This is a genomic window from Thermoactinomyces mirandus, assembly GCF_013868055.1.
GTDB classification, from domain to species: Bacteria; Bacillota; Bacilli; order Thermoactinomycetales; family Thermoactinomycetaceae; genus Thermoactinomyces; species Thermoactinomyces mirandus.
This window is the reverse complement of the sequence record NZ_JACEOL010000014.1, coordinates 57,672-145,296: the sequence shown is the minus strand read 5'-3', so window position 1 is coordinate 145,296 and position 87,625 is coordinate 57,672. Positions and strand designations below refer to the sequence as shown.

At 45.5% G+C, this 87,625-nt stretch carries 85 protein-coding genes, 3 tRNA genes, 3 pseudogenes, 1 CRISPR repeat array, 2 riboswitches and 3 other annotated features (1 of these 97 running past the window's edge); of the genes and pseudogenes, 30 read left to right on the top strand and 61 right to left on the bottom strand.

Translation table 11 applies throughout. From position 1 onward, the window contains the following. From H2C83_RS17310 to H2C83_RS05220, 3 genes and pseudogenes are all read left to right on the top strand, one after another. Positions 1 to 194 (top strand): annotated as a pseudogene (locus H2C83_RS17310) (IS110 family transposase); the annotation flags it as partial. Positions 195 to 562: 368 nt separating this feature from the next. Beyond that, positions 563 to 1,014: pseudogene (locus tag H2C83_RS18715) on the top strand (Imm6 family immunity protein). A gap of 386 nt (positions 1,015 to 1,400) precedes the next feature. After that, positions 1,401 to 1,763: a CRISPR direct-repeat array (repeat unit 30 nt; unit sequence GTTTGTATCGTACCTATGAGGAATTGAAAC). Between the two features lie 78 nt (positions 1,764 to 1,841). After that, positions 1,842 to 2,234: a RibD family protein gene (locus H2C83_RS05220; RefSeq protein ID WP_181738463.1), complete on the top strand. Its 393-nt coding sequence runs from the start codon at positions 1,842 to 1,844 to the stop codon at positions 2,232 to 2,234. Between the two features lie 189 nt (positions 2,235 to 2,423). Here H2C83_RS05220 and H2C83_RS05215 read toward each other — a convergent pair whose 3' ends face one another. Then, a complete protein-coding gene (locus tag H2C83_RS05215) occupies positions 2,424 to 2,642 on the bottom strand; it encodes a helix-turn-helix domain-containing protein (RefSeq protein ID WP_181738461.1) in 219 nt (72 codons plus the stop codon). A gap of 219 nt (positions 2,643 to 2,861) precedes the next feature. Next, positions 2,862 to 4,058 (bottom strand): M24 family metallopeptidase, encoded by a 1,197-nt coding sequence (locus H2C83_RS05210; RefSeq protein ID WP_181738459.1) that lies wholly within the window; start codon positions 4,056 to 4,058, stop codon positions 2,862 to 2,864. A 180-nt stretch (positions 4,059 to 4,238) separates the two neighbouring features. Between H2C83_RS05210 and H2C83_RS05205 the strand changes: the two genes are divergently transcribed. The 6 genes from H2C83_RS05205 (at position 4,239) to H2C83_RS05180 (ending at position 10,431) form a co-directional block, all read left to right on the top strand. After that, positions 4,239 to 5,801, top strand: a complete 1,563-nt coding sequence (locus H2C83_RS05205; RefSeq protein WP_181738457.1) for an alkaline phosphatase family protein — start codon at positions 4,239 to 4,241, stop codon at positions 5,799 to 5,801. 513 nt (positions 5,802 to 6,314) lie between these two features. Next, positions 6,315 to 7,052 carry a hypothetical protein gene (locus H2C83_RS05200; RefSeq protein WP_181738454.1) on the top strand — a complete coding sequence of 246 codons (738 nt, stop codon included), beginning with the start codon at positions 6,315 to 6,317 and terminating at the stop codon, positions 7,050 to 7,052. A gap of 26 nt (positions 7,053 to 7,078) precedes the next feature. Next, the gene (locus H2C83_RS05195) at positions 7,079 to 7,462 is read left to right on the top strand and encodes a winged helix-turn-helix transcriptional regulator (RefSeq protein ID WP_312853850.1); all 384 of its coding nucleotides are present in this window, start codon (positions 7,079 to 7,081) and stop codon (positions 7,460 to 7,462) included. 92 nt (positions 7,463 to 7,554) lie between these two features. Further along, positions 7,555 to 7,701, top strand: a complete 147-nt coding sequence (locus tag H2C83_RS05190; protein ID WP_181738450.1) for a hypothetical protein — start codon at positions 7,555 to 7,557, stop codon at positions 7,699 to 7,701. Beyond that, complete coding sequence (locus H2C83_RS05185; RefSeq protein ID WP_181738448.1) at positions 7,702 to 9,231, top strand: fumarate hydratase; 1,530 nt, start codon at positions 7,702 to 7,704, stop codon at positions 9,229 to 9,231. Positions 9,232 to 9,519: 288 nt separating this feature from the next. Next, positions 9,520 to 10,431, top strand: coding sequence for a DUF1002 domain-containing protein (locus H2C83_RS05180; RefSeq protein ID WP_181738445.1), 912 nt, complete (start codon positions 9,520 to 9,522; stop codon positions 10,429 to 10,431). Between the two features lie 39 nt (positions 10,432 to 10,470). On the opposite strand, the gene sdhB is transcribed toward H2C83_RS05180, so the two are convergent. The 8 genes from sdhB to H2C83_RS05140 all read right to left on the bottom strand — a co-directional run bounded on the left by sdhB (position 10,471) and on the right by H2C83_RS05140 (position 19,606). Continuing rightward, positions 10,471 to 11,223 (bottom strand): succinate dehydrogenase iron-sulfur subunit, encoded by a 753-nt coding sequence (gene sdhB, locus H2C83_RS05175; RefSeq protein WP_181738443.1) that lies wholly within the window; start codon positions 11,221 to 11,223, stop codon positions 10,471 to 10,473. After that, positions 11,216 to 12,982: a succinate dehydrogenase flavoprotein subunit gene (sdhA, locus tag H2C83_RS05170; protein WP_181738441.1), complete on the bottom strand. Its 1,767-nt coding sequence runs from the start codon at positions 12,980 to 12,982 to the stop codon at positions 11,216 to 11,218. Before sdhA ends, sdhB begins: the two co-directional genes overlap by 8 nt. A 17-nt stretch (positions 12,983 to 12,999) precedes the next feature. Beyond that, positions 13,000 to 13,650 carry a succinate dehydrogenase cytochrome b558 subunit gene (locus tag H2C83_RS05165; protein WP_181738495.1) on the bottom strand — a complete coding sequence of 217 codons (651 nt, stop codon included), beginning with the start codon at positions 13,648 to 13,650 and terminating at the stop codon, positions 13,000 to 13,002. A gap of 140 nt (positions 13,651 to 13,790) precedes the next feature. After that, on the bottom strand, positions 13,791 to 14,864 hold the full coding sequence (metX, locus tag H2C83_RS05160; protein ID WP_181738440.1) for a homoserine O-acetyltransferase MetX: 1,074 nt from the start codon (positions 14,862 to 14,864) through the stop codon (positions 13,791 to 13,793). A gap of 88 nt (positions 14,865 to 14,952) precedes the next feature. Further along, a riboswitch (SAM riboswitch) is annotated at positions 14,953 to 15,060 on the bottom strand. A 49-nt stretch (positions 15,061 to 15,109) separates the two neighbouring features. Continuing rightward, positions 15,110 to 16,123 (bottom strand): ABC transporter ATP-binding protein, encoded by a 1,014-nt coding sequence (locus tag H2C83_RS05155; RefSeq protein WP_181738438.1) that lies wholly within the window; start codon positions 16,121 to 16,123, stop codon positions 15,110 to 15,112. Positions 16,124 to 16,138: 15 nt separating this feature from the next. Beyond that, the gene (locus H2C83_RS05150) at positions 16,139 to 17,062 is read right to left on the bottom strand and encodes an ABC transporter permease (RefSeq protein ID WP_181738436.1); all 924 of its coding nucleotides are present in this window, start codon (positions 17,060 to 17,062) and stop codon (positions 16,139 to 16,141) included. Between the two features lies 1 nt (position 17,063). Further along, positions 17,064 to 17,996 (bottom strand): ABC transporter permease, encoded by a 933-nt coding sequence (locus H2C83_RS05145; RefSeq protein ID WP_181738434.1) that lies wholly within the window; start codon positions 17,994 to 17,996, stop codon positions 17,064 to 17,066. A 359-nt stretch (positions 17,997 to 18,355) separates the two neighbouring features. Further along, positions 18,356 to 19,606 (bottom strand): aspartate kinase, encoded by a 1,251-nt coding sequence (locus H2C83_RS05140; RefSeq protein WP_181738432.1) that lies wholly within the window; start codon positions 19,604 to 19,606, stop codon positions 18,356 to 18,358. 111 nt (positions 19,607 to 19,717) lie between these two features. Then, a riboswitch (Lysine riboswitch) is annotated at positions 19,718 to 19,901 on the bottom strand. A 338-nt stretch (positions 19,902 to 20,239) separates the two neighbouring features. Between H2C83_RS05140 and tatA the strand changes: the two genes are divergently transcribed. Further along, positions 20,240 to 20,401 carry a twin-arginine translocase TatA/TatE family subunit gene (gene tatA / locus H2C83_RS05135; protein WP_181738430.1) on the top strand — a complete coding sequence of 54 codons (162 nt, stop codon included), beginning with the start codon at positions 20,240 to 20,242 and terminating at the stop codon, positions 20,399 to 20,401. Between the two features lie 68 nt (positions 20,402 to 20,469). On the opposite strand, the gene H2C83_RS05130 is transcribed toward tatA, so the two are convergent. From H2C83_RS05130 to uvrC, 3 genes are all read right to left on the bottom strand, one after another. After that, entirely contained in the window at positions 20,470 to 21,990 is a 1,521-nt protein-coding gene (locus tag H2C83_RS05130) for a phytoene desaturase family protein (protein WP_181738428.1), read from the bottom strand. A 509-nt stretch (positions 21,991 to 22,499) separates the two neighbouring features. Further along, the gene (locus tag H2C83_RS05125) at positions 22,500 to 22,991 is read right to left on the bottom strand and encodes a DnaD domain protein (protein WP_181738427.1); all 492 of its coding nucleotides are present in this window, start codon (positions 22,989 to 22,991) and stop codon (positions 22,500 to 22,502) included. A 33-nt stretch (positions 22,992 to 23,024) separates the two neighbouring features. Beyond that, entirely contained in the window at positions 23,025 to 24,797 is a 1,773-nt protein-coding gene (gene uvrC / locus H2C83_RS05120; RefSeq protein ID WP_376766336.1) for an excinuclease ABC subunit UvrC, read from the bottom strand. Between the two features lie 365 nt (positions 24,798 to 25,162). Between uvrC and H2C83_RS05115 the strand changes: the two genes are divergently transcribed. After that, the gene (locus tag H2C83_RS05115) at positions 25,163 to 25,921 is read left to right on the top strand and encodes a hypothetical protein (protein WP_181738425.1); all 759 of its coding nucleotides are present in this window, start codon (positions 25,163 to 25,165) and stop codon (positions 25,919 to 25,921) included. Positions 25,922 to 26,467: 546 nt separating this feature from the next. On the opposite strand, the gene trxA is transcribed toward H2C83_RS05115, so the two are convergent. From trxA to H2C83_RS05080, 7 genes are all read right to left on the bottom strand, one after another. Then, the gene (gene trxA, locus H2C83_RS05110) at positions 26,468 to 26,791 is read right to left on the bottom strand and encodes a thioredoxin (protein ID WP_181738423.1); all 324 of its coding nucleotides are present in this window, start codon (positions 26,789 to 26,791) and stop codon (positions 26,468 to 26,470) included. A gap of 185 nt (positions 26,792 to 26,976) precedes the next feature. Then, positions 26,977 to 27,963 (bottom strand): electron transfer flavoprotein subunit alpha/FixB family protein, encoded by a 987-nt coding sequence (locus tag H2C83_RS05105; RefSeq protein WP_181738422.1) that lies wholly within the window; start codon positions 27,961 to 27,963, stop codon positions 26,977 to 26,979. 19 nt (positions 27,964 to 27,982) lie between these two features. Further along, positions 27,983 to 28,762 (bottom strand): electron transfer flavoprotein subunit beta/FixA family protein, encoded by a 780-nt coding sequence (locus H2C83_RS05100; protein WP_181738419.1) that lies wholly within the window; start codon positions 28,760 to 28,762, stop codon positions 27,983 to 27,985. A gap of 30 nt (positions 28,763 to 28,792) precedes the next feature. Beyond that, positions 28,793 to 29,377 carry a fatty acid metabolism transcriptional regulator FadR gene (fadR, locus tag H2C83_RS05095; RefSeq protein WP_181738417.1) on the bottom strand — a complete coding sequence of 195 codons (585 nt, stop codon included), beginning with the start codon at positions 29,375 to 29,377 and terminating at the stop codon, positions 28,793 to 28,795. Positions 29,378 to 29,514: 137 nt separating this feature from the next. Further along, complete coding sequence (locus H2C83_RS05090) at positions 29,515 to 31,221, bottom strand: AMP-binding protein (RefSeq protein ID WP_181738415.1); 1,707 nt, start codon at positions 31,219 to 31,221, stop codon at positions 29,515 to 29,517. A 322-nt stretch (positions 31,222 to 31,543) separates the two neighbouring features. Beyond that, positions 31,544 to 33,031, bottom strand: coding sequence for a spore germination protein (locus H2C83_RS05085; protein ID WP_181738412.1), 1,488 nt, complete (start codon positions 33,029 to 33,031; stop codon positions 31,544 to 31,546). 170 nt (positions 33,032 to 33,201) lie between these two features. Next, the gene (locus tag H2C83_RS05080) at positions 33,202 to 34,161 is read right to left on the bottom strand and encodes a pyridoxal-phosphate dependent enzyme (protein WP_181738410.1); all 960 of its coding nucleotides are present in this window, start codon (positions 34,159 to 34,161) and stop codon (positions 33,202 to 33,204) included. 273 nt (positions 34,162 to 34,434) lie between these two features. Between H2C83_RS05080 and H2C83_RS05075 the strand changes: the two genes are divergently transcribed. From H2C83_RS05075 to H2C83_RS05065, 3 genes are all read left to right on the top strand, one after another. Then, complete coding sequence (locus tag H2C83_RS05075) at positions 34,435 to 35,760, top strand: helix-turn-helix domain-containing protein (RefSeq protein ID WP_181738408.1); 1,326 nt, start codon at positions 34,435 to 34,437, stop codon at positions 35,758 to 35,760. Between the two features lie 95 nt (positions 35,761 to 35,855). Beyond that, positions 35,856 to 37,247, top strand: coding sequence for an RsmF rRNA methyltransferase first C-terminal domain-containing protein (locus tag H2C83_RS05070; protein WP_312853849.1), 1,392 nt, complete (start codon positions 35,856 to 35,858; stop codon positions 37,245 to 37,247). Between the two features lie 99 nt (positions 37,248 to 37,346). Further along, on the top strand, positions 37,347 to 37,565 hold the full coding sequence (locus H2C83_RS05065; protein ID WP_181738406.1) for a hypothetical protein: 219 nt from the start codon (positions 37,347 to 37,349) through the stop codon (positions 37,563 to 37,565). Positions 37,566 to 37,644: 79 nt separating this feature from the next. Here the strand turns inward: H2C83_RS05065 and H2C83_RS05060 are convergent, their stop codons facing one another. Then, positions 37,645 to 38,652 (bottom strand): aromatic acid exporter family protein, encoded by a 1,008-nt coding sequence (locus tag H2C83_RS05060; protein WP_181738404.1) that lies wholly within the window; start codon positions 38,650 to 38,652, stop codon positions 37,645 to 37,647. 267 nt (positions 38,653 to 38,919) lie between these two features. Between H2C83_RS05060 and H2C83_RS05055 the strand changes: the two genes are divergently transcribed. Next, complete coding sequence (locus H2C83_RS05055) at positions 38,920 to 39,138, top strand: hypothetical protein (RefSeq protein WP_181738402.1); 219 nt, start codon at positions 38,920 to 38,922, stop codon at positions 39,136 to 39,138. Between the two features lie 298 nt (positions 39,139 to 39,436). Beyond that, positions 39,437 to 40,594, top strand: a complete 1,158-nt coding sequence (locus tag H2C83_RS05050; protein ID WP_376766335.1) for a S8 family peptidase — start codon at positions 39,437 to 39,439, stop codon at positions 40,592 to 40,594. 205 nt (positions 40,595 to 40,799) lie between these two features. Here the strand turns inward: H2C83_RS05050 and H2C83_RS05045 are convergent, their stop codons facing one another. The 3 genes and pseudogenes from H2C83_RS05045 to H2C83_RS18665 all read right to left on the bottom strand — a co-directional run. Continuing rightward, positions 40,800 to 43,157, bottom strand: a complete 2,358-nt coding sequence (locus H2C83_RS05045) for an endonuclease MutS2 (protein WP_181738398.1) — start codon at positions 43,155 to 43,157, stop codon at positions 40,800 to 40,802. 98 nt (positions 43,158 to 43,255) lie between these two features. Further along, positions 43,256 to 43,918 carry a spore cortex-lytic enzyme gene (sleB, locus tag H2C83_RS18670; protein ID WP_446697283.1) on the bottom strand — a complete coding sequence of 221 codons (663 nt, stop codon included), beginning with the start codon at positions 43,916 to 43,918 and terminating at the stop codon, positions 43,256 to 43,258. A 99-nt stretch (positions 43,919 to 44,017) separates the two neighbouring features. Then, positions 44,018 to 44,218, bottom strand: a pseudogene (locus tag H2C83_RS18665) (peptidoglycan-binding domain-containing protein); the annotation flags it as partial. A gap of 350 nt (positions 44,219 to 44,568) precedes the next feature. On the opposite strand from H2C83_RS18665, the gene H2C83_RS05035 reads away from it, so the two are divergent. Then, positions 44,569 to 44,757 carry a hypothetical protein gene (locus tag H2C83_RS05035; RefSeq protein WP_181738396.1) on the top strand — a complete coding sequence of 63 codons (189 nt, stop codon included), beginning with the start codon at positions 44,569 to 44,571 and terminating at the stop codon, positions 44,755 to 44,757. A 206-nt stretch (positions 44,758 to 44,963) separates the two neighbouring features. Here the strand turns inward: H2C83_RS05035 and H2C83_RS05030 are convergent, their stop codons facing one another. From H2C83_RS05030 to H2C83_RS05000, 8 genes are all read right to left on the bottom strand, one after another. Next, complete coding sequence (locus tag H2C83_RS05030; RefSeq protein ID WP_181738394.1) at positions 44,964 to 45,122, bottom strand: GNAT family N-acetyltransferase; 159 nt, start codon at positions 45,120 to 45,122, stop codon at positions 44,964 to 44,966. Positions 45,123 to 45,182: 60 nt separating this feature from the next. After that, entirely contained in the window at positions 45,183 to 45,320 is a 138-nt protein-coding gene (locus H2C83_RS17305; RefSeq protein WP_220184011.1) for a hypothetical protein, read from the bottom strand. A gap of 174 nt (positions 45,321 to 45,494) precedes the next feature. Then, the gene (locus tag H2C83_RS05025; RefSeq protein WP_181738392.1) at positions 45,495 to 46,028 is read right to left on the bottom strand and encodes a CvpA family protein; all 534 of its coding nucleotides are present in this window, start codon (positions 46,026 to 46,028) and stop codon (positions 45,495 to 45,497) included. 10 nt (positions 46,029 to 46,038) lie between these two features. Continuing rightward, the gene (gene zapA / locus H2C83_RS05020) at positions 46,039 to 46,287 is read right to left on the bottom strand and encodes a cell division protein ZapA (protein WP_312853848.1); all 249 of its coding nucleotides are present in this window, start codon (positions 46,285 to 46,287) and stop codon (positions 46,039 to 46,041) included. A gap of 71 nt (positions 46,288 to 46,358) precedes the next feature. Further along, positions 46,359 to 48,785, bottom strand: coding sequence for a phenylalanine--tRNA ligase subunit beta (pheT, locus tag H2C83_RS05015; protein WP_181738391.1), 2,427 nt, complete (start codon positions 48,783 to 48,785; stop codon positions 46,359 to 46,361). Between the two features lie 16 nt (positions 48,786 to 48,801). After that, positions 48,802 to 49,803 (bottom strand): phenylalanine--tRNA ligase subunit alpha, encoded by a 1,002-nt coding sequence (gene pheS, locus H2C83_RS05010; RefSeq protein WP_181738389.1) that lies wholly within the window; start codon positions 49,801 to 49,803, stop codon positions 48,802 to 48,804. Positions 49,804 to 49,904: 101 nt separating this feature from the next. After that, positions 49,905 to 50,116, bottom strand: a binding site (T-box leader). A 159-nt stretch (positions 50,117 to 50,275) separates the two neighbouring features. After that, on the bottom strand, positions 50,276 to 51,097 hold the full coding sequence (locus H2C83_RS05005; RefSeq protein WP_181738387.1) for a TrmH family RNA methyltransferase: 822 nt from the start codon (positions 51,095 to 51,097) through the stop codon (positions 50,276 to 50,278). Continuing rightward, entirely contained in the window at positions 51,094 to 51,753 is a 660-nt protein-coding gene (locus H2C83_RS05000) for a potassium channel family protein (RefSeq protein ID WP_181738385.1), read from the bottom strand. The genes H2C83_RS05005 and H2C83_RS05000 overlap by 4 nt, the downstream gene beginning before the upstream one ends. 235 nt (positions 51,754 to 51,988) lie before the next feature. Here H2C83_RS05000 and sspI point away from each other — a divergent pair, with 235 nt between their 5' ends. Continuing rightward, on the top strand, positions 51,989 to 52,201 hold the full coding sequence (gene sspI / locus H2C83_RS04995) for a small acid-soluble spore protein SspI (protein WP_181738485.1): 213 nt from the start codon (positions 51,989 to 51,991) through the stop codon (positions 52,199 to 52,201). A gap of 95 nt (positions 52,202 to 52,296) precedes the next feature. On the opposite strand, the gene H2C83_RS04990 is transcribed toward sspI, so the two are convergent. The 3 genes from H2C83_RS04990 to H2C83_RS04980 form a co-directional block, all read right to left on the bottom strand. Beyond that, complete coding sequence (locus tag H2C83_RS04990) at positions 52,297 to 52,461, bottom strand: hypothetical protein (RefSeq protein ID WP_181738383.1); 165 nt, start codon at positions 52,459 to 52,461, stop codon at positions 52,297 to 52,299. An 89-nt stretch (positions 52,462 to 52,550) separates the two neighbouring features. Continuing rightward, positions 52,551 to 52,958 (bottom strand): disulfide oxidoreductase, encoded by a 408-nt coding sequence (locus tag H2C83_RS04985; protein ID WP_246333753.1) that lies wholly within the window; start codon positions 52,956 to 52,958, stop codon positions 52,551 to 52,553. 25 nt (positions 52,959 to 52,983) lie between these two features. Beyond that, on the bottom strand, positions 52,984 to 53,688 hold the full coding sequence (locus tag H2C83_RS04980; protein WP_181738378.1) for a thioredoxin domain-containing protein: 705 nt from the start codon (positions 53,686 to 53,688) through the stop codon (positions 52,984 to 52,986). Between the two features lie 184 nt (positions 53,689 to 53,872). On the opposite strand from H2C83_RS04980, the gene thiD reads away from it, so the two are divergent. The 5 genes from thiD (at position 53,873) to H2C83_RS04955 (ending at position 58,783) form a co-directional block, all read left to right on the top strand. Further along, positions 53,873 to 54,679, top strand: a complete 807-nt coding sequence (thiD, locus tag H2C83_RS04975; protein WP_181738376.1) for a bifunctional hydroxymethylpyrimidine kinase/phosphomethylpyrimidine kinase — start codon at positions 53,873 to 53,875, stop codon at positions 54,677 to 54,679. Then, positions 54,676 to 55,317, top strand: a complete 642-nt coding sequence (thiE, locus tag H2C83_RS04970; RefSeq protein WP_181738375.1) for a thiamine phosphate synthase — start codon at positions 54,676 to 54,678, stop codon at positions 55,315 to 55,317. The genes thiD and thiE overlap by 4 nt, the downstream gene beginning before the upstream one ends. 464 nt (positions 55,318 to 55,781) lie before the next feature. Next, positions 55,782 to 56,306: a matrixin family metalloprotease gene (locus H2C83_RS04965; protein ID WP_181738373.1), complete on the top strand. Its 525-nt coding sequence runs from the start codon at positions 55,782 to 55,784 to the stop codon at positions 56,304 to 56,306. Between the two features lie 27 nt (positions 56,307 to 56,333). Continuing rightward, positions 56,334 to 57,029: a hypothetical protein gene (locus H2C83_RS04960; RefSeq protein WP_181738371.1), complete on the top strand. Its 696-nt coding sequence runs from the start codon at positions 56,334 to 56,336 to the stop codon at positions 57,027 to 57,029. A gap of 179 nt (positions 57,030 to 57,208) precedes the next feature. Then, positions 57,209 to 58,783, top strand: a complete 1,575-nt coding sequence (locus H2C83_RS04955) for a glycoside hydrolase family 10-like protein (RefSeq protein WP_312853847.1) — start codon at positions 57,209 to 57,211, stop codon at positions 58,781 to 58,783. Between the two features lie 135 nt (positions 58,784 to 58,918). On the opposite strand, the gene leuB is transcribed toward H2C83_RS04955, so the two are convergent. The 6 genes from leuB to ilvD all read right to left on the bottom strand — a co-directional run bounded on the left by leuB (position 58,919) and on the right by ilvD (position 67,142). Then, complete coding sequence (gene leuB / locus H2C83_RS04950) at positions 58,919 to 60,052, bottom strand: 3-isopropylmalate dehydrogenase (protein WP_181738370.1); 1,134 nt, start codon at positions 60,050 to 60,052, stop codon at positions 58,919 to 58,921. A gap of 16 nt (positions 60,053 to 60,068) precedes the next feature. Then, positions 60,069 to 61,649, bottom strand: a complete 1,581-nt coding sequence (locus H2C83_RS04945; RefSeq protein ID WP_181738368.1) for a 2-isopropylmalate synthase — start codon at positions 61,647 to 61,649, stop codon at positions 60,069 to 60,071. Continuing rightward, a complete protein-coding gene (ilvC, locus tag H2C83_RS04940) occupies positions 61,649 to 62,656 on the bottom strand; it encodes a ketol-acid reductoisomerase (RefSeq protein ID WP_181738366.1) in 1,008 nt (335 codons plus the stop codon). The genes H2C83_RS04945 and ilvC overlap by 1 nt, the downstream gene beginning before the upstream one ends. A gap of 17 nt (positions 62,657 to 62,673) precedes the next feature. Next, positions 62,674 to 63,171: an acetolactate synthase small subunit gene (gene ilvN, locus H2C83_RS04935; RefSeq protein WP_181738364.1), complete on the bottom strand. Its 498-nt coding sequence runs from the start codon at positions 63,169 to 63,171 to the stop codon at positions 62,674 to 62,676. Between the two features lie 2 nt (positions 63,172 to 63,173). Next, positions 63,174 to 64,883, bottom strand: coding sequence for a biosynthetic-type acetolactate synthase large subunit (gene ilvB, locus H2C83_RS04930; RefSeq protein WP_181738481.1), 1,710 nt, complete (start codon positions 64,881 to 64,883; stop codon positions 63,174 to 63,176). 588 nt (positions 64,884 to 65,471) lie between these two features. Continuing rightward, positions 65,472 to 67,142 (bottom strand): dihydroxy-acid dehydratase, encoded by a 1,671-nt coding sequence (ilvD, locus tag H2C83_RS04925; protein WP_181738362.1) that lies wholly within the window; start codon positions 67,140 to 67,142, stop codon positions 65,472 to 65,474. A gap of 273 nt (positions 67,143 to 67,415) precedes the next feature. Between ilvD and H2C83_RS04920 the strand changes: the two genes are divergently transcribed. Next, a complete protein-coding gene (locus tag H2C83_RS04920; protein WP_181738360.1) occupies positions 67,416 to 67,832 on the top strand; it encodes a MarR family winged helix-turn-helix transcriptional regulator in 417 nt (138 codons plus the stop codon). A gap of 600 nt (positions 67,833 to 68,432) precedes the next feature. On the opposite strand, the gene rplT is transcribed toward H2C83_RS04920, so the two are convergent. The 4 genes from rplT to H2C83_RS17650 all read right to left on the bottom strand — a co-directional run bounded on the left by rplT (position 68,433) and on the right by H2C83_RS17650 (position 69,672). Further along, positions 68,433 to 68,786 (bottom strand): 50S ribosomal protein L20, encoded by a 354-nt coding sequence (rplT, locus tag H2C83_RS04915; protein WP_181738358.1) that lies wholly within the window; start codon positions 68,784 to 68,786, stop codon positions 68,433 to 68,435. 42 nt (positions 68,787 to 68,828) lie between these two features. Then, a complete protein-coding gene (gene rpmI / locus H2C83_RS04910; protein ID WP_181738356.1) occupies positions 68,829 to 69,026 on the bottom strand; it encodes a 50S ribosomal protein L35 in 198 nt (65 codons plus the stop codon). Positions 69,027 to 69,041: 15 nt separating this feature from the next. Beyond that, the gene (gene infC / locus H2C83_RS04905) at positions 69,042 to 69,557 is read right to left on the bottom strand and encodes a translation initiation factor IF-3 (protein ID WP_376766337.1); all 516 of its coding nucleotides are present in this window, start codon (positions 69,555 to 69,557) and stop codon (positions 69,042 to 69,044) included. Then, entirely contained in the window at positions 69,526 to 69,672 is a 147-nt protein-coding gene (locus tag H2C83_RS17650; protein WP_181738498.1) for a hypothetical protein, read from the bottom strand. Before H2C83_RS17650 ends, infC begins: the two co-directional genes overlap by 32 nt. Next, positions 69,586 to 69,723, bottom strand: a sequence feature (ribosomal protein L20 leader region). Its footprint overlaps the gene before it by 87 nt. Before the next feature lie 206 nt (positions 69,724 to 69,929). Here H2C83_RS17650 and H2C83_RS04895 point away from each other — a divergent pair. After that, positions 69,930 to 70,475: a DUF420 domain-containing protein gene (locus tag H2C83_RS04895; protein WP_181738354.1), complete on the top strand. Its 546-nt coding sequence runs from the start codon at positions 69,930 to 69,932 to the stop codon at positions 70,473 to 70,475. A 133-nt stretch (positions 70,476 to 70,608) separates the two neighbouring features. Here H2C83_RS04895 and thrS read toward each other — a convergent pair whose 3' ends face one another. From thrS to H2C83_RS04880, 3 genes are all read right to left on the bottom strand, one after another. After that, entirely contained in the window at positions 70,609 to 72,516 is a 1,908-nt protein-coding gene (thrS, locus tag H2C83_RS04890; RefSeq protein WP_181738352.1) for a threonine--tRNA ligase, read from the bottom strand. 45 nt (positions 72,517 to 72,561) lie between these two features. Beyond that, positions 72,562 to 72,815 (bottom strand) — a binding site (T-box leader). 42 nt (positions 72,816 to 72,857) lie between these two features. Beyond that, entirely contained in the window at positions 72,858 to 73,754 is an 897-nt protein-coding gene (gene ytxC, locus H2C83_RS04885) for a putative sporulation protein YtxC (RefSeq protein ID WP_181738350.1), read from the bottom strand. Between the two features lie 160 nt (positions 73,755 to 73,914). Beyond that, on the bottom strand, positions 73,915 to 74,547 hold the full coding sequence (locus H2C83_RS04880; RefSeq protein WP_181738348.1) for a metal-dependent hydrolase: 633 nt from the start codon (positions 74,545 to 74,547) through the stop codon (positions 73,915 to 73,917). A 279-nt stretch (positions 74,548 to 74,826) separates the two neighbouring features. Between H2C83_RS04880 and H2C83_RS04875 the strand changes: the two genes are divergently transcribed. Then, positions 74,827 to 75,165, top strand: coding sequence for a hypothetical protein (locus tag H2C83_RS04875; protein WP_181738346.1), 339 nt, complete (start codon positions 74,827 to 74,829; stop codon positions 75,163 to 75,165). A gap of 110 nt (positions 75,166 to 75,275) precedes the next feature. On the opposite strand, the gene mqnC is transcribed toward H2C83_RS04875, so the two are convergent. From mqnC to H2C83_RS04860, 3 genes are all read right to left on the bottom strand, one after another. Beyond that, entirely contained in the window at positions 75,276 to 76,388 is a 1,113-nt protein-coding gene (mqnC, locus tag H2C83_RS04870; protein ID WP_181738343.1) for a cyclic dehypoxanthinyl futalosine synthase, read from the bottom strand. Positions 76,389 to 76,688: 300 nt separating this feature from the next. After that, complete coding sequence (gene dnaI, locus H2C83_RS04865; protein WP_181738341.1) at positions 76,689 to 77,648, bottom strand: primosomal protein DnaI; 960 nt, start codon at positions 77,646 to 77,648, stop codon at positions 76,689 to 76,691. Between the two features lie 541 nt (positions 77,649 to 78,189). Beyond that, on the bottom strand, positions 78,190 to 78,345 hold the full coding sequence (locus tag H2C83_RS04860) for a hypothetical protein (RefSeq protein WP_181738339.1): 156 nt from the start codon (positions 78,343 to 78,345) through the stop codon (positions 78,190 to 78,192). A gap of 542 nt (positions 78,346 to 78,887) precedes the next feature. Between H2C83_RS04860 and H2C83_RS17300 the strand changes: the two genes are divergently transcribed. From H2C83_RS17300 to H2C83_RS04850, 3 genes are read left to right on the top strand one after another with little or no spacing between them, the layout of a single operon-like run. Then, on the top strand, positions 78,888 to 79,082 hold the full coding sequence (locus tag H2C83_RS17300) for a hypothetical protein (RefSeq protein ID WP_220184009.1): 195 nt from the start codon (positions 78,888 to 78,890) through the stop codon (positions 79,080 to 79,082). Then, positions 79,072 to 79,341, top strand: a complete 270-nt coding sequence (locus H2C83_RS04855; protein WP_181738337.1) for a tetratricopeptide repeat protein — start codon at positions 79,072 to 79,074, stop codon at positions 79,339 to 79,341. The genes H2C83_RS17300 and H2C83_RS04855 overlap by 11 nt, the downstream gene beginning before the upstream one ends. 15 nt (positions 79,342 to 79,356) lie before the next feature. Then, positions 79,357 to 79,737, top strand: coding sequence for a tetratricopeptide repeat protein (locus H2C83_RS04850; RefSeq protein WP_181738476.1), 381 nt, complete (start codon positions 79,357 to 79,359; stop codon positions 79,735 to 79,737). Positions 79,738 to 80,441: 704 nt separating this feature from the next. On the opposite strand, the gene H2C83_RS04845 is transcribed toward H2C83_RS04850, so the two are convergent. From H2C83_RS04845 to nrdR, 5 genes are all read right to left on the bottom strand, one after another. Beyond that, a tRNA-Leu gene (locus H2C83_RS04845) sits at positions 80,442 to 80,531 on the bottom strand. 9 nt (positions 80,532 to 80,540) lie between these two features. Further along, positions 80,541 to 80,615: transfer RNA gene (locus H2C83_RS04840), tRNA-Gly, on the bottom strand. Positions 80,616 to 80,618: 3 nt separating this feature from the next. Further along, positions 80,619 to 80,694 (bottom strand) — tRNA-Phe (locus tag H2C83_RS04835). Positions 80,695 to 80,991: 297 nt separating this feature from the next. Continuing rightward, complete coding sequence (locus tag H2C83_RS04830; RefSeq protein WP_181738335.1) at positions 80,992 to 82,431, bottom strand: DnaD domain protein; 1,440 nt, start codon at positions 82,429 to 82,431, stop codon at positions 80,992 to 80,994. 95 nt (positions 82,432 to 82,526) lie between these two features. Further along, complete coding sequence (nrdR, locus tag H2C83_RS04825; protein ID WP_181738332.1) at positions 82,527 to 83,021, bottom strand: transcriptional regulator NrdR; 495 nt, start codon at positions 83,019 to 83,021, stop codon at positions 82,527 to 82,529. A gap of 468 nt (positions 83,022 to 83,489) precedes the next feature. Between nrdR and H2C83_RS04820 the strand changes: the two genes are divergently transcribed. Next, on the top strand, positions 83,490 to 83,963 hold the full coding sequence (locus H2C83_RS04820; RefSeq protein WP_181738330.1) for a GyrI-like domain-containing protein: 474 nt from the start codon (positions 83,490 to 83,492) through the stop codon (positions 83,961 to 83,963). Positions 83,964 to 84,142: 179 nt separating this feature from the next. On the opposite strand, the gene H2C83_RS04815 is transcribed toward H2C83_RS04820, so the two are convergent. From H2C83_RS04815 to mutM, 5 genes are all read right to left on the bottom strand, one after another. Continuing rightward, positions 84,143 to 85,165 (bottom strand): glyceraldehyde-3-phosphate dehydrogenase, encoded by a 1,023-nt coding sequence (locus H2C83_RS04815; protein ID WP_181738328.1) that lies wholly within the window; start codon positions 85,163 to 85,165, stop codon positions 84,143 to 84,145. Positions 85,166 to 85,279: 114 nt separating this feature from the next. Further along, a complete protein-coding gene (locus H2C83_RS04810) occupies positions 85,280 to 85,927 on the bottom strand; it encodes a lytic transglycosylase domain-containing protein (protein ID WP_181738326.1) in 648 nt (215 codons plus the stop codon). After that, a complete protein-coding gene (coaE, locus tag H2C83_RS04805) occupies positions 85,897 to 86,499 on the bottom strand; it encodes a dephospho-CoA kinase (RefSeq protein ID WP_181738324.1) in 603 nt (200 codons plus the stop codon). Before coaE ends, H2C83_RS04810 begins: the two co-directional genes overlap by 31 nt. A gap of 16 nt (positions 86,500 to 86,515) precedes the next feature. Further along, positions 86,516 to 87,178: a sporulation membrane protein YtaF gene (gene ytaF / locus H2C83_RS04800; RefSeq protein WP_181738322.1), complete on the bottom strand. Its 663-nt coding sequence runs from the start codon at positions 87,176 to 87,178 to the stop codon at positions 86,516 to 86,518. Between the two features lie 64 nt (positions 87,179 to 87,242). Then, positions 87,243 to 87,625, bottom strand: the final stretch of a protein-coding gene (gene mutM / locus H2C83_RS04795; protein ID WP_181738320.1) for a DNA-formamidopyrimidine glycosylase. It continues 442 nt past the right edge of the window; 383 of the gene's 825 nt are visible here — the last part of the coding sequence; its start codon lies beyond the right edge, outside the window; the stop codon is at positions 87,243 to 87,245.

The window sequence follows — 87,625 nt, the reverse complement described above, 5'->3', positions numbered from 1 at the left end:
ATCCAGAGTTTAAAGCTCTTCATGCTTATTTTACAAAGCGTGCAAACAACCCATTGCATAGAAAGCAGTCATTAATTGCTTTATGTTGTAAGCTCATTCGTATTTTGTTCGTACTCGGACGCAAACAAATCCCCTATGATGCGGCAAAGCTCCAAGGAGCTTTGCATCAAGTTCAATTACAGGAAGTAGCTTAATTTCTTTTTTCTCGTTTTCTTTACAAGTATGAAGCGCGGAGAAGCTGAGTCTTATCTTTACCATACGGGCATAGACCCTGCAATGGAGCTTTTTCAGCCTCCACCCCAAGGCAGGTAGAACGAAGGAATTTAGGGACTTGGATCCTGTGAGACATGGGAGGGTAAACTCCTTGGGTCATTGTGGAGATCCACTAGCGCTCACATATTTTTACAAATAGAGGCTTGCCTCTATTTGAGTAAACCCTTAATTCCTTTTCTATACATCTATTCAAAATGTATCCGTTCTAAATGCCTGGTTCATTTTTCAAAATTGGAGAAAACGAGAGATTGAGTGAGAAAAACTTAATTTATTGAGGGAGGTTGTAAATATGGAATGGTATGAGAGTGTCAATGTAGATGCTAAAGTTGCTTACTTATTAACATTAACGGAAAAAATCATGGATAAAACAGAAATTTACAACTGGTATTATCTTGTTAAAAAGGCTATTGACATGTGCTGGGAATGGGTTGAAGAGAAGAAGCACAGTGGGATGATCTTTTATTAACTTTAGATGATGAATTTGATGGGTTAATCCACTTAGATATAGAAGATCCCCAAGCTGAAATATTGATCAGCTATTGTGTAACTGATGCAGTTCTTTATACTTCTTGGCAAGCATATCAATATGAAAAAGTAGAATTTGTTCCACAGCCCGTTGAAATAGTTGATGATGACATGATTGATGAGTTTATGGATAAAGTAAAAGAAGTATATGGATATCAAGAGGAATGGGCCGAGCGATTAAAAATATCTGCTCGAAAATTATCCAACAGGCAGTGATAAGAAAGTCAATCGATCAGAAATTTTATATCAGATTTGAAACGAATAATGAAAAGGCTTGAGGAAATACCTCTGGCCTTTTTAACATCACTTAGAAACAAATATACATATATTGTATTGGAATTAAAGCATTGGGTGGAAATACTTGAGGAAGCGAACGGACAGACTGTCTACACAAGTAACTCGGATTAAAATGGTTGAAACCAAATTTGTCGTCGACCGTGAGTAGAGGAGTAAACCCGGGAGATCGACGACACCGAATATTCTGATAAATGTTCTGGAAACTGGCTTTATTACTGGATTCTTTATTTTTTCGCTCAAAAATAAGGCAGTAAAGAGGAAAATGGGATTATTTGTAGAATGGCTTAGTAACAACACTTTTTGGGGTTTGTATCGTACCTATGAGGAATTGAAACAAAACGTAATTTTGGCTATGAAGGTATTTCCTGAACTTGTTTGTATCGTACCTATGAGGAATTGAAACGACATAAAATGAATTTAAAGCTCTCAAAAACGATTCTAGTTTGTATCGTACCTATGAGGAATTGAAACCAAACATAAAAACTTGAAAGGAGAAGTTGAGAATGGGTTTGTATCGTACCTATGAGGAATTGAAACAAACAAGAAATCATCAAAATAGGGAAGACACTGGGAGTTTGTATCGTACCTATGAGGAATTGAAACTTGTAACGCAGCTATATGAGGTATCTAAGAATCGGGTTTGTATCGTACCTATGAAGAATTGAAACATTCCACTGGAAACGGAAACTCTTGAATCTTGCTAAACAGTTTGTATCGTACCTATAAGGGTTTGCTCATGATCTTCTTTGTACTCCACTGGTGACAACTACGAATGGTTTTTTGTACGAACAAGGCAGACACAGAAAAAAAAACAACTGATTGAGCATGGAGTAAAGGTAATCTGTACTGGCAGCGGACCACGTGTCGATCTGGTAAAAGCAATGAAGCACCTGGCTGAAAACGGAATTCTATCAGTACTGCTTGAGGGAGGTGGAGGACTGAATTGGTCGATGCTTGAAGCTAAGCTTGTAGGGAAAGTGGTTTCCTTTATTGCCCCCAAATTACTCGGCGGCAAGGAAAGTATTACACTGATTTCGGGCCAGGGATTTGAGCGAATGGCTTTGGCTGTTGAACTTGAAAATATTACCGTTGAACGGTTTGGAGAGGATATTTGTATCATCGGATATCCCAAATATTGAATGATCAATAATCAAGAAAACGGGGGTGACTATAACCCCCGTTTCTCTTATCACCATACGTACCATTTGATATAGCTCCACCTAAATCTCTGAATAATGTATTTCTTGCAAACAAACGCTCATCCAAGCCTTTGATATTGGAACCCACAACAAAAACCCTGCCACGTCCATGCAGCAGGGTTCATTCATTCAGATTTTAAGTTCGCCCAATCTTACCAACTCGACCACGGCCTGGGAACGTCCTTTTACATTCAGTTTTTGCATCACATTGCTGATATGGTTTCGAACCGTTTTCTCGCTGATGAAAAGTTGTTGGGCAATCTCCTTTGTAGTTTTGTCTTGCACCAAAAGCTCAAAAACTTCCCTCTCCCGGTTGGTCAACAAGGAGTTGCCTTTACGGTTACTCAAATGATGCCACCCTTCCTTGCTCGAGCACCTGATATACAAGGGTCAGGGACCAGTCAAGTTATTCTATGAGCAGGCTGTACTGATGGTGAGGATTTATGAATCATTTGGGCGAATATCCTGTGTTTTTTGAAGTGCTACTTGACTTTTCTCCCACATCATATTCCCGAGTCCGTTATTCGGTTACGAAATCTTTTCCGTTTTGGGGAAAGCCCGGGCAGCTTATTCCGGAATCCGTACGATTTCTTCCGGGGCAATGGTAAGTGGCTGCAATCCATCTTTGGTAACGAGGTAGGTATTTTCGATTCCGGCAACTCCCCGGCCAGGGAAGGTGAATTTGGGTTCGATGGCGAGTACCATTCCCTCCTGAAGCGGCTGCCGGAATCCCTTGGCCAGTATCGGGAGCTCGTCCATTTCCAGACCGACGCCATGCCCCAGAAATTTGGCCTGGTCGGGGCCATAGCCCATGAAATGGTTGGACAGGCCCGCTTTTTCTGCCATCTCCAGCGACCGCAGATAAAGGGCTTGCCATTCGACACCCGGCTTGCCCATCTGTTCCATTTCCCGGATGATGGAGACAGCCACTTCATAAGCCCGTTCCATTTCCGGGTCCAAATCGCCGATGACCGCCATGCGGGTCTGGTCAATCAGGTAGCCCTCCACGGTGGTGGCAATATCGATCAGAATCGGTTCTCCGGTTTTGAGTGGTTTTGGGCTTGCCCCCTGGGGACTGGCCAGCTGGACCCCCAGGCCGCCTGCCGGTCCATCAAAATAGGTGGGAGTGGCAGCCGCCGAGCCGGAAGCAACCATGCCCAGGCAAAGTTCCTGGTTATAGCCGCGCATACGATAGATCCCGATATTTCCCTTGAGCCGCAGGACATGTTCGATATTGGCGGACAGTTCCAGTTCAGTTTTTCCTTTTTGAAGATAGCCGGGCAGAGAGGCCACGATTTCATTCACATACACGGCCGCTTTTTTGATCTGTTGCAGCTCATATTCCGATTTGATGGCTCTTTGCAGGCGCAACGGGAAAGAAATATCGATGGCTTCCGCTTGCGGAAACATTCCCAGATATCGTGTTGCCAGACCATAAGGCAAAACATCCATCTCTATTGCCAATTTTTTGACTGATCCAAATCTTGTTTCAATTATTCCTCCAAGTTCTCTCATTCTACCCAAGGGCTGAACAGGCAGGATGGTTTCATATTCAGCACGGGTCACACTTTTTTTTACATAAAAACAGGGTTCTCCCGTTTGCGGAACAAAAAGAATTCCGTTTTGCATTGTTCCTGTCAGGTAATATAAATCGACATTTTGCGTGATCAACGCTCCGTCTGCTTCCAATTCCTGAAGCGTAGTCTGAAACCGGGCAATCCTGTTTCTGATCTCATTTTCCGGCACTCTTGGAAGCGTATGCATGCATATCCTTCCTTTCTCTGATTTGATGAATTTCTGCCTCCCTTTCACAACTTTTCAGATTAATCATGCTTCTATATTAAAAGTACCGGAAGCGGCTTTCCACGTCAAACGATCTGGCATAATTGGCCTGTTTCAGTGCAAAACTATGTTTATCACTGTAAAAAAGAAAGGAATTGAGAAATGACGTTACTGGCTGTCATCGTCCTCCTGGTTCTCATTGCGACCATTCTTGGAAAGTCCTCAAAAAAAGAGCAGCGCGTACAACAAGAGGAAATGCAAAAAAAAGATGTGCAACCGAAACAAAAACCGGTAATCCTGATCATGATTGATTCGCTCATGGACACGGTATTGACAGAAACCATTCACAGCGGGAAAACACCGGCTCTTTCGTTTCTGAAGCAAAACGGACAGTATTTTCCACAGGTTGTTTCTTCATTCCCCACCATGTCCGTCTGTATCGAAACAACCCTGCTAACCGGAACTCCTCCCAACCAGCATCACATCTACGGACTTGTCTATTTCCACAAGCAGGAAAAAAGGATAATCAATTTTGGAACCGGTCTTCGGGAAATTCTGACATTCGGTTTAAGAACAGTATTGCGTGACAGTCTCATGCATCTGAACCAAAAAACCATCAGCAGACAAGTAAAAACAATTCATGAAGAAACTGATCAACCGACCGCTTCTATCAATGGTCTGATTTACCGGGGGAAATATGAGCGGAAACTGTTCATTCCGTGGATCGCCAGCATGTTTGGAATTCTTCCCAGACAAATCCCGACCCGGGCGCCGGCATTTTTTTCATTTGCTGCTTTGTCAAGGATTTTTTCAAATACAAAATACACTTCTTTCTGGAGGCGGTTTGGCTTTAACGACTCCTTCACGCGCATGGAACTTTCGTCCCTGATTGAAAACAGAAAGTTGCCTGCTTTTACGATCGCCTATTTTCCTTCCAATGACGATCAGGTACACAAAAAAGGCCCTTCGGAAATCAGTGGAATCATTCAGGCAGACAAGGAACTGCAAAAGATTCTGGATGCGTTTGGATCATGGGAAGAAGCGATCAAAAAAGCTGTCTGGATCATTATGGGAGACAGCGGACAGACCCATATCCTTCCTGACAGGCAGGCGGCTTATATCGATTTGCGCCAAAAACTCCATTCCTACAGGATTATGCCCATCAAACAGCATTCTCCCCGGGAGCAGGATCAGCTGGTATTATGCGTAAACGAGCGAATGGCCTATATTTATATCCTCGATCCGGAGTTGGCGATCGTGGAAGTCGTCAATGCCCTGCAAGAAGAACCCAAACTGGACATCATCTCATGGAAGGAAAAAGATTGGATTTATGTGGTCAGCGGCAACATTCCCGGAGCCAGGTGCCGTTTTCGGAAAAACGGTCCTTTGACCGATGTATACGGGCAAAAATGGGAAATGGAAGGAAATCCGTCGGTACTGGACATTTCCGTCGAATCCGATCGGATGGAGTACGGCATTTTCCCTGATGTTCTGTTTCGATTGTCAGGGGTCATGGATACAGGCGAACGGGTGATTGTGGTTACGGTCGCCCCCGGCTATGAATTAACGGGAGAAAGCTCCCCCACCCATAAAGGCGGTGCCCACGGTTCCCTGCACTACCTTGATTCAAATGTGCCCATGATCGTCTGTGGAACCGATTCACAGCCGAAGACACCGCGCCTCGTCGATCTGAAAGATTGGATCTTGCAGTTAATCTCACCTTGAACAGAAAATTCTCCAACTCTTTGAGACTTCCCACGGCTGAAGCCGTGGGATTCTTGGGTAGTTAACGCCCTCAATTCATTTCTGCTTTGGGCAACTCCCAAGTTAGGGGCTGTCTCATCAGCCCGTCCCATATGGTTCTACAACTCATGTTGCATATACTCACATGGGCGGCGTACCTGCGACCAACGGAAGTACCCGTGGTATTACCAGTACGCTAGTTCCTTTGACACACTCTCATGGTTTTACCCAGCGGGAGAGATTTATTCACCACTGGAAACCCATACCATGACGTACAGGAACAAAACCCACTACCAGTGGGATGAGTACCGCTCATATGTACGATTTTAAAAAAAATTGTTCTCTAAGCAATCCCATAAAGGGATTACCGATCAACGCCGCCTTTCATCCCACGATTGAAACCGTGGGCTTTCAGTCGGCAATTTCTGTAATGAGTCAAGCCTTATTTCACATACAAGTGAGTAAACCCGATCGAAATGGAGAGAGAAACCAAAAATGAATCGTTTGGCAGAACGAGGCGCACGCTGTTCCCTTTCATCTATCATCCTTGAGCACAAGTATCCGGTACTGCCGCCCGAATATCTGTTTATCCTGGAACTGGAACAGGATGAATATTTTCCTTTTCTTGCAGCGGATGAAGTTCCGCTTCTCATCCGTCAGGCCATGCAAAAAGGGCATACGGCTGCAAAGCAATGGGGATGTGAGAAGTCTTTCAGCGGTATGATCAATCTTCTCCTGAAAGAAGGATTAACGGTTCGGTTTAAGGAGGTGCATGGGGAAATTCCCTCCATCCGCGCCGAATATGACCGAAAACAACACCGGATCTCCATTTACCGCAGTTCGGTTTCCCAGATCCGGCAGTTGTTTCAGGACATGAACCTTTCCGTTCCGGATAAAGATCTTTATTTGCTCCATTTAGTTCATGAATGGTTCCATCATTTGGAAGAAACCAAAGTCGGCAGAACCGATTATGCTTTGCCCCGTGCGACAGTTAAACAGAAAGGGCCTTTTGCCCTTCGCAAGCCGTTAAAACGATTGCGGGAAATCGCGGCCCATACCTTTACCCAAAACGCCCTGAATCTGGCCTGGTCCCCTCTGTTGCTGGATTATTTGCTGTTGTACAGGGGCAAGGGGTGGAGCATGGGCCAAATCCGGAAAACATTCAAAAAGGACAAAGAACGGATTCGATCCATGTATGATGTGGAACAAACCGATAATGACTCAGATGATTAGATTGGTCAGACGGCCAATCAGTTTTTATGAGGCAGATGCCAATTGGCACATCATTTGCTAAGATAGAAAGAGAGGTGAAAACTATGGATCGCTGCATATGCCCTAGATTCGAAGAAGCGGTTAAAATTATATCAAAAAAATGGATAGGCCTGATCATCCGGGTCTTAATGGAAAAACCTTGCCGTTTTCGGGATATACGTGAACAAATCCCCTTGATGAGTGAACGGATGCTTGCTGAAAGGCTAAAAGAACTGGAAGCAAACGAGTTGGTGGAGCGGAGGGTTTATCCTGAAACTCCTGTCCGGATTGAGTACGCTCTGACAAAAAAAGGCAAGGCTCTCACTCCCGTGATTGACTCGATTCAGTCCTGGGCCGATGAGTGGATTGAATGCGAAGAAGAAGAACTATGAATCTGTTGAAATGGTTAAAAAGGAACAGTTTATCATATCTTACCAAACTTCCGGAGACTCAGTCATCATCTTTTGGTGATTGAGTTTTTTTAATGAGAAATGTTAAAAAAATAGATATAATAGATATTGTGGTTTTTGTTGCAATTCACAATGCATTTATCTTGTTGCAACTTGTTAGTGCGACTCAATGGCATTTTAATCTTTTAACTGTTCAATCAAATAAAGAAGAAGGGATTTGAATGCAGGCCTTAAAAGAGTCTATTCTGAAACTGATTACGGAAACCTCCACCAATCTGCCCCCCGATGTACGCAAAGCGATCAGAAAGGCCCGGGAAATGGAAAATGCCGGCACCCGTTCTGCGATCGCACTTTCGACCATCGCTCAAAATATTGTGATGGCCGAGGAAAATGTATCGCCCATATGCCAGGATACCGGACTGCCTACTTTTAAAATCAAGGTTCCCGTCCACATCAACCAGCTGGAAATCACCAGGGTAATCCGGGAGGCCATCGCGGAAGCAACCAAAAAAGGTGTCCTGCGCCCTAACTCCGTCGATTCGTTGACCGGTGAAAACAGCGGCAACAACCTGGGAGAAGGAACCCCGGTCATCTCCTTCGAACAATGGGAAAAGGATGAAATCGAGGTTCGCCTGATTCTGAAAGGCGGCGGCTGTGAAAATAAAAACATCCAGTATAGTTTGCCCTGCGAATTGGAAGGTCTGGGCCGGGCCGGACGGGATCTGGACGGTATTCGCAAATGTATTTTGCATTCCGTTTATCAGGCCCAGGGACAGGGATGCAGCGCCGGGTTTATCGGAGTCGGAATCGGCGGTGACCGCACAACCGGCTTTGAATTGGCAAAAAAACAATTGTTCCGCCATGTCGATGATACCAATCCTGATCCAAAACTGGCCGAACTGGAAGAATATATTATGGAAAAAGCAAACACCCTGTCGATTGGCACCATGGGTTTTGGTGGAAATGTCACATTGCTGGGCTGCAAGATCGGTTCCATGAACCGGATTCCGGCCAGCTTTTATGTATCGGTTGCCTATAATTGCTGGGCTTATCGCCGGCAAGGGATAACGATAGATCCCAAAACAGGGGAAATCCTCAACTGGCTGTATACTTCTGAAGAAAAAGTGAATGTACAAATGGACGAAGACAATGCTGCCGCAAAAGACAGGCGGGAAATTGTTCTTCATACCCCTGTCACGGAAGAACAGGTTCGTGATCTGAAAGTCGGGGATATCGTGATTATCAATGGTCCGATTCACACAGGCCGCGACGCCCTGCACAAATATTTGATCGATCACGACGCACCGGTCGATTTGAATGGAAGCATCATCTATCACTGCGGCCCGGTCATGCTCAAGGATGAGGACGGAAATTGGCAGGTAAAAGCAGCGGGACCGACCACCAGCATTCGGGAAGAACCTTATCAGGGCGACATTATCAGGAAGTTTGGCATTCGGGCCGTGATCGGAAAAGGCGGCATGGGACAAAAGACCCTGCAAGCCATGAAAGAACACGGTGCCGTCTACCTGAATGCCATTGGCGGAGCCGCCCAATACTATGCCGACTGCATCACCAGCGTGGATGGAGTGGATTTTCTGGAATTTGGTGTCCCGGAAGCAATGTGGCACATGCAGGTAAAGGGATTTGCCGCAATTGTCACCATGGATGCCCATGGCAACAGCCTGCATGAAGATGTGGACAAAACCTCTTTGGAAAAACTTGCAAAACTGAAAGAGCCGGTTTTCAAATAGTAATTGGAAACACCCTGCCCCGGTGGAGCTGAAGACAATGTTTAGGAAGCATCACAGGTCATCCGGAGCAGGGTGTTTTTCGTTGTAAATGTACCTGCGTCAATAACATAAAGATAGATTATGGTAAGCACTCTACTTTTTTACTGTTCACAGAATGCGCCGTACAGGTTACAATAGGCTTGAGTCACTTTGTTCAGAAGGGATCTTTCCTTTATTTACAACAGGATAAAGGAAACTCAACAGGGCAATTTCTCGTTTCTTTTAGTAAAAAGGGGGATTTCATAACTGATGAAAAACATCAAATTTTGGGGGGTATTTACCCTTGTTATTTTGACAGCTTTTTCCTTAATAGCACCCCTGCAGGTTTCAGCCGATGCTATTGAAGGAGAAACCGTTGTAACCCTGGGTAAAGATCTGACTGGAACCCAACGTGATCAGATCCTGAATGAGATGGGCGTCGATCCCAACGGGAACGCAGTCAAAGTGATTGAGGTGACCAACCAGGAAGAGCACCAATACCTGGGAAGCTACCTGAGTAAAGATGTTATTGGACAAAGGGCCATTTCATCTGCCAAAATCACACTGACTTCATCCAACAAGGGAATTTCCGTCAAAACCAACAATATTACAACGATTACGCCAAGCATGTATGCAAACGCAGCGATCACAGCCGGAATCAAGGATGCGGACATCTATGTTACCGCTCCGTTCAAAGTTTCAGGCACAGCCGGCTTGACCGGAATTATCAAGGCATTTGAAACTGCCACCGGACAAAAAATTGATGAAAACAAAAAGCAGGTAGCCAATGAAGAAATTGTCCGCACACAAGATCTTTCACAACAGATTGGAGATCCGAACAAAGCAGTACAATTTATCAACGAAGTGAAAAAACAGATCTCTGAAGAAAAACCGAAAAACCCTGAAGAGTTCCGCGATATCATTATCAATGTTTCCAACGATTTCAATATTAACCTGAATGAGCAAACGATTAACGAGATGACTCAATTTGCCCAGCATTTCAGTGAACTGGGCATTGATTGGGATCAAATCAGCCAGCAATTTGAAAACCTGCGCGGAGACATCAAAAACATTCTGGATTCTGAAAAAACCCAAGGAATCATTGATACCATTTTCGAATGGTTGGGAGAACTATTCGATTCGATTGGTGAACTCTTTACATCAGCTTCGTCACGGCAATAAAAAAGAACCGCTGGTTCCAAACCCAGCGGTTCTCTTATTTTAAACAGATAACCATTTTTTAAACAAATGTTTTGTTGCTTCCCGATTAGATTTGGCAATCGCTGTAGTCAACGGAATTCCTTTCGGGCAGGCTTGCACACAGTTTTGGGAATTTCCGCACTCCTGCAAGCCTCCCTCATCCAACAGCGCTTCGAGCCGTTCTTCCCTGTTCATCGCTCCGGTTGGATGGGTATTAAACAATTGAACTTGCCCAACGACAAACGGGCCTTTAAAGTTTGATTTTTCATTTACATTCGGGCATGCTTCCAGACAGACCCCGCATGTCATACATCTTGACAGCTCATAGCGCCATTGCCGTTCATTTTCGGAAATACGCGGTCCAGGTCCCAGGTCATGTGTTCCATCAATCGGAATCCACGCTTTGACATGTTTCAGCGCGTTAAACATCCGGCTGCGATCCACAATCAGGTCGCGAATGACAGGAAATGTATTCATCGGCTGAATGCGGATCGGCTGTTCCAGGCTATCTACAAGAGCGGAACAGGCCTGGCGCGGTTTCCCGTTGATCACCATTGAACAAGCCCCGCATACCTCTTCCAGACAGTTGGATTCCCATTGTACTGGAGCCACTTTTTCGCCTTTGCTGTTTACCGGGTTACGTTGGATCTCCATCAATGCGGAGATAATATTCATATTCTTCCGGTAGGGAATTTTAAATTCATCCACATACGGTTTTTGATCCGGTCCATCCTGACGTGTTATGACGAGGTGTATGAATTGTTGTTCACTCATTTTTCGCATTTCCTCCCTTATCCACATCATAACGACGCGGGCGAGGCTTAATCAACGAAACATCAACCGGTTCATATTCAAATTCAGGTCCTTCCGGTGTGTATTTCGCTTTCGTTGTTTTCAACCATTCTTCATCATTTCTGTCCGGGAACTCCGGTTTATAGTGGGCTCCGCGGCTTTCGTTACGTTTATATGCACCTATGGTTATGACACGGGCAAGTTGCAGCATATTCCATAAATGACGGGTAAATGCAACTGCCTGGTTGCTCCACTTGCTGGTATCAATCATATTAATGTTTTTATAGCGTTCCATTAATTCCTGAATCTTTTCATCTGTCTCTTTCAGACGGTCATTATAACGAACAACGGTTACGTTATCGGTCATCCATTCTCCCAATTCTTTATGAATAAGATAGGCATTTTCATTTCCGCTATCCTTTTTCAGGAGGTTTTCGAATTTCTCCTCTTCCACTTTGCGTTGGGCTTCAAAAGCATCTGCAGACATCGATTCAACGCTTTTATCCAATCCATGTATATATTCAAGTGCTTTGGGGCCGGCAACCATTCCACCGTAAATGCTGGAAAGGAGGGAGTTGGCTCCCAAACGGTTCGCTCCGTGGTATTGATATTCACATTCCCCGGCGGCAAACAATCCGGGTATATTGGTCATCTGATTATAGTCAACCCACAAGCCGCCCATCGAATAGTGTACGGCCGGGAAAATTCTCATTGGAACTTTTCTGGGATCTTCGCCTACGAATTTTTCATAGATTTCAATAATACCGCCCAGTTTTACATCCAGTTCATGCGGATCTTTATGGGACAAATCGAGGTAAACCATGTTTTCACCATCGACGCCCAGTTTCATGTCGACAACGACTTTGAAGATGGCACGTGTCGCAATGTCACGCGGAACCAGGTTTCCATAGGCCGGATACCATTCTTCCAGGAAATACCATGGTTTTCCATCTTTATATGTCCAAACCCTTCCTCCCTCACCGCGTGCAGATTCAGACATCAGGCGCAATTTGTCGTCTCCGGGGATGGCGGTCGGGTGAATCTGGATAAACTCACCATTGGCGTAGTAAGCCCCTTGTTGATATACCGAACCGGCAGCTGTCCCTGTATTGATCATCGAGTTGGTCGATTTGCCGAATATGATTCCTGGTCCGCCTGTTGCCAGGATCACCGCATCAGACGGGAACGTAACAATTTCGCTGCTTCTCAGGTTCTGGGCAACAATTCCACGGCAACGTCCTTCGTCGTCCTGGACGATGCGCAGGAATTCCCAATGTTCATATTTCGTGATTTTTCCCTCTACTTCGAATCGACGTACCTGTTCATCCAGAGCATAAAGCAATTGTTGTCCGGTGGTTGCTCCCGCATAAGCGGTACGGTGGTGTTTCGTCCCCCCAAACCGGCGAAAATCGATCAATCCTTCCGGGGTACGGTTAAACGGAACTCCCATCCGATCCATCATGTAAATAATTCCCGGAGCCGCTTCACACATCGCTTTAACCGGCGGCTGGTTGGCCAAAAAGTCTCCGCCGTAAACCGTATCATCAAAGTGTTCCCACGGGGAATCTCCTTCCCCCTTCGTATTTACAGCACCATTGATACCGCCTTGGGCACATACGGAGTGAGAGCGTTTCACAGGAACAATTGAAAACAATTGTACGTTGGCGCCTGCTTCAGCTGCTTTGATAGAGGCCATTAAACCAGCCAAACCACCGCCCACAATAATTATTTTTTCATTCATTGGTCAAGTGCTCCCTTCTAATACTGTGCCAATTGTTGGATAAAATCAGATTGGGCAAAAGCGAATAGTGATGAAATTCCCATATATGAGACAAATAAGAAAACAATGCCCCATACCCATGTAGAAACACGTTGGGCCCGTGGTCCAACCGTTATCCCCCAACTGACGAGGAATGACCACATTCCGTTGCTGAAGTGAAAGACAGCACAAAGCAATCCGATCACGTAGACTGCGAAAATAACAGGATTTTGTACGGATTCTGACATTAGCTGTGCCAGTTGCTCAGAACTCAGATCATACAGAGCAACCTGAACCCTCGTTTGCCATACATGCCAGATTACAAAGATCAGTGTAGCAACACCTGTCACCCGTTGCAAAACAAACATCCAGTTACGGAATGTCCCAAAATTACCGGTATTGTTTTTTGCGGTAAAGGCAATATACAACCCGTAAATGCCATGGTACAGGAGTGGCAGGATAATAAAGAAGATTTCCAAAACAACCAAAAAGGGTAAACTCCAAAGACCGTCAACTTTTTCCACAAAAGCTGATGCCCCTCGTGTGGCATAGTAGTTGGTAAATAAATGCTCCATTAAAAAAAAGCCCACCGGTATTACGCCTAACAACGAGTGGATCCGACGGTTGAAAAAGCTGCGTTGTGTGCTCATCATTTGCCTCCAATCTAGAACATAGTCGCACCGAGAAAGAATTGAAAGTTTTTAATATAACTCATTTTAAACGGTAAAGGGTTTCAACATTGTTTATTTTACTCCCTTATCGTTTCATTAGTCAAGGAACTGTCAAAATTTCAATAATTCCATTCTTCATCCAAAAATTGTTGAATTTGTTTTCCAAACAGTTGATACTCGACAAGGAAAGCATCATGACCATAATCGGAGGAAAATTCATGATAGGATGACCTGATTCCGGCTCGTTGGCAAATTTGGTGGAATTCACGCTGTTGTCGCACGGGAAAGTAGATATCCTCTTTGATGCCAATGGTCAGAACCTGGGCGGAGATATTCTTGACAGCTTCTTCCAATCCTCCCCGGCCGCGGCCCAAATCATGGTGATCCATTGCATCCAGAAACCTCAAATACGTATTCGCATCAAACCGGTTAACCAGCTTTTTCCCCTGGTAATGCAGGTAACTTTCAACAAGGGCCTGTGTATTTTGGGTGTTTTGCTGGGCAAATCTCTGTTCAAATAGCGGGTTGGTCCGGTACGTCACCATCCCGATCATACGCGCAATCGACAGTCCCTTCACCGGCCCTTTCCCGGGATAGTAGTCTCCTCCCCTGAATTCCGGATCTTCCAGAATGGCCTGGCGTCCAATTTCGTTGTAGGCCATCGACATGGTTGAGAGGGTGGCCCCTGTGGCGATCGGAATGCATTTTTCCATATAGCCGGGATACATGACCGCCCACTCCAGGACCATCATTCCGCCCATCGATCCGCCAATCACCGCTTTAAGGCGATCGATTCCCAACTTTCGCAATGCTTCATGCTGCACCCGGACCATATCCCGAATCGTCACCATCGGGAACCGGCTGCCATATTCTTTCCTGGTGCAGGGGTCAATCGAAGCCGGCCCCGTACTGCCCGCGCATCCGCCAATCACATTCATGGTGATCACGGTGTATTTCTGCAAATCGATATATTTTCCCACTCCAATCAGGCCATCCCACCAGCCGGGATTCGCCTCGTCTCCCACAGCATGCGTATCTCCCGTCAAAGCATGGCAAACCAGGATAACCTGATCGGTTTCAATATTTCCCACTTTTTCATAGGCAATCGTCACTTCCGGCAAAACCTCTCCGCATTCCAGCTGGAACGGACCCAGATGCACGTGATCTTTTATCTTTATCAATTGTAAATTCATTTTCATTCCTCCAAAAGGATTCAGGTTATAAACGAAAAAGCCCTCTTCGATCGAAGAGGGCCTTAAATACTCGTATTCCGTACACCTCTTCTCATCTCTCAGGAAATTCTCCTGCAGGAATTGGCACCATCCGCTCATGATCAAGCGAGGTTGCCGGGTTTCATCGGGCCAGTCCCTCCACCACTCTGGATAAGAAGTTGTTTTTTCAATTTTCTTGTTAATGATAAAGGGTATCTTTCCGCTTGTCAAGATTTTTCCGGGAGGATTTTCGGGAAAACTGGAGGTGCTTCCGGATCTTCCAACCAGCATCGCACCTGATGGAAACCGGACACATGTGTGGTTTCAGGCATTTCTTCATAACAGACATTCATGGCATAAGGGCAACGGTCAGCAAACAAACATCCGGGCGGAGGCAGAAACAGATCGGGCGGAGAACCGGGAATCGGCTCAAGTGCCTGATCTTTTGCCTTGTCCAGGCAGGGAATTGATCCCATCAACCCCCTTGTATAGGGATGGCGGGGACTGGCAAAAATTTCATGTACCCATCCGATTTCCACAATTTGCCCTCCGTACATGACAGCGACCCGGTCTGCCGTTTCCGCCACAACCCCGAGATCGTGAGTAATCATCAGAATGGAAGTTCCCGTCTGGCGCTGGATCTCTTTCATTAAATCCAGAATTTGCGCCTGAATCGTAACATCCAATGCGGTAGTCGGTTCATCGGCAATCAATATTTTGGGAAAGCAGGCCAGGGCGATGGCGATCACTACCCGCTGGCGCATTCCCCCGCTAAATTCGTGCGGATATTGTTTCATTCTTTTCTCCGGATGAGGAATGCCCACCAGTTTCAAGATCTCCACTGCTTTTTGAAAGGCTTCGCACCAGCCGGCCCGCCTGTGCCAGCGAATCCCTTCCATGATTTGCTTCCCGATGGTCATGGTTGGATTCAGTGAAGTCATCGGGTCCTGAAAAATCATTCCGATTTCCGATCCCCTGATGCGATACCATTCTTTTTCCGGCAACCGGGTCAAGTCCCTTTCTCCAAACCGGATTTTCCCCTGTTTGATCCGTCCGGGCGGCGAGGGGATCAATCCCAGGATCGACAATGCCGTCACGCTTTTTCCGCTGCCTGATTCGCCCACAATGGCCAGCGTTTCGCGTTTGTTTAAAGTGAAGGTAACTCCGCGTACCGCTTGCACTTCTCCCCCCGCAACCTGAAAGGAAACATGAAGATCCTCCACATGCAGCACTTTTGCCATCAGGTTCCCCCCTTTCTATTTTCGCATTTTCGGATCAAGCGCGTCGCGCAGTCCATCTCCAAACGCATTAAAGGCCAGCATGGTCAAACAGAGAAACAGAGCCGGAAAGAACAGGCGCCACCATTCACCGGACAACACCGTAATGAGCGCATCATTGATCATCGTGCCCCAACTGGCAATTGGCGCCTGAACCCCGAGGCCGAGGAAACTTAAAAACGCTTCGGCAAAAATTGCTGATGGAACGGTTAATGTTAACATGATAAGGATCGGGCCTGATGTATTGGGAAGCAAATGCCTGAAAAGCAGTCGTCCCGTCCCGGCCCCCAGGGTTTTCGCCGCCAGCACGAATTCCTGCTCTTTCAGCTGCAGAATTTGCCCCCGTACCAGCCGGGCCATGTTCAGCCATCCGGTTACGGTCAGGGCCAGAATGATGGTTGTTATTCCCGGCGGCATGATCACCATCAATAAAATGACCGTTAACAGATATGGCAATCCCCATAAAACATCAACAATCCGCATCATGATTTCATCAGTGCGCCCGCCGCGGTATCCCGCAATTCCGCCATAAATTACCCCGATGCACAGGTCGATCAGTGCGGCAGCCAACCCGATGGTGAGCGAAATTTTTCCTCCCTCGCAAACCCTGACAAACACATCCCGTCCCAAATCATCCGTTCCAAACCAATGCTCCACTGATGGAGGGAGATTTCGCCCATATTCCAGATCCTGTTCATTGTATTGATATGGTGAAATCATCGGTCCGAGAAATGAGATCAGCGCAATGACCACAATCAGGATCAGTCCGGTCAGGGCCAGCAGGTTTTTGCGCAGCCGGTTCCATACATTTTGCCAATAGGTTGTCTGTGGCCGGCGAATCTTTTCGGCCACGGCAGACTTATGCACTGCCGGCTGAAACCGGGGCCGGACAGTAGGCTCCATGTCAATTTCCCTCCCTTTTGCCAAGCCCGATTCGCGGGTCAATCCACCTGTAAGCCAAATCAACGGCAAAATTCACCCCTACAAGCAGGACGGAATAAAACAGGGTGATTCCCATGATTAATGGATAATCCCGGTTATTAATGCTTTCGACAAAATACTTTCCGATCCCCGGAATGGAAAAGATATTTTCAATCACAAAACTCCCTGTCAGAATTCCAACAGCAAGCGGCCCCAAAATGGTGACCACCGGCAAAATCGCATTTCTTAATGTATGCCGGGAAATAACAAGGAAAGGCGGCAATCCCTTTGCTCGTGCCGTGCGGATATAGTCCTGGGTCAGCACTTCCACCATGCTTGAGCGAATCAGCCGGGTAATCGTCGCCAGGGGCAAGGCTGCCAGGGCCAGCGTCGGCATGATGGTAGAAGAAAATCCATCCCATGTGGCAACAGGCAACAATTCCCATTCCACTCCCAAAACCTTTTGCAATAATGGTCCCAGGACAAAACCGGGAATGGAAATGCCCAAAACAGCTAACACCATCGCCAAATAGTCAACCGGCCGGTTATGCCTCAAGGCGGCAACGATCCCCAGAAGCAGCCCAGCCACAACAGCACACACCAGAGCCTGTGCCCCCAACTGGGCCGAAACGGGAAACCCTTCCGCAATCATTTCATTGATGGAGCGGGTTTCATATTTGATCGACGGCCCGAAATCAAAACGAAGCAAATTGGCCATATAATTCAGATACTGAACAGGAACAGGGTCATCCAAATGGTAGTGCGCCCGTAAATTGGCCACGACCTGAGCCGGCAATTTCCTTTCATCCGAAAAGGGATCTCCCGGAATGGCTTTCATCATAAAAAAAGTAACGGTAGCGATCACCCAAAGCGTCAATATCATCTGGACAAACCGTTTGATAAAATACTTAAGCAAACATAAGTACCTCCTAATTCCGATTATTTGTGAATATTTTGTTTATTTCTTCTGTTCTTTCAAAACAGGAGATATTGGTCTCTTATTCTTCTTTTATCCATAATATATGTGAACAAGTTCTCCGCTAGTCCTGGGCTGATTAAAAAAGGAAAAGTTCAATAAATATAATTCTACAAAAAAAGTTTGCTACCCTTTGAATAAATGAAAAAAAGCTGAACAAGTTCAGGCTGAACTTGTTCAGCTGAGCTTTCAGACTGTAAAAAACTTATCCGGGAAAACAGTTTCCAGGGTCAAAACCGCTTCTTCCCGTTTTTTCGCAAACCGAAAAGAAGGAGATCAGCTCTTTATCCTTTTTCTGGTTATCTTGTTTTTTCCAGAACGGGTTCTTTAGTCTCCGCGTAATCCAGACCAAACGACGTATGTAACCGGCGTACCGCTTCCAGTGCATACTGTTTGTCGATTACACAGGAAATCTTGATTTCAGAAGTTGAAACCATTTTGACACGGATGCCAGCTTCACTCAGTGTGGCAAACATCTTGGCAGCCACACCGGGACGCGTCATCATTCCCACTCCGACTGCCGAAACCTTGGCCAGTCCGGATTCTGAAATAAGCTCCTCATACCCCAATGATTCCCTGGCCGATTCCAGCAATTTCAGTGTGGCCGTTTCCTCAGACTCCTGGACGCTGAACGCAACATCCACCTTTTCATGATCATGTTCGCTCTGGACGATAATGTCAACATTGATATATGCTTCTCCCAATAATCCGAATAATTGGGTTAATGTATTTTCATGATTGGGCAGATTCAGTATTTTGATTCTTGTTACATTTAAATCGTGTGCAATCCCTCGTACGTTCAAATCGGTTTCCAATGTCCTCTCTCCTTTCACCCAGGTCCCGGGTTCATCAACAAAGCTAGAGCGCACAACCAATTTCACGTGATTCGCAAGAGCCGCCTCCACTGAGCGGGGATGAAGCACACCAGCACCTAAATGTGCAAGTTCCAGCATTTCTTCATAGGTGATCTCATCAATTTTTTTAGCCAGAGGAACTACACGCGGATCTGCGGTATAAACACCTGTTACATCTGTATAAATTTCGCAGAAATCGGCTTTAAGCGCCACTGCCAACACAACCGCAGTGGTATCTGAACCACCCCGTCCCAACGTGGTGATCTCGCCTTCCGGTGAAATTCCCTGAAAACCTGCAACCACCACAATTTCTCCCCGATTCAGAGATGGAAGAATCGCCTGTGTATTCACATTTTTTACCATGGCTTTCCCATGCAACGCATTCGTCTGGATTCCAGCCTGCCAGCCGGTCATCGAACGGGCTTTCAGCCCCCTTGCCTGCAGAGCCATTGTCAATAAAGAAATGCTTACCTGCTCACCAGTTGTAAGCAGCATATCCATTTCCCGGGGCGATGGATTCCCGGAAATCTGATTGGCCAAATCGACAAGCCTGTCTGTTGATTTCCCCATAGCCGACACCACGACTACACATTGCTGTCCCTGGCTGGCAGCCTGTTTGATCCGATCGGCAACCGCCTGAATCCGGTTGACATCCCCAACCGAAGTACCGCCGAATTTTTTTACCACTATGCCCATAGTTCCTCTCCTCTCTCAGCTGGTCTAAACTCGCTTATATAAAAACAGAAGGCCACAGCAGAGTATAGCTAGCTGTCGCCTTGTTTCCCAACGCTCCAGCCCGCGTATTCCCTGCGGATTAGCTCTCCACAAAAGCAGTGGCTTCTGTGACAGTGCCGTCCCTGTTCGAGTACGGCACCAGCCTGTTTTCCTTCGGAATGTCCAACAAGCTTCGGCGGCATTTTCCTTTCCTTGTCCTTCCTTGTGCCCGCCACTCCGGACAAGTACTCTTAAAAGCCGCTCCTCTAGTCCACATGATCCTAGCGAGCGATATATCATCTGTGGTTTGATTTGTTAGATCATATCACAACTGTCAAGTTGGTTCAATTTGAAAACTGTCTTTTTCCCGGGGATATATTGAGATTAGCCTGCTTCTGGCAACCTGGAACAAAATCTGCAATTTTTTTGAAGATCCTGCGTCATTTTTTTTGCGAATGGTTCTTTATCCAATCCCAACCCATAAACAAGCCCGACAAATTTCCGCACACCAACGACTCCAGCCAAAACAGAAAAGTCTTTTCTTAAACTTATCTGGCATAAACATATTTAAAAGATTATAATAAAAACGACAAAACGATAAAGGAGCGAGATCAAATGGCAACAATTGGAATTCCCGGGCTGATTATCATTCTGGTGGTTGCCCTGATTCTGTTCGGTCCCAAAAAACTGCCCGAATTGGGAAAAGCTACGGGCGAAACATTAAAATCCTTTCGCGATGCGGTTAACGGCAAAGAGAAAGAAAATAAAAAAGAATAGATCTTTTTTGACCTGCTGACTACTTCTTCACGTTTCGTCAGCAGTTTTTTTATCTTACAGGCGGACGTTCAGGAGCCGTTTTCCCTTTCATGGTGCCGGGCGCGTTTTTTTGCTTCTTTCTCTGCCCGTTTGGCTTCAATGGCCAACATATGTTCATGGTCTTCCCGAATAATCCGGGCCACGTGAAGGCCACTCAAAGCAGAGGTGGAAATGCCGCCATGTCCCGGATAAGTGGTAGACCCGGTGTAATAAAGCCGGTTCACCTTTTTGTCTCTCATCGGCGGACGAATGAATGAACGGAACCCGCGGAAAGCCCGTCCGTTAAATGCCCCTCCTTCTGCTCCGGTCATTTCCTCGAACTCGGCAGGCCCCATCATTTGTTCGGTTTCAATATTCTCTTCCAGCCCTTTGAGTCCCCAAACTTTTTCCAGCAGAAACAACAAGCGTTCCCGGTAAGTTTCCATATTTTCCGCTTGCCCCGCAGGCACGTGCACCATCACGGACAGATTGCTTGCCCCCTCCGGAGCACGGTCGGGTTCAGACAGGCTGGAATTTCCGACATGGATCAGGGGCGATTCCGGCCAGACCTGTTGTTCAAAGATATCAATGTATTGCCTTGCTGTATCATCAGGATAAAAGTAATTATGATGCAACAATTGGGGGAACAGGCATTTGACGCCGATCAGCCACAAAAACCCGGAACTGCTTAACGTTTCCTGCCCGGTCTTTCTCGCCAGCAGGGTTTCCTGTGTCCTTTTCACATCCAGATTGCTGATGACAAAATCAGCTTCCAGCTTTTCGCCATTTGCCCTGACCCCGACGACACGGTCCTCTTTCAGGAGAATCTCTTCCACTTCACAGGAAGTATGTATGGTTACACCCGTTTGGCAAGCCAATCGCTCAAGCGCCCCTGTCAACCGTTGATGTCCGCCTTCCACATAGCTGATCCCATGCACCATTTCCAGATAGCTGAATATCGCCAGAGCGGCCGGAGCCTGATAAGGGGAAGACCCCATGTAAAGCGCATACCGGTTCATCATGGCGAGCAATCGGTTATCCCTGAAATAACGGCGGTGAAAAGAATCCAGCGTTTCAAACGGATGAGCGGACAGGTAAGTCCAAAGCTTCCTGTTTCTGAAAAAATCGGTCCAGCAGTGATTGGGTTTATCAACCACATACTCCTCAATCACTTCATACATCCGCCCAACTTCCGACAGGTAATCAAAAAAACCCGCCTGGTCTTCCGGGGAAAAAACGGACAACTGCTCCATCATGTAATCAGGATCGGCAGACAGATCAATTACTGTTTTATTGTAAAAAAAGTGGCGGCTGTTTACGGGAAGAGGAATAAAGCGGAGTTCCGGATCCAGAACCTGGCCGGCTTCCCAAAAAACGCGGTCAAAAACTTCAGGCATCAGGATCGGCATAAATTCTCCGTCAAAAAAATAGCGACCCAGTTGAAACGACTGACAACGGCCTCCCAACGAAGCCTGCTTTTCCATCAAATGAATTTCATAACCATATGCAGCCAGCCGGATCGCTGCCGCCAGTCCCGCAACGCCGCCGCCAATGACAATTCCCTTTTTCATGGAAGTGTCACCCTTTCTTTATTTTCTGCATCCAATGCTTGATGTTCTTTTTCAGCTCATAAAGGAATCGCCGCCCCATGAAAAATGTGCCAGCCTGAAAGTACACATCTCAAAGTCCCTGGCATCTTCGCCTGATTCAAGACAAAAATCGAAGCGGAGAAAATCCCGATGATTCAATTCCCGCTGTCCGGACAGAAGAGAAGTTTTATCCAGGTTGTTTGGCTTTTCACTGTTTTATTCCTTCTCTTGTTTTTTTTAAAACCTTCCATGGCAGTAAAACCACAACTAATCATGTATTATATCGGATCAAACAGAAAATGCCTATCTTGCCTAAATACTGCAAAAAAGAAAAAAGACCTGCCAGGGTCTTTAGTCTGTAGACATAATTTATTCTGAAGGTGACTTTCAGGATTTAAACCTTCTTCCGTCCGCGACGGACTGGATCATGCTTCCATTTCTGAAAGCGCTTCCTCCCATACTGTCTGAAACTTGGAGCTTGTTATCTTTTTTCAATCCAATTTATTGATGACTTCCGTCAATTGTTCCAGGCGGGACTCAATCCTGTTGATCTGCTGGTTCATACGCTGGACGCATCCTTTCAGTTCATTGCGAAACTCATGGAGCTGACGTGCCAGTAAAGCAATGTTTGTTTCAACATAATCCATATTGTATTCGTTTTGATCCGGCGGGGAGCAGTACGATGACGGGGACGGCGAATACTTGCGCTGCTGCAGATAATAAAAAGCCTCTTGGCCGGTCTGGATATTTCTTTCATAGATCTCATCCGCCAACTCCAACACATCCGAACGGACAATTTTATAATTATTTTCCAACAGACAAAATTCAAACAGACTGTTAATCACACCATTTGGAAAAGAGTATCCTTCTCTCAATTCATGAATCAGCTGAATCAATGGTTTGGAAACAGGTTGTCCACCAGTGTACTGACGCAGAAAATAAACGGGGTCCATCGTTTCTATATTTTGACGAGCACCTTGCACCGCAACATCCCCCTCTTTGTTGAAACATCTACTTTAACCTTGTTTATTTAATGAATTGATGATTGTCCGGGCCAGCTGATCACCAATCCCCGCCTGACGGAATTCCTCGATGGTCGCATTGCGAATGTTCTCAAGAGATCCAAAATGTTTATAAAGCAGTTGCCTCCGCTTCGGGCCAACACCCGGAATTTTGTCCAATTCGGATTGAATCAGGCTTTTGCCCCGAACCTGCCGATGGAAAGAGATTGCAAAGCGGTGAACCTCTTCCTGGATGCGCTGGACCAGGTAAAAGGACTCGCTGCCCCGCTCAATTTTCACATCCTGTACCGGATCTCCGGCCATCAATCTGGCGGTCTGGTGTTTGTCATCTTTCACCATTCCCCCTACCGGAATGAAAAGGCCCAATTCGTTTTCCAATACGTCCTGTGCCGCGTGAATCTGTCCCTTTCCTCCGTCCACCAGGATCAGATCGGGCAATGAGCCGTTTTCTTTCAGGACGCGCGTATATCGTCGCCTGATTACTTCCCGCATGGTTTCCACATCATTTGGACTGGACACGGTCCTGATCCTGTATTTGCGGTATTCTTTTTTCACCGGTTTTCCATCGATAAAACAGACCATGGCCGAAACCGGATCAGCTCCCTGAATGTTGGAGTTGTCAAACGCTTCAATCCGGTGGGGAAGGCCTATTCCCAAAGCCTGGCTCAACCCCTCCATCGCCTGGAGTGTCTTCTGTTCGTCCCGCTCCATAAGCAGAAAACGTTCCCTGAGCGCGATCTCTGCATTTTCCGTAGCCATACGAACCAGATTCTTTTTCATGCCACGTTTGGGAACGTGGACACGCACTTCGGGCAGAAGCTTTGTGAGAAGTTCAACGTCAACCCCCTGTGGCAAATGGATTTCTTTTGGAGTTGTAGGCATTTCATGATAAAACTGGGCAACAAAAGAAATAAAATCTTCTTCGGCAGAGTTGTAATGCGGGAAAACAGATACTTCCCGTTCAATCAATTTCCCTTGCCGTATGAAGAAGACCTGAATGCACATCCAGCCTTTTTCCGCCGCAAAACCAAATATGTCCATATCTTTATGGTCAGACATGACAATATTTTGTTTTTCCATGGTAGATTCAATGTCCCCGATTAGATCACGGTATTCTTTTGCCCGCTCAAACTCAAGCTTTTCAGCTGCTTCTTCCATCTTCTTCTGCAGCTCATTTTTCAACTCTAATGCTCCACCATTTAAAAAGCGAACCACTTTTTTGGTAATCTCATCATAAACGCCGGGATCTACATCCATTTCACAAGGTGCCACGCACTGTCCCAGATGGTAATACAGGCAAACGCGCTTTGGAAGTGTTTTGCACTTGCGAAGCGGAAACAGGCGATCCAGCAATTTCTTGGTATGCTGCGCAGCACCGGCGTGAGGATAAGGTCCAAAATACCTGGAACCATCTTTTTTCAACTTTCGGGTTACCTCCAGCCGCGGGTGTTTTTCCTTGGTCAACCGGATATATGGATACGATTTGTCATCCTTGAGCATCACATTATATTTGGGCCGGTATTTCTTGATCAGGTTCAGTTCCAGAATCAAGGCTTCCAACGGGCTTGAAGTAACGATATATTCAAAATCAACAATATCCATCACCAGTCGTTGCGTCTTGGCATCATGGCTGCCTGTAAAGTAGGAACGGACACGATTCCGCAGATTTTTTGCCTTGCCCACATAGATAACTTCATTTTCCCTGTTTCGCATCAAATAGCATCCGGGTTTATCAGGCAAAAGTAAAAGCTTGTCTTTGATCCCCATCAGAATCCCACCTTGCATGACTTCAGTTCCGTTTATCTCATCCGTTATTATTTTTTCGCTTGCTAAATGATATATCAGATTCCTGGCGGCGATGTTCAAAACCCGTTTAAGTTTCCGCCTTTCCCACCGGTACGACCGGGACACCTTCAAGCGGTCCCGATCATTCCGGACAACTGGTCTGCAAACTGCAATACTATTTATAGTTTAGCACATCTCCAATTTGTTCTAATGATTCTTTTTCGTGAACAAGTTTTCAGAGAATATACAAGTTAATTTTTTCAAACTACATTCAAAAGACATGAAATTGTGTTTTAATATAGGAAACTGGGCTAAAGTTTTCACAATCAAAAATGGAGGTTTACATAATGGAATTACTTCGAAAACATGGTGGTAAACTGATTCTTGCCTATTTGCTCGGATTTTTGCTGCTGTCTGTCCTCATCTCCATCTTGTTGACCGAAAACATAATCCTGTTGTTCATGAAAGTTCCCCTATTATCAGTACTGCTTGTTTTGGCATTTTATCTTCTTTATTATGGAGGTGCCACCGAAATCACCATTTCTGCCTTATACCGGGACGATTCGTCCATCCGCCATTTTTTCAACGGAAGTTACCGTAATCTCTGGAAATTATTAAAAATCCACTTTTTTATTTTCATTATTGCCGTTATCCCTGTCATACTGATTTACTCGATGATATCCCGGGGAACCGTTTCTGAGAACACGTTATTTGTCATATTCGACATGATTTTCAGCTTGTTTTTTTATCTCTTTCTTACATATCTGTCCTTCTTCGGGTCCGTACTGGTCATAAAAGATCAGCTAAAAGCATGGCCAGCCATAAAAAAAGCATTTGTATCGCTGAAAAAAAACTTTGGGAAAATATCGGTTGCTTTGCTTTATACCGCGGGCACCCAGCTTTTTTTGGCCATTTCACTGACAGGCATGATCCTGATCATCTTTATGCTGTTTAATCTGGATCAACTGGGCAATGAGGATCTGATCGTCCCGCTTACATATTTGGGAGGACTGATTTTCCGGACAGTCTTTTCGTTTGCCGTGGTATGTAGTTTGCCCGTATTTGTCAAAAAATACAAAGATACCATTGAACTTCATCTTTCCTGAATCCGCCTGTACAAAGGACTTCCGGAAGGGATTTTATGAAACCGTATGAAACGGGTTTTTTAAAAAAGGTCAAAAAACGGCTTCATCATCCCTTTGAGTTCCTTCCCCGACAAGGCTGAGTAACGGTTGCGTCAGCGAAGCTGTGTCTGGTGGTTTCGGCTACGTCGCCTGTTTCGTTGTTTTCCTCTTTCACCTGAACGGATTTTCCAAACACACTCCCCGGCATTTTTCCTTAGCGAGTCCATATCTTTGGACAGGTCTTTGGACAATATGTCAGGATTAACACAAAGCCGGCCGTGTCTTTGCAATGCAGCGACCGTCCATCTACGAAAAGTCAATCGTTACATTGATTTTCCTTGACAGATGGATTTTGAGGGACAAAGTCCTCTATAGTGACGGTGAAATTCTCCGGCTGTGTTGGTTCTGATCACAGGAAAGCATCCTTTGGAATGTTTTATAATCCAATTCTACAGAAAAAGGCTGTTGACCTTCCTTTGTCAACAGCCTCAGGTGATACCATCACGGCATCGTCCTTTTGTCATTTGATTAAAGATGTTCTTTTAACCAGGCAATCAATTGTTCTTTTGGCTGGGCTCCTACGATTTTGGAAACTGCCTGGCCGTTTTTAAACAACATTAGGGTTGGAATACTCATTACTCCAAAATTGCCTGCTGTTTGCGGGTTATTGTCTACGTTAAGTTTTGCGATGGTGACTTTGTCACCCATTTCATCACTTACTTTTTCCAATTCGGGTGCAACCATGCGGCAAGGACCACACCATGGTGCCCAAAAGTCGACCAATACCAATCCTGCCTCCGCACTTTGCACTTCTTTGGAAAAATTCTGATCAGTAACTTCTATGATCGCCATACATAATCTCCTCCTTAATTCATCATACACAAATGCTTTTTCATCGGCAATCTTATGTTTTATTTTTTATAGTGATAGTATACCACTTTACAAAAAAAAGTACCAACATTTTTGTTAGCAAATATAAAAAGAGCACAATACTTGTATTTGTGCTCTTTTTTACAATAATCTATGAAAACAGCCAGTTAGGATTGGTCATTTAACAGCTGCCTGAATTCTTCGGTCAGCAAAGGAACAACTTCAAACAGATCGCCAACAATCCCATAGTCTGCCACCTGGAAAATGGGGGCTTCCGGATCTTTGTTGATGGCAACAATCACCTTGGAGTTGGACATCCCGGCCAGATGCTGGATTGCCCCGGAAATGCCACAGGCGATATACAAATCTGGGGTCACCACTTTTCCGGTCTGCCCGATCTGCAAAGCATAATCACAATAGCCGGAATCACATGCGCCGCGGGAAGCTCCAACAGCTCCTCCCAATACGCCAGCCAGTTCATAAAGTATTTTAAATCCATCCTCGCTCTTCATACCGCGTCCACCGGAAACAACAACACTCGCTTCAGACAGGTCAACGCCACCAGAAGATTTCTTCACAATATTCTTTACCAACGTGCGCAATGAATCCGGTTCCAGATCCACTTTCAGCTCCTCAACATTGGGAGTGCGGCTCATATCCGGTTCATTCCGGGGAATGTTATTGGGGCGGATGGTTGCAAAGATCACGCCGTCTTTGACCACTTTCTTTACAAAAGCTTTGCCGGCGTAAATCGGACGGGTAAATACTATTTTCCCGTCTTTTACCTCCACATGGATACAGTCACTGATCAAACCATAGCCCAGATGGGCTGCAATTCTGGGGCACAGGTCTTTTCCCACTGATGTATGGCCAGTAAATATGACATCCGGGTTTACGTGCTCGATCACTTTTTTAAAAGCCTGGAAATATACATCGGTTGTATATTGATCCAGTTCACTGCTGGTCACGGCAATAACCCGGTCCGCCCCGTACTGCGAAAGCGGCTGAGCCAGGTCTTTGGCATAACTGCCGAAGACAGCTGCAGTTACCTGACCGCCGTCAGCTGCCAGTTTTGCAGCCGCTATGGATTCAAAGCTGACATTCCGCAATTTTCCTTCCCGTACATCAGACAGAACAAGAACATGTTTGCTCATCGTTTGCTCCCCCTCGCTATTAGATTACCTTTGCTTCAGAGTGCAACAGCCGGACAAGTTTCCTGGCCTGGTCCTTTATATCCCCTTGCAGGATTTTTCCGGCCTGTTTTTTGGGCGGCAAAAAGATTTCCAGTGTTTCCGTTTTGGCCTGGATGTCTTCCTCATCAAGGTCAAGATCATCCAGATCCAGACGGGAAATCGGTTTCTTTTTCGCCTTCATGATTCCCGGAAGCGAAGGATAACGAGGATCATTCAAACCTTGCTGCGCTGTCACCAAAATCGGCAGCTTCGACTCAATGTGTTCAACATCTCCTTCCGCATCTTTTTCCACAATTACCTTTTCATCCTTGATTTCCAATTTGGTAATGGTGGAGATATGGGGAATGTCAAGCAGTTCCGCCAGTCTGGGCCCCACTTGGGCAGCCCCGTCGTCGACTGCCATATAGCCGCACAAAATGATGTCATATTCCAGATCTTCTTCTTCAATCATTGCTGCAAGAAGATGGGCGACTGAATGTTCATCCATCTCTTCATCCAGATCTTCGGTATCGAGTATGACGCCTTTATCCGCTCCCATTGCCATCGCTGTGCGGACAGCCTGTTCCGCCCGTTCCGGGCCGATGGTAAGAACGGTGACTTCTCCGCCGTGTTCCTGTTTCAGGCGAATCGCTTCTTCCACCGCGTATTCATCATAAGGATTGATCACAAATTCAACGCCATCCTCACTGATCTGTCCATTTTCAATGGTAATTTGTTCTTCTGTGTCAAATGTCTGTTTTAAACAAACCAGGATGTCCATCTCCCACTCCCCCTAGCTCTTTGGCATTTTCTATTTGCTCATTCCATGAATAAACAATCGGTGTATGGCATCTGCCTGATCTGACAAACTGTACTTGAAATCATTCATGATCCACGATGTCACCGTTTCATCCAATGTGCCAAAAACCATTTTGCGAGCGATGCGAATGTCCAAATCTTCGTAAAATACACCTGAACTTTTTCCTTTTTCAAGGATGCTATCGATGACAATGAAGTATCTTTTTAACACTTTCCCAATTCCTTTTCTCACTTCAGGATTTGCCTGCCGGAGCTCAATTTGTGTCACCAGTGCCAGCTTGCGGTCCTTTTCAAGGTGCTTGAAATGAAGCCGGATCAACTTTCGCAACTGCTCCACAGGAGAGGCTTCCTTGCTTATCGCTTTTTCCACACTGGTAATGAAGGAACCCATCTTCTCATTAAACAGGGAAATCAAAACATCGTCCTTGTTTTTGAAATAAAGGTAAATGGTACCATCTGCCACTTTGGCTTCACGGGCAATTTTTGATACTTGGGCGTTGTGATATCCATTTTCGGCAATGACTCGTACAGCAGCCTCAATAATGGCCTCATACTTTTCTCCTGTCCGTTTGGCCATTGTCAAAATTCCTCTCTTGCTTCATATGAATGACTATTCATTCAATTTAAGTTTAGGATAAACATTTTTAATTGTCAATTCATTTGAACAGATTTTGCAAAGTTGAATAAAGTGTATTATTTGAATTTTTTATGTTTTTAAGCATCCTGCTTGTAGTCAGACGGTAATTGCTTCTTTTTTTCCTCTTCCGATAAAACCCGGCGCAATACTTTTCCTACTGAGCTTTTGGGAAGTTCGTTGCAAAATTCATACACCCGGGGAACTTTATATTTGGCCAGTCGGCCACGGCAAAAGCGATCCAGTTCTCCAGCCGTCACGTATTTCCCCTTTTTCAGCACGACATACGCCTTGACTGTCTCTCCCCGGTAATCATCTTTGATTCCAATAACAGCGGCTTCCTGGACGGCTTCATGTTCATAGAGGATATCTTCCACCTCGCGGGGATAGATATTGAATCCGCCTGCAATAATGACATCTTTCTTGCGATCCATGATATAGAAGTATCCATCTTCATCCATCCTGGCAATATCTCCGGTACTCAGCCATCCGTCCTTCAGCACTTTTTCCGTTTCCTGCGGCCGCCTCCAGTACCCTTTCATCACTTGCGGCCCTTTTACCTGCAGTTCTCCTTGCTTGCCCGGAGGCAGAATCTCACCAGTGTTCATATCCACAATTCGTGCATCGGTATCAGGCCACGGAATGCCGATTGTTCCGCTTTTCTTGCGGTCCCACAGCAGATTGGAATGGGTAACCGGCGACGTTTCCGTCATCCCGTAACCTTCCACCAGGACCCCGCCGGATATTTTTTCAAACTGTTCCTGCACCTCCAGCGGTAGTGGAGCCGAACCGCTCAGACACGCCTCAATTGATGACAGGTCGTAGCGGCTGATTTTCGGATGGTTGATCAAACCGACATACATGGTCGGGGCTCCAGGGAAAAAAGAAGGTTTGTATTTGGCAATCAGCCTGAGAACCAGATCCAGATCAAACTTCGGAACCAGAATAATTCTGGCGGCCATTCTCATCGCCAGATTCATCACGGCGGTCAGGCCATAAACGTGGAAAAAAGGCAAGGCACCAACAAAAGAATAGTGTTGATCACGCCTTGTTTTGTACAGCCAGGCTTCCGCCTGACAGCAATTGGCAACCAGATTCCGGTGTGTGAGCATCGCACCTTTGGCCAGACCGGTTGTTCCGCCAGTGTACTGCAAAAGTGCCACATCTTCAGTCGACTGACAGGTCGGTTCCATGGGGTCCGAGGGGGCATTTCTTATTAAGGAGAGAAACGAATAGGTTTGCGAATCATATCTGATACTTGCATGCTGCCCCTCAAATCTCGTTTTGAAGGAATAGAGCCAATTTTTCGGAAACAGGAGATAGTCGCTTAAACGGGTTACAATAATCCGTTTCAGATCGGTTTCCGGCTTTACCTCTTGCACTCTGGGCCAAACCTGATCCAGACAGACGATGGTTTCTGCACCCGAATCACGCAGCTGGTGGAGCAACTCTTTCCTCATATAGAGCGGGTTAATCTGCACGACAATGGCACCGACAAACAGAGAGGCAAAATTGGCAATTACAGCCTGGGGCGAATTTGGAAGCATAATCCCGACCCGTTCACCCTGTCCGACTCCCAGTCTTCTCAACGCCCGTGCAAAGCGGTAAACATCATTCATAAGCTGGCGATATGTCATGCTTTTTCCCAGAAACACCAATGCTTCCCGGTTGGGATAGTCATTGGCTGCATCGATTAGAAACTGTGTTATTGGCACATCCGGATAGGTTAATGTTGCAGGAACTTGTGGAGGATAATGACGAAGCCACAATTTATTTGTTTGTGTCATCTGAACTCCTCCCCGATGTCTGATGGGTAAAATACCCAACTTAATATATTTATGATAAATTATGATTAATCAAAATTATTTTATCTAATTTCACGATATTTTTAAACATTTATTTTTTAAAAAATATTCATTATAAATAAACGGTTCTTGGACGAATACAAAAAAGACAAGCAATGGAAACTTATCCAAAGCTTGTCAATTAACGAATGGAGAAAAAAGGATTGGTTTACAGTCCCAAAGCGAAGACAAGGGAAAACAGGCAAAACGGGTTGAGAGAACATTCCGCCTTGCAGGACGGAGGCGGGACAAGACCGGCGTAACTTTAATTCTCCGGTTGCCTGTCAGGATCTTGTCGGGAAATGGCACTCGGCCGTTTTGTTTTATTGGGCATAGGTGAGCGGATCAGCACATCAATCAACGCTCTTCCGTCAAAGGGAATCAAAGGCCATAAATAAGGAGTGATCAGCACTTTGATTCGGGCCAGCCAGATCACCAGGGCCACACAGCCAATCACAAAGCCGGCAATCCCGAACATTGCGGTTACAGCCAGCAATCCCAGGCGTACAATCTTGTTTGCCACTCCCATCTCATAACTGGGAGTGGCAAATGTTCCGATTACCGCCAGCGCTACATACAACACGGTTTCCGAAGCAAACCAGCCCACATTGATCGCGATTTCTCCCAATAATATCCCGGCAATTAATCCCATCGCTGTCGCAAGTGGCGATGGAGTATGAATCGAAGCCATGCGCAAAATTTCAATCCACACTTCGGCAATTACAAATTGCAAAAACAAGGGGAGCCTGGCGTTGTTTTCAATGGCGATAAACTGCAGAAGCGGAGGCAGGGACTCGGCATGAATTGTCATCAGATAAAAAACCGGCAATAAAAACAGGGAAAATCCCATCGCCAACAGGCGAACCAGGCGCATAAACGCGCCAACAACCGGTTTCTGGCGATACTCCTCAGCATGCTGCACATGGTGAAAAAAAGTGGAGGGCGTAATCATTACACTGGGTGAAGTATCCACATAGATCAGGACATGCCCCTCCATCAGATGAACAGCGGCCACATCCGGACGTTCCGTAAACCGGACCATGGGGTAGGGATTCCAATATCGCTTGAACAGATGTTCCTCCAGGGTTTTTTCCGCCATATGCAAACTGTCGGTATCGATCTTTTTAATCGACGTCCGGAGTTCTTCCACAACGCGGGGATCTGCCAGATCCTCCACATAAGCCAGGCAAATATCCGTCTTTGACCGGCGCCCCACTTGCAAATACTCCATTCGCAAACCGGGATCGCGTACATGGCGGCGGGTCAGGGCCGTGTTAAAAATAATCGTCTCTACAAATCCATCCCGTGCTCCCCGCACCACTCTTTCCGTATCCGGTTCTTCAGGTCCGCGCACGGGATAAGTTCGGGCATCAATGATAATGGCAGTCGTTTCCCCGTCAATCAGCAAAACGGTGGGTCCGGATAATACGGCATTCACAATTTCCCCCAGTTTATCGGTCTGATCCACTTCAATATAGGCAATCTCTGTGTCCAGGAGGCGACTGATTACTTGTGACTTCAGATCTTCCCCTTTCAAGTCAGCCAGCCGGTTCATGATCCGGTTCATGATCATGTCCTTGGCAAAACCGTCTACAAAATAAAAAGCGCATGCTTTTCCCCAAAACTTTGTGCGACGGCAGATCATGTCAAAACTTTTGCCGACTCCCAGGATATCATTCAGTATTTTTATATTTGTTTCCAGATGACTGTTTAGCGTTTTGTTCTGCCACCACGGTGTTTTACCCTTGCTCATCAGAAAACCACCATTTCCTTTTCTGCATCTTTCTTTCAGTATTGCCTGCCCAAAACGCGGCTAGACCTTGGAAACCGATCCTGTACATGCAAAAGTAACAGGGTTTTTCCGTCTTCAGGTTAACAAGCATCTCCATCCTTTCATATCAGTGGATTGGAGAAAACTCCGGCCTATTCCAACAGCCTGGCCAAGACTGCCGGATCCATGTTCCCACCACTGACGATTACACCCACACGGTGCAGACTTCGCGGGAAACGGCGGTCAAGAAGTGCCGCTAACGGGACGGCACCGGAAGGTTCTATTACCAACTTCAGACGCATGATGGCAAAACGGACCGCTTCTTTGATCATCTTTTCGCTGACCGTCACAATGTCATCTACATGGGATTGAATGACTGGAAAAGTAAGTTCTCCAGGTGTGGTGATGCGAAGACCATCGGCAATCGTTTCGGGAGCCGGAATGGTCAGACGTCGTCCTGCAAGGAGCGAACGGCGGGTATCATCAGCGTTTTCCGGTTCAACTCCGAAAACAGAAATACCGGAGGACATCCTCTTTGAGGCAACAGCGGTTCCGGAGAGAAGACCGCCCCCACCAACCGGAGTAATGACGGCACCCAGATCGGAAACTTGTTCCAGTAGTTCCATGGCGGCCGTCCCCGCTCCTGCCATGATATCGGGGTGATTATATGGCGGAATAAGCGTCAATTGCCGTTTTTCCGCAATACGGCGTGTCACTTCTTCCCGGTCCTCCGTAAACCGGTTATAAAAAACAGTTTCAGCGCCATAACCACGTGTCGCTACTATTTTTACTTGTGGGGCATCAGCCGGCATAGAGATCACAGCCGGAACGCCGAGAAGACGGGCCGCCAGAGCTGTCGCCTGAGCATGATTTCCTGAAGAAAAAGCAATGATACCTCGTTTTTTCTGCTCCGGAGTCAGCTGGCCAATCGCGTGGTATGCTCCGCGAAATTTAAAAGATCCGGTTCGTTGCAGGTTTTCGCATTTGAGGAATACTTTACACCCCGCCCATTCATCAAGCGTACGGGAAGTGATGACTGGAGTCGGGTGAATGTTGCCCTGAATCCGTTTCCTTGCAACAACAACCTGTTCGAATGAGATAGGAAGTTTCATCTGATTCAAAACCTTTCCAGTTTGATTTTCTAGGTGTTTCTATATAATCTTAATTTATTCCTATCGCAATCAGAAACAGCAGTAAAGATAACCCATTTATTTAAACTAAAGATTTTCTGTTTTAAATAAAGCGATTTTCCGCCAAAAAACCGATAAAAAAACGATTTCTTTAATTAACAAAATGGACAAATATTAAAATTTATAATTCCTTGCACAGAATATATAGACAAATATGAGATTACTAAATATGATAAATACAAGAGGGTGATACACTTGAACAAAGATGACCTGAAAGCTTTTGGTGAAGCGTTGCGGAAAATCCGTAAAAAACGGGGGCTGCGTTTAAAAGATTTAGAGGATGAACATATTTCTTTCGCTACCATTTCCAGTATTGAACGCGGTGTGCCGACAGTAAAACCACAAAACCGCCTTTATTACTGCCAAAAACTGGGTTATGATGTTTCCCAGATCCCTGAATTGATTCATCGGGAAAATGAAACCAATAACCAGATCAAGATTCTTCTTTTTCTTATTGAAACCTGTATCAACCTGGATTGTGACGGTGCATTGGAACGCCTCCGGGAATTACAGAAACAATGCAAAGGCCAATATATGGATGTCATCTTGTATTTAAAAGGACTTTGTTATGTAAAGAAAAACAAGCTGAAAAGAGCAGAAAAGTATCTCCTCCAATCGATTCAATTCATCGACGAAAAAAATACGTCGACCGAATCCAATATAAAATCTGCCTGCTTGTATGAATTGGGAAAAATCTACTATTTTAGGGATAACGATTTGAATAAAGCACTGGAATATAACAATCGGGGATTGAAAACATTCAAGCCTGGAAATGACCGGGCTGATATAAAATATTATTTGTCCATTGCCAAGGTGTCTTACCTGGAAAAAATGTACCGTACGGATGAAGCCTTGCAGATCCTTAATGAACTGTGGTCCGAGATTCAGCAGATTGATAGCCTCGAAGTAAAGCTTAGCATGTATGAACTGAAGGCTACTTTATTAAATCGAAAGAAGGGAATTAACCAGGCACTGTCATATGCTCGCGAAGGATTATATATAGCCCGTACCAACGGCACACATGAACGGGCTGTTAAATTACTTACTGTGTGGGGAAATATCCTGCAAAACGCCAATGATTACCAGTCGGCTGAGAACTGTTACCAATTGGCTCTTCGTCTGGAAAACAAATTAAAAGATAAAAAATACCTGCTTGTCACCACCTTGACCCAGCTTGGAAAATTGTACAGCAAAATGGAAAGATGGCAGGATGCTTACGAAAGCCTGTCGGCGGCTGTTGCCCGGGGAAAACAATACAATGATGCCCACCGTTACTGCGAATCATTAATGGCTTTGGGCGATTATTATCTCGAGAACAATCAGTTTCAGTATGCCACTTCCCCTTACAATGAAGCGCTAAAAATCGCGAATTCCTATAATTTCTCACGGCAGAAAGAAAGAATTCTGCTTAATTTGTCCGAGTGCTGGAAGAAAATAGGGGATAAGGAGAAATATATTGAAATATTGGATCAACTGCAGACACAACTTCGCTTGCGCGAGCTGGACGGAATTAAAGCATGACAGAATTTTTGGGCGAGGGTCTTTCTTTTACATTTATGATAAGATAATGATCAACTTATCTGAAGGACGGACTGACCAATAAGGAGGAACCGATTGTGCAATCTCTTCCGCAAGATTTTTTGCAACTGATGCAATTTCTGTTAAAAGATGAATACCCTGCTTTTCTCAATACATATCAGCATGCTCCGATCCGAAGCCTGCGTGTCAATACCTTAAAGATCAGGCCGGACAGGCTTAAAGAAAAGGTGCCGTTCCAACTGGAACCTGTTCCATGGTGTAAAGAGGCCTTTTATTATGACCATGAGCGGGACCGTCCGGGAAAACACGTTTATCACGCAGCCGGTCTGTACTATATTCAGGATGCCAGTGCCATGGCTCCAGCGGAAGCACTGGCCGCCAAACCAGGGGAAAAAATTCTCGATTTATGTGCGGCTCCGGGAGGAAAGACAACCCAGTTAGCAGCTCAAATGCGCGGAAAAGGAATTTTGGTTGCCAATGAAATTGATAACAAACGCATTCACGCACTGGTTGAAAACCTCGAGCGTTGCGGCGTGACAAATGCAGTTGTCCTGAACGAAAATCCGGCACATCTGACGGAACGCTTTACACATTTTTTTAATGGCATTTTAATTGATGCGCCCTGTTCGGGAGAAGGGATGTTTCGGAAAGATCCGGAAGCTTCCAACAGATGGAGCTTGCGGGCCGTTGAAAAATGTGCCTTGCTGCAGTCGCAGATCCTGGAAGCGGCTGCCCCCATGCTACGTCCTGGCGGCCGTCTGGTTTACTCTACCTGTACATTCAACCCCTCGGAAAACGAAGGCGTGATCTCCAGATTTCTTGAAAAGCATCCCGAGTTTCAGGTAAAATCGATCGCCCAAGCAACCCATTTCCAACCGGGGCACCCGGAGTGGGCAGACAAAGAAAACCCTTCCCTGCAGGAGGCCGCCCGCCTGTGGCCCCATCATTTAAAAGGAGAAGGCCATTTTGTGGTATTGCTCGAAAAAACGGCTGACCAGGAAATCAAAAAACCGCGTACCGGCAAATTTCCGCCTGTTTCGGCTTCGGCAAAAAAGGTCTGGAAAACCTTTGTTGAGCATACCTATGTCGAGGAGAGTTTTTTAAAGGATACCTACACCGTTTTCGGAGAGCATCTGTATCAGGTTCCCGAAGAACTTCCTTCTCTCAAAGGATTGAGAGTGGAACGACCCGGAAGGTATTTAGGGCAGGCAAAACGCAATCATTTTGCTCCATCACACGCTCTCGCCCTGTCAAGCCAACCAGCCCAGGTTCGGCAAGTACATGCCCTTGAGCGGGATGATCCCGAACTGATACGATATCTGCAAGGAGAAGCACTGCCCGCAACACTTGCCAAAGGCTGGACCCTTGTCACGGTGGACGGTTATCCCCTTGGCTGGGGAAAAGTCTCGGGAGGCCTGTTAAAAAACCATTATCCCAAATGGCTTCGCCGGGATCGAATCCAACAATGAAAAAACAGGCAATCAGAGTTTGATCTGCTCATCATCATGATCCTCTCTGCATACACATATATTACCATTTTGAAACAGAAAGGCAGGGAGGCTCTTGTTATGGGAAAAAAAGCCGATAAAGAGAGTGACCACAGGTTCAGATATCTTCCCTATACACAAATTTCCATGGGAATGATTCAGCCAGAATGGATTTTTATGACCCATCTTTTTGAACGGGAAGAAGAGGAAGAAAAAAATCCCGTCACAACAACCATATCCCAGGCGCCCCCTGCACAACACCGCAACATCCAGATCAATTTCCGGCCGCGCAAATTCTGAACCCGGATTGCTCTTTCATGAGACAATTCCACACCTGTTTATCTGTTTTCCAAGTAGCCGGATCTATTTCCCCTTTAAGCTATTTCCGGATCCACCTTAATTGTGCAAATACTGATTTTTCCTTTTTGTTTATTAATTCTTCCCAATCCCTGAGCAAATTTCTTTTTATTATCAGATACCGGCGCATTTCGTTTATAAAATGAAATAATGCAGCCCGGGTTTCAAACTCTTCCCTGGTTTGGGGAAGCAGGGAGTTTCGGAGATCTTCACGTAATTTCTCCAACTCTTCCAGATAAAGATGCGCGGTATTGCCAGGATGAACGGCATCGGCCAGATTCTCCAGGAATCGGGCAATCATTTCACCCTGTTCACAGGAGCGGTCCAGCGCAGAAACAATCGGCGCAATTCTTTCCAGAATTTCAAATTGCCTTTCCCTCATTTCAAAATAATGATAGAAATATCTGGCGGTTGGACCATCCTGATTCTCCATATCCAAAATGGCCAGCTCTTTCGCTTCCATTAACCACTGCGCTGTCTCCAGAATTTCCTTCCCATCCCAATAGCGCTCCGGTTCATAAAGATACGCGGCAAACTCACGCAAAATCGTTTTAAAATTGCTTTCAATTTTCCGTTGATATGCTCTCAGTTCTTTTTCCAGACTGGGCATATAGATATTCAGCAGGATTCCCATACCAACTCCAAGCACCAATAACAGGATTTCATTAACAATCACATCAATATTTACTTTTTTCAGTATGAAAAGATGCAAAATGACAACGGTACTGGTTACGATTCCATCACTGATCTTCAAATAGACACTCATGGGAATCAGCAACAATAATAAAATCGTCAATGTCCATGTATGGTACCCGATCCATTCAAAAACGATGGCCGAGATTCCCAATCCGACCAGTGAACCGAAAAAAAGTTCCCATGCCGTCTGATAGGATTGTTTTTTTGTTGTTTTAATACACAGAATGGTAATAATTCCGGCTGATGTGTAAAATTCAAGTCCTAACCATTTGGCAATCGCAATCGACAAGGCGATCCCAATCGCTGTTTTGATAGTTCGAAAGCCAATTTTCATTAATAATCACTCTTTTTCCTGTATTTTGGAACTGTCACATGCTCCCGTAATTTTCTTCTACATCCTATTTCAACATAGAATATTTTATTCTTGCAATGGAATATTAACGTTTTGTTAAAATGTTCTCTATCCTCCGACAATCTCCTCTTTGATGATTTCATTTTCATCTTTTTTCATTTCCAGGGGCAGATCCGCAAGATTTCTTCCTGTTTGCAACTTTGATATGATTATAATTGTGGGAATTACTTTACAGGGAGAGAGCGTACGATGAGTACAACCATCACTGAAACGACACTTGCCAGACAGGCCTATTACCGTTTGCTTGCATCCAGTTTTGAGCGTGCCCGGCGTTTGCTGGAAGAAATGCAAATGTATCCGGACAAATACTCTCCGGAACGGAGACAGGAAACCATTGCCTATCTTCAGCAGTTGCAAAAAGAAATGAATCGGCTGGACGAATCCCCCTCCCATTCTGCCAATATATAATAAATCTTTCCTGATCATCCTGGCAAATGATCAAACAGATCATTTGCTTTTGCTTTTATGCCCTCAAAAATTTATTTTCAAATAGTCAATGATCACACCAAAATACTATTAAGCTAAAAATGAATAGCTGCCAAAATAAATTGTTGATATTTTCAAAAAAGAAGGATATTATTATTTGTGCATAGAAATTTATATGCAACTTACAGAAAAGGGAGGGATACTGTCAAACCGCCAACCTATTTTCCTGACGGCAAGTAACGAGGGGGATTCAAATTATCAATTAGGAGGATGCCTGCCTGTGAAACGCTTTCTGAGTATATGTACAACTTTGGTGTTGGTTGCCCTTCTTGCAATTCCTGTTTCAGTTTTTGCGACTCCTGCTCCAGCAGATAACGGAAACTTTGTACCCGGTGAATTAATCGTAAAATTTAAAGAGGGAATTTCGGCACAGTCTGCACAATCGGTTCACCAACAATATGGAGCAAAATTAATGGAAAAATCCAAATATTCAGGTTTTGAGGTTGTCAAGTTTAAAGGTTCGATTACCAAAATGATCGAGAAATACAAAAACAACCCGATGGTTGAGTACGTCGAACCCAACTATTATGCACATGCCATGTGGACTCCAAATGATCTCACAAGCAGACAGTGGGGACCGCAAAAAGTCCAGGCGCCACAGGCCTGGGATGTTTCACAAAGCAGCAGCAGTACGGTGATTGCCATTGTTGATACGGGTGTGCAAGCCAATCATCCCGACCTGAACGGCAAAGTGATTCAGGGTTATGACTTTGTAGACAACGATAATGTTGCCCAGGACGGAAACGGACACGGAACACATTGTGCCGGAATTGCAGCGGCCGTTACCAACAATGGAATTGGCATGGCCGGAATGGCGCCCAACGCCAGAATCATGGCTGTCCGCGTGCTGGATAATCAAGGAAGCGGCACCTTTGCCGATGTCGCCGATGGCATCGTATTTGCCGCCCAAAACGGGGCAGATGTCATCAGCTTGAGCCTCGGTGGCTCTGTTGGAAGTACTGCACTTCAAAATGCAGTGCAACAGGCATGGAACAACGGCGCCGTAGTTGTGGCAGCCGCCGGAAACAGCGGAGTTTCTCTTCCCAGTTACCCTGCTTATTACTCTCAAGCCATTGCCGTAGCTTCTACTACCTCCAGTGACACACTCTCTTACTTCTCCAACTACGGGAGCTGGGTTGATGTAGCGGCGCCCGGTTCTGACATCTACTCCACCTATATCAACAGCAGTTACAGAAACCTGAGCGGAACATCAATGGCAACCCCGCATGTGGCAGGACTGGCTGCATTGCTGGCAAGCCAGGGCAGAAGCAACTCCCAGATCCGTGCAGCCATTGAAAACACCGCAGATCAAATCAGTGGAACCGGCTATTATTTTGAACACGGAAGAATCAATGCCAACAGGGCGGTAAACTATTAAAACATCACCAGCCCACAAATTTGCGCATGAAATAGGAAAGAGGATTTTCAAATAGGAAAGAGGATTTTCCTTTCCGGGAAAATCCTCTTTCTTTTCGTCAGTTATTTAAAAGAAACCAGACAATTCCCGTCATGAAGAATAACAAGGAAATGATTGCAAGCACTTTTGGCAAGTGATTCATCTTTTTCCTCCACCGTGCATTTATTCACTTCAATTCGACAACGGTAACTCCCGAACCGCCTTCACCGTGATTTCCCAGCCGGAAACTTTTCACATGGCGTTGGTGCCGCAAATATTCCTGTACACCGGCACGAAGTGCTCCCGTCCCCTTGCCGTGGATCAGGAAGACCTGTTTATAACCGGCCAGAATCGCTTTATCCAAGTAGTTATCAACCTCGATCAGCGCCTCTTCCACCAATTTGCCGCGAATATCGCATTCCGGCTTGACATCGGTTGCTGCCCGTTTGATGGTTGTCCCCGTTTTTCCCGCAGCAGCCGGTTTTGGAGAAGACCTTTTTTCCAGCTGATCCTTGTGGATCTTCATTTTCAAAAAACCAACCTGTACCTGGAAGAAGCCGTCTCCCAATTCGTCTACAATGGTCCCTGTCTGATTTACGCTTAAAACGAGAACTTCATCCCCAACATGAAGCGCTTCCCTTGTGCCTGTATTTTTCTTTTGTTTTTGCGGCCATTCCCAATCGGGCACAGCATTCTTCAATCTTGTCCTGGCATCGATCAACTCATGCTCTTTCAGATCCCGGGGCCGTGCTTTTATCCATGACTGCAGTTTTTTCACTACCTCTTCTGCTTCCCGTTCCGCTTTCTTAATGATGGATTGCGCCTCACACCGAGCTTTTTCTTTGATGCGAGCCTTTTCTTCCTCCAACTGCTCCCATTTCTGTTTCAGATCCCGGTACAATGCTTCGGCCTCTATCCGAAGCTTCTCTGCCTGATAACGATCCTCTTCAGCTGATTTCCGTTCCTCTGTCAGAAAGGTAATCATTTCCTCCATCCGGTTTTCATCCGTGGAAAGTTGGGCCCTGGCTGTCTGGATCAGTTCATCGGGTAATCCCAACCGTTTGGAAATGGAAAAAGCATTGCTGCTGCCCGGTACACCGATTAACAAACGGTAAGTCGGTTTTAAGGTTTGTACATCAAATTCAACACTGGCATTGATCGCGTTTGGATGGGTATGCGCAAAAAGTTTCAGTTCACTGTAATGGGTCGTTGCCATCACCAGGCATCCCCGGTGGATGACATGTTCCAGAATGGCTATAGCCAGTGCGGCCCCTTCCGTCGGATCTGTCCCCGCACCCAATTCATCAAACAAAACCAGACTTTTTTCATCGATCTGTTTCAATATCCGAATAATATTTGTAAGATGACCGGAAAAAGTACTCAGGTTCTGCTCAATGCTTTGCTCATCCCCAATATCAGCGTATACTCCGCTAAACACGGGCATAACACTTTCTTCTTCTGCAGGAATGGGAATCCCTGACTGGGTCATCAGGGCAAACAGGCCGACAGTTTTCAAGGTGACGGTTTTACCACCGGTATTGGGTCCTGTAATGATGATCGCTTGATAGGATTCACCCATTTCCAGATCAATGGGAACCACATCTTTCGCGTTGATCAGGGGATGCCGTGCTTTCTTCAGCTTGAGGGTCGACCGGGAAATACGCGGAACGACTCCTTTTACCTGATAGCCGAAACGGGCACAGGCCATGATCAGATCCAGTTCGGCTAAAATTTCAGTATTCTTTCTGAGTGCTTCCGCTTCTTCCCCGATCACTCCGGTCAGACGCCGCAAAACCTTTTCCACTTCTTTTTTTCCAGACAACTCCAGCTCGCGCAACCGGTTGTTCCATTTGACAACAGCCTCGGGTTCAATGAACAGGGTGGCGCCAGACGATGACTGATCATGGACAATTCCGGGGAACCGGGAGCGATATTCCATTTTGACCGGAATCACGTAGCGGTCAAAACGCTGGGTTATGATCGCTTCCTGCATCATCTTTGTATAATGCGGATTGCGAATCATTTCTTGCAGGATTTGATTGATCCGTTTGCGGGCTTCTCCGATCTGGCTGCGAATCTTCCCCAATCCGGGGCTTGCCTGGTCTTTGACAACCGCTTGTTCATCAATGGACCGGAGAATTTCTTTTTCGATGGTATCAAGGCTCGCCACTTGTTCCGTTAAGCCGCGCAAAATGGGAAGCGTTGCTGCTTCTTCTTCAATCTGCCGCAAAAACGATTTAATCTTGCGTCCGGCTGAAATCGTGCTTGCAACATCCAAACACTCCGTTTCTGAAAGCATCCCTTCCATTTCGGCCCGCCGGATAGAGGCTCTGATATCCCGGACCCCTCCAAACGGAACATCGCCTTTCAAGCGGATCACGTCCATTCCTTCCTGAGTGGAATCAAGGCGATCTTTTACCCGCTCCATCCGGGCTTCAGGCATTAACTGATCCACCTTTTCCTTTCCCAGGACAGTAGCCGCCTGTTTTTTCAACAATTCCTTTACCTGCGCGTATTCTAAAGATTTGAGCGTCCATTGCTCCACGCCGACAACTCCTCTTTCTGTTCAAAATCAATCTCTATTATAGCACTTCCCTCTCATGAAAGACATCGAGCCAATATGAAAATCGGCTCGATGTCCAGTTACCGTGTGAAAATATGATCTCCAATCTTTTTGATTTGGGGTCGGCTCCAGATCCACTTGGATGTTGCCCGTGCCGGGTTAAAGTAGTACAGCGCCCCGCCTGACGGGTCCCAACCGTTCAGGGCATCCCTGACCGCTTTTTTTGCTTCTTCGTCGGGCTGCAACCAGATTTGGCCATCGGCTACTGCTTCAAATGCAAGCGGTTGGAAAATTATACCAGATACCGTATCCGGAAACTTTTCACTTTCAATCCGGTTCAGAATGACCGCAGCAATTGCAACCTTTCCAATATACGGTTCTCCACGTCCTTCCGCGTAAACAGCCTGTGCCAGCAATTGTATATCGTTGTTTGAAAAACCGTAGCTGCTTTTAGGCACAGATACCGCTCCAGTTTTTGTTGGTTTCTTCCCGATTTTGTCAGGTGTATAGTTTTTGGTGGCAGCCCTCAGTTTTTGCAATGTCTTGCTGCCGGCAACCCCGTCAATCTTCAGGCCAAATTCATATTGGAACAGGCGAACGGCACGGTAAGTTCTTTCTCCATAATGCCCATCAACTTTTCCGGTGTAAAACCCGATAAATTTGAGGCGTCCCTGCAAATCCCAAACATCGCCGCCCCGTGAACCGCGTTTTAGGACCGGTCCTTGCGCTTGCGGACGGGTCATTTCCGGCCGCCAATGTCTTGTTGCCTTCCACAGTTTCAATTTGGTCTTTGGCCCGACGACCCCGTCAATCTTCAAGCCGAATTCATACTGAAACAAACGAACAGCTAAATAGGTTCGCTGGCCGAACACCCCGTCCACAGAACCTGTGTAAAATCCCAAATGCTTCAATCTCCCTTGCAATTCATAAACATCTCCGCCTCTGGCGCCTTTTTTAAGAACAGCCTTCCCAAAAGCGGTATGAACCGGGAATTCTTTAACATTCGTTTCATTCAGGGCAAAGCCATCTGCAAAGCTGCCCATCCATATAAGACCGACAATCAGATAAAGCATCGCAATTTTGATAAAAGTACGGTTCACCATACGAGCTTCACAACCCTTTTTGGCTGGTTTTACTCGTTATTATGCCAATGTTTTCCCAAAACATGCGGCAAAAAAATGGGTAAACCATTCTCTTCAACTGTCCGATGAAAAGAATACTTTCAGCCAGCCATAAAGTTTGCAGTTTCAGCAAACTCTGAAGATTGGTGGACATTCCATTAAGGTCCTTTCACAGGAGAAAAACCACTTATGAAAACCAAAATACAATAAAAATATTTAAAAAATAAACAATAAACTATATAATAATTAATAAAAGACCAGAAGGAGAAAAAATGGAACCCTCTGTCATTTATGAGATGGCTTGTTTGCTCGGAAAAATTGTCGGTGTATTTGTGTTTGTGTTTATTTTTGTAATTATGCCCATTCTCCGAATAGTTTATCTGGTAACCCGCAAAAAACTGAAAAGAAAGAAACTGGAATTAAAATCAGAAAAACATGAGCAAAAGTCACACAAAATGTAATTCGGCAAAAAGAGAAGGCACTTGGGTCCAGTACGGACATGAATGGGTTTTACAGACAAACGGGAAACGGATTTTCTGAAAAGCCCTTTGAATTGCCTGCATGTGAAAAAACTTTTATGAAAAAACTTTCTGCATTCTGGATTCGGCAAAAGTCTCCCACTTTCAGGTTTCACCGGATTCCTTTCGGTTTGGAAACTCCCACCGGATCATGTTGCCATCAGCCATGACACGCCGGAATCCGGTTTTTTCCAACACCCGGATTGAACAGCCCGGGCGATTTCAGTGGCATATCCCTTTCCCTGATGTTCAGGCACAATACTGTAACCAAGATCAGCGCTCCCCTGTTCGTCCGGCCCCTCTTTCAATCATGCATCTCCCACCAATACCGGAGAATTTTTCCTCAGGACCAGCCCGTTCCAGACCGGCTAGTTTGGATTTTGCGACAACTTTTGAAACATGAAGGGCAAAACTTCCCGAAAATCGTTATTTGGCCAATTCTGCGGCACTTCCGCCCCCAACAGTTCCTTGAGACGCATCCGGTCCGCCAGCGCCGCTCCCACCAACTTGACCGTAAACGGTATGATTTCCGCAGCCAGGGTGTTTCTATGCGTATTTTTGCTGTTTCTTCCAAATATCTCACCTCTTTTTCAGGAATTTTAGGTGCCTTGTGATCCCTTTTTCTTTTTTGCCGTCCAAAAAAGCAGCTGCCCGGAAACCACAGGTAGCTGCTCATCTTTTTACAGCATTTTTCCTTGGAACAATTGATTCAGTTCTTTCGCCAGATCCGGGGTCCACCCCGTCACTGCACTTGCCAGGAACGATCCTTCCACTACTTTCTGTCCGGTGCTCCAGGGAATGACATTCAACACATTGACCAGAACAAACGTCAGAAGCAAAACTTTTGCCAAGCCAAACAATACGCCTCCTGAGCGATTGACGGCAGACAGAATCGGCAAATTGGCCACCTGATTGATCAGGGTAGCCGCAAGCGACAAAAGCAGCCTTGTTCCAATCAGCAAAACAACAAAGGCGATCAGGGAATAAATGGCTTTCTCCACCGGGACCAAAGCCATCCAACCTCCACTGACAGAATCAGGCAAACTCCATAACTTACTGATGACAGGAGCAAATTCATCAGTAAACTCAAATGCAATCCAAATCGCCAGAATATAATTGACCAAGGAAGTTATTTGCAGGATCAAACCCCATTTATATCCCTGGATCAGGGCACCAGCCATCAGAAAAAGGATGATCAGATCCAGAAAATTCATCGAATCCTCCTCATGGTTCTTCGTCTTCAATCAGATGCATGATTTCATCATATTCCTGTTTCAGCTTTAAATAGTCATCAGCAATGTTTACCGCCGATAAAACCGCCAGACGTGCCACATCCAGACGCGGATTGTTATCAGCGATTTGTCTCATTTTCTCATCCACATGACTTGCAACCTGACGCATATGACTCGGACTTGCCTTGCCTGTCAAATGATATTGTTGCCCGTAAATTTCCACACTCAATCTATTTTTCACTTCACCGCCTCCTTCACAAGGTGAAGGTTTCTTCTGCGAGTCGAATCGGTGTAGAACAGATCCGGAGAAGTTTATTGCCGTAGTTCAGCTCCATAAAATTCTGCCAGATGTTTAACAATTTTATGGTGTGCTTCTTGAACCTCTTCATCGGTCAAGGTCCGGTCCGGTGCACGATAAACCAGAGAATAGGCTACACTTTTTTTACCTTCCCCAATTTGCGCTCCGGTAAACACATCAAACAGATCCACGGATTCAAGTAATTCTCCAGCAACTTCCCGAATCCCTGCCTCCAACAGTCCGGCAGGCATATTTATATCCACCGTCATGGCCAGGTCACGGGTAACAGCGGGATATCGCGGAATCGGATGATACATGATGTCAATGTCCCGATCCAGCAGACTCTCAAGATCCAGTTGGAAAACAACGGGTTCATCCAAGTCATAACGCTTGGCCAATTTGGGGTGCAATTGCCCCAATACACCAATCACTTCGCCATTCATAATGCATACCGCGGTCCGGCCTGGATGGAATCCTTCCAATTGTGCGGCCTGATACTCCACGTCCCGCAAACCGAACCGTTCAAAAACGGAATCCAGAATCCCTTTCATTACAAAGAAATCATGCCCGTCAGACCATGTACTTTTCCAGATGGTGGGAGTTTTTTTCCCGGTAATCAGGGCAGCCAGTTCAAAACGTTCTTCCGGCAAACAGGTCAATAGCTCTTCATCGGAAAGATAAACTTTTCCCACTTCAAAGATCTTTACATGCCCGTTTCCATGGTTGACATTATATGCAGCCGCTTTGATCAACTGGGTCAACAGGGTTGTACGCAGCACCGCATGTTCATTGCTCATTGGCATCGCCAGGCGAATCGGCCTGATTCCCTCATGCAGCGAGGCAATTTCCTGTTCAGCCTGTTCCGAAGTCAAACTGTAGGTAAACACTTCGTTTAAACCCAGTTCTCTTAACAAATGACGCACGGTTCTGCGCATCTTTTGCGATTTCGTCAGGCCGCCGGGGGTTTGCTGTCCCCACAGCAAAGTGGCAGGAATCCTGTCATATCCATACAGTCTTGCCACTTCTTCAATCAGATCTACCTCCAACATGATATCAGGACGCCGTGACGGAACTCGCACCTCATAAATATCGTCTTCCAGGGTCGCGGGGAACCCCAGGCGGCGGAAAATGTCCATTACTTCTTCCTGGCTGATTTGTATCCCGAGCAGATTAACCAGTCGTTCATGACGCAAATCAATGATGACATCCTCCACATCTCCCACTTTTTCTACTTCGGCATTTGAAGCAACGATTCCCCCGCACAGCTGGCACAGCAACTGTACCGCGCGGTACAGGGCCGGAATAATTTGTTCCGGATCGACTCCCTTTTCAAAGCGAATATTGGCTTCCGAGCGCAGGCCCAATTTGCGTGAAGTCTGCCGCACAACCATGGGATCGAAGAAAGCCGATTCCAGCAGAATCTCGGTTGTTTCCGGCGTTACTTCAGAGGAAGCTCCTCCCATGACACCGGCAACCCCAAGCGGATTCTCTCTGTCCGTGATCAGCAGCATATCCGGATCACAAACCCGTTCCACATTGTCCAACGTTACCACTTTTTCATTTTCGGTGGCACGCCGGACCACAATCTGGCCGCCTTTAATTTTGGAATAATCAAAGGCATGAAGAGGCTGTCCTGTTTCCAGCATTACATAGTTTGTGATATCCACAATGTTGTTGATCGGACGAATTCCGGCAGAAATCAGCCGGTTTTGCATCCACTGCGGAGAAGCGCCCACTTTCAGATTCTTTACCACTTGTGCGGTGTAAAAAGGACAGTCTTCATCAGATTCGACAACGATACGGACTTCTTCTGACAATCCCCCATCCATCGGAACCTGGTCATGGATCACCGGCAACCGCAATTCCCGGTCAAAAATGGCTGCCACTTCATGGGCAACACCCCACATTCCAAGGCAATCGGAACGGTTCGGGGTCAGTTGAAGCTCAATCACCTGGTCGTTCATGCCCAGGTATTCCTTGATATCCATTCCGATCGGAGCATCCGGTTCCAGCACCAGAATCCCTTCTGTCTGCTCCTTCATCAGCACCTTGTCAGGAAAACCCAATTCTTTGGCCGAGCAAATCATTCCGTGTGAATAAACGTCACGCAGCTTTGCCTTTTTAATATGCACTCCGCCCGGCAGTTTCGCTCCAACCAGTGCGACGGGAACACGCTGCCCCTTGGCAACATTTTTGGCACCGCAAACAATTTGCAGCAGCTGCCCTTTCCCGACGTTTACAGAACAAACTTTCAGACGGTCTGCTTTTGGATGGGGTTCAACAAACAGAACTTCCCCGACAGCAACCCCGCTTACTCCCGGATCACGGGTATAGATCACTTCCACTTCAATTCCGGTCCGATTCAACTCTTCCGCAATATCCTCCGGCGTAATTCCTTCCAGATCCACATATTGGGATAACCATTCATACGATACAAGCATCCTTCAGTCACTCCTCTCAGACGGTCTTGAATTGGCGCAAGAAGCGCAAATCATTGTTATAAAAATGACGAATATCATCAATGCCGTACTTTAACATCGCAATTCGTTCCACTCCGATTCCAAACGCAAATCCCGTATAGCGTTCCGGATTATAACCCGTATTTTCCAATACGCGTGGATGTACCATGCCTGCACCCAGAATCTCCACCCATCCCTGTTCAGGATGGAAAATGTCCACTTCCAGACTGGGTTCGGTAAATGGGAAATAACTGGGACGCAAACGCATTTCGGTCCCTTCGCCAAACATCTTCTCGATCAGTGTCAGCAAAACTCCGTTTAATTCACTCATGGATACTCCCCTGTCCACAACCAGTCCCTCTATCTGTGTAAACTGGTGCGAATGGGTGGCATCATCATCATCCCGGCGATATACCTTGCCCGGGCAAATAATGCGTACCGGGACACTCCCCTCTTTTTCGATCAATGTCCGGATCTGTACGGATGAAGTATGGGTCCGAAGCAGGATTTCCGGATTGATGTAGAAAGAGTCCTGCATATCCCGGGCCGGATGCCCTTTGGGCAAATTGAGCGCCTCAAAATTGTACTGGTCGGTTTCCACTTCAGGACCTTCAGCGATTTCAAAGCCCATTCCCACAAAAATGTCTTCTACCTGTTCAATAATGAGCTGAAGCGGGTGCAGCGTGCCTGATTCCGGTTTGATTCCAGGCAATGTCACATCAATGACCTCTTTGTGCAACTGCTCCAACAATGATGCTTCTTCCAGCTGTTTTTCCTTCTCCGCGATCATTTGATCCAAACATCCACGAATATCATTGGCCAGACTGCCGATGACGGGTCGCTCTTCCGGAGGAAGACTGCCCATCCCCCGCAATACCCTTGTCAGTTCTCCTTTTTTGCCAAGGTACTTGATCTTTGTTTCCCTCAGCTCATCCAAACTCTGCGCTCTGCCAATTACCAGAACTGCCTCTCCTTTCAAGGCTTCCAAACGCTCACGCATGATGATTTCCTTCTCCTTTCCAAATGCAATTTAGTACCATAAATGTAAGATTCAAGGAATAAAATAGCAGATTATACAAAAAAATAAAAAGATCTCACGCCCAAAGGGACGTGAGATCCGCGGTACCACCCTTTATTGAGAAAGAAATTCTTTCTCCGCTTCATTGAAATAACGGTCATACCGTACCCCCTACTCCATTCAAGGGTCAGCTCCAGAGTGAATTTCAACAGCCGTTTCCCTGGAAATGCTTCCAGTCAAGGCATTTCCTCCCTGAAAGGCCGTACTGCCTACTCCTCTCTTTCATCGCAATTTTGTCCGTATCCGGCTTTGGAAAAACCTGTGAGGCGATTTGGAACTCATTATCTTCGCCTTGCTTGTGTTGCTTTCAACATCCTTTCTGTTCCGGTTCAACCAGTCTGCCAACAGCCCCTTTTAAGCAAAAATTATTTTATATTATAATCTAACCTTGCACTTACCTGCAACCATCCGGCAAATAATATTGCTGGCGAATCCGCTCATACAAAAGTATTGAACCGGTCACAGAGACATTCAGGGATTCCGTTTCACCAGGCATTGGAATTTTCAGGTCAACATCTACATATTTTGCAAAGGCCTGCTGAACCCCTCTTCCCTCATTTCCCAACAGGATGGCAACCCGATCGGGAAATGTATAATCAAAATGATTCAGGGATGCCCGCGGAGATGTATTGACAATCGTAACTCCCCGCTTTTTCAGACCGGGAAGCACTTCTTCCAGGTCCATTTGCCACAGGGGCAATTTAAAAATGGCCCCCATCGCTGACCGAACGACTTTCCCGTTAAAAGGGTCCACAGATCCTTTTCCCAGGAAAATCCCATCAATTCCCGCCGCTTTGGCCGTACGGATCAGAGTGCCCAGATTGCCGGGATCCTGAACACAATCCAAAAGCAAAAAAGTCTTTTCCGGTCTGTTTTCCTGCCAAATCCTTTCCAGCGGCCAATACGGCCATTTCACCACTGCCGCCATACCCTGCGGTGTTTTTGTCTCCGTCAGTTCGTGAAATAAGGAGGGCAGCAATACATAAACAGGAACTTGCTCCGGAAACTTATCCAGCCATAGAGTAATCTTTTCCTCTGCCGTCCGGGAAAAAATGGCCGCCTGAAAAGTTAATTGTGCGTCAGCGGCTTCTTCCAGCAAATGCTCCCCTTCAATCAGAAAAGCTCCCTGTTTTTTTCTTTCCTTTCTTGTTTTCAGCTTTTTCCATTGTTTGAACTGCCTGTTATCTGAAGATGTAATCGAATGAATCTGCTTCATTCCGCTTTCGCCTGCAACTTCAGTAAATCTGTATTATGGCCGATCACTACAAGGACGTCCCCCTGGTGAATCACATCGGTGGCAGAAGGGGCAATATTGAAGGAACTTCCTTTTTTGATGGCCATCACATTACAGCCGAACCGTTTGCGGATATCCAGTTCCTGCAGGGTTTTCCCCGAAAAGAAGTCATTGGCAATGATTTCAATAATGCTGTAATCATTGGATAACTCAATATAATCCAGGATATTGGGCGAAATTAAACTATGTACCACTCTTACTCCCATATCCCGTTCAGGGAAAACAACGCGATCAGCCCCGATTTTGTCGAGAACTTTCCAGTGCAATTCATTGATGGCCTTGACAACAACCTTTTTGCAACCCACTTCTTTTAACAGCAATGTCGTCATGATGCTGGCCTGGATATCATTTCCGATTGCCACGATCACAATATCAAAATTCCATATTCCCAAGGCTTTTAGAACATTTTCCTCGGTTGTGTCAGCTTCAACCGCATGTGTGACGATTTGGGCCATCTCCTGTACGAGGGCAGGATTTTTGTCAATGGCCAATACTTCATATCCCATCTCATGCAATGTGACCGCCATACTTTTTCCAAACCTGCCCAAACCGATTACGACAAAGGTATTTTTTCCCATTCATGGTCACCCCAGACTTGTATCGCTCTGATCCATACTTGCATAAGAAAATTAATCCTAAAGGGGGATCCGCCCCTTTCCGCTTGCGTTTTTGGAAATCAGGCCGCTTTTCTTCATCAAAAAAGTTTCCCTTAAATATAAGATATCTTTTATTTGTTTAAATAACCGGTTTCTCTTTGGATAATGTTCCATTTTAAGCACAATCTAAAACCAAAAAGGAGGGAACCCTGTGAATATGGATTTTGATATTCGTGGCGCAGTAATTAACAACATTCATAACATGAACGAGCAGGAACTGCAAGAACTGGTTGTCGATTCGATTCAACGCGGGGAAGAAAAATTGCTTCCCGGTCTCGGTGTTTTATTTGAAGTAATCTGGCAGAACAGTTCCCCCAGTGACCGCGAAGAAATGATTGGAACATTGCGCCAATCACTTGCCAGGAAATAGGATCCGGCCCGGTTTGAAGGACCGTTACCATGATAAAAAAGCCTGTTCTTTTATAAAAAAAGAGCAGGCTTCAAATAAAATGAGCCAACTTTACTTTACCAGAAAAACCCATCAAACCCTCCGCCAAAACCCACATTGCTGTAAAACGCAAAAAAGCCAATGAAGAAAAGGATCAGAATAACAAGGATTGCAATGGCAATCCAACGCTGTCCGTATCTGCCAAATCCATAATTTGAACCTGTAACCACTTTTCCCTTCATAGGCTGTCTCCTTTCATTAACACACCTCACTTTAGTTTATGATTCTCTTCAGCCGGGAAAACGGACAAACACCCAGTATAAAAGCCTATTTATTCAGCTGTTTTCCGTGCCACCCACAAGCAAACGAAAATAAGAATAAACGCAATCATTGATAAAAAAGGAAAAGTGATAAATCCGAACAAATTGATATATTCTTTGTCACAGGGAATGCCGGCTTCGCATGCACTAACCTGTGTCAACGGCGGGATTTTCTGTAACAAGTATTGATAAAAAGCCACACCCGTCCCCAACACGGACAGAGGCAGGACATACGGAACAATCCGGCGATCATCACGATAAGCTGCAATTCCCAGAACAATCACCAAAGGAAACATGAAAATCCGCTGCCACCAGCACAACGTACATGGTGTATAATCCAACACATCACTAAAAAACAGACTTCCCGACGTTGCAACCAGAGAAATCAGCCAGGCAAAATAAAGGCTGTATTTTTTCATAAATGATTTCATTTGCTGGACACACCTACTTGGCACTGTTTTTCAACTCTTCTTCGATCATTTGTTTCAAGGCCTGGTAATCAAGGGGATTCTCAACCTTTTTCCCATTTATAACGAGGGTAGGTACCGAAGCAATCATCAAATTCTCTGCCTTGCTGTTATCTTCCATAACCTCCTGCAGATAGGTTTTCTTCTCCAAATCTTCTTTTACTTTTTCCACATCCACTTCCGGAATTTCCTTTTTAATCAATTGCAGCAAAAATTCCGGTGTTGCCCATGCAGTGGTTTCATCCTTCTGATTTTTTAAAACAGTCTCATAAAATTTCCAAAATGCCTCAGAATTTTGTTTATACACCGATTCACCAGCCATGCCTGCCGTGATTGAATCATCGCCGATAAATTGGTAGTTGTTGAAATACAGCTGCACTTTGCCGGTATCTATGTACTCTTTTTTCAACCGGGGGTAAACCGTTTCCGCAAAAGTCTTGCAAACCGGACATTTGAAATCTGCAAATTCCATAATTTTAACAGGTGCATTGGAATCCCCGATCCTTGGCTGGCCAGTGTAATCAATGTCATAGGTCCTGGCTGTCTCCGTCTGCTTGTCTTGACGATTTGTAGCAGATTGGTATACAGCCACCACGCCAAAACCAATCAGAAAAACCAGAATGGTAATCATGGTAATCGTGCTTAATGAGTTTTTCTTCCCTTTTTTATGTTTATTTGCCATGTCTTCTGACACCTCCAAATAGATTTTACAATAAAATCAGATTGAGTACATACCTTATACATTTTACATTAATACGAAGCTGTCCTGTTCCGGCTGGCCCCTTATATCCACATTCCATCCCCTGCCGTTTTCTGGTACGCTATAAAATGTGTAGGCTTGAAACTTCAGTAAGGAGAGACAGACCATGAATCAAATAGCACGCGCACTGACCATCGCCGGATCGGACAGCAGTGGAGGCGCCGGAATTCAGGCAGATCTGAAAACATTTCAGGAACTGCACGTTTTCGGGATGAGTGCCATTACTGCGATCACCGCACAAAACACACTGGGAGTGCAGGATGTCCTTGAGCTCAATCCGGATATCGTCGCCAAACAGATTGATTCCATTGTTACGGATCTGGGGGTCGATGCGGTCAAAACCGGCATGCTTGCCTCACCGGAAATCATCGAAACGGTCGCTGCCAAAATCAACGAACATCATTTGGCTCCCTTTGTCGTGGACCCGGTCATGGTTTCCACCAGCGGTCACCTTCTTTTGACCGGTGATGCCCGCACCTCTTTCAAAAAATGGCTGCTGCCGCTGGCCACAGTGATCACTCCCAATTTGCATGAGGCAGAATATCTTGCAGACATGAAAATTACCAACTGGGAAGAACGAAAACAGGCCGCGCAAATATTGATCGATGAAGGAGCACAAGCGGTGATTATCAAGGGAGGTCATGACGTAGGAGAAAAAGCCGTCGACCTGTTTTACGACGGGAGTAACTTCCAATCATTTAGCGCTCCGAAAACCGACACAAAAAACACACATGGAACCGGGTGTACATTTTCCGCAGCAATCGCCGCCCAACTGGCAAAGGGTGATTCTTTGCCTGATGCCATTGCCAAGGCAAAAGCATTTGTTACCGCAGCCATTTCCCACCCACTATCACTGGGAAAAGGAAACGGGCCGACCAACCACTGGGCGTACCGTCAGGAGGAGAAAAAATGAATGAAATCCGGCAAATGTTAAATGTTTATTTCATCATGGGTAGCCAGGATTGTCCAAACGAGAAACCGGAAGAGGTTTTGAGAAAAGCGATGGCCGGCGGTATTACCTGTTTCCAGTTCCGGGAAAAACATCCCCGGCTTCACATGCATCAGGCGGTAGAATTGGGAAAACGCCTGCGCGCCATGTGCAAAAATCACAGCATTCCTTTCATTGTAAATGACCGGGTTGATTTGGCCCTCATCCTCGAGGCAGATGGAGTCCATATTGGACAGGAGGATCTTCCTGTCCAGGAGGCAAGAAAACTGATCGGGCACAACCGGATTCTGGGAGTATCCGCCAAAACTCCAGCCGAAGCACTGGCAGCCAGACGGGATGGCGCTGACTATATAGGGGTCGGGCCGATGTTTGTCACCATGAGTAAACAGGATGCGGGTCAGGCAATCGGGCCTGGCAGAATTACTGAAATTCGCAAAACTGTCGGAGCAGAGTTTCCCATTGTGGGAATCGGAGGAATTCACCCGCAAAACGCCAAACTTGTCTTGGAAGCCGGTGCTGACGGTGTTGCGGTCATATCTGCCATTTCCAGAAGCGATTCTCCCAAAACAGCGGCACAAAAACTGAAAATGCTGATCGGTTGATATCATTTTGTGAATCTGTTAACAAAAAACAAGGCATCCCTTCCCGCCAAAGGAAGGGAATTACAAAAAATATATTTATATTTCTAAATGTTCTATTTGCAGAATGCAGTCTGTTATAATACAATATATAGAGATATAAAATAATTCTATATAATCCAATTTGTTTGAGGAGGTGGAACAATGAATCAATTGGTTCTCTCCAAATGTGATAAATGTGGAACTCCGGATTGCAAATGTCCAGACTGTGATTGTAAAAAATAATACAAACTTTATACATCTGTCAACCAGTCCATATGGGCTGGATTTTCTTTTTGTCTGGTTAATATCTTGTTAAAACTAATCAAATATATGTAAATATATTAGACAAATATATTATAATATAATAACTTAAATAATTGATACCATAATGATACCATTTATGTTAAGTATACAGCAGACGTTCCTGTTTTTAGGAGGAAATCAAGTTGAAAAAAACAGCAATGATCTTTCTGCTCATTATTCCGTTTCTCGTCTGGATTCTCCCTTCCCATACTTTCGCATACAGTTACACCGGCGACCGTCTGTGTGACTATTATTATGTTTACGTCCGCTGGGGCGGAAGTATTAATGAGGAACACAAAACAATTGCAGCAGCTTCGATGCGCGACTGGAATGAAGCGCAAAATAACCGGCGCTTTGTCCAGGGAGATTCTTCTTCATCCGGAGTGATCGATGCCTATTATTCCAGTTCGGACAATTATTTTGGATATTCTTACTGGCAGACAGGGATGGATTCATGCACGGATGCCTGGGTCACGAAAATCAATACTTACTACGATTCAAACAACGATACAAATTTCAGCCGCAGTGTAATCGGTCATGAATTGGGTCATATTCTTGGCCTGGCCCATACAAATTGGTCATCTCTGATGAATACGGAACGCAATCGCTTTACTTTATACACCCCGCAAAAAGATGATATCGATGGCGTTAACAAACTATACAAATAATTCCCCTGAGCCAAAGGAGGAAGCGAATTGAACAATTGGAAAAAGACCGCAGCTTTTCTGACGGTAATCTCTCTCCTCTTCGTTTCAGGCTGTACATTTGAACCAAAAAAGGAAGAGGTCAATCTGGGCATGCATGTTGATCTGTCATTTGCAGGCAGTCTCCATTCGATGATTGACAGGGCTCCCCTCATTGTTTTTGGCGAATATCAAGGGATCAACCGGCTGGAAAACGGGGCACGCAATCCCATAAATCCCTCTCTTCCCGCAAAAAATACATATCATGAAGTAGAAGTCTATGATTTTGATGTCATAAAAATATTAAAAGGAGAACTGGAGCAGGATAACATTCAGGTCGGCATGGCTCATAAACTTCAATTACAAATTAACGACCGGAAAAAGATTGAAATCAACCATCCTTTGTATATCAAACCGCAAGAAGAAAAAAAATACATTCTATTTTTAAATTATCCTGATCCATATACAAACTATTACACTTTTCCGTTTACGCCTCATTCCATTCAATTTGACCACAGGAATGTTGCCCGGTTGCTGATTCCTCCGTTGGGAGATCAGCAGCAAGAAATCCAGTCTCATGATCAGACTTATAAAATTACCATCGATGGGTTTCCTGACAAATATCATGATCAGATTACCGGAAAACCTTTGTCAACCCTGTTCAATTTGATTGAAGTCGTACTGAAATTGAATCATGAAAATCTGTAGCCTCTCATGCCATCAAGCGGGCCATTTAATGCAAAAAGGGGACCCGTTTTGCTTGAGGTGTCCATTTTCTGTTTTCACATCAGGCATTTACTGCAAAAGGGCAGGTTTTTTCGCCAATATATGTAAAATTCTGATATAATTGTTTTACAATAATTTTTTGCCAAAGAAGGAGGCTTATTGTGCGACGGATCACAAAATCGAAAATTCTGGTATGCTCAATCCTTCTGTTCACAATCGTTTTGGGGACATTGCCATGGGTACAGGCAGACGAGGCGAAAAAAAGGGATGGGATCCCCTTTCCCGACCAACCGGAACGACGCGAATTTCGCGCTGTATGGATTTCCAGTGTAGTCAACATTGACTGGCCTTCTGATCCTCATTTAAGCAAGGACCGGCAACAGGCCGAATTTGTAAATATTCTGGAAGAATCAAAAAAAATGGGCTTAAACGCGGTGATTGTGCAAATTCGCCCCACAGCAGACGCGCTTTATCCTTCAAAAATCAATCCATGGTCCAAATATTTGACGGGAGAGCAGGGAAAGTCTCCCGGATACGACCCGCTCGCATTCATGATTGAAGAAGCCCATAAGCGCAATCTTGAGTTTCATGCATGGTTTAACCCGTATCGGGTAAGCATGGACCCCCATCTGGAGAACCTTGTCCCTGAACATCCAGCCCGGAAAAAACCTGACTGGGTCGTCACTTACGGAGGAAAACTGTGGTATGACCCAGGGCTGCCTGCCGTCCGTCACCATATCATTGAGAGCATTATGGAAGTCGTTGAGCAATACGATATTGACGCCGTTCATTTTGATGATTATTTCTATCCTTATCCTGCTGGCGGCCATGATTTTCCCGACGAGAAAACATATCAGGACTATGGCAAAAACTTTGCTGACAAAGGCGACTGGCGGCGCCACAATGTCAATTTGCTGATCCATCAGTTAAACAAGGCAATCAAAGAGGAAAAACCATGGGTAAAGTTTGGGATCTCGCCCTTTGGGATCTGGAAAAACAAATCAAGTGACCCCACCGGTTCTGACACCAATGGCTCAGAAAGTTATTACACGGTCTATGCCGATACCCGTACCTGGATTCGGGAAGGATGGCTGGATTATGTTGCTCCACAAATTTACTGGAATATTGGTTTTCCGCCCGCTTCATATGAAAAGCTGCTCAACTGGTGGTCCAAAGAAACAGAGGGAAAAAGCATTCACTTATATATCGGACAAGCCGCCTACAAAGTGGGTAATAACATCGAAGCATGGGACAACCCGGAAGAACTTCCCAATCAAATAAAACTGAACCGGGCTGACCCGGTTGCAAGAGGAAGCATCTTCTTCAGTTACAAAGATCTGATTGCCAACCGACTTGGAATCAAGGACCGGATCACCAATGATCTGTACAAGGAACCGGCCCTGATTCCCGCCATGCCATGGCTTGACCATAAGGCTCCCAAAAAGCCCATATTGGAAAAAGTAACAACAGCAAACGGGGACATTCATTTCAAATGGAAAAACCGCGCCGGGAAAGATTCCGCCTATTTTGTCATCTACCGCCTGTCCATCGCAAAAGGAAAACCGGCCCCCGAGAAAAAGCTGTTGGTAACCATCCGCAATATGAATCAGATCTCCGAGTATACATTGAAAAATCGGGATACAAAGAGAAACCATGACGTCTATTTTATGACCGCCATCGACCGTTTGCATAACGAAAGCCCGCCAAGCAACCCGCTGACAGATTCGTGGAAATGAAGTTAATGAATAAAGATTCAATATAGATCGATTGGCAGGAACCTGTTGCGCCATACCTGTTTTTATGCGGAAATTTACCTTCAATATTAAAACTCGCCAATTGTTTTTAATTGGCGAGCTTTTCATGAATATTTATCAGCGGATGCCAACCTTGGCATTCGCTTTCGTCTCTGGAGCAACCTCCGACTGATCAATTTCCTTGATCACCAGAGCCCCGAATTCCTCGGTATCCACAGCCATTTTTATTTGTCCTTCCTTGATCAGGTCAGGAGTGCGGAAACCTTTGGCAATCACCTGTTTAACCGCTTCTTCAACAGCATTGGCCGCTTCATGGTATCCGAAAGAATATCTGAGCATCATCGCTGCGGATAACAATGTGGCAGCAGGGTTGGCAACTCCCTGCCCGGCAATATCCGGTGCCGAGCCATGAACGGGTTCGTAGAGGCCGAATGTGCCCCGGCCGAGGCTGGCAGATGGCAACAGACCAATCGAACCGGAAAGAACAGCAGCTTCATCACTCAAAATATCGCCAAACATGTTTTCCGTGACCAGCACATCAAAAGTGGAAGGCCTTTGTACAATTTGCATTGCACAATTATCTACAAGCATATGTTCAAGGGTTACATCGGGGTATTCCTGAGACACTTTTTCCGCTACTTTTCTCCACAATCTTGAACTTTCCAGCACATTGGCCTTATCGACCGAAGTCACTTTTTTGCGGCGTTTTTCTGCAATCTCAAAAGCCTGGCGGACAATCCGTTCCACTTCATATTCATGGTAAATGAGCAAATCCGAGGCTACCTCACCGTCCGGCGTATTGATCCTCGTCTTTTCCCCGAAATAGATCCCGCCGGTCAATTCGCGCACTACGACCAGATCAACATCTTTGATGACTTCCGGTCGCAGCGCAGAACTGGATTCCAAACCATCAAACTGCATGACCGGACGCAAATTGGAAAACAGGCCAAGTTCTTTTCTTAATTGCAACAACGCTTTTTCCGGACGGATTTCCGGGGGATAATGATCCCAGGCCGGACCTCCTACAGCGCCGAGCAGGACTGCATCACACTGTTTGCACAATTGCAGGGTTTCATCCGGGAGGGGAGTGCCTGCCCGGTCGATTGCTCCCCCGCCGATCATGCCATACGAAAATTCTAAGGAACAGCCAAATTTTTTCTCCACCTGGTGCAATACTCTTACTGCCTGTTCCACGATCTCCGGTCCAATGCCGTCTCCAGGCAATACTGCCACTTTTTTCGCCCTGCTCATCTCGTTTGCACTCCTCTCAACTGGTTGTAACAGCCCTTTCGGCTGTGCTGTCCTTATGTCCTTTGCGCCGGAGCAGGCGATTCATTGCATCCAGATACGCACGGGCACTGGCCTCCAGCACGTCTGTGCTGACTCCTCTTCCCCTGACATTCAGCTCACCTTGGCTTAACTGTACATATACTTCACCCAGTGCGTCTTTCCCCTGAGTTACAGAGTGGATGCGATATTCCACCAAAACGACTTTTTCCTGGACAACGCGATCGATGGCTTTAAAAATGGCATCGACAGAACCATTGCCACATGCAGCCTCAAAAAACGTTTTGTCATCGGTCATTCTTCTGATTTGAACACTTGCTGTCGGCATGGACTTGTTGCCGCATGTGACTTGCAACGATTCCAGTGCAAACAGATCCTGACTGTGGACCATCTTCTCTTCAACCAGGGCAATCAGGTCATAATCGGTAATTTCCTTCTTGCGATCAGCCAGTTCCTTGAAACGGACGAACAGATGATTAATCTGCCCTTCACTCAATTCATAACCCAATTGCACCATTTTATCCTTAAAAGCATGGCGACCTGAATGTTTGCCCAACACCAGGCGGCTTTCAGACAGCCCGATTGATTCGGGGGTCATAATTTCATAAGTTTCCCGGTTTTTTAGCATACCGTCCTGGTGAATTCCCGACTCATGTGCAAAGGCATTTGTTCCAACCACCGCTTTGTTTCCGGGGACAAACATTCCTGTCAATTTGCTTACCATCCGGCTGGTGCGATGAATTTCTTTCAGATTGAGGGTTGTACGAACCTTGTAAAATGACTCCCTTGTTTTAATGGCCATGGCGATCTCTTCCAGGGCGGCGTTTCCGGCACGCTCACCAATCCCGTTGATGGTGCATTCCACCTGGCCAATGCCTGCTTCAATCGCCGCCAGACTGTTGGCAACGGCCATTCCCAAATCATCATGACAGTGGGCACTTAACCGGACCTGATCAATTCCCGGAACCCGCCTGATCACTTCCCGAAACATTTCTGCATATTCACAAGGAGTCAGATAACCGACGGTATCCGGCAAATTGATTACCTTTGCTCCGGCCTTGATTGCCACATCAATCACTTCACACAGGAAGTCGATTTCCGTCCGGCCCGCATCCTCTGCTGAAAACTGGATTTCAGAAAAAAACTGTTTGGCATACGTAATGGCTTCACAGACTCTGGATTTTACTTTTTCTTTATCCATCTGCAACTTGTATTCACGATGAATCGGAGAGGTTGCCAGAAAAAGATGGAGATAAGGGGACTCTGCATCTTTTAATGCTTCCCACGCACAGTCGATATCTTTTTTTACTGAACGGGACAAACTGCAAACCGAAGCATTTTTCACAACCCGCGCTACCTCTCTGACTGCTTCCAGGTCTCCTGCAGAGGAAGCGGCAAATCCGGCTTCAATCACATTCACCCCTAACTTTTCCAACTGTGTCGCAATTTCCACTTTCTCCCGGAAACTAAGGTTCACTCCCGGTGATTGTTCTCCATCGCGCAGCGTTGTATCAAAAATAGTGATTGTACGCATAATCCGCTTCCTCTCCTTTGAATTCATTATTGATTAACAGGCACTTCCTTTTTGTCCCACACCATTAACTTTCTCAACTGACTTCCTACGCGCTCAATCTCATGCTCTTTCTCTTCTCTTCTCATGGCCTGGAACTCATTGCGCCCCTCTTCATTTTCTTTGATCCAGCGACGTGCAAACGTACCGTCCTGGATTTCCTTCAGAATCTGTTTCATCGCTTCCCGGCTGGGTTCAGCAACAACCCGTTTTCCGCTGACATAGTCACCAAACTCGGCAGTGTCACTGACAGAATAGCGCATACCGCTCAAGCCGCCTTCATAAATCAGGTCCACAATCAGTTTCAATTCATGCAAACATTCAAAATAGGCGATTTCCGGCTGATAGCCAGCTTCTACCAATGTTTCGAATCCGGATTTGATCAGCTGGCTGACCCCGCCGCACAATACAGCCTGTTCCCCGAACAGATCAGTTTCGGTTTCTTCCTTGAAGGTTGTTTCAATGACTCCGGCTTTGGTTGAGCCAATTCCCTTGCAATAAGCCAGGGCCAGTTCTTTGGCTTTTCCGGTGGCGTCCTGTTCAACAGCGATTAACGAAGGAACTCCAAACCCTTGTTCATATACTCTTCTCAGCAAATGCCCCGGTGATTTGGGAGCCACAAGCAGGACATCCACATCTTTTGGCGGAACAATCTGTTTAAAATGAATATTAAAACCGTGTGAGAACATAAGGGCATTACCCGCCTCCAGATGAGGAGCCACACTGTCATGATAAACTTTTGCCTGCACTTCATCCGGAAGCAGCATTTGTACAACATCTGCGCGTTTTACCGCTTCATCCACTTCAAACACTTCAAAACCGTCTGCTGCTGCCTGGTCCCAGGATTTTCCCTTGCGCAGACCAATAACAACTTTTACTCCGCTGTCCCGCAAGTTTTGTGCCTGCGCATGTCCCTGGCTTCCATATCCGACGATTGCAACTGTTTTTCCTTGCAGGTAAGATAAATCAGCATGATGTTCATAGTACATTTTTGCCATTTTCAAATTCCTCCTTTTTATAAAACAGCCGCTTTTTTGACACTGCCACGTGCAACGGCAGTAATCCCTGTTCTGGCAACTTCCAGGATCGTATATGGACGAAGCAATTCAATCATGGCTTCCAGTTTGGATGGTTCTCCTGTTACCTGAACGACCAGCGACTGTGGACTAACGTCGACGATGGATGCACGAAATGGTTCAATAATTCCCGTAATTTCGGTTCTTTTGTCAGGAGGAACCTCCACTTTGATCAGCATCAGCTCCCGTTCCACGGTCTGCTCTTTTTCCAGTTGCTCCACCTGGATTACATCAATCAATTTGTTTAATTGTTTGGCAACTTGGGTTATTGTTGGAAGATCTCCTCTTGTGACAATCACCATACGGGAAAAAGAAGGATTTTCCGTCTCTCCAACACTGATACTTTCAATATTAAAATTTCTCTGACCAATCAGGCTGGCGACCCTCGCCAATACCCTTGGCTGGTTATTCACTAAAACCGATAAAATCTGTCTCATCTCTACTCATCTCCCATAACCATCTCGTCTAATCTCGATCCTGGTGCAACAAACGGATAAACATTTTCCTCGGGATCCACCCAGAAATCGACGACTGCCGGACCGGGATGCTCCATGGCTTCCTTCCAGGCCTGAGACGCTTCTTCCTTTGTCTTGGCCCGCCAGGCCCTGATTCCATAAGCTTCAGATAATTTGAGGAAATCAGGCCCACCGGTCAAATCGACATCACAATAACGTTTTTCATAGAAAACTTCTTGCCATTGCCGTACCATCCCCAAATAACGGTTATTTATGATGGCTACTTTCACAGGGATATTTTCCAGCGTCAAAAGGGCCAGTTCCTGAGATGTCATTTGAAAACCCCCATCTCCCGTCACGGCGATCACCGGGCGATCCGGAACCCCCAGTTTGGCGCCGATTGCTGCCGGGAACCCGAAGCCCATCGTTCCAAGTCCTCCGGAAGTGAGCAGCGAACGGGGATGATGAAAGCGGTAATATTGCGCCACCCACATTTGATGCTGCCCCACATCGGTGGAAATGATGGCTTCTCCCCAGGTTGACCGGTAAATTTCTTCGATCACCCACTGTGGTTTCAAATACGGGGAATTGTCCTGATAAACGAGGGGGTGATCTTTCCTCCAGGTTTGCAATTTTTCAAACCACGCTTGCGAGTCGCTTTGCAGAACATTTTGATTGACGGCTTGCAAAACCGTTTTGACATCTCCTACGATTGAAGTCCAGGTTGACACATTTTTTCCGATCTCCGCCGGATCAATATCGATATGGACAATCCTGGCGCGTGTGGCAAATTCATCGATGCGTCCCATCGTCACGCGATCATCAAAACGAACTCCAATTCCGATTAAGAGATCGCATTCCAATAGTGCATGGTTTGCTGCATAAGTTCCATGCATCCCTGGCATTCCCAGCCAATAAGGATGGTTTCCCGAAAAGCCGCCAAGCCCCATCAATGTTGTCGCTACCGGAATGCCGGATTTTTCAGCAAATTCCCGGAGTTCATCGGCAGCACCCGAGGAGACCACGCCCCCACCTGCCAAAATAACCGGTTTTTTCGCTTCCGAGATGGCTGCGTACAACTTTTCCAACTGGGCCGGGTCAGGTTTTCCCGGGAGCTTGTACCCGGGGATCTCCAATTCTACGGGATAGGAAAAAACTGCTTTTGCATTGGAAACATCTTTGGGAATATCGATCAGGACCGGACCGGGACGCCCTGTCGTGGCAATTATGAATGCCTCTTTAACGATCGACGGGAGTTCCTTGACATCCCGCACCAGATAGTTATGTTTGGTGATTGGCATTGTAATCCCCGTGATGTCTGCTTCCTGAAAAGCGTCAGTACCCAACAGGTTTTGGGCAACATTTCCTGTAATGCAAACCAAGGGAACAGAATCCAGCATGGCAGTTGCAATTCCTGTTACCAGATTCGTTGCGCCGGGTCCAGAAGTTGCAAGAACAACTCCCGGCTTTCCGGTAGCTCGCGCGTATCCATCGGCAGCATGAATGGCTCCTTGTTCGTGGCGAGCGAGCAGATGGCGTATTTTTCCCTTGTACAAGTGGTCATAAATTGGCAAGACTGCTCCGCCCGGATAACCGAAAATCACCTCTACTTTTTCCCGGATCAGACTGCGAAGCAATATTTCTGATCCTGTTAATTCCCTCTTCTCTGCTTCCCTCTCAACTAGCTGAATCATACTGGTTTCCACTTGGGGAGCCACCTTGTGTTCCTCCTTCTTCTGGATATAAATAAAAAACCCAATCCACCCCAGACTGCATGATATATGCCTTCTATTGGGACGAATCAGGTTCGTGGTACCACCCAATTTTGTCGACTTTTCGCAAAGACCGACCTCAGTTGGTGCAAACAAAGCAACTGCACCCAGTCTGTAACGGGACAACCGGGAATGTACTACTCAATGCAATTCCTTGCATCTTTGGCCACCCGACTCCAAGGTGAGAGATTCACAAGTTTGTGGTTCCGGTCTCAGCATTCCCGGACTCTCTGTAACACACTCACTTACGATCATTCCTTATCATCGTCTCAAAATATAGAATTGTTTGACCAATCGTTATTTTAATTATAAATCCTCAAATTGTGGGATAAATGGAGTTTTTTGTTTATCGGAGTTTTCCAAAAGTTACAATTGCGACTATTTAGGTGATATTATAGTCACCCTTCCCAGAGAGTGTCAACCTCTTCCACCGACAATTTTCTTTACAATTTTGTAATCGGTTGCAAAATTTAAAAGATCACTCCCGAAAAATGGAAGTGATCATGAAATCTAAATTTTTTTCAAAACGGCACCCGTACTGGCCGATGTAACCAGATAAGCGTACCTTCTCAAAAATGTCCCCTCAACTTCAATGGAGGGAGCCTTCCACGCTTTCTTCCTTTCTTCCATTTCTTCCTCTGAAATCAGAAGACGGAGGGTTCCTTGATCCAGATCGATTTCAATTTCATCGTCCTGTTCAATCAGGCCGATCGGGCCGCACTCTGCCGCTTCCGGAGAAATGTGGCCGATACAGATTCCCCGCGTTCCTCCGGAAAAGCGTCCATCCGTAATCAGCGCCACCTTTGTTCCCAGCCCCATCCCCATGATGGCGGAAGTGGGTGACAACATCTCCGGCATGCCGGGCCCTCCTTTCGGGCCTTCGTATCTGATTACAACGACATGTCCCGCTTTTACCCTGCCCGTGGCAATTCCGGCAAGCGCCTCGTCCTGAGAGTCAAAAACAATGGCTTTGCCTTTGAAGCGGCGAATGGAAGGATCTACCGCACCCGTTTTGATAACAGCACCATTCGGTGCCAGATTTCCAAACAGGATTTGCAAACCGCCCGTTTGGCTGTAAGCCTCCTCCAATGGCCTGATCACGGCTGGATCTTTAATCTGTGCTTCCGCAATATTTTCACCCAAAGTTTTTAACGTAACCGTAGGGCAATCCAGATGAAGCAGGCCTTCAATCCGGCTCAATTCGTTCAGGATCGCCGAGATACCTCCTGCCCGGTCCACGTCTTCCATATGCCAGCTTCCGGCCGGGCTTACCTTGCAGATATACGGAACCTTTTTAGAAAGCTCATTGATTTTCGCCAAGGGATAATCCACCCCGGCCTCATGGGCAACAGCCATGGAATGGAGAATGGTATTGGTCGAACCTCCCATTGCCATATCTAACACCAACGCATTGTTGATTGATTTTTCCGTAACGATATTCCTGGGTTTTAAATCGGCTTCAATCAGGTGAAGGATCTGTTCTGCCGCCCGTTTGGCAAATGCTTTCCGCTCGTCCGAATTGGCAAGGATGCTTCCGTTTCCAGGCAGAGCCAGTCCCAATGCTTCAGACAGGCAGTTCATGGAATTGGCCGTAAACATGCCCGAACAGGAACCGCAGCCGGGACAGGCGAATTGTTCAAGCGTTTTTAATTGCTCATCATCGATGATACCGGTTTGGCGAGCCCCTACACCTTCAAAAACGGAAATCAGGTCAATTTTCTCTCCCTGGGGAGTAGTCCCGGCCGCCATCGGCCCGCCGCTGACAAAAATTGTCGGAATGTTGACACGTAATGCCCCCATCATCATTCCAGGGGTAACTTTATCGCAATTGGGGATGCAAATGAGACCGTCAAACCAGTGTGCCTGGGCCACTGTCTCTATGGAATCGGCTATGATTTCGCGGCTTGGCAGCGAATACCTCATCCCGATATGACCCATCGCAATCCCGTCATCAACGCCGATGGTATTGAATTCAAAAGGTACTCCGCCGGCTTCCCTGACCGCTTCCTTGATCGCTTCGGCAAATTTGTTCAGATGAATATGTCCCGGGATAATTTCGACAAATGAATTGCAAATTCCGATAAAGGGTTTGTCAAAGTCTTCCTCTTTTACTCCGGTAGCCCGCAGCAAAGCCCGGTGCGGCGCCCGGTCAATCCCTTTTTTAATTTTGTCACTTCGCATTGTTATCCCCCTATTTGGATTTTTCATATCAGTGTATAACAAAACAGAATTGATGTCACTAAGCAATAAAGGAACAGTTTATAAAATACAAAGAAATTTATTATAATTTTCCCATTAATTTTCAATAAAAGCTCTTGTTGACTTTTCATACATTTTTCATAAATAAATAAAAAATATATTGCCCTAAGATCAAAAAATGATTTATAATCAAGGTGAAAATATTTCATAATATGAAACAAATGATAGGTAAATAGGTTTAAAAAGGGGAGCATCATGTCTAGCAGATTAGAAATGTTTATGGAACTGGAGCAAGTATTTCGGCATATTTTACGGCAAATCCGTAAAGATTTATCTGAAGTTTGGGGAGACAAAGTAAACGGTGCTGAATTTGAAGTATTGAAACAATTACTAAACAAAAGTCCGCAAATCGTTACTTCCCTTGCTCATGATTTCGACGTGTCAGTCAGTCACATTACTCATGTCGTGGATCAGCTGGAGAAAAAAAATTTGGCTTATCGAAAGCGCTCTCAATTGGATAAACGCGTTGTTGAACTTCATCTTACGGATGAGGGCAGACAACTGATTGAGGAACTGGTTCAGAAAAAATCCGATTATTTCCAACGAAAGTTTAAAAACCTGTCCACGCAAGAGGTAGAAACACTGCTGAACTTATTGCATAAAATCAATTGATCCTTTTTTTGAAAAATAAAATTTCCCCAGGCTTGCGAAGTGTACCCCTTAAAGTAGATACAGGAAAAACACCCTGTGAAAATTACTTTGAGGGGTGATTTTCATGACATGGGAAGACGGATAGAATATATAAAGATCCGGAGCAGGAAGCCAAAGGTTGCACCTGGAGAATGATATCCTGAAAAAGTGGCTGGAGATTTCGGCAAAGCGAAGTTTCGGGCTGTGGATGAGTTGCGTCAACGTCGTGGCATCAAAGGTTTGTGTATATTCTTGGGGAGTTTCCGGAAACGGGTTACCAGTTATCTTTCCAGGAACAAGACGGACAAAGGTCAGGCTCTCAAGAGTACACGTCGCATGACTGCCACCACATGCCGACCCAGTTTGGCCTCTGATCCGGCATGTCAAGACGAGGCAATTGTCCGGATAAAGCTTTTTCTCCCACTTAAAGACGGAAGCACTCCAAACCCATCGAATCCAAGAGACCTCAACTGAAATTAAACAAGCTGACACCTGTAGAATACAGGCGTCAGCTTGCAGCATGATCCGGATGTTTTTTGCGTGTCTGCTTTTTTGGGGCTTGACCATTTTATTATCTTGCATTTATTTTGCGTTTTTCGCCATGTTCACCAGTTCAGCAAAAGCTTTTTGATCCGTTACAGCCAATTCAGCAAGAACTTTCCGGTTGATGTCCACTCCCGCTGCTTTCAATCCGTGCATGAATTTATTGTAAGAGAGGCCGTTCATACGTGCTGCAGCGTTGATGCGCGTAATCCACAATTTGCGGAAATCGCGTTTGCGTCTGCGCCGGTCACGGTACGCATACATCAAGGATTTCATTACCTGCTGTTTTGCCGTCCGGAATAACGCATGTTTGGAACCGAAGTAACCTCTTGCCAGTTTTAGTACCTTTTTCCGACGCGCACGCGTCACGGTACCGCCTTTCACTCTTGCCACGATAAATCCCTCCTGAAGTCTCTTTCTCTCAAACGTTTCACATTACTTGTAAGCAATCAGTTGTTTGATCCGTTTTACATCACCAGAATGCATAATTGCCCTTTTACGAAGTTTACGTTTGCGTTTCGGGCTTTTGGCTTCCAATAAATGACTGGTAAATGCATGATTACGTCTCACTTTGCCGGTACCCGTTTTCTTAAAACGCTTTGCAGCAGAGCGTTTTGTTTTCATTTTTGGCATGACGTTGTCCTCCTTCTACTGTTTCGGTGCCAAGATCATGATCATTTGTCGACCTTCCAGCTTCGGGGCACGTTCAATCTCTGAAAACTCCTCAACTTCCTTGGACATCCGGTCCAGAATCTTGCGTCCGAGTTCCTGGTGAGTGATTTCCCGGCCGCGAAAGCGAATGGTCAATTTGACTTTGTTTCCTTTTTTCAGGAATTTTTTTACGTTGCTCAACTTGGTTTGTACATCATTCTCCTCAATCGTCGGGCTGAGACGCACCTCTTTGATCTGAATCGTTTTTTGGTTTTTACGTGCTTCTTTTTCCCGTTTGCTCTGCTCATAGCGGTATTTTCCATAATCCATAATGCGGCAAACGGGCGGTTTTGCTTGCGGGGCTACATTTACCAGATCCAGGTTTACTTCTTGCGCCAGATGCAAAGCTTCCCGAATCGGCTTGATTCCCAACTGCGACCCGTCCACGCCAATCAACCGAACTTCCCGAGCACGAATCGACTCATTTACTTGGTGCTGTTGTTCCTTGCTGATAACCTGCCACCTCCGGAAAAATTTTAAAAAAATAAAAAAAGCGTGAGCGCAGAAAACGCCCACACTTTGCTTCCAACTCCAACCAGGAAAAGTAGCTGTTTTCAAAACCAGTCAACTGCATCCCTCGCGTTGAACAGGTGAGAAGCGGGCGCTCCTACTTCTGAGACAAAGATATACTAGCATACAACATTGATCCGTGTCAAACGGATCCCTTCTTTTACCAGATTATGTTACTGTACACTACTTGCCCCTGTGCAGTCAAATAAAAAATCGGTTTTCGTTCATACGATACAGGCAAACCCGATTTTTGCATGTGTTCTCCGCAAAATGTATAATTTATTTAAAATAGTCTGTGAATGAAAGGGTGAAAACATGGCAAAACCATCCCACCGGCCGATAAGCGAAAAATATTACACCACGCTGATTGTCGCCCTGACGGTTTTGATCAACGCGGTTGTATTATTTCTTTTTTTCATGCCGAAATTCCAGGGTTCAAGCCATTTTGACCTGAGCTTTTTACCCATGCTGAACGCGGTATTTAACAGTTTTACCACCGTGTTTCTCCTGGCAGCACTTTATTTCATAAAGAAGAAAAATATTCGCATGCATCGTCGTTTCATTTATGCGGCCTTTTCTTCAACGGCCCTGTTCCTGGTCTCCTATCTTACATATCATGCCATGGCCCCTTCGACCCATTTTGGCGGAGAGGGCTGGATCAGGCCCGTCTATTACTTTGTGCTTGTAACCCACATTATCCTGGCAGCCCCCACCGTATTTCTCGCTCTTTTTACCATCATCCGCGGGCTTCACATGCAAGTGGAAAAACATCGCAAAATCGCACGCTGGACAATGCCGATCTGGATCTATGTCAGCATTACGGGCGTTTTGGTCTATCTGTTGATTTCCCCATATTATTAAAGGTGAAGAAAATGCCGGATTCCGGCATTCAGTTCAAAAAACAGCTTTTCCCGGTTTCTGCCATCATGGTGCGGAACCCTCCTTCAACGGGAGGGTTCCTGCAACCGGGAAAGGCATCCGAATTTCAGGCAGTTCATTTTTTTTCTCTGATTTCAGCTTGCAGCTCTTTCATCATGTCCCCAAGCGGTTTGGCTCCAATATCCCCTTCCGCCCGTTTTCTGACAGCCACGGTTCCTGCTTCCGCCTCTTTTTCCCCAACTACAAACATGTAAGGGATTTTCTTCATCTGCGCTTCCCTGATTTTGTAACCGATTTTCTCGTCACGGTCATCCAGTTCGGCACGAATTCCTGCGGCCTTTAACTCAGACAAAACCTGTTTGGCATATTGATTGAACGTGCGGGAAATAGGAAGCACTTTTACTTGCACCGGTGCCAGCCACAACGGGAATGCTCCGCCATAGTGTTCGACCAGCACACCGATAAAACGGTCAAGCGATCCGTAAATGGCCCGGTGAATCATCACCGGACGATGGCGGTCGTTATCTTCCCCGATATAGGAGAGATCAAAATTCTCCGGCATTTGGAAATCCAGTTGGACCGTAGCACATTGATGGCTTCGTTTCAAGGCATCCCGGATATGGAAGTCGATTTTCGGTCCATAAAAAGCTCCGTCTCCTTCATTAATCCGATACTCGACTCCGGAATGGTCCAACACGTTTTTCAGGGAAGACTCTGCTCTTTCCCACAATTCATCAGATCCCATCGATTTCTCCGGACGGGTGGACAGTTCAACCGTGTACGGGAATCCGAACGGCTGATAGATCTTGTCAATCAGTCTGAGAGCGTTCATCACTTCTTCCTCAATCTGGTCCGGACGCACAAAGATATGCGCATCGTCCTGCGTAAATGTACGCACCCTGAGCATCCCGTTCAGGGCTCCGGACAATTCATGGCGATGTACCTGTCCGAATTCCGCCAGCCGAAGGGGCAAATCCCGGTAGGAGCGAATGCCATTTTTGAAAATCAGTATGTGTCCGGGACAGTTCATCGGTTTTACCGCAAATTTCTCTTCATCAATATCAGTAAAATACATGTCTTCCTTATAGTGATCCCAGTGGCCTGACTGCTCCCACAGGCGCTGGTTCATGATCAGCGGGGTGCGGACTTCCTGATAGCCGGCCTCAGCCTGTAACTGGCGGGAAAACTGTTCAAGTTCGTTGCGGATAATCATTCCGTTGGGCAAATAAAACGGCATGCCGGGCGCTTCTTCCGAAAACATGTACAGCTCCAGTTCGCGCCCCAGTTTCCGGTGATCCCGTTTTCTGGCTTCTTCCAGAAAGTGCAGGTGCTCATCCAGCTGTGATTTTTTGGGCCATGCTGTCCCATAAATCCGTTGCAGCATTTGATTGTCCGAATCGCCGCGCCAATAGGCCCCCGCGATGCTTAACAATTTGAATGCCTTGATTTTGCCGGTTGATGGCAAATGGGGCCCGCGGCACAGATCAAAGAAATCGCCCTGCTCATAAATGGTGATTTGTGCATCCTCCGGCAGTTCGCGAATAATTTCCAATTTGAGATGATCGTTCAGTTTCTGATATATCTGAATGGCTTCATCCCGCGAAACAACTTTCCGGACAATCGGATGATCCTCTTTGACGATTTTCTTCATTTCTTCTTCAATCCTGGGCAGATCTTCCGGAGTCAGGCGAACCGGAAGATCCACATCATAATAAAATCCATCCTCGATCACAGGGCCGATGCCCAGTTTTACATCCGGATACAGCCTTTTCAGCGCCTGGGCCATCAAGTGGGCCGTACTGTGACGGTATACTTCCAGCCCTTCCTCATCTTCCAGTGTCAGAATTCTGACATCAGCGCCGTCCGGTACGACCGCCGACAGATCCACAACCTCACCGTTCACTTTTCCAGCGATTGCTTTTTTCGACAAACTTTTACTGATCGATTCTGCAATCTCCCTGACCGTAACGGGCTGTTCATACTGCCGAACAGAACCGTTCGGTAAATTGACTGCTACACTCATTTCTGGTCATCTCCTTTTTTTAAGAACATAAAAAAGCTCCTCCCGTAAAGGGACGAGCTTGTCGTCGTGGTTCCACCCTTTTTCAATCTTGACAGATGAGGATGAGTTTTGTACCTGTCAAGATTCTCTCAACACAAGTAACGATGTGTTCCCGGCAGCAGATAATAGGCTTTTTCAGACGTTCCCTGCTGCAGCTCCGAGGTGGTAAGCAATTCCCCAGTGGGTATGAGGGCTTTCAGCCGCTGACCCTCACTCTCTGAAACCGTAGGAAAGACTCATATCCTCATCATCGCTTTTTTTATAAAATTTTTTATGTATTATACTCATTTTATATGGATACGTCAAGCATCTTCTTGAAAATGGAAAACAGAAGGATGACACTTGCTGCAACCGTCACAAATCATGACTCTCCCCTCAAACACTTTAAAAAGTGTCTGAATCACGTTTTCCTGCGGGCTGGATGTATGAAGCATGATTCTTTCAGGTGCCATGCTCAACAATATGCTTATCATGTAATCCCCATGGGATGACGTTGACTCAGCAATTTCCAGAAAGGATGGTTCCATTTCCCTGGCCAGAATCGGCGTACCATCCGCCTTGACGACATGAAACTGGTTTTTGCCCTTATGAATCACATGAACTAAAGGCAGCTTGGGGATCTGCAATTGGACGAAGGTGCGCAACAAATTGATAAACTCTTTGTAGCGCCGGTTTAACAGGTGTGTATGGATAGCTTCCTCCACACAAATGGCCAATGTCTTCCAGTAGGTTTTCAGGCGGAAACAAGAAAATCCATCCACCGCCAAATGCTGATATTCATCCAGATGACAGCTGATTTGCCGGGCTATTTTTTCACGGCGATTGCTGTAAACCTCATTCGCGCACTCCCAGGCGCTCGTTTCCAATTGCTCGGTAACACACTGCCTGATCTCGTCCATTTCCTCTCTGGATAAATAATTGGGGGAGGTTTGAATCATTTTCAGTATCCATTTCGGTTCCAACACATCACAGAAGAAATCGGCCAAAATTTTGCCAAACAGCGTGACAATCCGCCTTTTTTTCCCATTGTTCAATGGCTCCAGGCAAATATTGACCACATAACGGTCCCTGACCATCATTTCCCTGGCACAGGAAACCGGGCAGACGGACTTGATGCCTTCGCACAAATCCTTCAAATAAGGGCCAAATTGCGCAATCTGGGTCCGATCTTTCAAAGCAAACGAAATGATGTACAGCACCCGTCTCCCCTCCCGGTTGGTTCTCACAAGAAAAATCTCCATCAGGATATAGACAGTTCCAATAATAATATATGACCTGACAGATTACTGTATACGGAAAACAAGGTTATTCCCGTTCAATAAAAAAACCTGGTCCCGGAAAGGAACCAAGTTTTTTCTTCTAGAACCATCCGGCAATGATTGCCTCATTATAAATAATGTGTCCAACCAAATAGACAAATCCCAATGAAGCCAGCAAAAGTGCCAGATTTCCAATTAACCTGTCTTCTTTGCTGCCGCTTTTTATTTTCATGCCAATCGACCGCAGATTAAATTTCTTTTTATAGGGCCACAAGTACGGAACCCCCGCACTTGTCAACGTATCTGCAAAAAGGTGCGACAGATAACCGACAACAACTGCGGTCGTCAAGAACGGTTCAATCAAATATGTAATCCAGCTGACATAGGCACAGGAAAAAAGTGAATGGGCTACTGTCCGGTGCGGGGCGTAAGCAACTCCTGCCGAAAAGATCCCCAGCAGCAACACCCACAGAGGCAGGTCTTTTACCAGATATAAAGCAATCATTACAATCCCCAGGGCGGCCAGGGTAAAAGAACGGTATCTCCGTCTCAACGAAGGAAATATAAAATTGTTGATCAAACTGCCGTCTTCATCAATATCCGGAATGATCGAAGCAATTCCGGCCGCCACAATTGTCAGTCCCAGGTGGCCCACGTCATCCGGATTCCCGGAAGCCACAGCCAGGCCGACTCCGGAAGCCAGTCCAATCGCAAAGTGCGTTCTTCCTACCAAACCCTCTCCTCCTCTATTTTTTATCTATCTTTGAGGGCAAAGGGAACTTTGCCATGAAACAATTATCCATTTTATCACACATTAAAAATATCAAATATACAGAGGAAAATCTATTGTTGCCGGCAATTATGACTATTGGAACTTTGTAAGCGTAAATATTTTTGTGCAAGAAGGTTTTTTTGATTTCAGTCAAAAAATAAAGACTGTAGAAAAAGGAGACTTGTTCTATCTCCGCCTTTTTTCAAAAATATATAAATCCTTTTGGGTGGGTGGATATCATTGCATAAACTTGTTGAAAACCCGGGCAATTATCAGTTAAAGGAATTTGATTCAGATGAAGTGGTTCTCTCTGTTCCAGCAGGCGGAACTTATCAATTGATCAGAAGACATTTAATCCATGCCCATCCAAATCATCGCAACTATAGCTATAGTAAATTAAAACATTTAATCACTTTTAGACAAGCTGGAGGAGGCCGAATGGATGCAATTTATTATATTGACTCAACTTTTGTAATCATTCCTGATTTATTGCTCCACAACCCAAGACCAAAGAAAAACAATGCCGGACATCACTATGATCAATTAGGTAATTTATTGGACGGAAAAGAATATGTTTGACTGAAGCACCCACTCAATCTAAAAACGCTAAACTCCCTGCCGTTTCAGGATGTTTAGCGTTCCGTACTTTTATGGCTTTTATTTGAGCCATTTTTACAAACATAAACCGGTCAATTTTGCATGACAAAATCCCGTTCAGTATATTCCCCGTCGCGGAATACGCGCAATATTTCATATTTTGTATTCCGTTGTGCGGGGGTTTTTCCGGCTTCACGGATCAATTGCAAAATCAGATTGGTGTTCAGCTTGAAAGAGGTTCCGGCAGCCGATACCACATTTTCCTCAATCATGGTGCTGCCAAAATCATTACATCCGAATTGCAGGGATTTTTTCCCTGTTTCGGCTCCCATGGTTACCCAGGAAGACTGGATGTTGGGAATATTGTCCAACATCATGCGGGCAATGGCAACAGATTTCAAATAATCCCCGGGCCCCAGTTTTTCCCGTTTCAGATTGGTATTGTCAGGCTGGAATGTCCAGACAATAAAAGCCAAAAAGCCTTTTGTCTCATCTTGTGCCTGCCTGATCCGCAACAGATGATTGATGCGTTGTTCAAAGGTCTCTCCAAAACCGATCACCATCGTGGCAGTCGTACTCATGCCCAGCCGATGGGCGGTTTGCATCACATTCATCCAATCACGCCAGGAACCTTTCAGACGGCTGATTTTCCTGCGTATTTCATCATCAAGGATTTCTGCCCCGCCGCCGGGAATGGAATCCAATCCGGCTTCTTTCAAACGTCGGATAACTTCTTCCAGCGGGAGACGGGAGACCTTTTTCATCCGCATGATCTCCGCCGGCGAAAATGAGTGCATGGTGATGTCAGGGAAATGCTTTTTGATCTCCCTTAACAGGCCTGTATAAAATTCAAACGGCAAGTCCGGATGCGTACCGCCCTGCATCAGGATCTCCGTACCGCCTACATCCACCGTTTCCCTGATTTTTTGCAAAATTTCCTCGTTGGACAACACATACCCGTCCCCGGAACCGGGCCGGCGGTAAAATGCACAAAAACGGCAGTACGTATCGCAAACATTGGAATAATTGATGTTGCGCCCAATCACAAAAGTGGTAATGGGTTCAGGATGCCACTTCTTCATAATCCGGTCTGCAGCCCAGCCCATTTTTTCGATTTCATCACTTTCCCAAAGGGCAATTCCGTCTTCAAACCCTAATCGTTCTCCACTCAAGGCCCTTTCAATAATTGGATCAATCTTTGACATATATCATTCAACCTCCCAAGTTCAGGCTGATCTCCATATAATTAAAGACATCATGTCCATCGTATCACAAATCGGCAGATCCCGGGGAAAGAAAAGATCACCATGGCTTCCTTCTCCTTAATTTTTTTACTAAAATAAAAAAAACTGCTTTCCCAAAATGATTTCTGGAAAGCAAGTGACATTTTTGGTGCCGAGGGTCGGACTCGAACCGACACGGTGGTACACCCACCGCAGGATTTTAAGTCCTGTGCGTCTGCCAAATGTAAAAAACAACTCCCTTCGGGCAGCGTCAAAGGACATTTATTTGTCATATCTGCGGTTTCTTCCCCCTACTTCTACCGGAATGACATAAGGACGAATACGCTCCATTATTCTTCTTGCTCCTGCTTTGTCCTCATACATTTGCCCTTTATTACTAATCCACGATAATGCCTGCTCCAATTCGTCCAGGGTCAGGTTCGATGTATAAATGGTAGGGAGTTGTTCAGAAATGCGATTTTGCAAAATCACGCCAAATACATGATCACGAATCCAGGCGGAATAGTTTTCCGTGCCGATATCATCTAAAACCAATACAGGTGTGGAGCCGAGCAATTCAAGTTTACTGCTTACCGTATGGCTTAGTCTGTTTCCTTGCATGGCTTCCGCGATCGCATCCCGCATTTCATTGACAAGGGATGGCGTGTGCACCATAAGAACAGGGATATCGCAATCTGCCAGTGTATTTGCAATCGCCCCCGCAATGTAACTTTTCCCCACTCCAAATGCTCCATACAGATATAGCCCGCCTGCTTTGCTTCCTGCAATGTACTGATTACAAAATTCTATGGCAAGATCAATCGCTTTTAATCGGTTGTTATCTATCTCTATCGCATTAAAAGTGGCAACCTGTACTTCTTTCGGCATTACATGACATTGAATCAGTTTTTTTCTGTTTTGTTCCGTATAGTAGTTATGTAACTTCGTACATTGCTTCATCGTGATATCAAGATTCCCTGCATATGCCTGGAGGGACGGATAATGACCACGCATCAAGTTGGGGCATTTTTCCAGGCCAGGACACTCTTTGCAGTGATCCAGTTCGCGGATATACTGATTTAATTTAGACAAAAAAGGTCTTAGTTGTGATTGAGTAATTTCTTCCTGATTATTTAAAAGGAACTTGACTACATACGGATGGTTCATTATAGCTTCTGCCCGCTTATCAATCATCTTTGTGTTGAATTTATTTTTGGCTAAAATATTATTCATGCGCTTCATTGGTTTGCATCCCTCCTTTTTCAGCAAGTTAGTCCTTTATCGAAATGTTAGCATAAAAAGGAAAGCTTGACTATATAAGGTTTTACCAAAACGAATAGCCTTCGTCATCATCACCGTCTATTTCCCTGCGCCTAAACCTACCCAAACAGGATTTTGAACAAAAAACATTATCCTCATACCTGCATTCCGGTTGACCAGCATACCACCTATTACATTCATCGCATCGATACTCTTCCGGACCATCCTTGCCTTCAGTCCACCAAGGCATAAGTTATCTCCCTTTCTTTTGTTTATTCAGATTCAGTTGAATTTCTTTGCCACATCACCTCTTTTCAGCGCCAATAGGTCAATAGATTTATATCCATACCTGTCGTGATTCCGTAAATTCAGAAAACAGGCGGCAGACGGGGGAATGTTTTACGCCTAAACCGCATTCGTCATATACCTTCCTTCCAAATTTATTTCGTACTGAGGATTATTTCCTGCTTTATATGAAAAGCCGTTTTTAACTCGGAATCACGCCATACTCCACACTTGTCCCTTACGTCATCGAACAGTGGCAGACCGTTCCAACGCCGTTCAAACTGTACCCACTCATTCGGTTTATATTTTGAACCCAGACGCTTTCTCCCAAGACATACTTTACGATGGCTTCTTCGACCTCAATCGGTATATAAGTCACCATTTTATCCGCCATTTCCGACACCCTCCGTTTCGATCAGGCATCGGAAAAAAACCGGTGCCCAGTTGTTACTGTAAGTACATCCATACGCCGTCGACATAAGTCATTTGCAAAATGTTGTTACTGTTCGGTTGATGGTCGCTTTCCGAATGTTTCAGTTCCTACAACCAGAAAAAAGTTGCCTGCTTCCAAGAAAAAGATGATTTCTTGATGTTGCACTTATGTTAACCCCCTTATTTCTTCCTTGCGTTAAATTAATACAGAATGGTACAATCTCGAACATCAAAAGAGGCTATGGTAATGTGGATGAAAAAACGCTGAAAGATATTTTAAAAAACTAGGACTTACTAAAAAAAGTCTGAAAGAGTTGGTAAGCGAAGAACAACACCGGATAGAATCGTTAACGTTTCAACTAGAAATGATTAATTCTATGTTAGACAATCGAAAGTATAAAAAAGCCACACAAATGTTAAAAGAAATCACTATAAAACGTTATCACCCGCTTGCACCTTACTATACTTACTTGGAAGGTCGATGTTACCAGGCAAAAAAGGACTTTGAGAGAGCCGAAAAACTCTATAAATTTGCTATTCGCTTATATAACCAGTATGGGCTTAATTTCTGTAATAACATATGATGAAAGTAAAGACAGAAAAGACAAAATTAAATATCCGTTAAACAGTAATAAAATTCTTTATCTTCTCGATTCATTGCAATATGACGCTGAAAAACAAACCTTGGATGAGATTTGAGTTTATCCCTCATATAGATAGCGTGAACGTGCTTCTTAATCTGTATAAATTCAGGTCGATTATATTAAGAAAAACGAAAAAATATTCAGAAGCAATAGATGTATGCAACCAGGGAATAACTATTGCTCGCCACAACCGAATTCAAAATTATTATCTTGATTTAGTCACTGTCTTAGGTAGTATATATTTATTACAAAAGCAAATTGACAAAGCTAAGGAACGTTTTGAAATGGTACTCAATTACGATTATGAGCGCTAATTTCCACGTGGTCAGATTGACGCACTAACTTATTTAGCTATCATACACGCACATGAAAAAAATTGGGGAAATGCCGAAGAATGCATTACAAATGCCTTGAAGATTGCACAAAATATTTCTCAGCTTTACCGATTGTCCAAAGTGTTTATTGTAGGCGGTAATATCTATCTGGCACAGGATAAATTTGAAGAAGCTGTACATTATTATCAAGAAGCTGAAAGAGTTTCCGAAAAAAGCGGGCATAAGCAACGGCAACATACTGCATTACTGCAGTTAACAAATCTTTATGCTAAGATGGGTTTAAAAAGCGAATGGAATACTTACGCCAACAAACTTTTTAACATTCAGCAAGAACTAAATTTGCAAAGTGAGGATGAGATATATGTTATTAATTAAACTGCCGTTTGTTAAAATAGGCGACGATGATGAAACCGAACGTAAATAAAAACAACTAAATTATAACGAAAACCATTTCCCAAGAATACATTTTATCGTTACGGGAAAATGGTTACTCTTGTTTTTATTAATCGTTTATCTTCTTTGTTCAACTCAATGAGATTTTAATCATTAAAAAGGCGCCCCGAAACAACAGTTTAGCGCCTTTTATTATGTGTTATAAGTATTTAGATACGGGACTAAACTCTAATTTACATGGTTCCTGTTCATCTGAATATAACGGCGGGAGGCTGAGTAAGCTTCTTTACAGGATCTATGGCCCGAAAAGAATAAACAAATCAGTTTACAACAAAGAGCGATTAGCGGCTTTCTTTTACATAAAGGATGGTGATAGCGACTGGTAAAATGCTGATGATAAGCATGAAACTCAGGATTTTTTGGCAACGAGTGGCAGAACACTACGGAAAAGCAGAGCACGCAGTCTTGAACGACCTCTTTTGCTAATCTGTGTTCTTCCTCTGTGTGTTTGCCAGAAATACCATTGACCGCTTTATTAACGACCGCTTTATTAACGATTACGTAAATAACCGTTTTACTTTTTCATTTTACCGGTAAAACATCACTTCCACCGCTTACGTTCCCTTACAAACAGATCCTCTCTTATAATAAAAACCCCGCCTATTATTAAGCAGGGGATTACGCCATGGTGCCGAGGGTCGGACTCGAACCGACACGGTGGTACACCCACCGCAGGATTTTAAGTCCTGTGCGTCTGCCAATTCCGCCACCCCGGCATATTCATATGGAGCGGAAGACGGGATTCGAACCCGCGACCCTCGCCTTGGCAAGGCGATGCTCTACCCCTGAGCCACTTCCGCACATGGTAGTTCGGGACGGAATCGAACCGCCGACACGAGGATTTTCAGTCCTCTGCTCTACCGACTGAGCTACCGAACCTTATGTATTTTATTGCCGACAAATGCTATTTTAACATGATAAAGCAATCGTTGCAAGATTTTTTGTAAAGATTTTACTCTCCATCCCCCGAGAAGCTCGGCCCGTCAAGAGATGGAGAGAGAACCACCAGGCAAGCGACCATAAATCCATCCTTCCTGAACCTGTCGTTAGGTCCGCCAGATCCTGCACCCGGTTATTTTCTCCTTTCATCCAATCCACAATCCTCTTTATTAGCCGTTTCATGTTCTTTTGCAAAAGCAACGACAAACAGCAAGTCCATTCATGACACAAGTATGATTACAATTTTTCTTTGCCTTTTTTATTTGCTATGAACCGTTCATTCATCAAACGCAGTTTGGCACGAATTTGCGCTTGCTGATCTGACCAGTCCTCTTTTGATTCCGGTTTGGCGGATTGGTCGGATTGTTCCATTTGCATTTGCAATACATGCGGCAATTTTTCCGGTTTTTTGGCAGTTGTTTTTGAAGAGGAACGCGTCTTTTTCTTTTTCATTTCCCACTCTTCTTTTTTCGCCTGTTCCAATGCCCCTTCAACCGATTCGATTCCCAGCCGTTTCCATTGTCCCGCGATTTTTTCCACCAGTTTGCGCGGAAGTTTATAATCATATTTGAGCAGAACATATTCCAACAGAACATTGACAACACCGGACGGCAATCCGTATTGATGGATGAGTGATTCCACCAGTTCCACATCACTGGCCGGAATCCGCGCCCCTTTCTGGTAATAGTCCAATAACTGCAAAGGTGAAATTTTAGCCAGCTGTTGAAAATGCTTTTCTTCTTCTGAAAGGACCTTTTTGGTATCCGAAGACTTCTTTTCTTTTTCTTTCTGTGATTTTTGCGAGTTCTTCCTGCGTAAAACGATAGGTGCACTTCCAAACTGCAAGCGGTATTCTTTTTTGATAAAAGAACGCAAGCGATCCAGATGAATTTTCCCATGACTCGTAACATAAGGATTTTGCAGTGCTTTCAGGATGGCCCAGTCATCCAGCTGATACAAAAAGCAAATTTCCTGCAGTTCCTGTTTCAAGGATTCCGTCCAGACGTTTTTATCAACCAGATGGGACAGGCGCATTTCCAGCATGGAAAAGTCAACATCCAGACCCAGTTCCGGAAGCTTGCCCTCATGCAGGCTTTCATCAATTTTGGCAACCGGCTCTGCCATTTCCTTTTCCCGCTCAGCTTGTTTGGTCAGATCTGCCGGTGAAATATTATCAAATACTTCCTGAAAAGTGCGGGTAATGTTTTTCCCGCGCTGTTCCCGTTCTATTTTCTGCAAGTGGGAATTTCCGATAAACCAGTCTTTCAGCACAAAATACCGTTCATTTCCCAGCGAATTGTACAGGCTGATACTTAAAATATCGCTCTGGAAAAATTTTGCCGGTGTAAGGGGCGGAATCAATTCGTATTCATAATAAAGCTGATCGTCATCCCTTATTTCATAAGTATTGACAAGTCCAATCCCTTCCAGGAGATATCTGGCCTCCAGCAACTCATCATAGGTAAACGAACACAGCTGCAACAAATAGGAATGCGTATGCATCTCAGAAATCCCGGCTCGATGAAGGGGAACTTGATAGACCAGGGTCAGGTACAATGAGATGGCTTGAGATCCTACAATCGGCTGATATAAATGAATGAGTCCAATAAGGTCAGCATGGTGCATCGGGCGATGGGTACGACAACACCAACCTGCATCTTTCCAAAAAATTGCCATGGTTTGGCCCCCTCCAGTACTACTCTACCCCTTTTGGTTGTATCATTTTATCACAGGATCATGCCCGTTCGCCAAATCCCATTTTCCTCCAAAATCTACTGGGAATCTTGTTTTTTTTCTTCCGCCAATGCCTTTTGGGAGCGTTGCAGCAAATCCTCAAGTTCACTGACAAAAACATTGATATCCTTAAACTGGCGATAAACCGAGGCAAAGCGTACATAAGAGACCTCATCAATATCGACCAGCCGTTCCATTACCATTTCTCCGATCTTTTTTGACGGAACTTCCGCAACACCGCCCTGCCGGAGCTTTCTCTCAATATCAGCAACAACTTCTTCCAGCTTGGCAAGAGGAACCGGCCTTTTTTCACAGGCACGGATTAAGCCCCGCAACAGTTTCTCGCGGCTGAACTCTTCACGGCTGCCATCTTTTTTTATAACAATCAAAGGTTGTTCTTCAACCGTTTCAAAAGTGGTAAATCGTTGTTCGCATTTTTCACATTCCCTGCGCCGCCGGATTGCCCGTCCTTCGTGAACGGGGCGGGAATCCAGAACACGGCTGCCATGATTTCCGCAAAAAGGGCATCTCAAGGATCCATACCTCCAAACTTGATTCCAAAGTTTATTGATTGTTCAGCCAAACCTTCATGGGTCTTAAAAAGTTATATTATCATTTTAAAGATTTGATGTAATTATTCAACAACGATCCTCATATTATTTCCTTTACCACGACAGCTTCATGTTGAATTGAACATTACGTGAGTATTTCCTGCCAGCGTTTTCAGTCTTCAAGCACCTGTTTTCAGTTAATTTCGACAAACGACGGATGAAAACTCTAAACGATCTAAAATTCCCCTGATAAATTATACAGTTGAATCAAAATGATCATGTCGGAAATCCAAGGCAGGCAAACGACGGAAAATAGCGCTTTCAAAAGTTTTTTACGCAATTGCGAAGTTAATTTTTCTGCATACTTATGCTTGTTCATTTTACAAAAATAATTTATAATATAATGAAAATATATTCTTTTGCACAAGACTCGATACTCAGGGGGTTTCTATGCACGGCCGGATCATAACGAAAGATTCTTTTCAAGTTGTCGGCATTGGCTGGACGGGACCTTATACCATGTCTCGGGAAATCGCAAAAATTTGGGAAGAATTTGTCAAACGAATCAATGAAATTCCCCATCAGGTCAGACCCGGGGTTTTTGTTTGTCCCTGTCATGACCGTGTGACCGATTTAACCTGCTATATCGCTGTGGAAGTATCCAAAGCGGACCAAGTTCCTGAAGGAATGTTGTCACTCACGGTTCCCACTCAAAAATATGCGGTTTTTACACATAGAGGTCCAATCCGAAATACATCTTCTACTTATCAGAAAGCCTTGAAATGGATCAAAAAAATGGGTTATCAAAAAGATGACAGCACATTAAGCCTGGAAGTTTATGACCACCGCTACACACCGGTTACCCATAATCTCGATGCTCCTGACAACCGGTATGATTTGTTTATCCCGATCAAACGGTATTAAAATATTATTTATGCTTGTGGAATTTCCACAAGCATTTTTTGATCATTTATTATTGTTGCTTAATAACACTAATCAGACAGATAAAAACACTCACTCAATTCGAGCAAGTGTTTTTATGTAATGTGCGTATAAAGACCGACAGAATCATGAAGTTGAAGCCGTTTGTTTTTTAATAGACACTATACGGCTGCTTTTACACCCATTCTTTCACCAACATAACGGACAAGGTCAACCACCCGGCAGGAATATCCCCACTCATTGTCATACCAGGCCAATACTTTTACCTGCCGCTTGCCGATCACCATCGTCGACAGCGCATCGACAATGGAGGAATTCTCATTGCCGTTAAAATCGGAAGAAACCAATGGAGCTTCACAAACATCCAGGATTCCTTTCATACAAGTACCGGCTGCAGCTTTCAACGCATCATTTACTTCTTCTTTGGTTACATATTTTTCTGTATCCACAACCAAGTCCACCACCGAAACATTGGGAGTCGGAACCCGCAAGGCAAATCCGTTCAGTTTCCCCTGAAGTTCCGGAATAACCAGTCCCAGAGCCTTTGCGGCACCCGTTTTGGTTGGAATGATGGACTGGGCACAGGCCCGCGCTCTGCGAAGATCCTTGTGCGGATTGTCCAGATTTTTCTGGTCATTTGTATAGGAATGGACGGTTGTCATCAGTCCGTGTCTGATTCCAAATGACTGATGCAGAACCTTGGCGACAGGAGCCAGGCAGTTCGTCGTACATGAGGCATTGGAAATGATATGATGATTTTCCGGATCGTAAACACTTTCATTTACGCCCATGACAATGGTAACGTCTTCGTTCTTGCCCGGAGCTGTAATCACCACTTTTTTGGCACCGGCTGCTATATGCTTTTGCGCTCCTTCACGATCGCGAAATTTTCCTGTGGCTTCAACGACAATATCTATATCAAACTCATGCCAGGGAAGTTGTTCAGGATTACGGTTAGAAACCAATTTCACTTCATGTCCGTCGACAATAATCCCCTCATCGGTTGGCATTACTTCTTTATGATAAGGACCGTGGATTGTGTCATACTTAATCAGGTGAGCTAATGTTTCTGCCGGATAACTTGCGTTGATGGCTACCACATTCAGCATAGGATCTTCCATGGCTATCCGGAATACCATTCTCCCTATACGTCCAAAACCGTTAATTACGATACGAAGTGACATATATTTATCTCCTTCCCGTTTGTTACACACCAATACTCACTTTTATTATAATCAGTATGACACATTTTGCAACTGCAAAACAAAAAACCTGTTCCAAAAGGGAACAGGGATATACTAATCCTGCTGATTTTTTAGATTGGCTTTATACTCTTCAAACTCATCCTGGTAAAGTTGTTTGTATTTTTCATAATAATAACTGACCCGGGTGACATAGTGACGGGTCTCGCCATACTTCTCCGGGATCTGCATCACATTTTGCCGGGTTCCATCCCATACTCCCTCTCTCAGCCACTTGTCGACACGACCATGTCCGGCGTTATATGCCGCCATCACGGCCACTTTATTGCCATGATACCGCTCTGTCAAATAGGCAATATACCAGCTTCCCATCTGGATATTCGTAACCGGATCATAGACATAATCCCTCAGAGATGGAGAAAACTTCCCATTTCGTATAATAAAATCAACAGTATCCGGCATGATTTGCATCAAGCCCTGTGCACCGACATGCGACTGCTGATTTGGCTGAAATTTGGTTTCGGCCCGGATGATCGCCATGATTAAAAACGGATCAGCCTTGGTCTGAATGGCACTGTTAAATATGTTTTCTTCATATTTCAACGGGTAGATCAACATGTTAAAAAGCGGGATCATCACAATTACAAACGCGATCAGCAAAATAAGGGCGATGATTATGGTCCGTTTGGGGGGCAATGCGTCAACCGCCGGTTTTACCCACTTTTTGAGATTAGATAGTTCCATAACTGATCAACCTGTCTTTCCGTATCTGACAAAGTCCCGCGATTGTCAATGATATAGTTGGCAAACTTCCTTTTTTCTTCAATATCCATCTGGGCTTCAATTCTGCCCAGTGCTTCCTTTTTTGAAAGTGCGTTGCGTTTCATCAGTCTTTCCAGCTGTATTTCCTTGGGTACATATACTAAAATAACGGCTTCAACCAATGGCGTCAAATTTTCCTCGATCAATAGGGGCACATCCCAAATGATCAGGCCCTGTTTCACTCGCTTTCTGATCTTATCTGTCTGAGACTGCATGGTTTGCATAATCAGAGGATGCAACAAGCGATTCAGCTTCTTCCGTTTCCACGGGTCCTGGAAAATGACGGCCCCCAGCCGTGCGCGGTCCAGCCTGCCTTCATCATCCAGCATCTCCGCGCCAAAATGGTCAACAATCCGTTTCAGCCCTTCCGATCCAGGCTCCACTGCCTCTCGCGCTGCCTGGTCTGCGTCAATGACATAAGCCCCTTTTTGCCGCAGCATCGCCGAAACAGTGCTTTTTCCCGTTGCGATACTTCCTGTCAACCCCAGTAGCATGTTCCTTCACCGCTTTCTAAATCAACCGGAGCATTCCCAGTACAATCAGAATCAAACCCGGCAGATAGTTGACAAAACGATTTTTTACATTTTTAGAATGGGAAAAGCCAAAATACATACCCAATCTTAAAAACATAGCACTCATCAATGCAATCGAAAGAGCCGTCGGCAACGAAGGAATTTCCATGAATGCGGCTCCAATTCCAGCCCCAAATGCATCCAGCGAAAGGGCCGTCCCCAGCAATACGGCCTCGGCGGATGAAATCGACCCCGAATTGTCGATATCTGCCACCACAGGTGTTTTCAGCACCTTTACAACCAGACCAAGCCTTTTGATCTGAAAAATCCACGTTATGGGCTCGAAAGTGAGTTCGCTTCGCCGGACAATTTGCTCCTCATCCCTTTCCCTTTGATTCTTTTCCCCCTGAATGATGAGCACACAGCCAAGGAACACAAACAGACCGGCTCCAAATGCCCGTGTCAGCATCGGTGAAAACAGAACAGACAAGCCGCCCCCCGCCATCATCCCTGTATAGATAACCACTCCGGAGCAACTGGCAATGATCAATATCGACAGCAGGGGAATCCGAATCTTTCTTATCCCGTAAATCGTGCCTGCCGCAAAACTGTCCAGGCTGACCGCAAAGGCTAACCAGAAGATTGACCAACCATGTGACATCACCGCTCCCCCCTCATTTGACAGGCATTTGTTACCTATCTTATGAAAGGGAGGTGACCAGGTGTTACCGTTGACAGCGCGGGCAGACATGCGTGCCCCGGCCAGCAACCACTAAACGTTCAATCGGAGTGCCGCAATTTGGACATGGTTCATTTTTTCGTCCATAAACCTGTATTTTCAGCTGAAACATCCCCATCTCCCCTTCTCCGTTGACATAGGACCGGACGGAAGAACCTCCCAGCTCAATTGCTTCCTGGAGAGTTTGCCTGATACTGTGGTACAGGCGTTCTGTTTCTTCTTCGGTAAGCGAATTGGCGGGCCGCTCAGGGTGAATTCCGGCCTTGAACAAAGACTCGTCCACATAAATATTGCCCAAACCCACCAAATATTCCTGATTTAACAGGAGCGCCTTAATATTCGTTTTCCGTTTTGAAAGGGATTCCCTGA

Bases quoted from the DNA above. Each gene is read 5' to 3' on its own strand.
- H2C83_RS05065 (WP_181738406.1), top strand. From the start codon at position 37,347: ATGGGAAAAAAAGCCGATAAAGAGAGTGACCACAGGTTCAGATATCTT.
- H2C83_RS05035 (WP_181738396.1), top strand. From the start codon at position 44,569: ATGGAACCCTCTGTCATTTATGAGATGGCTTGTTTGCTCGGAAAAATT.
- H2C83_RS04920 (WP_181738360.1), top strand. From the start codon at position 67,416: ATGTCTAGCAGATTAGAAATGTTTATGGAACTGGAGCAAGTATTTCGG.
- pheT (WP_181738391.1), bottom strand. From the start codon at position 48,785: ATGCTTGTATCGTATGAATGGTTATCCCAATATGTGGATCTGGAAGGA.
- H2C83_RS05150 (WP_181738436.1), bottom strand. From the start codon at position 17,062: ATGGAGCCTACTGTCCGGCCCCGGTTTCAGCCGGCAGTGCATAAGTCT.
- metX (WP_181738440.1), bottom strand. From the start codon at position 14,864: ATGAATTTACAATTGATAAAGATAAAAGATCACGTGCATCTGGGTCCG.
- sspI (WP_181738485.1), top strand. From the start codon at position 51,989: ATGGATTTTGATATTCGTGGCGCAGTAATTAACAACATTCATAACATG.
- H2C83_RS05055 (WP_181738402.1), top strand. From the start codon at position 38,920: ATGAGTACAACCATCACTGAAACGACACTTGCCAGACAGGCCTATTAC.
- H2C83_RS05195 (WP_312853850.1), top strand. From the start codon at position 7,079: ATGAGGCAGATGCCAATTGGCACATCATTTGCTAAGATAGAAAGAGAG.
- H2C83_RS05190 (WP_181738450.1), top strand. From the start codon at position 7,555: ATGAGAAATGTTAAAAAAATAGATATAATAGATATTGTGGTTTTTGTT.
- H2C83_RS04985 (WP_246333753.1), bottom strand. From the start codon at position 52,958: ATGAAAAAATACAGCCTTTATTTTGCCTGGCTGATTTCTCTGGTTGCA.
- coaE (WP_181738324.1), bottom strand. From the start codon at position 86,499: ATGCTACTGGGGTTGACAGGAAGTATCGCAACGGGAAAAAGCACTGTT.
- H2C83_RS04815 (WP_181738328.1), bottom strand. From the start codon at position 85,165: ATGTCACTTCGTATCGTAATTAACGGTTTTGGACGTATAGGGAGAATG.
- thiD (WP_181738376.1), top strand. From the start codon at position 53,873: ATGAATCAAATAGCACGCGCACTGACCATCGCCGGATCGGACAGCAGT.
- H2C83_RS04945 (WP_181738368.1), bottom strand. From the start codon at position 61,649: ATGAATTCAAAGGAGAGGAAGCGGATTATGCGTACAATCACTATTTTT.
- H2C83_RS04980 (WP_181738378.1), bottom strand. From the start codon at position 53,688: ATGGCAAATAAACATAAAAAAGGGAAGAAAAACTCATTAAGCACGATT.
- ilvC (WP_181738366.1), bottom strand. From the start codon at position 62,656: ATGGCAAAAATGTACTATGAACATCATGCTGATTTATCTTACCTGCAA.
- H2C83_RS05200 (WP_181738454.1), top strand. From the start codon at position 6,315: ATGAATCGTTTGGCAGAACGAGGCGCACGCTGTTCCCTTTCATCTATC.
- H2C83_RS04830 (WP_181738335.1), bottom strand. From the start codon at position 82,431: ATGGCAATTTTTTGGAAAGATGCAGGTTGGTGTTGTCGTACCCATCGC.
- H2C83_RS05140 (WP_181738432.1), bottom strand. From the start codon at position 19,606: ATGGGCATAGTGGTAAAAAAATTCGGCGGTACTTCGGTTGGGGATGTC.
- leuB (WP_181738370.1), bottom strand. From the start codon at position 60,052: ATGAGCAGGGCGAAAAAAGTGGCAGTATTGCCTGGAGACGGCATTGGA.
- uvrC (WP_376766336.1), bottom strand. From the start codon at position 24,797: ATGGGGATCAAAGACAAGCTTTTACTTTTGCCTGATAAACCCGGATGC.
- H2C83_RS05155 (WP_181738438.1), bottom strand. From the start codon at position 16,123: ATGGCAAAAGTGCTGCATGTGGAGGATCTTCATGTTTCCTTTCAGGTT.
- H2C83_RS04895 (WP_181738354.1), top strand. From the start codon at position 69,930: ATGGCAAAACCATCCCACCGGCCGATAAGCGAAAAATATTACACCACG.
- thrS (WP_181738352.1), bottom strand. From the start codon at position 72,516: ATGAGTGTAGCAGTCAATTTACCGAACGGTTCTGTTCGGCAGTATGAA.
- trxA (WP_181738423.1), bottom strand. From the start codon at position 26,791: ATGGCGATCATAGAAGTTACTGATCAGAATTTTTCCAAAGAAGTGCAA.
- H2C83_RS05080 (WP_181738410.1), bottom strand. From the start codon at position 34,161: ATGAAACTTCCTATCTCATTCGAACAGGTTGTTGTTGCAAGGAAACGG.
- H2C83_RS05085 (WP_181738412.1), bottom strand. From the start codon at position 33,031: ATGAGCAAGGGTAAAACACCGTGGTGGCAGAACAAAACGCTAAACAGT.
- tatA (WP_181738430.1), top strand. From the start codon at position 20,240: ATGGCAACAATTGGAATTCCCGGGCTGATTATCATTCTGGTGGTTGCC.
- ytaF (WP_181738322.1), bottom strand. From the start codon at position 87,178: ATGTCACATGGTTGGTCAATCTTCTGGTTAGCCTTTGCGGTCAGCCTG.
- fadR (WP_181738417.1), bottom strand. From the start codon at position 29,377: ATGGCCAAACGGACAGGAGAAAAGTATGAGGCCATTATTGAGGCTGCT.
- thiE (WP_181738375.1), top strand. From the start codon at position 54,676: ATGAATGAAATCCGGCAAATGTTAAATGTTTATTTCATCATGGGTAGC.
- ilvB (WP_181738481.1), bottom strand. From the start codon at position 64,883: ATGATTCAGCTAGTTGAGAGGGAAGCAGAGAAGAGGGAATTAACAGGA.
- H2C83_RS05000 (WP_181738385.1), bottom strand. From the start codon at position 51,753: ATGGGAAAAAATACCTTTGTCGTAATCGGTTTGGGCAGGTTTGGAAAA.
- H2C83_RS05205 (WP_181738457.1), top strand. From the start codon at position 4,239: ATGACGTTACTGGCTGTCATCGTCCTCCTGGTTCTCATTGCGACCATT.
- H2C83_RS05100 (WP_181738419.1), bottom strand. From the start codon at position 28,762: ATGGACATCCTGGTTTGTTTAAAACAGACATTTGACACAGAAGAACAA.
- H2C83_RS04860 (WP_181738339.1), bottom strand. From the start codon at position 78,345: ATGGCGGATAAAATGGTGACTTATATACCGATTGAGGTCGAAGAAGCC.
- H2C83_RS05060 (WP_181738404.1), bottom strand. From the start codon at position 38,652: ATGAAAATTGGCTTTCGAACTATCAAAACAGCGATTGGGATCGCCTTG.
- H2C83_RS05130 (WP_181738428.1), bottom strand. From the start codon at position 21,990: ATGAAAAAGGGAATTGTCATTGGCGGCGGCGTTGCGGGACTGGCGGCA.
- H2C83_RS04990 (WP_181738383.1), bottom strand. From the start codon at position 52,461: ATGAAGGGAAAAGTGGTTACAGGTTCAAATTATGGATTTGGCAGATAC.
- H2C83_RS05185 (WP_181738448.1), top strand. From the start codon at position 7,702: ATGCAGGCCTTAAAAGAGTCTATTCTGAAACTGATTACGGAAACCTCC.
- H2C83_RS05105 (WP_181738422.1), bottom strand. From the start codon at position 27,963: ATGAGCAAACATGTTCTTGTTCTGTCTGATGTACGGGAAGGAAAATTG.
- H2C83_RS04820 (WP_181738330.1), top strand. From the start codon at position 83,490: ATGCACGGCCGGATCATAACGAAAGATTCTTTTCAAGTTGTCGGCATT.
- dnaI (WP_181738341.1), bottom strand. From the start codon at position 77,648: ATGAAGCGCATGAATAATATTTTAGCCAAAAATAAATTCAACACAAAG.
- ilvD (WP_181738362.1), bottom strand. From the start codon at position 67,142: ATGCGAAGTGACAAAATTAAAAAAGGGATTGACCGGGCGCCGCACCGG.
- pheS (WP_181738389.1), bottom strand. From the start codon at position 49,803: ATGCGTGAGCGTTTGGAAGCCTTGAAAGGAGAGGCAGTTCTGGTAATT.
- sdhB (WP_181738443.1), bottom strand. From the start codon at position 11,223: ATGAGTGAACAACAATTCATACACCTCGTCATAACACGTCAGGATGGA.
- H2C83_RS05005 (WP_181738387.1), bottom strand. From the start codon at position 51,097: ATGAAGCAGATTCATTCGATTACATCTTCAGATAACAGGCAGTTCAAA.
- H2C83_RS04855 (WP_181738337.1), top strand. From the start codon at position 79,072: ATGAGATTTGAGTTTATCCCTCATATAGATAGCGTGAACGTGCTTCTT.
- H2C83_RS05165 (WP_181738495.1), bottom strand. From the start codon at position 13,650: ATGAGCACACAACGCAGCTTTTTCAACCGTCGGATCCACTCGTTGTTA.
- mqnC (WP_181738343.1), bottom strand. From the start codon at position 76,388: ATGTCAAAGATTGATCCAATTATTGAAAGGGCCTTGAGTGGAGAACGA.
- H2C83_RS05025 (WP_181738392.1), bottom strand. From the start codon at position 46,028: ATGAATTTTCTGGATCTGATCATCCTTTTTCTGATGGCTGGTGCCCTG.
- sdhA (WP_181738441.1), bottom strand. From the start codon at position 12,982: ATGAATGAAAAAATAATTATTGTGGGCGGTGGTTTGGCTGGTTTAATG.
- H2C83_RS04810 (WP_181738326.1), bottom strand. From the start codon at position 85,927: ATGGAACTATCTAATCTCAAAAAGTGGGTAAAACCGGCGGTTGACGCA.
- sleB (WP_446697283.1), bottom strand. From the start codon at position 43,918: ATGACCCGTCCGCAAGCGCAAGGACCGGTCCTAAAACGCGGTTCACGG.
- H2C83_RS05090 (WP_181738415.1), bottom strand. From the start codon at position 31,221: ATGACACAAACAAATAAATTGTGGCTTCGTCATTATCCTCCACAAGTT.
- ilvN (WP_181738364.1), bottom strand. From the start codon at position 63,171: ATGAGACAGATTTTATCGGTTTTAGTGAATAACCAGCCAAGGGTATTG.
- H2C83_RS05115 (WP_181738425.1), top strand. From the start codon at position 25,163: ATGGAATTACTTCGAAAACATGGTGGTAAACTGATTCTTGCCTATTTG.
- H2C83_RS05210 (WP_181738459.1), bottom strand. From the start codon at position 4,058: ATGCATACGCTTCCAAGAGTGCCGGAAAATGAGATCAGAAACAGGATT.
- H2C83_RS05180 (WP_181738445.1), top strand. From the start codon at position 9,520: ATGAAAAACATCAAATTTTGGGGGGTATTTACCCTTGTTATTTTGACA.
- rpmI (WP_181738356.1), bottom strand. From the start codon at position 69,026: ATGCCAAAAATGAAAACAAAACGCTCTGCTGCAAAGCGTTTTAAGAAA.